General features: G+C 54.6%; 114 protein-coding genes and 3 pseudogenes (2 of these 117 only partly in view). 72 read left to right on the top strand and 45 right to left on the bottom strand.

The window, feature by feature from the left end; translation table 11 throughout:
* A protein-coding gene (locus AC3Y5R_RS12230; protein WP_489921575.1) for a TonB-dependent receptor crosses the window boundary here: on the top strand, positions 1-1,114 show its 3' portion. It extends 1,007 nt beyond the left edge of the window; the window shows 1,114 of its 2,121 coding nt (coding positions 1,008-2,121); the start codon falls outside the window, past its left edge; it ends in the stop codon at positions 1,112-1,114.
* A gap of 707 nt (positions 1,115-1,821) precedes the next feature.
* Here AC3Y5R_RS12230 and AC3Y5R_RS12225 read toward each other — a convergent pair.
* Entirely contained in the window at positions 1,822-2,982 is a 1,161-nt protein-coding gene (locus AC3Y5R_RS12225; RefSeq protein ID WP_489921546.1) for a beta-glucosidase, read from the bottom strand.
* 214 nt (positions 2,983-3,196) lie between these two features.
* On the opposite strand from AC3Y5R_RS12225, the gene AC3Y5R_RS12220 reads away from it, so the two are divergent.
* On the top strand, positions 3,197-4,669 hold the full coding sequence (locus tag AC3Y5R_RS12220; RefSeq protein ID WP_489921545.1) for a phospholipase D family protein: 1,473 nt from the start codon (positions 3,197-3,199) through the stop codon (positions 4,667-4,669).
* Between the two features lie 82 nt (positions 4,670-4,751).
* Here AC3Y5R_RS12220 and mdoC read toward each other — a convergent pair whose 3' ends face one another.
* Complete coding sequence (gene mdoC, locus AC3Y5R_RS12215) at positions 4,752-5,876, bottom strand: glucans biosynthesis protein MdoC (RefSeq protein WP_489921544.1); 1,125 nt, start codon at positions 5,874-5,876, stop codon at positions 4,752-4,754.
* 270 nt (positions 5,877-6,146) lie between these two features.
* Between mdoC and AC3Y5R_RS12210 the strand changes: the two genes are divergently transcribed.
* The 3 genes from AC3Y5R_RS12210 (at position 6,147) to AC3Y5R_RS12200 (ending at position 10,630) form a co-directional block, all read left to right on the top strand.
* Entirely contained in the window at positions 6,147-7,685 is a 1,539-nt protein-coding gene (locus AC3Y5R_RS12210) for a glucan biosynthesis protein G (RefSeq protein ID WP_489921574.1), read from the top strand.
* Positions 7,678-10,239 (top strand): glucans biosynthesis glucosyltransferase MdoH, encoded by a 2,562-nt coding sequence (gene mdoH / locus AC3Y5R_RS12205; protein ID WP_489921543.1) that lies wholly within the window; start codon positions 7,678-7,680, stop codon positions 10,237-10,239. Before AC3Y5R_RS12210 ends, mdoH begins: the two co-directional genes overlap by 8 nt.
* Positions 10,240-10,387: 148 nt before the next feature.
* Positions 10,388-10,630, top strand: a complete 243-nt coding sequence (locus tag AC3Y5R_RS12200) for a YceK/YidQ family lipoprotein (RefSeq protein ID WP_370521061.1) — start codon at positions 10,388-10,390, stop codon at positions 10,628-10,630.
* Positions 10,631-10,636: 6 nt separating this feature from the next.
* Here the strand turns inward: AC3Y5R_RS12200 and AC3Y5R_RS12195 are convergent, their stop codons facing one another.
* The 5 genes from AC3Y5R_RS12195 to AC3Y5R_RS12175 form a co-directional block, all read right to left on the bottom strand.
* Positions 10,637-11,035 (bottom strand): MysB family protein, encoded by a 399-nt coding sequence (locus AC3Y5R_RS12195; protein WP_158783105.1) that lies wholly within the window; start codon positions 11,033-11,035, stop codon positions 10,637-10,639.
* 348 nt (positions 11,036-11,383) lie between these two features.
* Positions 11,384-11,902 carry a YagU family protein gene (locus AC3Y5R_RS12190; RefSeq protein ID WP_489921542.1) on the bottom strand — a complete coding sequence of 173 codons (519 nt, stop codon included), beginning with the start codon at positions 11,900-11,902 and terminating at the stop codon, positions 11,384-11,386.
* A gap of 63 nt (positions 11,903-11,965) precedes the next feature.
* On the bottom strand, positions 11,966-13,198 hold the full coding sequence (gene mdtG, locus AC3Y5R_RS12185) for a multidrug efflux MFS transporter MdtG (protein ID WP_489921541.1): 1,233 nt from the start codon (positions 13,196-13,198) through the stop codon (positions 11,966-11,968).
* Between the two features lie 149 nt (positions 13,199-13,347).
* Complete coding sequence (locus AC3Y5R_RS12180; protein ID WP_489921540.1) at positions 13,348-14,268, bottom strand: Kdo(2)-lipid IV(A) acyltransferase; 921 nt, start codon at positions 14,266-14,268, stop codon at positions 13,348-13,350.
* A 152-nt stretch (positions 14,269-14,420) separates the two neighbouring features.
* On the bottom strand, positions 14,421-15,524 hold the full coding sequence (locus AC3Y5R_RS12175) for an NADH:flavin oxidoreductase/NADH oxidase (RefSeq protein WP_489921539.1): 1,104 nt from the start codon (positions 15,522-15,524) through the stop codon (positions 14,421-14,423).
* A gap of 111 nt (positions 15,525-15,635) precedes the next feature.
* Between AC3Y5R_RS12175 and trhO the strand changes: the two genes are divergently transcribed.
* Positions 15,636-16,688: an oxygen-dependent tRNA uridine(34) hydroxylase TrhO gene (trhO, locus tag AC3Y5R_RS12170; protein WP_489921538.1), complete on the top strand. Its 1,053-nt coding sequence runs from the start codon at positions 15,636-15,638 to the stop codon at positions 16,686-16,688.
* Between the two features lie 55 nt (positions 16,689-16,743).
* Here the strand turns inward: trhO and AC3Y5R_RS12165 are convergent, their stop codons facing one another.
* Both AC3Y5R_RS12165 and AC3Y5R_RS12160 read right to left on the bottom strand, forming a co-directional pair.
* Positions 16,744-17,316, bottom strand: coding sequence for a YceI family protein (locus AC3Y5R_RS12165; protein ID WP_489921537.1), 573 nt, complete (start codon positions 17,314-17,316; stop codon positions 16,744-16,746).
* A gap of 20 nt (positions 17,317-17,336) precedes the next feature.
* Positions 17,337-17,891 carry a cytochrome b gene (locus AC3Y5R_RS12160; protein WP_489921536.1) on the bottom strand — a complete coding sequence of 185 codons (555 nt, stop codon included), beginning with the start codon at positions 17,889-17,891 and terminating at the stop codon, positions 17,337-17,339.
* A gap of 630 nt (positions 17,892-18,521) precedes the next feature.
* On the opposite strand from AC3Y5R_RS12160, the gene proP reads away from it, so the two are divergent.
* The gene (gene proP / locus AC3Y5R_RS12155) at positions 18,522-20,000 is read left to right on the top strand and encodes a glycine betaine/L-proline transporter ProP (protein ID WP_489921535.1); all 1,479 of its coding nucleotides are present in this window, start codon (positions 18,522-18,524) and stop codon (positions 19,998-20,000) included.
* Positions 20,001-20,105: 105 nt separating this feature from the next.
* On the opposite strand, the gene solA is transcribed toward proP, so the two are convergent.
* From solA to mdtH, 8 genes and pseudogenes are all read right to left on the bottom strand, one after another.
* A complete protein-coding gene (gene solA / locus AC3Y5R_RS12150) occupies positions 20,106-21,218 on the bottom strand; it encodes an N-methyl-L-tryptophan oxidase (RefSeq protein ID WP_489921534.1) in 1,113 nt (370 codons plus the stop codon).
* Positions 21,219-21,320: 102 nt separating this feature from the next.
* Complete coding sequence (gene bssS, locus AC3Y5R_RS12145; protein ID WP_489921533.1) at positions 21,321-21,575, bottom strand: biofilm formation regulator BssS; 255 nt, start codon at positions 21,573-21,575, stop codon at positions 21,321-21,323.
* A gap of 206 nt (positions 21,576-21,781) precedes the next feature.
* The gene (locus AC3Y5R_RS12140) at positions 21,782-22,066 is read right to left on the bottom strand and encodes a hypothetical protein (protein ID WP_489921532.1); all 285 of its coding nucleotides are present in this window, start codon (positions 22,064-22,066) and stop codon (positions 21,782-21,784) included.
* Between the two features lie 141 nt (positions 22,067-22,207).
* Entirely contained in the window at positions 22,208-22,453 is a 246-nt protein-coding gene (dinI, locus tag AC3Y5R_RS12135) for a DNA damage-inducible protein I (RefSeq protein ID WP_158783093.1), read from the bottom strand.
* 82 nt (positions 22,454-22,535) lie between these two features.
* A complete protein-coding gene (pyrC, locus tag AC3Y5R_RS12130) occupies positions 22,536-23,582 on the bottom strand; it encodes a dihydroorotase (RefSeq protein WP_158783092.1) in 1,047 nt (348 codons plus the stop codon).
* Positions 23,583-23,755: 173 nt separating this feature from the next.
* A complete protein-coding gene (locus AC3Y5R_RS12125; RefSeq protein ID WP_489921531.1) occupies positions 23,756-24,319 on the bottom strand; it encodes a lipoprotein in 564 nt (187 codons plus the stop codon).
* Positions 24,320-24,471: 152 nt separating this feature from the next.
* Positions 24,472-25,119, bottom strand: a complete 648-nt coding sequence (gene grxB, locus AC3Y5R_RS12120) for a glutaredoxin 2 (RefSeq protein WP_489921530.1) — start codon at positions 25,117-25,119, stop codon at positions 24,472-24,474.
* Between the two features lie 122 nt (positions 25,120-25,241).
* Positions 25,242-26,426: pseudogene (gene mdtH / locus AC3Y5R_RS12115) on the bottom strand (multidrug efflux MFS transporter MdtH); the annotation flags it as partial.
* Between the two features lie 306 nt (positions 26,427-26,732).
* Between mdtH and rimJ the strand changes: the two are divergent.
* The 4 genes from rimJ to murJ all read left to right on the top strand — a co-directional run bounded on the left by rimJ (position 26,733) and on the right by murJ (position 30,564).
* On the top strand, positions 26,733-27,326 hold the full coding sequence (rimJ, locus tag AC3Y5R_RS12110; RefSeq protein ID WP_489921529.1) for a ribosomal protein S5-alanine N-acetyltransferase: 594 nt from the start codon (positions 26,733-26,735) through the stop codon (positions 27,324-27,326).
* A 5-nt stretch (positions 27,327-27,331) separates the two neighbouring features.
* Complete coding sequence (locus tag AC3Y5R_RS12105; RefSeq protein ID WP_489921528.1) at positions 27,332-27,973, top strand: DUF480 domain-containing protein; 642 nt, start codon at positions 27,332-27,334, stop codon at positions 27,971-27,973.
* A gap of 1 nt (position 27,974) precedes the next feature.
* Positions 27,975-28,898: a Gfo/Idh/MocA family protein gene (locus AC3Y5R_RS12100; protein WP_489921527.1), complete on the top strand. Its 924-nt coding sequence runs from the start codon at positions 27,975-27,977 to the stop codon at positions 28,896-28,898.
* A 127-nt stretch (positions 28,899-29,025) separates the two neighbouring features.
* Positions 29,026-30,564 (top strand): murein biosynthesis integral membrane protein MurJ, encoded by a 1,539-nt coding sequence (gene murJ / locus AC3Y5R_RS12095; protein WP_489921526.1) that lies wholly within the window; start codon positions 29,026-29,028, stop codon positions 30,562-30,564.
* A gap of 69 nt (positions 30,565-30,633) precedes the next feature.
* On the opposite strand, the gene flgN is transcribed toward murJ, so the two are convergent.
* From flgN to flgA, 3 genes are all read right to left on the bottom strand, one after another.
* On the bottom strand, positions 30,634-31,065 hold the full coding sequence (flgN, locus tag AC3Y5R_RS12090; protein ID WP_158783084.1) for a flagellar export chaperone FlgN: 432 nt from the start codon (positions 31,063-31,065) through the stop codon (positions 30,634-30,636).
* Between the two features lie 4 nt (positions 31,066-31,069).
* Entirely contained in the window at positions 31,070-31,372 is a 303-nt protein-coding gene (gene flgM / locus AC3Y5R_RS12085; protein WP_489921525.1) for a flagellar biosynthesis anti-sigma factor FlgM, read from the bottom strand.
* A gap of 112 nt (positions 31,373-31,484) precedes the next feature.
* Positions 31,485-32,153 (bottom strand): flagellar basal body P-ring formation chaperone FlgA, encoded by a 669-nt coding sequence (gene flgA, locus AC3Y5R_RS12080; protein WP_158783082.1) that lies wholly within the window; start codon positions 32,151-32,153, stop codon positions 31,485-31,487.
* A 159-nt stretch (positions 32,154-32,312) separates the two neighbouring features.
* On the opposite strand from flgA, the gene flgB reads away from it, so the two are divergent.
* The 11 genes from flgB (at position 32,313) to flgL (ending at position 42,242) form a co-directional block, all read left to right on the top strand.
* Positions 32,313-32,726 carry a flagellar basal body rod protein FlgB gene (gene flgB / locus AC3Y5R_RS12075; RefSeq protein WP_158783081.1) on the top strand — a complete coding sequence of 138 codons (414 nt, stop codon included), beginning with the start codon at positions 32,313-32,315 and terminating at the stop codon, positions 32,724-32,726.
* Positions 32,727-32,729: 3 nt separating this feature from the next.
* Positions 32,730-33,134 carry a flagellar basal body rod protein FlgC gene (flgC, locus tag AC3Y5R_RS12070; protein ID WP_158783080.1) on the top strand — a complete coding sequence of 135 codons (405 nt, stop codon included), beginning with the start codon at positions 32,730-32,732 and terminating at the stop codon, positions 33,132-33,134.
* Positions 33,135-33,145: 11 nt separating this feature from the next.
* On the top strand, positions 33,146-33,817 hold the full coding sequence (gene flgD / locus AC3Y5R_RS12065) for a flagellar hook assembly protein FlgD (RefSeq protein ID WP_489921524.1): 672 nt from the start codon (positions 33,146-33,148) through the stop codon (positions 33,815-33,817).
* Positions 33,818-33,845: 28 nt separating this feature from the next.
* Positions 33,846-35,075, top strand: a complete 1,230-nt coding sequence (gene flgE / locus AC3Y5R_RS12060) for a flagellar hook protein FlgE (protein ID WP_489921523.1) — start codon at positions 33,846-33,848, stop codon at positions 35,073-35,075.
* Positions 35,076-35,096: 21 nt separating this feature from the next.
* Positions 35,097-35,852: a flagellar basal body rod protein FlgF gene (locus AC3Y5R_RS12055; RefSeq protein WP_158783077.1), complete on the top strand. Its 756-nt coding sequence runs from the start codon at positions 35,097-35,099 to the stop codon at positions 35,850-35,852.
* A gap of 17 nt (positions 35,853-35,869) precedes the next feature.
* Entirely contained in the window at positions 35,870-36,652 is a 783-nt protein-coding gene (gene flgG, locus AC3Y5R_RS12050) for a flagellar basal-body rod protein FlgG (RefSeq protein ID WP_158783076.1), read from the top strand.
* A 75-nt stretch (positions 36,653-36,727) separates the two neighbouring features.
* Positions 36,728-37,429, top strand: a complete 702-nt coding sequence (locus AC3Y5R_RS12045) for a flagellar basal body L-ring protein FlgH (RefSeq protein WP_158783075.1) — start codon at positions 36,728-36,730, stop codon at positions 37,427-37,429.
* 9 nt (positions 37,430-37,438) lie between these two features.
* Positions 37,439-38,542 carry a flagellar basal body P-ring protein FlgI gene (locus AC3Y5R_RS12040; RefSeq protein ID WP_158783074.1) on the top strand — a complete coding sequence of 368 codons (1,104 nt, stop codon included), beginning with the start codon at positions 37,439-37,441 and terminating at the stop codon, positions 38,540-38,542.
* Positions 38,542-39,480: a flagellar assembly peptidoglycan hydrolase FlgJ gene (gene flgJ, locus AC3Y5R_RS12035; protein ID WP_489921522.1), complete on the top strand. Its 939-nt coding sequence runs from the start codon at positions 38,542-38,544 to the stop codon at positions 39,478-39,480. Before AC3Y5R_RS12040 ends, flgJ begins: the two co-directional genes overlap by 1 nt.
* 123 nt (positions 39,481-39,603) lie before the next feature.
* On the top strand, positions 39,604-41,256 hold the full coding sequence (gene flgK / locus AC3Y5R_RS12030) for a flagellar hook-associated protein FlgK (protein WP_489921521.1): 1,653 nt from the start codon (positions 39,604-39,606) through the stop codon (positions 41,254-41,256).
* Positions 41,257-41,276: 20 nt separating this feature from the next.
* The gene (flgL, locus tag AC3Y5R_RS12025; RefSeq protein WP_489921520.1) at positions 41,277-42,242 is read left to right on the top strand and encodes a flagellar hook-associated protein FlgL; all 966 of its coding nucleotides are present in this window, start codon (positions 41,277-41,279) and stop codon (positions 42,240-42,242) included.
* A 162-nt stretch (positions 42,243-42,404) separates the two neighbouring features.
* On the opposite strand, the gene rne is transcribed toward flgL, so the two are convergent.
* Positions 42,405-46,124: a ribonuclease E gene (gene rne / locus AC3Y5R_RS12020; protein WP_489921519.1), complete on the bottom strand. Its 3,720-nt coding sequence runs from the start codon at positions 46,122-46,124 to the stop codon at positions 42,405-42,407.
* A 572-nt stretch (positions 46,125-46,696) separates the two neighbouring features.
* Between rne and rluC the strand changes: the two genes are divergently transcribed.
* Positions 46,697-47,659: a 23S rRNA pseudouridine(955/2504/2580) synthase RluC gene (rluC, locus tag AC3Y5R_RS12015; RefSeq protein ID WP_489921518.1), complete on the top strand. Its 963-nt coding sequence runs from the start codon at positions 46,697-46,699 to the stop codon at positions 47,657-47,659.
* Between the two features lie 335 nt (positions 47,660-47,994).
* Here the strand turns inward: rluC and AC3Y5R_RS12010 are convergent, their stop codons facing one another.
* Positions 47,995-48,579 carry a Maf family protein gene (locus tag AC3Y5R_RS12010; RefSeq protein WP_489921517.1) on the bottom strand — a complete coding sequence of 195 codons (585 nt, stop codon included), beginning with the start codon at positions 48,577-48,579 and terminating at the stop codon, positions 47,995-47,997.
* Positions 48,580-48,721: 142 nt separating this feature from the next.
* On the opposite strand from AC3Y5R_RS12010, the gene yceD reads away from it, so the two are divergent.
* The 20 genes from yceD to ycfP all read left to right on the top strand — a co-directional run bounded on the left by yceD (position 48,722) and on the right by ycfP (position 65,069).
* Complete coding sequence (gene yceD / locus AC3Y5R_RS12005; protein WP_158783067.1) at positions 48,722-49,243, top strand: 23S rRNA accumulation protein YceD; 522 nt, start codon at positions 48,722-48,724, stop codon at positions 49,241-49,243.
* Between the two features lie 14 nt (positions 49,244-49,257).
* Positions 49,258-49,428, top strand: coding sequence for a 50S ribosomal protein L32 (gene rpmF, locus AC3Y5R_RS12000; protein ID WP_016192161.1), 171 nt, complete (start codon positions 49,258-49,260; stop codon positions 49,426-49,428).
* A gap of 23 nt (positions 49,429-49,451) precedes the next feature.
* On the top strand, positions 49,452-50,486 hold the full coding sequence (gene plsX, locus AC3Y5R_RS11995) for a phosphate acyltransferase PlsX (protein WP_489921516.1): 1,035 nt from the start codon (positions 49,452-49,454) through the stop codon (positions 50,484-50,486).
* 6 nt (positions 50,487-50,492) lie between these two features.
* A complete protein-coding gene (locus tag AC3Y5R_RS11990) occupies positions 50,493-51,446 on the top strand; it encodes a beta-ketoacyl-ACP synthase III (RefSeq protein WP_489921515.1) in 954 nt (317 codons plus the stop codon).
* 16 nt (positions 51,447-51,462) lie between these two features.
* Positions 51,463-52,386 (top strand): ACP S-malonyltransferase, encoded by a 924-nt coding sequence (gene fabD, locus AC3Y5R_RS11985; protein WP_489921514.1) that lies wholly within the window; start codon positions 51,463-51,465, stop codon positions 52,384-52,386.
* A 19-nt stretch (positions 52,387-52,405) separates the two neighbouring features.
* Positions 52,406-53,140, top strand: coding sequence for a 3-oxoacyl-ACP reductase FabG (gene fabG, locus AC3Y5R_RS11980; RefSeq protein ID WP_158783063.1), 735 nt, complete (start codon positions 52,406-52,408; stop codon positions 53,138-53,140).
* 154 nt (positions 53,141-53,294) lie between these two features.
* The gene (acpP, locus tag AC3Y5R_RS11975; protein ID WP_004157115.1) at positions 53,295-53,531 is read left to right on the top strand and encodes an acyl carrier protein; all 237 of its coding nucleotides are present in this window, start codon (positions 53,295-53,297) and stop codon (positions 53,529-53,531) included.
* Between the two features lie 84 nt (positions 53,532-53,615).
* Entirely contained in the window at positions 53,616-54,857 is a 1,242-nt protein-coding gene (fabF, locus tag AC3Y5R_RS11970) for a beta-ketoacyl-ACP synthase II (protein WP_489921513.1), read from the top strand.
* A gap of 166 nt (positions 54,858-55,023) precedes the next feature.
* Positions 55,024-55,821 (top strand): aminodeoxychorismate lyase, encoded by a 798-nt coding sequence (pabC, locus tag AC3Y5R_RS11965; RefSeq protein WP_489921512.1) that lies wholly within the window; start codon positions 55,024-55,026, stop codon positions 55,819-55,821.
* A gap of 12 nt (positions 55,822-55,833) precedes the next feature.
* Positions 55,834-56,853: an endolytic transglycosylase MltG gene (gene mltG, locus AC3Y5R_RS11960; protein ID WP_489921511.1), complete on the top strand. Its 1,020-nt coding sequence runs from the start codon at positions 55,834-55,836 to the stop codon at positions 56,851-56,853.
* The gene (gene tmk / locus AC3Y5R_RS11955; protein ID WP_489921510.1) at positions 56,843-57,475 is read left to right on the top strand and encodes a dTMP kinase; all 633 of its coding nucleotides are present in this window, start codon (positions 56,843-56,845) and stop codon (positions 57,473-57,475) included. Before mltG ends, tmk begins: the two co-directional genes overlap by 11 nt.
* Positions 57,472-58,458: a DNA polymerase III subunit delta' gene (holB, locus tag AC3Y5R_RS11950; protein ID WP_489921509.1), complete on the top strand. Its 987-nt coding sequence runs from the start codon at positions 57,472-57,474 to the stop codon at positions 58,456-58,458. The genes tmk and holB overlap by 4 nt, the downstream gene beginning before the upstream one ends.
* A gap of 18 nt (positions 58,459-58,476) precedes the next feature.
* The gene (locus AC3Y5R_RS11945) at positions 58,477-59,268 is read left to right on the top strand and encodes a metal-dependent hydrolase (RefSeq protein WP_489921508.1); all 792 of its coding nucleotides are present in this window, start codon (positions 58,477-58,479) and stop codon (positions 59,266-59,268) included.
* A 294-nt stretch (positions 59,269-59,562) separates the two neighbouring features.
* Entirely contained in the window at positions 59,563-60,996 is a 1,434-nt protein-coding gene (gene ptsG / locus AC3Y5R_RS11940) for a PTS glucose transporter subunit IIBC (protein ID WP_489921507.1), read from the top strand.
* Between the two features lie 287 nt (positions 60,997-61,283).
* Positions 61,284-61,634 (top strand): purine nucleoside phosphoramidase, encoded by a 351-nt coding sequence (gene hinT, locus AC3Y5R_RS11935; protein ID WP_158783055.1) that lies wholly within the window; start codon positions 61,284-61,286, stop codon positions 61,632-61,634.
* 25 nt (positions 61,635-61,659) lie between these two features.
* A complete protein-coding gene (locus tag AC3Y5R_RS11930) occupies positions 61,660-62,028 on the top strand; it encodes a YcfL family putative periplasmic lipoprotein (protein ID WP_489921573.1) in 369 nt (122 codons plus the stop codon).
* 44 nt (positions 62,029-62,072) lie between these two features.
* The gene (gene lpoB, locus AC3Y5R_RS11925) at positions 62,073-62,639 is read left to right on the top strand and encodes a penicillin-binding protein activator LpoB (protein WP_370521115.1); all 567 of its coding nucleotides are present in this window, start codon (positions 62,073-62,075) and stop codon (positions 62,637-62,639) included.
* Positions 62,599-63,468 carry a thiamine kinase gene (thiK, locus tag AC3Y5R_RS11920; protein ID WP_489921506.1) on the top strand — a complete coding sequence of 290 codons (870 nt, stop codon included), beginning with the start codon at positions 62,599-62,601 and terminating at the stop codon, positions 63,466-63,468. Before lpoB ends, thiK begins: the two co-directional genes overlap by 41 nt.
* A 10-nt stretch (positions 63,469-63,478) precedes the next feature.
* Positions 63,479-64,501, top strand: coding sequence for a beta-N-acetylhexosaminidase (gene nagZ / locus AC3Y5R_RS11915; protein WP_489921505.1), 1,023 nt, complete (start codon positions 63,479-63,481; stop codon positions 64,499-64,501).
* Positions 64,502-64,526: 25 nt separating this feature from the next.
* Positions 64,527-65,069: an alpha/beta hydrolase YcfP gene (gene ycfP / locus AC3Y5R_RS11910; RefSeq protein ID WP_489921504.1), complete on the top strand. Its 543-nt coding sequence runs from the start codon at positions 64,527-64,529 to the stop codon at positions 65,067-65,069.
* Between the two features lie 9 nt (positions 65,070-65,078).
* Here ycfP and AC3Y5R_RS11905 read toward each other — a convergent pair whose 3' ends face one another.
* Both AC3Y5R_RS11905 and AC3Y5R_RS11900 read right to left on the bottom strand, forming a co-directional pair.
* Positions 65,079-66,527 carry a SulP family inorganic anion transporter gene (locus AC3Y5R_RS11905; protein WP_489921503.1) on the bottom strand — a complete coding sequence of 483 codons (1,449 nt, stop codon included), beginning with the start codon at positions 66,525-66,527 and terminating at the stop codon, positions 65,079-65,081.
* A gap of 5 nt (positions 66,528-66,532) precedes the next feature.
* Positions 66,533-67,138 carry a carbonic anhydrase gene (locus AC3Y5R_RS11900; protein ID WP_489921502.1) on the bottom strand — a complete coding sequence of 202 codons (606 nt, stop codon included), beginning with the start codon at positions 67,136-67,138 and terminating at the stop codon, positions 66,533-66,535.
* 617 nt (positions 67,139-67,755) lie between these two features.
* Here AC3Y5R_RS11900 and AC3Y5R_RS11895 point away from each other — a divergent pair.
* Both AC3Y5R_RS11895 and AC3Y5R_RS11890 read left to right on the top strand, forming a co-directional pair.
* A complete protein-coding gene (locus tag AC3Y5R_RS11895) occupies positions 67,756-69,060 on the top strand; it encodes an NAD(P)/FAD-dependent oxidoreductase (RefSeq protein ID WP_489921501.1) in 1,305 nt (434 codons plus the stop codon).
* 300 nt (positions 69,061-69,360) lie between these two features.
* Positions 69,361-69,900: a glycine zipper 2TM domain-containing protein gene (locus tag AC3Y5R_RS11890; protein ID WP_199257261.1), complete on the top strand. Its 540-nt coding sequence runs from the start codon at positions 69,361-69,363 to the stop codon at positions 69,898-69,900.
* A 187-nt stretch (positions 69,901-70,087) separates the two neighbouring features.
* Here AC3Y5R_RS11890 and mfd read toward each other — a convergent pair whose 3' ends face one another.
* Positions 70,088-73,531, bottom strand: coding sequence for a transcription-repair coupling factor (gene mfd / locus AC3Y5R_RS11885; RefSeq protein WP_489921500.1), 3,444 nt, complete (start codon positions 73,529-73,531; stop codon positions 70,088-70,090).
* 76 nt (positions 73,532-73,607) lie between these two features.
* A complete protein-coding gene (locus AC3Y5R_RS11880; RefSeq protein WP_158783046.1) occupies positions 73,608-73,817 on the bottom strand; it encodes a hypothetical protein in 210 nt (69 codons plus the stop codon).
* Positions 73,818-74,090: 273 nt separating this feature from the next.
* Between AC3Y5R_RS11880 and lolC the strand changes: the two genes are divergently transcribed.
* The 10 genes from lolC to AC3Y5R_RS11830 all read left to right on the top strand — a co-directional run bounded on the left by lolC (position 74,091) and on the right by AC3Y5R_RS11830 (position 83,154).
* Positions 74,091-75,290 (top strand): lipoprotein-releasing ABC transporter permease subunit LolC, encoded by a 1,200-nt coding sequence (gene lolC, locus AC3Y5R_RS11875; protein WP_489921499.1) that lies wholly within the window; start codon positions 74,091-74,093, stop codon positions 75,288-75,290.
* Positions 75,283-75,987, top strand: a complete 705-nt coding sequence (gene lolD, locus AC3Y5R_RS11870) for a lipoprotein-releasing ABC transporter ATP-binding protein LolD (RefSeq protein ID WP_489921498.1) — start codon at positions 75,283-75,285, stop codon at positions 75,985-75,987. The genes lolC and lolD overlap by 8 nt, the downstream gene beginning before the upstream one ends.
* Complete coding sequence (gene lolE / locus AC3Y5R_RS11865) at positions 75,987-77,231, top strand: lipoprotein-releasing ABC transporter permease subunit LolE (RefSeq protein WP_489921497.1); 1,245 nt, start codon at positions 75,987-75,989, stop codon at positions 77,229-77,231. Before lolD ends, lolE begins: the two co-directional genes overlap by 1 nt.
* Before the next feature lie 11 nt (positions 77,232-77,242).
* Positions 77,243-78,154, top strand: coding sequence for an N-acetylglucosamine kinase (gene nagK, locus AC3Y5R_RS11860; protein WP_489921496.1), 912 nt, complete (start codon positions 77,243-77,245; stop codon positions 78,152-78,154).
* 7 nt (positions 78,155-78,161) lie between these two features.
* A complete protein-coding gene (cobB, locus tag AC3Y5R_RS11855; protein ID WP_489921495.1) occupies positions 78,162-78,998 on the top strand; it encodes a Sir2 family NAD+-dependent deacetylase in 837 nt (278 codons plus the stop codon).
* A gap of 3 nt (positions 78,999-79,001) precedes the next feature.
* The gene (locus AC3Y5R_RS11850; protein WP_489921494.1) at positions 79,002-79,919 is read left to right on the top strand and encodes a bestrophin family protein; all 918 of its coding nucleotides are present in this window, start codon (positions 79,002-79,004) and stop codon (positions 79,917-79,919) included.
* Positions 79,920-80,106: 187 nt separating this feature from the next.
* Positions 80,107-80,679 carry a peroxiredoxin gene (locus tag AC3Y5R_RS11845; protein WP_489921493.1) on the top strand — a complete coding sequence of 191 codons (573 nt, stop codon included), beginning with the start codon at positions 80,107-80,109 and terminating at the stop codon, positions 80,677-80,679.
* Between the two features lie 35 nt (positions 80,680-80,714).
* Positions 80,715-81,947 carry a protein-disulfide reductase DsbD family protein gene (locus tag AC3Y5R_RS11840; protein ID WP_489921492.1) on the top strand — a complete coding sequence of 411 codons (1,233 nt, stop codon included), beginning with the start codon at positions 80,715-80,717 and terminating at the stop codon, positions 81,945-81,947.
* 27 nt (positions 81,948-81,974) lie between these two features.
* Positions 81,975-82,538: a sigma-70 family RNA polymerase sigma factor gene (locus AC3Y5R_RS11835; RefSeq protein ID WP_489921491.1), complete on the top strand. Its 564-nt coding sequence runs from the start codon at positions 81,975-81,977 to the stop codon at positions 82,536-82,538.
* Positions 82,525-83,154 (top strand): NrsF family protein, encoded by a 630-nt coding sequence (locus tag AC3Y5R_RS11830; RefSeq protein WP_489921490.1) that lies wholly within the window; start codon positions 82,525-82,527, stop codon positions 83,152-83,154. Before AC3Y5R_RS11835 ends, AC3Y5R_RS11830 begins: the two co-directional genes overlap by 14 nt.
* A 33-nt stretch (positions 83,155-83,187) precedes the next feature.
* On the opposite strand, the gene AC3Y5R_RS11825 is transcribed toward AC3Y5R_RS11830, so the two are convergent.
* Positions 83,188-83,580, bottom strand: a complete 393-nt coding sequence (locus AC3Y5R_RS11825) for a nuclear transport factor 2 family protein (RefSeq protein ID WP_489921489.1) — start codon at positions 83,578-83,580, stop codon at positions 83,188-83,190.
* A gap of 91 nt (positions 83,581-83,671) precedes the next feature.
* On the opposite strand from AC3Y5R_RS11825, the gene AC3Y5R_RS11820 reads away from it, so the two are divergent.
* The gene (locus AC3Y5R_RS11820) at positions 83,672-84,415 is read left to right on the top strand and encodes an AraC family transcriptional regulator (protein WP_489921488.1); all 744 of its coding nucleotides are present in this window, start codon (positions 83,672-83,674) and stop codon (positions 84,413-84,415) included.
* A gap of 67 nt (positions 84,416-84,482) precedes the next feature.
* Here AC3Y5R_RS11820 and AC3Y5R_RS11815 read toward each other — a convergent pair whose 3' ends face one another.
* A complete protein-coding gene (locus AC3Y5R_RS11815) occupies positions 84,483-85,670 on the bottom strand; it encodes a benzoate/H(+) symporter BenE family transporter (RefSeq protein WP_489921487.1) in 1,188 nt (395 codons plus the stop codon).
* 91 nt (positions 85,671-85,761) lie between these two features.
* Here AC3Y5R_RS11815 and AC3Y5R_RS11810 point away from each other — a divergent pair, with 91 nt between their 5' ends.
* Both AC3Y5R_RS11810 and pepT read left to right on the top strand, forming a co-directional pair.
* Positions 85,762-86,328 carry a helix-turn-helix domain-containing protein gene (locus tag AC3Y5R_RS11810; protein WP_489921486.1) on the top strand — a complete coding sequence of 189 codons (567 nt, stop codon included), beginning with the start codon at positions 85,762-85,764 and terminating at the stop codon, positions 86,326-86,328.
* A gap of 111 nt (positions 86,329-86,439) precedes the next feature.
* Entirely contained in the window at positions 86,440-87,672 is a 1,233-nt protein-coding gene (gene pepT / locus AC3Y5R_RS11805) for a peptidase T (protein ID WP_489921485.1), read from the top strand.
* A gap of 101 nt (positions 87,673-87,773) precedes the next feature.
* On the opposite strand, the gene AC3Y5R_RS11800 is transcribed toward pepT, so the two are convergent.
* The 8 genes from AC3Y5R_RS11800 to rluE all read right to left on the bottom strand — a co-directional run bounded on the left by AC3Y5R_RS11800 (position 87,774) and on the right by rluE (position 95,699).
* Positions 87,774-88,901, bottom strand: coding sequence for a ribosomal protein uL16 3-hydroxylase (locus tag AC3Y5R_RS11800; RefSeq protein WP_489921484.1), 1,128 nt, complete (start codon positions 88,899-88,901; stop codon positions 87,774-87,776).
* A gap of 103 nt (positions 88,902-89,004) precedes the next feature.
* On the bottom strand, positions 89,005-90,465 hold the full coding sequence (gene phoQ, locus AC3Y5R_RS11795) for a two-component system sensor histidine kinase PhoQ (RefSeq protein ID WP_489921483.1): 1,461 nt from the start codon (positions 90,463-90,465) through the stop codon (positions 89,005-89,007).
* 4 nt (positions 90,466-90,469) lie between these two features.
* On the bottom strand, positions 90,470-91,138 hold the full coding sequence (gene phoP, locus AC3Y5R_RS11790; RefSeq protein ID WP_158783030.1) for a two-component system response regulator PhoP: 669 nt from the start codon (positions 91,136-91,138) through the stop codon (positions 90,470-90,472).
* 127 nt (positions 91,139-91,265) lie between these two features.
* A complete protein-coding gene (gene purB / locus AC3Y5R_RS11785) occupies positions 91,266-92,636 on the bottom strand; it encodes an adenylosuccinate lyase (RefSeq protein ID WP_489921482.1) in 1,371 nt (456 codons plus the stop codon).
* A gap of 28 nt (positions 92,637-92,664) precedes the next feature.
* Positions 92,665-93,309 carry a high frequency lysogenization protein HflD gene (hflD, locus tag AC3Y5R_RS11780; RefSeq protein WP_489921481.1) on the bottom strand — a complete coding sequence of 215 codons (645 nt, stop codon included), beginning with the start codon at positions 93,307-93,309 and terminating at the stop codon, positions 92,665-92,667.
* Between the two features lie 62 nt (positions 93,310-93,371).
* Positions 93,372-94,475 carry a tRNA 2-thiouridine(34) synthase MnmA gene (gene mnmA / locus AC3Y5R_RS11775; RefSeq protein ID WP_489921480.1) on the bottom strand — a complete coding sequence of 368 codons (1,104 nt, stop codon included), beginning with the start codon at positions 94,473-94,475 and terminating at the stop codon, positions 93,372-93,374.
* A 57-nt stretch (positions 94,476-94,532) separates the two neighbouring features.
* A complete protein-coding gene (locus tag AC3Y5R_RS11770; protein WP_489921479.1) occupies positions 94,533-95,009 on the bottom strand; it encodes an NUDIX domain-containing protein in 477 nt (158 codons plus the stop codon).
* A 27-nt stretch (positions 95,010-95,036) separates the two neighbouring features.
* The gene (gene rluE / locus AC3Y5R_RS11765) at positions 95,037-95,699 is read right to left on the bottom strand and encodes a 23S rRNA pseudouridine(2457) synthase RluE (protein ID WP_489921478.1); all 663 of its coding nucleotides are present in this window, start codon (positions 95,697-95,699) and stop codon (positions 95,037-95,039) included.
* 101 nt (positions 95,700-95,800) lie between these two features.
* Between rluE and icd the strand changes: the two genes are divergently transcribed.
* From icd to guaD, 3 genes are all read left to right on the top strand, one after another.
* Positions 95,801-97,051, top strand: a complete 1,251-nt coding sequence (gene icd / locus AC3Y5R_RS11760) for an NADP-dependent isocitrate dehydrogenase (RefSeq protein WP_489921477.1) — start codon at positions 95,801-95,803, stop codon at positions 97,049-97,051.
* Positions 97,052-97,662: 611 nt separating this feature from the next.
* The gene (locus tag AC3Y5R_RS11755) at positions 97,663-98,538 is read left to right on the top strand and encodes an aldo/keto reductase family oxidoreductase (protein WP_489921476.1); all 876 of its coding nucleotides are present in this window, start codon (positions 97,663-97,665) and stop codon (positions 98,536-98,538) included.
* Between the two features lie 334 nt (positions 98,539-98,872).
* The gene (gene guaD / locus AC3Y5R_RS11750; RefSeq protein ID WP_489921572.1) at positions 98,873-100,207 is read left to right on the top strand and encodes a guanine deaminase; all 1,335 of its coding nucleotides are present in this window, start codon (positions 98,873-98,875) and stop codon (positions 100,205-100,207) included.
* Positions 100,208-100,539: 332 nt separating this feature from the next.
* Here guaD and AC3Y5R_RS11745 read toward each other — a convergent pair whose 3' ends face one another.
* On the bottom strand, positions 100,540-101,370 hold the full coding sequence (locus AC3Y5R_RS11745) for an alpha/beta fold hydrolase (protein WP_489921475.1): 831 nt from the start codon (positions 101,368-101,370) through the stop codon (positions 100,540-100,542).
* Between the two features lie 320 nt (positions 101,371-101,690).
* On the opposite strand from AC3Y5R_RS11745, the gene AC3Y5R_RS11740 reads away from it, so the two are divergent.
* The 6 genes and pseudogenes from AC3Y5R_RS11740 (at position 101,691) to AC3Y5R_RS11715 (ending at position 104,430) form a co-directional block, all read left to right on the top strand.
* Positions 101,691-102,071, top strand: a complete 381-nt coding sequence (locus tag AC3Y5R_RS11740; RefSeq protein WP_489921474.1) for a putative holin — start codon at positions 101,691-101,693, stop codon at positions 102,069-102,071.
* The gene (locus AC3Y5R_RS11735; RefSeq protein ID WP_489921473.1) at positions 102,058-102,348 is read left to right on the top strand and encodes a phage holin family protein; all 291 of its coding nucleotides are present in this window, start codon (positions 102,058-102,060) and stop codon (positions 102,346-102,348) included. Before AC3Y5R_RS11740 ends, AC3Y5R_RS11735 begins: the two co-directional genes overlap by 14 nt.
* Positions 102,349-102,410: 62 nt before the next feature.
* Positions 102,411-102,647 (top strand): annotated as a pseudogene (locus tag AC3Y5R_RS11730) (DUF7940 domain-containing protein); the annotation flags it as partial.
* 77 nt (positions 102,648-102,724) lie between these two features.
* Complete coding sequence (locus AC3Y5R_RS11725; protein ID WP_489921472.1) at positions 102,725-103,132, top strand: hypothetical protein; 408 nt, start codon at positions 102,725-102,727, stop codon at positions 103,130-103,132.
* A gap of 122 nt (positions 103,133-103,254) precedes the next feature.
* Positions 103,255-103,508, top strand: a pseudogene (locus AC3Y5R_RS11720) (amylovoran biosynthesis protein AmsF); the annotation flags it as partial.
* A gap of 721 nt (positions 103,509-104,229) precedes the next feature.
* The gene (locus AC3Y5R_RS11715; protein ID WP_489921471.1) at positions 104,230-104,430 is read left to right on the top strand and encodes a hypothetical protein; all 201 of its coding nucleotides are present in this window, start codon (positions 104,230-104,232) and stop codon (positions 104,428-104,430) included.
* A gap of 10 nt (positions 104,431-104,440) precedes the next feature.
* On the opposite strand, the gene AC3Y5R_RS11710 is transcribed toward AC3Y5R_RS11715, so the two are convergent.
* Positions 104,441-104,680, bottom strand: coding sequence for a hypothetical protein (locus AC3Y5R_RS11710; RefSeq protein WP_489921470.1), 240 nt, complete (start codon positions 104,678-104,680; stop codon positions 104,441-104,443).
* A 140-nt stretch (positions 104,681-104,820) separates the two neighbouring features.
* A complete protein-coding gene (locus AC3Y5R_RS11705; protein WP_158783013.1) occupies positions 104,821-105,066 on the bottom strand; it encodes a DinI-like family protein in 246 nt (81 codons plus the stop codon).
* A 113-nt stretch (positions 105,067-105,179) separates the two neighbouring features.
* Between AC3Y5R_RS11705 and AC3Y5R_RS11700 the strand changes: the two genes are divergently transcribed.
* The 3 genes from AC3Y5R_RS11700 to AC3Y5R_RS11690 all read left to right on the top strand — a co-directional run bounded on the left by AC3Y5R_RS11700 (position 105,180) and on the right by AC3Y5R_RS11690 (position 106,435).
* Entirely contained in the window at positions 105,180-105,407 is a 228-nt protein-coding gene (locus AC3Y5R_RS11700) for a YgdI/YgdR family lipoprotein (RefSeq protein ID WP_489921469.1), read from the top strand.
* 113 nt (positions 105,408-105,520) lie between these two features.
* Complete coding sequence (locus AC3Y5R_RS11695; RefSeq protein ID WP_158783012.1) at positions 105,521-105,928, top strand: hypothetical protein; 408 nt, start codon at positions 105,521-105,523, stop codon at positions 105,926-105,928.
* A gap of 93 nt (positions 105,929-106,021) precedes the next feature.
* Positions 106,022-106,435 (top strand): GNAT family N-acetyltransferase, encoded by a 414-nt coding sequence (locus AC3Y5R_RS11690; RefSeq protein ID WP_489921468.1) that lies wholly within the window; start codon positions 106,022-106,024, stop codon positions 106,433-106,435.
* 6 nt (positions 106,436-106,441) lie between these two features.
* Here AC3Y5R_RS11690 and AC3Y5R_RS11685 read toward each other — a convergent pair whose 3' ends face one another.
* Together AC3Y5R_RS11685 and ldcA are read right to left on the bottom strand one after the other, a co-directional pair.
* Positions 106,442-107,104, bottom strand: coding sequence for an MBL fold metallo-hydrolase (locus AC3Y5R_RS11685; RefSeq protein ID WP_489921467.1), 663 nt, complete (start codon positions 107,102-107,104; stop codon positions 106,442-106,444).
* A gap of 16 nt (positions 107,105-107,120) precedes the next feature.
* Positions 107,121-108,047, bottom strand: a complete 927-nt coding sequence (ldcA, locus tag AC3Y5R_RS11680; protein WP_489921466.1) for a muramoyltetrapeptide carboxypeptidase — start codon at positions 108,045-108,047, stop codon at positions 107,121-107,123.
* Positions 108,048-108,338: 291 nt separating this feature from the next.
* On the opposite strand from ldcA, the gene emtA reads away from it, so the two are divergent.
* Entirely contained in the window at positions 108,339-108,965 is a 627-nt protein-coding gene (gene emtA, locus AC3Y5R_RS11675; RefSeq protein ID WP_370521114.1) for a membrane-bound lytic murein transglycosylase EmtA, read from the top strand.
* On the opposite strand, the gene AC3Y5R_RS11670 is transcribed toward emtA, so the two are convergent.
* Together AC3Y5R_RS11670 and AC3Y5R_RS11665 are read right to left on the bottom strand one after the other, a co-directional pair.
* Positions 108,950-109,186 (bottom strand): hypothetical protein, encoded by a 237-nt coding sequence (locus AC3Y5R_RS11670; protein WP_489921465.1) that lies wholly within the window; start codon positions 109,184-109,186, stop codon positions 108,950-108,952. The two genes, emtA and AC3Y5R_RS11670, sit on opposite strands and share 16 nt — an antisense overlap.
* A gap of 219 nt (positions 109,187-109,405) precedes the next feature.
* Positions 109,406-110,143, bottom strand: a complete 738-nt coding sequence (locus AC3Y5R_RS11665; protein WP_489921464.1) for a flagellar brake protein — start codon at positions 110,141-110,143, stop codon at positions 109,406-109,408.
* A 174-nt stretch (positions 110,144-110,317) separates the two neighbouring features.
* Here AC3Y5R_RS11665 and AC3Y5R_RS11660 point away from each other — a divergent pair, with 174 nt between their 5' ends.
* Positions 110,318-110,566 (top strand): GlsB/YeaQ/YmgE family stress response membrane protein, encoded by a 249-nt coding sequence (locus AC3Y5R_RS11660; RefSeq protein WP_489921463.1) that lies wholly within the window; start codon positions 110,318-110,320, stop codon positions 110,564-110,566.
* Positions 110,567-110,620: 54 nt separating this feature from the next.
* Here the strand turns inward: AC3Y5R_RS11660 and AC3Y5R_RS11655 are convergent, their stop codons facing one another.
* Together AC3Y5R_RS11655 and treA are read right to left on the bottom strand one after the other, a co-directional pair.
* Complete coding sequence (locus tag AC3Y5R_RS11655; RefSeq protein ID WP_489921462.1) at positions 110,621-112,738, bottom strand: TonB-dependent siderophore receptor; 2,118 nt, start codon at positions 112,736-112,738, stop codon at positions 110,621-110,623.
* A 228-nt stretch (positions 112,739-112,966) separates the two neighbouring features.
* A protein-coding gene (gene treA / locus AC3Y5R_RS11650) for an alpha,alpha-trehalase TreA (RefSeq protein ID WP_489921461.1) crosses the window boundary here: on the bottom strand, positions 112,967-113,938 show its 3' portion. 699 nt of this gene lie beyond the right edge of the window; only the last 972 of its 1,671 coding nucleotides appear in the window; its start codon lies off the right edge, out of view; it ends in the stop codon at positions 112,967-112,969.

Here is a 113,938-nt window from a genome sequence, read left to right as displayed (position 1 = left end):
TACCAACAAAATTATCGATGCATTCAGCGGCATGGCTGGCATTCGTGGCAAGTTTGATACCGGCTTTGTCAGCCATAATGTGAATATCGGCTATGCTGCTGAAACCGAGCGCGAAAAAACCGCCTATGGTATGACGCTGGCCCCGGAAGCGACTAACATCTATGACACTGCCGACGCGCCGGAACCGACCAACACTTACTTTGGCGGCAGCCTGAGCGATCCACGGCCAACCAGCCGCTTGCGCAATGAAGGGGTGCTGTTGGCGGATACGCTGGGCCTGCTGGATGACAAAGTGCTGCTGACCGTCGGCGCTCGTCATCAGAAAGTGACGGTGCGCAACTATGCCTACGGTACCGCAATTGAAGATACGGATGCGCGCTTTACCAAATCGCGCTGGACGCCGGGTTATGGTCTGGTCATTAAACCGTGGCAGGCGATCTCACTGTATGCCAACCATATAGAGGCGCTCCAGCCTGGCGCGACGGCACCGAGTACTGCTCTCAATGCGGGTCAAGTGACGGGTATTACACTGTCAAAACAAAATGAAGTTGGGGTGAAGCTGGATTACGGCACGCTTGGCGGCACGCTGGCGCTGTTTGATATTAAGAAACCAACCGGAATACTTAACACGGCGACCAACACCTATGGCCTGTATGGTGAGCAACGCAACCGTGGCGTGGAGCTGAATGTCTTTGGCGAGCCGTTTTACGGAGTGCGTCTTAACGGCAGCGCCACCTGGCTCGATCCAAAAATGAGTAAAACCGAGAACGGCACTTACGACGGTAACGATGCCGTCGGCGTGGCGAACTTCTACACCGTGCTGAGTGCGGAATACGATATCAAACCGATCGAGGGCCTGACGGCGCTGGCGCGGATGACCCATTCCGGTTCTCAGTATGCCGACGAGGCCAACACTAAAAAGCTCGACAGCTACACTACGCTGGATCTCGGCCTGCGCTATCGCATGAAGGTGCAGGAGAACGATCTGACCTGGCGTCTGGGCGTGGAAAACGTCACCAACAAGAAATACTGGTCTGGTGTGGAAAGCTACGGTACCTATATCTATCAGGGCGATCCGCGTGAGCTGAAACTGTCGATGACTTATGACTTCTGACCTGAGGGGCCGCTGAGGCGGCCCTTTTTTCAGTATTAATAAATTTTCAGAGTAACAGAAGGTCATTATTCAATTCTTGAATCACTCAATGGAAAGTAACTGAAGAGTAAACAGGGCAGGAAATTTCACTCAAGCGAGTGAGAATGCGTTCTTTCAGCGATATGCTGTGCTACACTTTTGCCTTCCTGAATTTCAGTGGCACGGAGCCAGCCAGAAAAGGAGATGCGGAAGCATAAATAAGATTCGTTATTTTTTCGTTAATCCCCGGCTGAGTTCAGACTTATTACGCTTTGCGCAGACAGCGCAGGATAATTTGAACGATTTTACTGGCGCTGAGGACAGGACGTTAGGCCAGTTAAGTGGCTATCATGACAGAACGTCCGGAAAACGATCCCCCGAAAGAGTCCCGTTACCTGCTGGATGATGCTCAATTTGCCATTGTGGTACTTGCAGTCACCTCTTTTACACTTATAATCTTTGTCCTGATCATTACTTTGTTGATGACGTAATGCGCTGGTCTGCGCTTGTAATGAGCTTTAGGAGAAAGACCGTATGGATACGAGAGAGGATCGACTGTTGGCCCTGGTAGGGCTATTGTCCGCCGGGCTAATCACCGTAATTGTGTTGTTTACTTTGACCTGGCTGTCTGACGTTCGACGTATGCCCAGCCAACCCTCCAGCCCGGAAACCTGCCTGCCCGAAAAAACTCAGCCTTCCTGAACCGTTTTTTTCAGTCTGATCTGCTGACTGCGAATTTCCAGCGCGTAGGGCTCGTAGGGCGTGCGATTTCCGTTGGCATCTGGCAGGCCAAACAGGCCGCCTGGCGAGCGGCGGTCATCAGCCCAGGAAGGGTAGTCCACCGCCGGAAAAACTGAGATGCCTTCCATCTGCACGCCCTGATCCATTGCCAGATTGACCTGTTCCACCACGCCTGAAAGCCAGGGCACGCGCATTTCCCCTTCAGCTCCCGTTTCCGCGAGCAGTAGTGGACGCTGGTAACGCTGCCAGACTTCCAGCAACAGGCTGGACAGTGGGCGATAGCTCGGGCTGTGGCTGTCGAGCGGATCGCCATTCACCGTCCACTGATTATCCGGATAGTAGTTCAGACCGAGAATATCCAGCAGGCTGCTGTCACCGCCCAATTCAGGATGCAGGCGTCCGCTGAGCATGTCCCACGCCTCGAACTGGGCGTGATGCTGGCGGTTTGCTTCCTCGCGGGAAGCTGCAGAATCATCCGCTGCTGCCACGTGAACCAGTGGATCGGTCAGCACGAATCGTGCGCCAGGCAGCTCTTCACGTATTGCCCACATGGCGGCGACCGAAGCCCTGACCAGCTGCTGTTTCAACTCGCGTCCCCGGCCGGTTACGTGGGGATTAAACCAGGCCACGTCGGCTCCGGCCCATGACCAGAAAGAGATCTGATTCATCGGAGTAACAAAAGGCGCGGCATATCCCTCGTCCCGCATCAACTTTGCCATTGCTCTGGCAAAAGCAGCAAAACTGTCGACAAACGCTGGCTGCCAGATATCCAGATGATCGGGCCAGCCGAAGTGGGCCAGCTCCCAGATCAGCTCAATCCCGTTATTTTCTGCGGCATGTAACATGGGCAGAAGTGTTGACCAGTCATATTCGCCCGGTGTTTTTTCGATCAGGTACCAGCGCGCGCCATCGCGGGCTGTCTGTAACTGGTAGTCAGCCAGATGGGCATAATCTTTTTCCAGCAGCGTGTCATGACCGCTGTTGATCACAAGGTCCACGCGGCGGCCTTCTCCACGACAGGCGGTGGAGCAGGCGAAGCTGCCCTGAAAGAAACTTTTAAACAGATGCGGGCTGTGCCGTTGCGGCGGCAATTCATGCGTTGGTTTCATGTCGCTCTCCTCGATGCATGCCCGGTCCGGGTAATGCGCTAAGTTTAGACCACCAGCCCCGGAGTGCTGAGGGCCGTTACGTGCGCCTTAATCAGAACAGTCGTATGACATTTAATAAAAAACCGGATCGATAATAGATCCTGTACGATAATCGTCTCTTATACCTCCCGGCCGGGAGAGGAACTCATTGATATGGCAGACCAGAGGATTGCGCGTGGCTGAAGCTTTTACACCAGAAACTGGCGAGACCGTGCCAACCCGGACCCGACTGACCCGCGCCGTTTCCTCGCTGGTAGAGAACCATCCTGAACACAGTGGCATTCACTCTCTTGAAGAGGGACTTGATGCCTTTGCCGCGCGCTACCTGCTGACCTCAATGGCAGAGCATACCCTCGATATCCAGTATTACATCTGGCAGAACGACATGTCCGGGCGGCTGTTGTTCAGCGCGGTACTGGAGGCGGCCGATCGCGGCGTGAAAGTTCGCCTGCTGCTCGATGACAACAACACGATGGGGCTGGATGAGACGCTGACCGCCCTGAGCCGCCATGACAATATTGAAGTGCGGCTGTTTAATCCGTTCTCCTTCCGGACTTTGCGGGCGCTGGGCTACCTGAGCGATTTCGCCCGGCTGAACCGCCGGATGCACAACAAAAGCTTCACTGTCGATGATGAGGTCACCATTGTGGGCGGCCGGAATATCGGCGATGAGTATTTTGGTGCCGGGGAGGAGCCGCTTTTCTCCGACCTCGACGTACTGGCTATTGGTCCGGTAGTGGAAGAGGTCAGCGTGGATTTCGAACGCTACTGGCAGAGCAAGGCCGTCGAGCCGTTCAGTAAGGTGGTGGACATTGAGACTGAGGCGGAACGAGAGGCGATTAAATTACCGGAAGCCTGGCGCATCGATCCGCAGGTGGAGCGTTACCTGCAGCGTATTAATGCTTCCTTGTTCGTGACCCAAATAGATGCCGGTGAACTGCCGCTGACCTGGGCCAGAACCCGGTTACTGAGCGACGATCCCCGCAAGGGATTAGGCCGTGCCAGGGCCGGTTCGCTGTTGCCCGCGCGTATGCTGGAAGTGATCGGTAAACCGCAGCAACAGTTTGATATTATCTCTGCCTATTTTGTGCCTACCAGAGCAGGCGTGGCTCAGCTGCTGGCACTGGTCAGAAAAGGAGTCAGGATTGCCATTCTTACTAACTCCCTGGCCGCGAATGATGTCTCGGTGGTTCACGCGGGCTATGCCAAATGGCGCAAGAAGCTGTTACGACACGGCATTACCCTGTATGAGCTGAAGCCCCACTCTGGCAACAGTGACCGGCCTCACGACCGCGGCCTGACCGGTAATTCCGGTTCGAGCCTGCATGCGAAAACTTTCAGCGTCGATAATGAGAAAGTCTTTATCGGTTCGTTTAACTTTGACCCGCGCTCGGCGATGCTGAACACCGAAATGGGCTTTGTGATTGAAAGTGAATCGCTGGCGACCAGTATTCACCAGCGGTTTATTAACCGAATGCGCGATCGTGCCTGGACCCTTCGGCTGGACAAGTGGGGCCGGGTGAACTGGGTGGAGTACCCGGGAGAAGGGGCAAGCGAAGTGGTGTATAAACATGAGCCGCGTACCCGATTTATGCAGCGGCTGTTGGTGCGTCTGGTGTGGCGGCTGCCTATTGAGTGGCTGCTTTAAAACAGCGGGGCCAATGAATTCGCCCCTTACCGGTGGGAAGTACACGATAAGGGGCGGAGTTTATTGCTGTCGCTTAAACTGTTCAGCGCTGTGGCTTGCCGGAGAACAGGAAGCGTAGCACTGGGATCCGCAGGTGGATCTCGTAAAGAATAAAAGCGATGCCAAAGACAAACAGCAGGCCGGTGAAGAAGCCCAGCGTGTTATTGCTGATCTCCGGAACAAAGAAAATGCCGTACAAAATGGTCAGCGGGTGGTGCACCAGATAAATAAACAGCGAGGCATTTACCAGGTAAGTCACCCGTGGAGAATGTGAATTCAGCATGCGGTGACCCAGTGAGAAGACCACGTTCACCATCCACAGTCCCATCATCATTGATACCACCGCATCAATCTCATACAGCCAGCCTTCTCCTTTGCTGTACGTCTGGTTGGCAACGTAGGCAACAAAAGCCAGTGCCGACCCGATAAACGTCCAGGGTATCGGCTTTACAAACAGTTCTTTAATTTTCGGGTATTTCCACGCCATTGCGCCGAGCACAAAGAATGGCAGGAAGAACAGTGACTGCATCACACCGTAATTGAACAGACCATTACCCAGTAACTGAGGTTCAAAAATAAACAGCAGGCGACGGATAGCACCCCAGGCAAGACTGCAAAGCAGAATCGCAAAGCTGAGTTTCGTCCAGGTAAGGTCGGAATATTCTGTTTTTGCCGCCTTGCCATCGCGCAGCCATTTAAACATCCAGGTGCCGGCAATAGTCAGTGCTACCAGGACCAGCAGAAACCACAGGTGAGAGATTAAATCCCAGGTCAGGGCGTTAAATTTCTCATACAGCGAAAGGGTGCTCCAGTCACCAATTTTGGTGGTCCAGGCTTTAATCATAAAAAATTGCGGCAGGGTCAGCAGCGGAATGGCGGCCAGCATGGGAATGCCGACCCGTTCCAGGCGCACCTTCAGCCAGTGCTGGCGGCTGTAACGCAGAAACAGCATATAGGAAAAATAACCGGAAATGACGAAGAAAACCTGCATGCGAAAAGCATGGATAAAATCGTTCAAAATCGTCAGCCATTCGGAAGGGGCCGGGCTGTTAACTGACCACGATTGGGTGGAATAAATCAGTGAGACGTGAAAAGGAACGCCTAAAAGCATCAGATAGGCCCTGATTGAATCAAAAAAATACTCTCTTTGCTGTGTTTTTTTAGTCATGTTCATCCAATATTCAACACGTTGCAGCGTTTGCTCACCCTGAGCCACGCTAAAGCTTAACGCTTACTTTAGTTTAGAAAACCCGGGTATACTATCAGGCGAATCTGTATCCGCTAAGCACTTGAGAACAGGGCGCTAAAAGCAGCAGTCAGGAGGAACTATCACGTTGTTGAGCTGTCGGAATGCTGAATTATCCATTAAGATGGATGGGATTGTTTTGAGCACACGAAAGGGGGGGATGTGCTGATTAAAATGAAGAATAAGCCAAAACTGATGAAATTACGCTGGCTTGGCGTAACAGTTTTGCTGTCAATGTATGCCAGCCCAGGCTGGGCTTTCAGCATTGACGACGTCGCAAAACAGGCGAAAGATTTAGCAGGGAAAGGGTATGAAGCGCCGAAAAGCAATTTACCTTCCCAATTGCGTGACATGAAATATGCCGACTACCAGCAGATTCAGTTCAATCGTGATAAATCCTGGTGGAGCAAGCTGAAGACCCCGTTCAAGCTCGAGTTCTACCATCAGGGAATGTACTTTGACACGCCGGTAAAAATTAACGAAGTCACCGCGTCTACCGTACGTGAGATTAAATACTCGCCGGACTATTTTAATTTCGGCAACGTTAAACACGATCCGGAAACGGTTAAAAACCTCGGCTTTGCCGGGTTTAAAGTGCTGTATCCACTGAACAGCAAAAACAAGAAAGACGATGAGATTTCCAGCTTCCTTGGTGCCAGCTACTTCCGCGTGATCGGTGCGGGCCAGGTGTATGGTCTTTCTTCCCGCGGGTTGGCCATCGACACGGCGTTGCCGTCCGGTGAAGAGTTCCCGCGTTTTAAAGAATTCTGGGTTGAGCGCCCAAAACCAGCAGACAAACATCTGGTGATCTATGCGCTGCTGGATTCGCCACGTGCGTCCGGTGCTTATCGCTTTGTGATCACCCCAGGCAAAGATTCTACCGTGGACGTGCAGTCCAAAGTGTATCTGCGTGACAAAGTTGGCAAGCTGGGCGTGGCTCCGCTGACCAGTATGTTCCTGTTTGGTCCTAACCAGCCATCGTCACAGATTAACTACCGTCCGGCGCTGCATGACTCCAACGGTCTGTCGATCCATGCCGGTAACGGCGAGTGGATCTGGCGTCCGCTGAATAACCCGAAACATCTGGCGGTCAGCACTTTCACCGTCGAGAACCCGAAAGGTTTCGGCCTGCTGCAGCGCGGGCGTGACTTTGCGCAGTACCAGGATCTGGACGATCGTTACGATCTCCGTCCGAGCGGCTGGATTGAGCCACAGGGGGACTGGGGCAAAGGCCACGTTGAACTGGTAGAGATCCCCACTGCGGATGAAACCAACGACAATATCGTTGCCTTCTGGACACCGGAAAAACTGCCGGATCCGGGCAAAGAGATGAACTTTAAATACCGTCTGCACTTCACCCGCGATGAAAGCGCGCTGCATTCGCCGGAAACGGCCTATGTGAAAAATACGCTGCGCTCCACTGGCGATGTGAAACAGTCCAACCTGGTTCGCCAGCCTGACGGCACGGTGGCCTTCATCGTTGACTTTACCGGTCAGGATATGAGCAAGCTGCCGGAAAACACTCCGGTCACGCCGCAGGTCAGTATCGGTAACAACGGTGAACTGGTGGAAAACAGCGTGCGCTACAATCCGGTCACCAAAGGCTGGCGTCTGATTATGCGTCTGCGCGTAAAAGACACCAAGCAGCCGACCGAAATGCGTGCTGCGCTGGTTAACGGTGATAAGACACTGACAGAAACCTGGAGCTATCAGTTGCCTGCCAATGAATAAGTCTACTGCTATACCCACTGACTATATCGATGCGCTGCCCCTTTCCGCTGAGCGGAAGAGGGCGCTACGCGACACGCTGCCCGAGCAGCCTGATGAAGCCTTCAGCCAGCTGCACCAGTCGCTGGCCGAAGGCGGACCGGTGGAGACTCGTCCCGACGATGTACCGCTGGAGTCAGTGAAGTCGCGTATCGAGATGACGTGGCCGGATTCCGTGGGCAAAGGCGAACAGTTTGATAAAGACCAACTGGATCGTACCACGCTGAAAGCGATGCCGCGCCACACCCGTTCATCCATGTATCCGGAAGCCTGGCGCACCAACCCCGTGGGGCGTGCCTGGGATTCCCTGCGTGGCCGTAAATCCAAACCGCGTTACAGCAACCCGGAAGAGCAGCGTCAGGAAGATAAGTGGCGTCACGTTGGCTCGATCCGTCGCTACATTTTACTGCTGCTGACCATCGCGCAGACCGTGGTGGCGACCTGGTACATGAAAACCATTCTGCCTTACCAGGGCTGGGCGCTGATTGACCCAATGGAGATGCTTGACCAGAACTGGCAGCAGTCTGTGCTGCAGATCCTGCCTTATGTTCTGCAAACCGGGATCCTGTTCCTGTTCGCCGTGCTGTTCTGCTGGGTTTCGGCCGGGTTCTGGACCGCGCTGATGGGCTTTCTGCAGCTAATGATCGGCAAGGACAAGTACAGTATCTCCTATGGCCTGAAAGGCGATGAGCCGATTAACCCGGAGCACCGTACTGCCCTGATCATGCCGATCTGTAACGAAGATGTGGAACGTGTCTTCGCCGGTCTGCGGGCGACCTGGGAGTCCGTAGTCAGAACGGGCGAACAGCAGAATTTCGATGTTTATGTGCTGAGTGACAGTTACAACCCTGATATCGCACTGGCTGAACAGAAAGCCTGGATGGAGCTGGTTCGCGATGTGGGTGGGGAAGGGCGTATCTTCTATCGCCGCCGTCGCCGTCGCGTGAAGCGTAAAAGCGGCAACATTGATGACTTCTGCCGTCGCTGGGGCAGCCAGTACAGCTACATGGTAGTGCTGGATGCGGACAGCGTGATGAGCGGTGAGTGTCTCACCGGTCTGGTGCGCATGATGGAAGCCAATCCGAACGCCGGTATTATCCAGTCTTCGCCTAAAGCATCAGGCATGGATACGCTGTATGCACGTTGCCAGCAGTTTGCCACCCGTGTTTATGGCCCACTGTTTACCGCCGGCCTGCACTTCTGGCAGTTGGGTGAGTCCCACTACTGGGGTCACAACGCTATTATCCGCGTGAAGCCGTTTATCGAGCACTGTGCGCTGGCACCGCTGCCAGGTGAAGGCTCCTTCGCCGGTTCGATTCTGTCGCATGACTTCGTGGAAGCTGCACTGATGCGTCGTGCGGGCTGGGGCGTATGGATTGCTTACGATCTGCCGGGTTCCTATGAGGAGCTGCCGCCAAACCTGCTGGATGAACTGAAGCGTGACCGCCGCTGGTGTCACGGTAACCTGATGAACTTCCGCCTGTTCCTGGTGAAAGGTATGCACCCGGTTCACCGTGCGGTGTTCCTGACGGGGGTGATGTCCTATCTGTCGGCTCCGCTGTGGTTTATGTTCCTTGCGCTCTCCACGGCTCTGCAGGTGGTGCACACGCTGATGGAGCCGCAGTACTTCCTGCAGCCCCGGCAGCTGTTCCCGGTATGGCCGCAGTGGCGTCCTGAACTGGCTATTGCGCTGTTCTCCACCACGATGGTGCTGCTGTTCCTGCCGAAACTGCTCAGTATTATGCTGATCTGGTTCAAGGGGGCGAAGCAATATGGCGGTGTGTTCCGCGTTACCGTGTCTCTGTTCCTGGAGATGCTGTTCTCGGTCCTGCTGGCTCCGGTACGCATGCTGTTCCACACCGTGTTTGTGGTCAGCGCGTTCCTCGGCTGGGAAGTGGTGTGGAACTCTCCACAGCGTGATGATGATGCCACGCCCTGGGGCGAAGCATTTAAACGTCATGGTTCGCAGATGGCACTGGGTATCGTTTGGGCGGCAGGAATGGGCTGGCTGGATCTGAATTTTCTGTGGTGGCTGGCACCGATCGTCTTCTCGCTGATCCTGTCTCCGTTCGTTTCGGTGTTCTCAAGCCGATCAACAACAGGTAACGCATCCAAGCGCGCTAAACTGTTCCTGATCCCTGAAGAGTACAATCCGCCTAAGGAGCTGTTGGATACCGATTGCTACGTGGAGCTTAACCGCTCACGCGCACTGAAGGATGGCTTTATGCACGCGGTGTTTAACCCCTCGTTCAATGCCCTTGCCAGTGCGATGGCCACCTCCCGCCACCTGAAAAGTGATGTGCTGGAGTTTGCCCGCGACCGTCAGATTGATCAGGCGCTGAGCGAGTCACCGAAGAAGCTGGATCGCGATCGTCGCCTGGCACTGATCAGCGACCCGGTGACGTTGTCCAGGATGCATTATCGCCTTTGGCAGCATGCCGATAAGTATCACGACTGGTTTGATTACTATCAGTCGTTGAAGATGAATCCTGAGGCGATTCAGACCGCGAAGTCTTAATCTCAGGGCACAAAAAAACCGGGAATGATTTCCCGGTTTTTTTTCGCCTGAATCCGGCAGCTTTACAGATATTTTGCATTCCAGCTTCTGTCTGTTGCAGACTGTTGCTGTACAATGGCGCGTTTTTTATTCAGCTGAATGGTTAAAAATGATGTCGACAATAACTCGTGGGTTGCTGCTGGGGCTTTGTGTCATGCTACTGAGCGGCTGTGGCAGCATTATCAGCCGCACGATGCCGGGACAAGGCCATGGCAATCAGTTTTATCCCGGCGTGCAGTGGGATGTCCGTGACACGCCCTGGCGCTTTCTGACGATTATCGACCTGCCGCTGTCGCTGGTGGTCGATACGTTGCTGCTGCCGGTGGATGCGCATCACGGTCCCTACGAATAGGGCATATCAGGCGTAGTTGTCAGAGTCGGTATTGTCGTCTTCCCACTCTTCCGCTGCGGCTTCGCCTTCTTCACTGTCGGCCGGGGGTTCCAGCTGGAACTCGCCTTCATCCCATTCGTGCAGAGTATTCTCTGGTTGCCACTCCTGACGCAGCTCGATCTCGTCAAAATCACCGTCAAAGATGCTCTGAGCGGCCTCGCCGCTGCGCAGCGACAGGCACTCACCCTCGTCGCCTTCATCGGCAAAGAACTCTGCCTGCCACATGATATCGCCATCCTGCATCACATATTTCTGCAGGTTAAACTGGCTCACCGAAGCTTCATCCTCTTCCTGTTCCGGGTTTGCAGCCAGGAACTCTTCACGTGCGGCGTCTATCGCCTCTTCCAGCGTTGCGAACATGCTCATGGGGTTTCTCCATCACTATAAATGCAGGTTTAGAAAAGGATAGTCGAACTTTAGCTGGGGTAAACGGATGAAGGAAAAAAAACTGCTGATAAATTGTAGTTAAGTATCAATGGCATAAACATGACAAGAACTGGAAGGGGCATTTTAAGAGCGAACGCGGACGGGCAACGAGTCGTGCTAAACATCCGTGCAGGGTTCTGATCTATTTTATGAGCAATGGTACTGCATCAATGATGCATGGAATGAAAGGGCAACGGCTGAGTCCAGTAGGGAGAAGGCTGTCCTATAGAACCGGAAAAAGTATCTGCCTTGAAAAGACATCTCACCATTACCGGTTCCGTTAAATGTCTATTCTGTTTCTTGCTGGCCAGTGAATTTAATTCTCAGCGCATAGCGGGCCAGTTCAGCGGCCCAGAAACAGAACATATGGCCGGTGATCTCTGAAAAATGCTCGTCCAGCGGCTGATTCCAGGGGGCAGGGACAGTGCCAAACAGCGGCAGCAACACTACATGGAAAACAAACCAGATCATCAGGCCATAAATGGCACCTTGCCATAATTTAATGCCGGGTCTGAATTCAGCGATCAGGCAATAGAGTGCAGCGAAGGTGATGGAGAAGCCAAAGTGCATAATAAAGCTGATGATCGGGCGGGGGTAATCACTGTAAAGGTAGGTCAGATGGGTGAAATCAAAAGAAAATCCCAGCTGCTGCAGGATTTGCTGAGGGGGATTGGTGAGGTCTCTCAGCGGTGTTCGTGGCGGGAAGGGAATTTCCCAGCCCAGTTTGACGATCGCACAAATGAAGCCAGTAATGATGCCGAGCAGGATGGCGAGTACTATTTTATCCTTCATGGTTGAGCATTTCATAATACGTCCTCTGTATAAAGATGAATAACCTGTGCGCTCAGGCACTCATCTTTTGTACGCTTGTTAATCCAGTTCCTCAAGGTAGGATCGGCGGTTTCGTAAACTCAGCCACGAATAGAGCGCGTTAAATGCCACCACGCAGGCAGTGACTACAAAAACTGTGCGATAGCCCCAATGCGCTGACACCACTGCACCCATCAGTGGGCCGGTGACGTTGCCGATATCGCGGAAGGATTGGTTATAGCTGAAGATGCGTCCGGCCACCTGATTGCTGGCGTTATAGATCAGCAGAGTCTGGACTGCGGGCAACAGCGCGCCATCGGCTGCACCCAGCAGGAAGCGCAAAATCCCCAGCTGCAACGGGTTCTGCACCAGCGACATCGGTAGCAGCAACAACACTGAGACAATCAGCATGGCAATCAGAATACGTTCCGGGCCTATACGGTCTCCGAGTTTGCCCAATCCTGGCGCACTGATTAAGGCCGCCACGCCAGGAACGGAGGCTATCAACCCACTGACAAAGGCCAGATTCTGAATATTTCCGGCCAGATCCCTGACATACAGCGTGAGGATTGGAGCAATTGATCCTGTGGCCACCTGAATAATCATCGTGGTGACAAACAGTGACAGAACCAGCTTCGGACTTTTCAGCGAGATGAACACCTGACGAACATGCAGCATGTCCTTTTTCTTCACCGGAATAAACTCTTCACGGATGGAAAACAGCGTCATGATAAAGCAGATAAACAGTACCGCAGCGGTGATAAAGAACACCGGACGCAGGCCGAAACTGTCGGCGAGCAGGCCACCGATAAGCGGACCAATCAGCGCGCCACTGACAGCACCGGTGGAGAGCCAGCCGAGTGCCCAGCCGCTTTTGGTACGCGGAACCTGAGTGGCAATCAGCGCGTTGGCATTTGGCACAAAGCCGCCCAGCAGCCCGAGCAGTGCACGCAGCGCCAGAAACTGCCAGATTGAGGTCGCCATTCCCATCAGCAGCATCACTATCGCCATTCCCAGCGCCGAGCGCAGCAGCATGATTTTCCTGCCTTTGCGATCAGCCAGGCCGCCCCAGAAGGGGGAGGCAATCGCCGAGAACAGGAAGGTGATACTGAACACCAGCCCTGACCATAGGTTCAGGGATTCCGGGTTAGTGACGCCGAGCAGTTCGACATAAAGCGGCAGGAAGGGCATCACCAGGCTGAATGCTACACCGGTAAGAAAGCAGCCGCACCAGGCGACAAACAGGTTTTTTTGCCAGTGAATCGAAGAGAGCGGAACGTCGGTGGTAGCCATGCGCGGTGTGGAACCTGTAGGTAAGATTTATTATTAGCAGACTAAGTATGCGCTTAAAATAAACAACTTAACAGGAACGTACGCAGAAAATACAGGGGGATTGAAGGAGTGTTGAGGTTGCGGCGAACGCAAAGGTCCGCCACAGATTCTTAATAGAGCGAGGGTTCGCCAACCGGGCGGCTTTTGAAGCGGCGATGCAGCCACATATACTGCTCGGGAGCCATCAGCACGCCGTGCTCAACCACTTTGTTCATTCTGGCAGCGGTCGCGGCTTCATCATCCAGTGGAATTGCCTGCTCTTCCGGCAGGATCACCATCTCATAGCCTTTACCGTATGGCAGACGACGCGGAACAAACGGGATCACGGCGGGTTGACCACTACGGATCAGCAGATAGCTACCTTTGGTTGATGCGGCTTTCTCCACGCCGAAAAAGGGGACAAACACGCTGCTCTTTGGACCATAATCATGATCCGGTGCATACCAGATGATGTCACCATTTTTCAGGGCGCGGATCATGCCTTTTAAATCTTTGCGATCCAGCATGCTTTTATTCGAGCGCATCCGGCCCCAGGTCTGCAGCCAGTCCAGCAGCGCATTGTCGTTCGGACGGTAAACACCAATGCCAGGGTTATGGATGCCGAAAATGCGGGCACCCAGCTCAAGGGTCAGAAAATGCATGCCGATCAGCAGCACGCCCTTACCGTCCTGGTGCGCTTTGTCGATGTGTTCAAGGCCACTGACGTGGAACCATTTGGTGATGCGCCAGTTCGGCCAGAACCAGGCCATGCCGGTTTCAATCAGGCCCATACCGACGGATTCGAAATTCCGTACCACCATCGCTTCGCGTTCGGCTTGCGGCATAGCGGGAAAGCACAGTTCCAGGTTACGGCGCGCCACTTCAACCCGGCGTTTAAGGAAACGCATTGAGAGACGGCCCAGACCGCAGCCCAGGTGATAAAGCAACGGATAAGGCAGCAGTACCAGCAGGTACAGCAAACCGATCCCCAACCAGGTAAACCAATAACGGGGATGCAACAACGCACGCGAAAATTGAGGCAACTGAGTCATGAGTTTCCAGATCGTAAAAAAGGGGCACTATTATGCTGCCCGTGATTTATTATTTATGGCCTATTGTGCCATTTTTTAGCGACGAACTGAAATAACACGCTGTCTTCCGACGTATTTATCGCACCCTGTTGAGGAATCGTCTGGTTTGACCGTCAGCCCTTTTTCGGTTTGAAAAGGCCTTTTACCTCATGAGGTTCACTGCGCCAGTATTGTTCCGGTGCCTGCACTTTTGCGCCCAGTTTTGCCGCTGCATGCCACGGCCAGCGCGGGTCGTAGAGCATCCCGCGAGCCAGCGCGACCATATCTGCTTCCTGCTCAACAAGGATCGCTTCCGCCTGTTCAGGTTCGGTGATCAGGCCAACAGCGATAACCGGTATCGTAACGGCTTTTTTGATCTCCGCGGCGAAAGGCACCTGATAGCCCGGCCCCACGCCGATCTTTTGCTGCGGAGAAAGACCGCCGCTGGAGACGTGGATATAAGCACAGCCCGCTTTGGCCAGCGCTTTGCTCAGCACAATGGACTGCGACAGTTCCCAACCTCCTTCAACCCAGTCCGTGGCCGAAATCCTCACGCCAACAGGTTTGTGTGCCGGGAATACGCGACGGACCTCGCGGAAGATTTCCAGCGTCAGGCGCAGGCGGTTTTCCAGCGAGCCACCGTACTCATCCTGACGCTGATTAGATAAAGGAGAAAGGAACTGGTGCAGCAGGTAGCCATGCGCTGCGTGGACCTCAATCAGATCGAGCCCCAGTCTGTCGGCACGGATGGCGCTGTCGATAAAGCCCTGCTTAATCTCTTCAATACGCGCTTTAGTCAGCGCCAGTGGCGTGCTATCCGTTTCGTTGAATGGCACAGCCGAAGCTGAAGAGGTCTGCCAGCCACCTTCTTCAGGCCGCAGGAACCCACCGCCGTGCCACGGAGCTTCGGTTGAGGCCTTGCGTCCGGCATGCGCCAGCTGAATACCTGTCGGCATCCGGGAATACTTTCGCACGTCTTTCAGCACATCCCCCAGCGCCAGCTCGGTTTCATCATTCCACAGTCCCAGATCTTCCGGAGTGATCCTGCCCGCAGGCTCTATGGCGGAGGCTTCAATAATCAGCAGACCCGCACCGGAAAGCGCCAGATGCCCGAGATGAATACGGTGCCAGGCGGTGGCCTTGCCGTGATCGGCGGAATACTGGCACATCGGGGCGATGGCAATACGGTTTTCAAGAGTGAGTTTGCCAAGGGTAATCGGGCTGAACAGCTGACTCATTTATTATCTCCGGTGTTGGTCAAATTGACGTTTAACAAGCTAACTATAGGCGTATTCTTCATGTATGATAGCGCCCGCAAAATTTCTCTTATGAACCCAGGAAAGTACACCATGCCAGTGTTACATAACCTTGTTTCCAATGAAGAGCTGAAAGCGCGGATGCTGGCCGAAACCGAGCCGCGCACCACAGTCTCTTTCTACAAGTATTTCACCATCGCCGATCCTAAAGCTTTTCGTGACGTGCTGTATGTGCAGCTCACCCGGCTGAAAGTTTTTGGCCGCGTTTACGTTGCGGCAGAAGGGATCAATGCGCAGATCAGCGTACCTGCCAGCCATTATGAAGAGATGAAGGCGATGCTGTATGCCTTCGACCCGGCGCTCAATAACCTGCGCATGAATATCGCGCTGGATGACGACGGCAAATCTTTCTGGGTGCTGCGCCTGAAAGTGCGCGAGCGTATTGTTGCTGACGGCATTACCGACGAAACCTTTGATGCCAGCAATATCGGTGGCTATCTGAAGGCGGGCGAAGTGAATGCCATGCTCGACGATCCGGATGCGGTGTTTGTGGATATGCGTAACCACTATGAATACGAAGTGGGGCATTTCGACAACGCGCTGGAGATCCCGGCCGATACCTTCCGCGATCAGCTGCCGATGGCCGTTGATATGCTGCAGGACAATAAAGACAAAAAGATTGTGATGTATTGCACCGGCGGCATTCGCTGCGAAAAGGCCAGTGCCTGGATGCGTCATAAGGGTTTTGAAAATGTTTACCACATCGAAGGTGGCATCATTGAATACGCGCGGCGTGCCCGTGAGCAGGGCCTGCCGGTGCGGTTTAAAGGCAAAAACTTTGTCTTTGACGAACGTATGGGCGAGCGTATTTCTGACGATGTGATCGCTCAGTGCCACCAGTGCGGCACGCCCTGCGATACGCACGTTAACTGCAAAAATGACGGCTGCCATCTGCTGTTTATTCAGTGTCCGGCCTGTGCAGCGAAGTATCATGACTGCTGCAGCCCGATCTGCATGGAAGAGCTGGCGCTGGCTCCTGAAGAGCAGCGCGCCCGCCGTGCAGGTCGTGAGAACGGCAATAAAATTTTCAACAAGTCGCGTGGTTTGTTGAATATGACCCTGAAAATTCCGACTCCGGATAAGTAAGGCGTCTTTGAGAAGAAAATCACACCCCGTGAGCTGATGCTGACGGGGTGTTTTTTTACTGGCGGATACCTTCGACAGAAATCATCAGCTGGACTTCCTGAGAAGCCGGGCCGAGGTTGGTGGTGATGTTGAAATCTTTCAGTGCCAGGCTGGTTTCAGCCTCGAAGCCTGCACGATACCCACCCCAGGGATCTTTCCCTTCGCCGAGTTTTTTCGCTTCCAGCGTGACAGGTTTGGTCACACCGTTCAGGGTCAGATCGCCGGCGATCGCCAGCTTATCACCGTCCTTCTTCACGCTGGTTGAGACAAAAGTAGCCTGCGGGAATTTTGCCACGTTGAGAAATTCCGCGCTGCGCAGGTGTTTATCACGCTCAGCGTGGTTGGTATCCACGCTGTTGGTATTGAGGGTGACGCTAACTTTGTCTTTCGCCGGGTCAGCTTCGTCAAAGGTAAAACTGCCGTCAAAATCTTTAAAGGTTCCGTACAACCAGCTATAGCCCAGATGCTGGATACGGAATTGCACAAAGGCGTGCTGCCCCTGCTTGTCAATTTTATAGTCGGCCGCGTGGGCGGCACCGGTACTCAGTATTAATGCAGTGGTCAGTCCCAACAGGCTTTTCCTGAACATCTTTTTCTCCCTTCCAGAGGTTAGTCGATGCGGTTACCCAGCATCCGTTTCAGCGTATTGTCTCGATCTATAAAATGGTGTTTAAGCGCGGCAAGCGCGTGCAGGCCCGAGAGGATTACCACGCTCCATGCCAGCCAGAGGTGAACATCCCCGGCCAGATCCGCCTGCTCGCCAAAACCTTCAAGCGTGGCAGGAACAGACAGCAGGCCAAAGACCTCAATCGGTTTACCGTCGGCGGTGGATATCAGATAGCCACTGATGAAAATGGCAAACAGGATGCCGTACAGCAGCAGATGAACGCTGACGGCACTGATGCGAGTCAGTGCGGAATAGCTGGAGAGCGGCTTCGGTGGCGGAGAGATAAATCGCCAAATCACTCTCAGGAACATCACCGCAAACAGCGTGATGCCTATGCTTTTATGCAGCTCCGGAGCAGGGTGGTACCAGCTGTCGTAATAGCCGAGAGTGACCATCCACAGGCCCAGAGCGAACATGCCATACACGGCCAGGGCCACCAGCCAGTGAAGCAGCACGCTGAGATGACCAAAACGGGTTGAGGTATTTTTCCACTGCATCAGGATGTCCAGCCAGTCATTTTTTGCCAAGCCTGACCAGGCTGAAACTTAAAATCAACAACTAATTACCATGAGTAAATAAAATTATAATTTTGTTCAAAATTAATGAAATAAATAATGGTTTGTGTGCATTTATTTCGGCCTTACTCAGAAAATACTGTGGGAAGCTCCTGTCATTCACCAAGATGTACGTGTCTTTTATGTGCGGGTTTAATTCTATTTATTTGATGTTATTTCAAATAAATGTCAATTTTTTGTCATTTTGTGTCAGTGTCACACTCCGGAATTGATGATTTTATTTTACTAATTCCGCCATGAGTTAATTTTTAATGTGGTGCAAAAGTTTCCCAATGGTGACCAAAGTATAAAAGTTCTGGTGGAGATTTATAGCGAAAATCAGGGTTTAAATGGCGGCTAAGCGAATTTTTTTGGATAAAATCAGCGATAACTGTCACAAACTTGATAAATCAAAGTCTGTCGTATAGAGTAAATTACCGTAAAGAGCCGTTGTTAAGGCGCCTCGCTGTTCATTCTCGCTGCTTTCTAGCTTTCTTTCCCTTCACCACTCCAGTACCCAGGCAACGAAAGCTATGACGCTGCTTCATTCATTCCATCACTAAGGGGATCCGTATGAGCACCGCATCTGAATCATCCACAAAGCCGAAGAAGCACTTCTGGCAGAAAAAGTCGAAAGAACTGACCGTTGAAGACATCACTATCGTTGACGGCGATATGTTAAAGCGCGCCGTTGGCGCTGCCGCACTGGGCAATGCCATGGAGTGGTTCGATTTTGGCGTCTACAGCTATCTGGCCGTGACCATCGGTAAGGTGTTTTTCCCCGGCGGCAACGCAGCGGCACAGCTGCTGGCAACCTTCGGCGCTTTTGCCGCGGCCTTTCTGGTGCGTCCGGTCGGTGGCCTGGTATTCGGTCCTTTAGGTGACAAAATTGGCCGCCAGAAGGTGCTGGCCATCACCATGATCATGATGGCGGTAGGGACTTTCTGTATCGGGCTGATCCCCAGCTACAGCTCTATTGGCATCCTTGCGCCAATCCTGCTGCTGCTGGCTCGTCTGGTGCAGGGGTTCTCTACCGGAGGGGAATATGGTGGTGCGGCAACATTTATCGCCGAATACTCAACCGATAACCGACGTGGCTTTATGGGCAGCTTCCTGGAATTTGGTACGCTGGGAGGCTATCTGCTCGGAGCCGGGCTGGTTACCGTGCTCACTGCTGCGATGCCGGAAGCCACACTGCTGAACTGGGGCTGGCGCATCCCGTTCTTTATCGCCGCGCCGCTCGGCCTGTTTGGCCTGTATGTCCGCCTGAAGCTGGAAGAGACGCCAGCGTTTCAGAAACATATGGAAAAACAGGAGGCGCTGGAGCACAGCAAGCCACGCCTGACGCTGTTGCAGATGCTCAGCAAGTATCGTGCGCAGATGTTGAAGTGTATCGGTCTGGTGCTGCTGTTTAACGTCTCCAACTACATGCTGACTTCCTACATGCCAAGTTACCTGACCGGTATTCTTGGCCTGAGCGAAATGAGCAGCCTGCTGCTGATCCTGGTGGTGATGTTTGTTATGATGCCGCTGACCCTGTTCTGGGGACACTGGAATGACCGTCTGGTCCGCCGTCCGGTGATCTGGGGAGGTGCGGTGTCGCTGATCGTTCTGTCAGTGCCGTGTCTGATGCTGATCGGCACCGGCAATATGCTGTGGGTGTTTGTCGGCCTGATTATTCTGGGCGTGATCCATACCTGCTTCAGTGGTTCGATGCCTGCCACGCTGCCAGCCCTGTTCGCCACCGATATTCGCTACAGTGCGCTGGCGATAGGTTTTAACCTCTCAGTTTCCCTGTTCGGGGGGACCACTCCGCTGGTCACTACCTGGCTGGTGGAGAAAACCGGTAACCTGCTGATGCCGGCTTACTATCTGATGGGAGCTGGGGTGATTGGGGTGATCACCGTGTTTACCATGCGTGAAACCGCCCGTAAGCCGCTGTCCGGTTCTGCGCCCGCCGTTGCCACTGAAGCAGAGGCACGCAGCCTGGTGAAGAAATTGCGACTGCGTCAGCAAAAGAAAGAAGCAGCAGCACTGGCCGCGTCAAAATAAAACGGGACGACAGTATTCGCCCCGCGATGAAATAAACGGCAATCAGATAAAACTTAATTCAGATTTCATCGCAAAAGGCGGCCTCATTCAGGCCGTCTTTTTTATTCAGAAGCGGGACAGTGCGAAGGGAGATAAATCAAATTCTGCCGGTTTACCCTGGGCAAAATTCGCGGCAATTTCACCTAATACGGTGGCGAATTTAAAGCCGTGGCCGCTTAGTCCGCTAATTAACAGCCTGTCCGGTGAGCCGGGGAGGGTATCAATAATAAAGTCTTCATCCGCCGTATTATCATAGGTGCAGGCCTCACCCCGCAGGCAGACCCCCACCCCAGGTAAGAAATGGCGCAGGAACGAAAACAGTTCGCTGCCATCTTCTGCCACCGCACCGAAAGCCTTGCGCTGCTGCGGAGAACTGATGGCCTGACCACCATTGTGCTTACCAATTTTGATTGCGTTGTTATCCGCCGGGAAGCCATAGAAGTGATCACCGTCAGGCATTTCAACGGTGAAGGCCGGGAACTTGTTGTTTTCACTGTAGCGTCCGTCCGCCTGATGCCAGGCGAAAACTTTGCGTACCGGCGTGACGGGCAGTTCCGGGAACAACGTTTTCACCCAGGTCCCGGCACTCAGCAGCAGTTTTCTGCCGCTATAGATACCGTCATCAGTGTGTACCAGCTGCAGGCCATCGCGCTCTTCAAGAGAGTGTACGGCGCAGTTGAACAGCTGGGCGCAACCAGACTGCTCGGCAAGGCGGACCAGCTGGCGGACAGCAATTTCAGATTTCAGATAGCCGGAATTGGGCTCAAAAATACCGGTATAGCCTTCAGGAACAGAGAGTTGCGGCCAGCGGCGGATCACTTCCTCCCCGGTCAGCGTTTCCACCGGCAGCGAAAATTCTGCCGCACTCTGACGAACATTCCGGATAAATTCTGAGGATTCGGGAGCCAGGTTGATCACTCCACTGCGGTGTATAATGCGTTCGCCACACTGTGCTTCAAGTTCATCCCACAGTTTCTGCGCGCGCAGCACCATTGGCACATAGCGCGAACCTTCGCCGTATGCATGGCGGATCAGGCGTGATTCGCCGTGGTGGCTGCCGTCACGATGAGGAGGATGAGCACGGTCAATCATCAGCACCTTCAGGCCCGCCTGAGTTGCGTACCTGCCTGCGGCCGCACCGACAGACCCGCTGCCCACCACTATTAAGTCATAAATCATTCCCGGCTCCTCTGTTATACAGGCAATACCGGCAGAATAGCAAAATGTGGTGGGAATGAAAAAGGCACCCCGTGGGGTGCCTTGCAGGTATCGCGTTGGGGATTAGTGCTTTTTGTAATCGCGGTCCTGATATTCTGTCGCTTCGATCTTAGCAATGCCAGCTTCGAGAATGGAGATAAATTGTCTGGCGACGTCAGTGGTTAACCAGTATGTCTGACCAACCTCTGCTTCATCAGTCTGCTGCTCGTTGGAGGTGAGCGAATGCAAACGGATCATCATGGCATCGTAGCTGTCTACGGTACTGATATCCCACCCAATGAGGGGATGTGTCTGGATAACATCTTTGTTTCTGTCCATTATAACCCCCTTTATTACTCGTGTTAGTAATGCAACGAAGTGATTTATCGAGGTTCAATGCGGCCATTTTTGTTACAGAGCAAGGTAATTATAACAGGATTTTTAATTCGCGCAGAATGAAATTTTTATCGCGGGGAGTGAACTTTTAATTTCAGCTGATTTGAACGGGGGCCGATAATGATAATAAAAGCCCCCATAATAAATTTTCAGGAGAGAGGGGCGGCTGATTCTGGCGAAATATTAATCACTCCATGGCGCTTTTCCAGTTCGTCGGCCAGCGCGGAAAAATGCTGCTGCATATTTTCATCGCGATCCTGATTTTGTGCTTCCAGTCGGAGGCTCTGGATTAGCAGCAGCGAGGCTTTAGCATCCAGGCAAAAAGAGAGCGAGGAAAAGGCGCTTTCCAGTACGCTGAGGCGCCGCTGCTGATCGGCAATCAGCGTCAGCAGTTCACCAAACGTCATGGCCTCTTCCGGGTTTTCCGCATTCATAATCACACCTTATTCAATCTGGGAGAGCCAACCTGTAAAACAGTTTACTACGACTGATGGCATCAGGCGAATTTATGGGCGGGAAAGCAAAAAAGCCGGATAGCGACACCCGGCAAACAACGGCAAAAGTGGCGGCAGGGATCAGTCGGTAATAAACCAGTCGTCCGCGCTTTCCCAGGTTTCCTGCAGGATCTCGGTGATGCGATCTTTCGCCTCATGGCCGCCGCCCATCACCGTCAGGTTGTTGGCCCCGGCATAGCGTACGGAGACGCAGTGGGTTGATTCAGGAAACTGCTTGTCAATACGCTTACTCAGTTCCGAGGTCAGTGCGTCAATGGCACCGGCCGGGAGAGAGGTGGTTTTTGCTACAGTGACTTCAATACGCATAAAAGCCTCCGGTTAAGATACTGTAAATATATACAGTAAAATAACCGAAGGCAATATTTATTATGCCGTTCAGGGCAGATGATTACAGCTCAACGCTCCAGTTCAGCGTTTCACCTGCCAGGAATGGCACCAGGCTGTGCTCACCCAGCTTAACACTCTCCGGGACGGTCCACGGCTTGCGTACCAGCTTCACTTTACCTTCATTCAGCGGCAGACCGTAGAAGCGCGGGCCATTCTCCGAGCAGAAGGCTTCAAAATGCTGCAGGGCATTCATCTCTTCAAACACCGTAGCATAGGCTGGCAGGGATGACGGAGCATTGAAGACGCCTGCACAACCACAGCTGGCTTCTTTCAGGTGGCGCAGGTGCGGAGCGGTATCGGTGCCCAGGAAGAAGCGATCATTGCCACTGGCGACCACGTTACGCAGCGCTTCCTGATGCACGTTACGCTTGAGGATCGGCAGGCAGTACAGGTGCGGGCGCACGCCGCCCACCAGCATATGGTTACGGTTAAACATCAGATGCTGAGGGGTGATAGTCGCGCCAAGGAAACGATTGCCTTCCTGCACGTAAGTCGCCGCTTCTCTGGTGGTGATATGCTCGAACACCACTTTCAGCTCCGGATACTGTTTACGTAGTGGCTCCATCACCGTTTCGATAAAGCGGGCTTCGCGGTCAAAAATATCGATGTGCGAGTCAGTCACTTCACCGTGGATCAGCAGCGGCATGCCGATTTTTTGCATGCGTTCCAGCACGGTAGCAATGGAAGCAATGTTGGTCACGCCATGGCTGGAGTTGGTTGTGGCATGTGCCGGATAAAGCTTGGCTGCGGTGAACACGCCTTCGCTGAAGCCTTTTTCCACTTCATCCGGGTCCAGCGAGTCGGTCAGGTAGCAGGTCATCAGTGGGGTGAAGTCATGCCCGGTCGGGACAGCGGCATAGATACGGTCGCGATAGGCGATGGCCGCGGCCACGCTGGTGACGGGCGGAACCAGGTTTGGCATCACGATCGCACGTGCAGAGACCTCGCTGGTAAAAGGCAGCACGGCCTTTAACATTTCATCATCACGCAGATGAATATGCCAGTCGTCAGGGCGGCGGATCAGAAGTTCCTGGGGTTTTGCAGTCATAAACAGGCTCCGGCAGAAGTGAAATCGTTGTGGCTGATTTGGCCGGGTTCCAAGCATAAGGATAAAGGCGGGGCTTTGCACCTGCTTTATTACGGGCGGCAGAAAATAGTCGTCAGGCAGTGGGGAACGGCAGAACGTTCTCTGCCCGCAGAGGGACAGAGAACAGTTATCGCTTAGTCGGTGAAAGGGATCACCAGCTCGCCAGGCTTCACTTCCAGCCCTTTGGCAAAGCGCTTAGCCAGCGATTCTGCTTTGCTGCGGTCGCTGCTGAGTATGTAGGCCGGTTTCTGGTTGAAGTAATCCTTCAGCGACTGGTTCAGATACGGCGTCAGGGTTTTCAGTACGCCCTGCATTTTTTCTGGCTGGACCTGCACATCCACCAGTTCCATATCTTTCAGATACACCGCACCCCGATCTTTATTAAAGACCGGCTGCGCCTTCATGGTCAGTTTCATGTCGGCGCTCTGCGGGCCAAACAGCGAGCTGATGTTCACTTTGGCATTGCCGGTGAGTGTGATTTTGTTTGGCTCCTCGCGGCCAATCTGGCTGTTGAGATCGGTCAGGACAATATGGGCATCAACCAGCCCGGCCACGCCAATCTGTTTCTCATAGTTATTGTGTTTTTGCAGCGCCTGGTTCACTTCCTGTTCGCTGATAGTGTATTGCGTCAGCTGGTTACAGCCGCTCAGTAATCCCACCAACAGCAGGGCACTCAGCCCGGCTAAAAACTTCTTCATAGCTATCCTCATGATGTGATGCCGCCAGTTACCCTTCTGACGGGAGGGCATAGCTTGCACGACATTGTGGCCCGAGTCACCAGGATAACCGGTAAAGAAAAAGGGGAAACTGTAACGAGGGAAAAAGAGCCGGCTGAACCGGCTCCTGAAGATCAGGCAGCGATTGAAGATAACAGGTTAATTTGGGTCTGCTTAGCCATGTTATCGCGATAATCCGCAACGCGACTTGGGTATTCCACTCTGGCAACCAGTGACAGCGAACGCAGCACAGGGAACAAATTGATATCGTCCAACGACAGTTCGCCGTTCACCGCGTTGGGCTTCACAATCAGCTTGTCGAGCTTGCGCAGATCGTCATTGATGTTTTTGATATAGCCTTCAGAGTGCAGTTTCAGTTCATCAAAGCTGCCCATGTTGGCTTCCTTCTTATTATGGAAGTAGCTGCGGGCCTCCGGTGTGGCGAATTCGGCAAAGGGCGCGGCGGCGATGCGTGGCAGCAACAGCTTGTTAAGGTAGCCGTTGATGTGGCGCAGCCAGTCAGTGATCGCCGGATTGGTTTTGCCAATAAGCAGGGGTTCGCGATCTTTTTTATCGACATAGCTGACGATATCCAGGCTCTCCGGCATGCAACTGCCATCTTCCTTCATCAGGATCGGTGCCATTTTCTGGCCGATCAGTTTCTTCGGCGTCTCTTCGTCGTCGCTGAGCATCACCACCAGCTCAACAGGCACATTTTTCAGGCCGAATATCATCCGGGCCTTCACACAGAATGGGCAGTGATCGTAAATAAACAGTTTCAAGAACGCCTCCTTACAGCGATGACGGCGGCGGTGGCCACCATCAATCTTTTGAATGCATTAAGGAAGTATGGAAGAGAAAAGCGCCCAGGGCAAACCGCAGCGGGCGCTTCTCCGAACATTTCCGGCTCGACAGCGCGACGGTAAAACTGGCGGTAAAGGGCAAAAAAGGTGATAAGACCGACGGTTGCGAGTATCAGCCACGGCAGTGCCGGTTGGTTAAATTCCCTTCCCATATCGTACATCCAGCCGCCGCCTGTGTAGCCCACCGCGCCACCAAGTGCCAGACCCAACCGGCTGAAGCCCATGTAGCTTCCGCGCGCTCTGGCATTGGCCAGCGAGGCCCCCAGAGTTTCACGAGCCGGTTCGGCAATAATCGAGCCGATATAAAAGGTACAAATCAGCATAAAGATCTGTTGCAGCGAGGTGACCATACCGATTGGGGCCAGGCTCAGGCTCATTACCAGCAGCCCGGCCATCAGCCTCTGCTCCAGACGAAAGCGTTTTTCGCTCCAGCGGGCAATGGGATACAGCAGGGGCAGCGACAGGGTAGCCTCAATGGCATACATCCATTTCACCGCTCCGGGCGCACCGGAAATCTGGTTCACCACGATGGGTAGCATCAGCATGACCTGCACAGCCAGAGTGTAGTAACCAGTCAGGGTAATCACATAGGCGCAGAAGCGTCTGTCACGCAATACGCTCAGCAGCCCTTCACGCATTGGTGTCCGTACGGTCGAAAGACGCCAGGGAGGGAGCAGGAAGTAGTTACAGGCTGCGGCGAGCACGAACACCAACGCACCGACCCAGCAAACCACACGAAAGTCCCACGCCAGCAGCCAACTGCCGATCAGTGCGCCGATCACTGCTCCCGCGCTGTCCTGCATCATCAGCAGGGAGAAGAAGCGTCCGCGCTCGTGCGGACGGATCAGTTTGATTACCATAGCCGTGCGCGGTGGATCAAACAGCGTGCCGCCCAGCCCGGAAAGAATACATGAGAGCCACAGTACCCAAGGTTGATGCGCCAGTGCCATGCAGGCGAAGCCCGCTGCCCGTAGCAGCATTCCGGTGACGATCATCGGTCTGGCACCAAACCTGTCCGCCACCGCACCGCCAAAAATCCCCAGTCCCTGCTGCACCAGCTGGCGCAGGCCCAGGGCAATGCCCACCATCAGCGCGGCCCAGCCGAGCTGGTCGACAAAGCGGATGGAGATAAGCGGAAAGACAACGAAAAAGCCTAATACCACCAGCATATTATCCAGCAGCAGAAATGCTTTACCCAGGCTTCTTGCCCGTGCGGTCCGTGACATGTTGATTCCTGACAGAGGAGAGTGGAAAACCTTCCAGATGGTCCATTTTCACCCGCGGGTTGGGCTTTTCCCAGCGAAAGCAGGATGATATTTTTTCATCGATGCTTTGCTTTTTATCCGAGTTTTTCAGTCGCTTCCGTGACAAAATCCCGGAAATTTTCGCCGCAGCGTTTTACCCGCCGATAATTACGCGGTTATAGTGGTGAGTAACAACCGAAAATGGCGGTCAGCGGTGAAACGGGCTGACCGGCAGCGGCGGTTTATCAATCAAATTTATTCATCTATCGGCCGGATTCAGGAGAGAAGATGTTTGGCTATCGTTCCGCTGCCCCGAAAGTACGCCTGACAACCGACAGACTGGTGGTGCGTCTTGTTCATGAACGTGACGCCTGGCGTCTGGCGGACTATTACGCTGAGAACCGGGCGTTTCTCAAACCCTGGGAGCCCATCCGTGATGACAGCCACTGCTACCCCTCCGGCTGGCAGGCGCGGCTCGGCCTGATCGCGGAAATGCACAAGCAGGGCAATGCATACTATTTTGCCGTGATGGACCCGGATGAAAACGAAGTCCGCGGCGTGGCTAATTTCAGCAACGTGGTGCGCGGCTCATTCCATGCCTGCTATCTGGGCTACTCTCTGGGCGAAAAGTGGCAGGGGCAGGGCATGATGTTTGAGGCGTTGCAGTCGGCCATCCGCTATATGCAGCGCCAGCAGCGCATCCATCGCATCATGGCTAACTATATGCCGCACAACCAGCGCAGTGGTAACCTGCTGGCCCGGCTCGGCTTTGAGAAAGAGGGCTACGCCAAAGACTATCTGCTGATCGATGGTCGCTGGCAGGATCACGTGCTGACCGCGCTGACTGCCAAAGACTGGATCTCTGAACGACGTGGACAATAACACTGATGAAAATTCTTCTTTCCGCCATTGAAGCCCGCGTGATGGGTTGCCTGCTGGAGAAGCAGGTTACCACGCCAGATCAATACCCGATGTCACTGAATGGCGTGGTGACTGCCTGCAACCAGAAGTCGAACCGTGAACCGGTGCTGACGCTGAGTGAGTCAGCGGTGCAGGACACGCTGGATATGCTGGCGAAAAAGCATCTGGTCACCATTCAGAGCGGCTTCGGTAACCGCGTGGTGAAATATGAGCACCGTTTTTGCAATACCGAATTTGGACAGCTCAAGCTCAATCCCGGCGAATTCGCCCTGATCACCACATTGCTGCTGCGCGGTGCGCAAACTCCGGGTGAACTCCGTACCCGCAGCACGCGGCTGCATGAGTTTGCCGATATGGCGGAGGTGGAGAAGGCGCTGGAAAATCTGGCAACCAGGGAAGACGGGCCTTTTGTGGTCCGACTGGCCCGTGAAGCGGGCAAGCGTGAAAGCCGCTATATGCATCTGTTCAGCGGTGAGGGGGACGATGTTGCGGCCTGGGTTGAACCAGCCGCAGACGAGAGCGGGCTGGCGGCCAGAGTGACCGGACTGGAGCGCGAGATGGCCGAAATCAGGCAGCAGCTGGCGGAACTGCTGGGCAAGGGAGAGTGATATGGCCGGATTAAAAGTAGGAATTGTCGGGCTGGGCAGCATTGCGCAAAAGGCCTGGCTGCCGGTAGTGACCAGAACGGATGGCTGGAAGATCGCCGGAGCTTTCTCTCCCAATCAGCAGAAAGCACGGGGAGTATGTGACAGCTACCGAATCCCGCTTTTCTCCTCGCTTGATCAGTTGGCTGCGGCCAGTGATGCCGTGTTTGTGCACACTTCCACTGAGAGCCATTTCAGCATTGTAAAACAGCTGTTGCTGGCTGGCGTGGACGTCTGTGTAGACAAGCCGCTGGCGGCGACGCTCAGCGAGGCCGGGCAACTGGTAGAGCTGGCCCACAAGAAGAGGCGCAAGCTGATGGTGGCCTTCAACCGTCGTTTTGCTCCGCGTTATCTGCAGCTGAAAGACGGGCTGGATCAGCTGGCCTCGCTGCGCATGGATAAACACCGCAGTGACAGCGTTGGTCCGCATGAGCTTTTCTTTACGCTGCTGGACGATTATCTGCATGTGGTGGATACCGCGCTGTGGCTGGGTGGAGGGCAGGGCCGGTTGCAGGGCGGGACGCTGGTGACCAATGACGCCGGAGAAATGATCCGGGCCGAGCACCATTTCGGTCATGCTGACATTCAGATCACCACCAGCATGCATCGTCGCGCCGGAACCCAGCGTGAATCGGTAATGGCCATAACCGACGGCAGCGTCTGGCAGATCGATGACATGCGCGACTTCCGTCAGGAAACGGCAGGGCAGATCATCACCGATCCGATCCCGGGCTGGCAGAGCACGCTGGAGCAGCGGGGATTTGTCGGTGCCGCACGGCATTTCATCGACTGCGCGCAAAATCAGACAATGCCGCAAACCTCCGGCGAACAGGCGCTGATGGCGCAGCGGATCGTGGAAAAGCTCTGGCGTGATATCGACCGGGAATAACGCTGTAACAATCGAATGTGGTTATTTCCTTCAGCATCAGTAGACTATGCCGGTTGCTGGCCCATTCACCGGGGCAGAAGATAACCGTGGCCCGCGCCACCGATCCCGTAGAAAAATCAGGAACCCCATGAACCTGTTGAAATCGTTAGCAGCGGTCAGCTCAATGACCCTGTTTTCTCGCGTGCTGGGATTTGCCCGCGATGCCATTGTGGCAAGAGTTTTTGGTGCAGGAATGGCGACGGATGCCTTCTTTGTGGCCTTCAAATTACCAAACTTACTGCGCCGCATCTTTGCTGAAGGCGCTTTTTCCCAGGCCTTTGTGCCGATCCTCGCAGAGTACAAAAGCAAGCAGGGCGAAGAGGCCACCCGGATTTTCGTGGCTTATGTGTCGGGCCTTCTGACGCTGGCACTGGCCGTCATTACCCTCCTCGGCATGCTTGCGGCCCCGTGGGTGATCCTGGTCACGGCACCGGGCTTTGCGGACACTGCCGATAAATTCGCGCTGACTTCTGCGCTGCTGCGCGTGACGTTCCCCTATATCTTTCTGATTTCTATGGCCTCGCTGGCCGGAGCGATCCTCAATACCTGGAACCGGTTTTCCGTTCCGGCGTTTGCGCCGACGCTGCTGAATGTCAGCATGATTGGGTTTGCGCTATTTGCCGCGCCGCACTTCCATCCGCCGGTGATGGCGCTGGCGTGGGCAGTAGTGGCGGGTGGCGTACTGCAACTGGGTTATCAGCTTCCGCACCTGAAGAAAATCGGCATGCTGGTTCTGCCGCGTCTGAACCTGAAAGATGCCGGTGTATGGCGGGTAATGCGCCAGATGGGCCCGGCGATCCTTGGCGTTTCCGTCAGCCAAATCTCGCTGATCATCAACACTATTTTCGCCTCGTTCCTGGTCTCCGGCTCGGTTTCATGGATGTACTACGCGGACCGTCTGATGGAGTTCCCTTCCGGCGTGCTGGGCGTGGCGCTGGGCACGATATTGCTGCCTTCGCTGGCGAAAAGTTTTGCCAGCGGTAACCATAATGAATACAACCGCCTGATGGACTGGGGTTTGCGCCTGAGCTTCCTGCTGGCGCTGCCGAGCGCAGTGGCGCTGGGGATACTGGCCAAACCGCTGACCATTTCTTTGTTCCAGTACGGCAAGTTCACTGCCTTTGATGCGGCGATGACCCAGCGCGCGCTGGTGGCTTACTCGGTCGGCCTGATGGGACTGATCGTGGTGAAAATTCTCGCGCCGGGTTTCTATTCCCGGCAGGACATCAAAACGCCGGTCAAAATCGCCATGGTCACCCTGCTGATGACGCAGCTGATGAACCTGGCGTTTATCGGGCCGCTGAAACATGCCGGTCTGTCGCTGTCGATTGGTCTGGCTGCCTGCCTCAATGCGGCGCTGCTTTACTGGCAGCTGCGTAAGCAGAAAATTTTCCAGCCTCAGCCGGGCTGGTTCAGCTTCCTGCTGCGCCTGGTGATAGCCGTTATGGTGATGGCGGGCGTGCTGCTGGGGCTGCTGTGGATTATGCCGGAGTGGGCGCAGGGCAGTATGCTGTGGCGCCTGGTTCGTCTGGCTGCGGTCTGTGCTGCCGGTGGCGGAGCTTATTTCGCGGTGCTGGCACTGCTGGGCTTCCGCGTCAGGGACTTTGCCCGCACGACGGCGATCTGATACTGCAACTCAAAAAGCAAAACCCCGGAACAGTTTCCTGTTCCGGGCTGAGCCAGCGGTGACCGGGCGCTACACTTTACGGCTGATAAATGCGTTGGCGGTTGCCTGCCCGTCCGGGCCATAAAATTTCTGCGTCTGGTGTGGTCTCAATACCTCTAACGCCTGCCCGGTAAAACCAATCTGATGGTTAAGCAGCAGTCCGTTGTGCAGATTGGTATCCCGCAGCTTCATGGTCTGCTCCTGAATGGCTGCCCAGCGGCGGGCCATCTCGGGGTTAAGGCTGTAAGGCGCGTGCAAACCTGCTTCTTTCTCAGCGTCGCGGCGCAGCTGCTCAAGAAAATTGAGCGTCGCCAGCAGTGAGCTTTTATCTTCGGTAATACGTTGCAGTAAGCTGCTGTTGATCTGACCGCCTGAGAGCTGTTGTTGCTCTGATGTCATCACATCGGCCAGACTTGCCAGCACTTCCAGCATTTTATCAAGCGCGGTCAGCAGCTTATTCATTTACTCAGTTACCTTCTGCGGAATCTTTTGCCTGCTGAATCAGGGCATCGGCGATTTTGCCGGTATCCATTTTCAGTTCGCCATTACGGATGGCGGTTTTAAGTTGTTCCACGCGCGCGGTATTAATGTCCTGCGAGCTGGATTTGGTCAGCTGTGACTGTGCACCGCTCAGGACCACCTGAGTGGCCGTAGTGGTGCCTGCTGATTTGGTCTCGACCTGACGGGGCTTTGGTGCTGCGGCATCGGAAGTGTCGCGTGGCTGAACGGTGGCGGCCGGTTTCATAGGTTGAGTTCTGTCGATGCTCATATCTGACTCCTGTATGCTCAGGCGAATTATCGGCCTGATAAAATAAGTGTACTATGTCTGTTATTCATACTATCGGCAGAACTGAACCCTTCTTTAGGTCTTTATAGGGCCTTTACAACGTAATCAGAATATTCCCATCCGCGCCCACTTTTCCGCTCACTATCTGACCGGAATTCATGCGTACCCTCACCAGTTGGGCGGCAGTGGCATTATTCATCGCACGGCCCTCACTTGAGACATTAAAACCGTCACCGCTGGCGGTGACCGTCACGTTCTGACCGGCTTTAACGCGCCATGGCTGGCGGACCATCATCAGCGTCATTGGCTGACCAGGAATGATATCACGCAGCGCGACCGCATCGGTTATCTCTTCGGCGGTCATTACCGCGCGGGAAGGCAGCGTATCCAGACGACCATGCTCAACTTTCACATCGGCAGCGGTGAGTGCTGTTCCGCGTGAAACCTGACGGGCGGCCACAATGTAATCGCCGGTGACCTGCACTTCAACCTGCAGGTAGCGGCGGTTCTGGTCGCAGTTGGCGGCCACGCTCATGTTGCCCCACATCCGGCTATTGCCCGGCAGGGAGAATTGTGGTGCTTCACAGCCGGGCCACTGCGACTGTGGGGTTTTCACCACCACTTTCAGGGTATCGGCACTCTGGCCGGATTCCCCATAGCGCGATTTAAAAAATTGACTGAGTTGTGCTGTCAGATCGCCCGCACTGGCTGACAGAGTCACCAGGCTCAACAGGCCGGCGACCAGAAAGGTTAACCCACGCATCTTCTCATCTCAGTTATTGAAAACATGGCGACGATTCTACTCGTGAGCCTGCGGGGTCAAGGCGCAAATTAGCGACGCTTTTTAGCGCTATTCCGACGATAACACTTTCCCCCCCGAGATTATGCTGTCAGCTCTGATTTTTCATTTTGCGGAGGAAGCATGCTCGACAAACTCGACGCAGCACTGCGGTTTAACACCGAAGCGTTGAACCTGCGTGCCCAGCGGCAGGAAATCCTGGCGTCTAACATCGCCAACGCGGATACACCCGGCTATCAGGCTCGCGATATCGATTTTGCCAGCCAGATGCAGAAGGTGATGGAGCAGGGGCGGGCGCAGGGATCGGGTCTGCAGTTGGCGGTTACTTCAAATCGCCATATTCCAGCGGAATCACTTCAGCCGGCGTCCATGGACCTGATGTATCGGGTTCCGGATCAGCCGTCTGCAGATGGCAACACGGTTGATATGGACCGGGAACGTACGCAGTTCGCGGACAACAGCCTGAAATACCAGACGGATCTGACCGTTATCAGCGGGCAGATCAAGAGCATGATGTCCGTGCTACAGGGGCAATAATTTATGGCACTTCTGAATATTTTTGATATCGCCGGATCGGCGATGAATGCCCAGTCGCAGCGTCTGAACGTGGCTGCCAGTAACCTGGCCAACGCCGACAGCGTGACCGGTCCTGACGGTCAGCCTTACGTGGCCAAACAGGTGGTTTTCCAGACCATGGCATCGCCAGGCTCACCTACCGGTGGCGTTCGCGTGGCGCAGGTGGTTGATGATCCGACTCCCGCAAAACTGGTTTACGAACCGGGCAATCCAATGGCCGACGCTAAAGGCTACGTGAAGATGCCCAACGTTGATGTGGTAGGGGAGACGGTTAACACCATGTCCGCGTCGCGCAGCTACCAGGCCAACGTCGAGGTGTTGAACACCGTTAAACAAATGATGATGAAAACCCTGACGATGGGTCAATAAGGAGCAGGTCAATGGGCATTACCGTAGGCGTTAATGAGTCAACGGATAACACGGCGATTACAACCACGTCGTCGACTTCCGATACGTCGTCCGCAGACCTGCAAAGTCAGTTCCTGACGCTGCTGGTCACCCAGTTACAGAACCAGGACCCGACAAATCCGATGGATAACAGTCAGCTGACTACCCAGCTGGCGCAGATCAATACCCTGAGCGGCATTGAAAAACTCAATACCACATTAGGGTCTATTTCCGGTCAGATCACCAGCGGACAGTCTCTGCAGGCTTCCACGCTGATCGGCCATGGCGTGATGGTTGATGGTTCCCAGATCCTGGTGGGCAGCAGCCAGACCACGCCATTTGGCGTAAGCCTGGAGCAGGCCTCCACGGCGACCACCGCCACGATTTCCGATTCAACAGGCAAGGTGGTGCAAACCATCAACCTGGGTGCTCTCAGCTCCGGCGTGCATACCTTCTCATGGGATGGTTCGCAGGCAGATGGCACCACCGCAGCCGACGGGAAGTATTCCGTCTCGATCAGTGCGAGCAATGCTACCGGTCAACTGGTTGCGCAGCCACTGAACTATGCGCTGGTTAATGGGGTAACTAACGACACCAGCGGTGCCGTTTTAGACCTCGGCACGATGGGTACTACCACCGTAGCGAATGTTCGTCAGATTATTTAACTAATCCCCCTTTTTCAGGAGTTTACACATGGCATTTTCTCAGGCAGTCAGTGGCTTAAACGCCGCCTCCAGTAACCTTGACGTGATCGGTAACAACATCGCCAACTCGGCGACCGTTGGTTTTAAATCCGCGACCGTTTCTTTCGCTGATATGTTCGCCGACTCTAAAGTGGGTCTGGGCGTTAAGGTGGCTGCGGTTACTCAGGACTTTGGCGACGGCACCACCACTTCCACCAGCCGTGGCCTGGACGTGGCGATCAGCCAGTCAGGTTTTTTCCGTATGACCGACACCAGCGGTGCGGTTTACTACAGCCGTAACGGCCAGTTCACTCTGGACGCTAACCGTAATATCGTTAACGCCGATGGCCTGCAGCTGACTGGCTACCCGGCAACCGGCACGCCACCGACCGTACAGACCGGTGCTAACCCAGTGGGTTTGAGTATCCCGGATGCGGCGATGCCAGCTAAAGCGACCACCACTGCGGCGATTACTGCCAACCTGAATTCGACCGACAGCACGCCAGCTACCACGCCGTTCGACTCTGCCAATGTGGATACCTACAACAGCAAAGCGTCAATGACCACCTATGACTCGCTGGGTAACGAACACACCATCAACCTGTACTTCGTGAAGGGCGCTACCGACTCCACCACTGACCCGACTAACCCGACCACGACCTGGAACGTACAGGCTGTGGATTCAAGCACCGGAGCCAGTGCCGGTACCTGGGATATGACCTTCAACAGCAGCGGTCAGCTGACCTCTTCAGCCACCCAGACCATCAGCATGGCGACCCTGAACGGTTCAGCGCCAAGCTCGTTCACTCTGAATCTGGCGGGCAGCCAGCAGCAGAACACCGGCACCAGCACCTTTGGTAACCCGACTCAGAACGGTTACAAGCCGGGTGACCTGACCAGCTACCAGATCAACAACGACGGTACTGTGGTTGGTAACTACTCCAACGAACAGACCCAGACTCTGGGACAGATCGCGCTGGCTAACTTCGCTAACCCGGAAGGCCTGAAGTCTGAAGGCAATAACGTGTGGTCTGCGACCAACTCTTCAGGTCAGGCGCTGGTCGGTCTGGCGGGCACCGGTAACCTCGGCACCCTGACTGCAGGCGCGGTGGAATCCTCCAACGTCGACCTGAGTAAAGAGCTGGTGAACATGATTGTGGCACAGCGTAACTATCAGTCTAACGCCCAGACCATCAAAACTCAGGACCAGATCCTCAACACCCTGGTCAACCTGCGCTAATACGGCTAACAGGATCGTCTTATGGATCACGCGATATATACCGCAATGGGGGCTGCCAGCCAGACCCTCGAACAGCAGGCAGTCACGGCGAGCAACCTCGCCAATGCCTCTACACCTGGCTTCCGTGCGCAGCTTAATGCGCTGCGTGCGGTGCCGGTGGAAGGGCTTTCTCTGCCAACGCGCACGCTGGTGACGGCGTCCACGCCCGGTGCCGATATGACCCCGGGTCCGATGGACTACACCGAGCGCCCACTGGATGTGGCTGTCCGTCAGGACGGCTGGCTGACGGTGCGTGCCCCCGATGGTTCCGAGGCTTATACCCGAAACGGCAACATGGAACTGAACCCGGCAGGGCAACTGACCGTCCAGGGCAACCTGGTGATCGGCGACGGCGGCCCGATTGCCGTGCCGCAGGGGTCGGAAATCACCATCGCTGCTGACGGTTCTATCACCGCGCTGAACCCGGGCGATCCGCCGAATGCCACTGTCCAGTTGGGCCGTCTGAAACTGGTGAAAGCCACCGGTTCAGAAGTAACTCGCGGCGATGACGGGCTGTTCCGTCTCACCGCGAGCGCTCAGGCACAGCGCGGTGCCGTCCTGCAAAACGATCCGACCATTCAGGTGATGCCTGGCGTGCTGGAAGGCAGCAACGTCAAAACTGAGCAGACCATGGTCGATATGATCGCTAACGCTCGCCGCTTTGAGATGCAGATGAAAGTCATCTCCAGCGTCGATCAGAATGAACAACGCGCTAACCAGCTGTTGTCACTGAGCTAAGTGCAAGAGGAAAATCTATGATCCGTTCTTTATGGATTGCCAAAACTGGTCTTGACGCCCAGCAAACCAATATGGACGTCATCTCGAACAACCTGGCCAACGTCAGCACCAACGGCTTTAAACGCCAGCGTGCAGTGTTCGAAGACCTGATGTATCAGACTATCCGCCAGCCGGGTGCGCAGTCATCCGAACAGACTAACTTACCTTCTGGTATGCAGCTGGGTACCGGTACCCGTCCGGTTGCCACCGAGCGCCTGCACACTCAGGGTAACCTGAACAAAACTGACTCCTCGAAAGACGTGGCGATCAGCGGGCAGGGTTACTTCCAGGTGCAGATGCCGGATGGCACGCTGGCCTATACCCGTGACGGTTCGTTCCAGACCGATCAGAACGGCCAGTTGGTCACCAACGGCGGCTTCCCGGTGCAGCCTGCCATTACCATTCCTGCCAACGCCCTGAGCATGACCATCGGTCGTGACGGTGTGGTCAGCGTAACCCAGCAGGGGCAGACCCAGCCGGTGCAGGTTGGTCAGCTGACGCTGAGCACCTTTATCAACGACGCAGGTCTGGAAAGTAAAGGTGAAAACCTCTACCAGGAAACTCAGGCTTCCGGTGCGCCAACTGACAGCACCCCAGGTAACAACGGCGCGGGCCTGTTGTATCAGGGCTATGTCGAAACTTCAAACGTCAACGTGGCGGAAGAGCTGGTCAGCATGATCCAGACCCAGCGCGCGTATGAGATCAACAGTAAGGCAATCAGCACTTCCGATCAGATGCTGGCCAAACTGACTCAGCTGTAATCGCAGTAATGTAAACCAGCCGGGTTCGCCCGGCCCTTAATAAAAGACCTTCTGATTATTAAAGGTAGTGATTCCATGGCGAAGCAAATCTCAATGCCTGGACGTTTGTTGGTAGCCATGCTGCTCCTGACGCTTAACGGTTGTGCTTTAGTTCCACGTAAGCCACTGGTCGAAGGCTCGACAACGGCCCAGCCGCTGCCTGCTTCGCCGCCGGTGGTTAACGGCTCCATTTTTCAGGGCATCATGCCGATGAACTACGGCTATCAGCCGCTGTTCGAGGATCGTCGCCCACGTAACATTGGCGATACGCTGACCATTACCCTGCAGGAAAACGTCAGTGCCAGTAAGAGTTCAACCGCGTCTGCCGGACGTGATGGCAGCGCCACAGTGGGTCTGACCGCTGTGCCAAGTGCGCTGACCGGCCTGCTGGGTGGTGATAAAGCCACGCTGGATGGCAGCGGCAAAAATACCTTTGCAGGTAAGGGGGGCGCTACGGCGAACAACACCTTTACCGGCACCATCACCGTTACCGTGAATCAGGTATTGCCGAACGGCAACCTGAAAGTGGTCGGTGAGAAACAGATTGAGATTAACCAGGGTACGGAATTCATCCGTTTCTCGGGCGTGGTTAACCCACGCACCATCAGCGGTAGCAACAGCGTGGTTTCGACCCAGGTGGCGGATGCACGCATTGAATACGTCGGCAACGGCTATATCAATGAGGCACAGACGATGGGCTGGCTGCAACGGTTCTTCCTGAACCTGTCCCCATTCTAAGAGGTTACTATGCGTAGAATTCTTCAACTCACCCTGCTGCTGCTTGCTTCTGTCAGTACACTGGCGAATGCAGACCGCATTCGCGACCTGACAACTGTAGGCGGCGTGCGGGATAACTCCCTGATCGGTTACGGTCTGGTGGTGGGACTGGACGGTTCCGGTGACCAGACAACCCAGACGCCTTTTACCACTCAGAGCCTTAACAACATGTTGTCCCAGCTGGGCATTACCGTCCCGAGCGGGACTAACATGCAGCTGAAAAACGTGGCGGCGGTGATGGTTACCGGAAAACTGCCCGCATTTGGGCGTCAGGGGCAGGTGATTGACGTGGTCGTTTCCTCGATGGGGAACGCCAAAAGCCTGCGCGGCGGTACGCTGCTGATGACCCCGCTGAAAGGCGTGGATAACCAGGTCTATGCGCTGGCGCAGGGTAACATTCTCGTGGGTGGTGCCGGAGCTTCTGCCGGTGGCAGCAGCGTGACGGTTAACCAGGTAAACGGCGGCCGCATTACCGGGGGCGCGACCATCGAGCGTGAACTGCCTAACAACTTCGGCACCAGCAACGTGCTTAACCTGTTCCTGAACGATGAAGATTTCAGCATGGCGCAGCGTATCGCCGACGCTATCAACGCGCGCAGTGGCTACGGTTCTGCGCAGGCAATTGATGGCCGTACCGTGCAGGTGCAGGTTTCCGCCAACAGTACCTCACAAGTGCGTCTGCTGGCTGATATCCAGAACATTGACGTGTCCGTGCCGATTCAGGATGCGAAAGTCATTATCAACTCACGTACCGGCTCGGTAGTGATGAACCGTGAAGTGATGCTCAGCTCCTGTGCGATTGCTCAGGGCAACCTGTCGGTTACCGTCAACCAGTCGCAGAACGTCAGCCAGCCGAACACGCCGTTTGCCGGTGGACAGACTGTGGTGACGCCGCAGACGCAGATTGACCTGCGCCAGAGCGGGGGATCGCTGCAAAGCGTCAATGCCAGCGCCAACCTGAACAGTGTGGTCCGTGCGCTGAACGCGCTGGGGGCGACGCCAATCGACCTGATGTCCATCCTGCAGTCAATGCAGAGTGCAGGCTGTCTGCACGCCAAACTGGAAATAATCTGATGAGTGATACCCAGTCTCTGATGAATGCAGCTTACGACAGCCGCTCACTCAACAACCTGAAACGTGAAGCCAGCAAAGACCCGAAAGCGCACGCGCGGGAAGTGGCAAAACAGGTGGAAGGGATGTTTGTACAGATGATGCTGAAGAGCATGCGCCAGGCGTTGCCGCAGGATGGTCTGCTGAGCAACGATCAAACCAAGCTCTACACCTCGATGTACGATCAGCAGATTGGGCAGCAGATTGCGGCCAAAGGACTGGGGCTGGCCGACATGATGGTCAAGCAGATGGAGCAGGCACAGGTACCGGATGAAAAAGCCGGAACCGTGCCGATGCTGCTCGACAAGAACTTTATCAACACGTTGCCGCCGCTGGCTATGGAACAGGTGGTGCGCAAAGCCGTGCCCCGCCTTCCTTCAGCCGATACGCCTCTGAGCGGTGACAGCAGCGATTTTATTGCTCAGCTCTCGCAACCTGCGCAGATGGCTAGTGCGGAAAGCGGCATTCCCCATCACCTGATCCTCGCCCAGGCCGCGCTGGAATCAGGCTGGGGACAACGTCAGATCCTCACTGCCCAGGGCAAGCCGAGTTACAACGTGTTTGGCATCAAGGCGACGGGTAACTGGCAGGGTAAAACCACCGAAGTGATGACCACGGAATATGAAAATGGCCAGGCGGTAAAAGTGAAGGCTAAATTCCGCGTTTATGACTCCTATTTCGATGCGCTGAATGATTACGTCAAAGTGATCGGCAATAACCCGCGCTACTCCGCGGTGACCACGGCAGCAACACCTGAGCAGGGCGCTAAAGCCTTGCAGGCAGCGGGTTATGCTACCGATCCGAAGTACGCGCAGAAGCTGGTAGGAATGATTCAGCAATTCAAAAGCATGGGGGAAAAAGTGGTCAAAGCTTACTCCCAGGATATTGGCGATTTGTTCTGATTTATCGCTCAAGTTTGTCCCGGTTGAACCGATAACTGTTACAGGCCGGATTTGTGTTAAAGCAGACCGGCAACCGATTGTTAATGCCGGCCCGTGCTGAGTCAGGGTTAAAAAGGAACCGACATGTCTAACTTAATTAATACCGCTTTAAGCGGGATAAACGCCGCCTCGGCTGCGTTGAATACCACCGGTAACAACATCAGTAATTACAGCGTGGCCGGCTATTCACGTCAGACCACCATTCTTGCCCAGGCCAACAGTACGCTGAGCGGGACTAACTACTACGGTAACGGCGTTTCCGTTGCCAGCGTTAACCGTGAGTACGATGCGTTCATCACCAACCAGCTGCGCTCTGCCAGCACCATGTCCAGCGCGATGACCACGCAGTACAGTCAGCTGTCGAACATTGATGATATGTTCTCCAGCACCACCAACACGCTGTCGACCAACATGCAGGACTTCTTCTCCTCTATCCAGACGCTGGTGAGCAACGCGGACGATCCTTCCGCACGCCAGGCCGTACTGGGACAGGCGAATGGCCTGGTTAACCAGTTCCAGGTGACGGATACTTATCTGAAAAACCTGGAAAGCAGCCTGAATACTTCTGTCACCTCAACGGTGGATCAGATCAATGGTTACGCCAAGCAGATCGCTAACGTTAACCAGCAGATTGCCAAGCTGAAAGGTGCGGGCGACGGCAGTGCGCCAAATGCTCTGCTGGATCAGCGTGATCAGCTGGTCAGCAACCTGAACCAGCTGGTCGGCGTTTCCGTCAGCCAGCAGGACGGCGGCAGCTATAACATCACTATCGGCAACGGTATCAGCCTGGTGCAGGGTGACAGCTACAACACTCTGGCTGCAGTGCCTTCCAGCGCCGATCCAACCCGGACCACCGTCGCCACGGTGGATAAAACCACCGGTGCGACCACTGAAATTCCTGAGAAACTGCTCACCACCGGTTCGCTGGGCGGTCTGCTGGCCTTCCGCACCGATCTGGATAACACCCGCAATCAGCTGGGACAGATGGCGTTGGGTCTGGCGAGCAGCTTCAACGCCCAGCACGAAGCGGGCTATGACTCCAACGGTGATGCGGGAGAAGCTTTCTTCAGCTATGGCAGCCCTTCAGTAACGACCAACACCACGAATAAAGGTACGGCATCGATGACTGCTGCCGTGACCGATGCCAGCCAGGTGCAGGCATCCAACTATAAAGTGAGTTACGACGGCACCAACTGGAACGTGACCCGCCTGTCGGATAACGCTTCAGTTTCTGCCACCTCAGGTACGGATGCGTCCGGTAACTCAACACTCAGCTTTGACGGATTGCAGGTGACCCTGGGCGGTACACCGCAGACTAAAGACAGTTTCCTGGTGAAACCGGTGGCTGACGTCATCGGCAATATGAACGTCAATATCACTGACGAAGCTAAAGTTGCTGCCGCCGGTGCCGATGATGGTGTGAGCGATAACACCAATGCGCAGTCGCTGCTGGATCTGCAGACCAAAAAGGTCATTGGCGGAGCCAGCACCCTGACTCAGGCTTATGCCAGCATGGTGGCGAATATCGGTAACAAAACCAGCACTCTGGAAACAACCAGCACCACCCAGAGTAACGTCGTGACGCAGCTGACCAATCAGCAGCAGTCCGTATCGGGTGTTAACCTGGATGAAGAATACGGTAACCTGACCCGCTACCAGCAGTACTACACCGCGAATGCTCAGGTGATCCAGACCGCCAGCACAATCTTTAACGCGCTGATCAGCGCTGTCAGCTGATCGAGCATAAGGAGTTAATCATGCGTCTCAGTACCGCCATGATCTACGATCAGCAGATGCGTGGGATTTCGACTTCCCAGGCAAGCTGGCTGAAAGTAGGTGAACAACTGTCATCCGGTAAACGTGTTGTGAATCCGTCGGATGACCCGGTTGCGGCCGCTCAGGCGGTTGTGCTCTCTCAGGCTCAGTCCCAGACCAGCCAGTATCAGACGGCGCGCAACTTTGCCACCACCAGCGTTTCTCAGGAAGAGACCAACCTGCAGCAGGTGACCAGTGTGATCCAGAGCGCGCAGACTATCGTGGTGGCGGCCGCTAACGGTACGCTCTCCGACGATGACCGCGCGTCCTATGCCCAGCAGTTAACCGGCATCCGCGATCAGCTGCTGAACCTGGCAAACTCCACTGATGGCAACGGTCGTTATCTGTTTGCCGGTTACAAAACGGATGCGGCTCCTTTTACTCAGGATGCCAGCGGCAACGTGACTTACACCGGTGGCACCACGCCAATCACCCAGAAAGTGGATTCCAGCCGGACTATGGTGACCAGCCATACTGGTGACCAGATATTTATGGCGCTGACCAGCAACGCGAAAGCAGAGCCGGACGGCAGCACCAGTGAAGCGAATATCTTCACCACGCTGAATACCGCAATTAACGCGCTGAATACACCGATTGCCGATGCTGATGATGCCGGTGTTCAGGCTTCTGCTGATGCGCTGGACAAGACTAACCGTGGCCTGAGCAATTCGCTGAACAACGTGCTGAAAGTGCGTTCTGAACTGGGTACCCAACTGAATGAGCTGAGTAATCTGGATGCGAAAGGCGACGATACAAAAGTGAACCAGGCAACCCAGATGAGCAACCTGGTGGATGTGGATTACACCAGCGCGATCTCTTCCTATACCATGCAGCAAACTGCGCTGCAGGCGTCGTACAAAGTCTTTACTGACATGTCGAGTATGTCACTGTTCAAACTGAACTCTTAGTCAATTTTCAACATTTTTGAACGTGCTTAAACCGGGTACGTTCAGTTTCTCCCGTCACCAGCTAACCTCTGATGACGGGTTTTTTTTGCCTGCTATTCAGGGCTGATCGATGGCAAAAAAAAGCCCCGGTCAGAGACCAGGGCTTTTCGTCAGGAGTGCGGTTTATTCCGGACGGGTAGCCGGTGCCGTTGCCTGATGAGTGGCAGCGTGACCGCCAGCAGAACCTTTACCTTCAAAGTTGAAGTCAGGGCGCACCCAGTCGCTTTGACGGGTTGGCTCTGGCTGATACTCAGGTGCTGGTGCTTTAGTCATCGGTGCCGTGGCATGATGCTTGAACGCCGGTGCCACAGTGCTCTGTGCAACTGGCGCAGCAGTGACAGCCGGAGCAGCCGCACTTTCAGGCGCAGCGGCAACAGGTGCCGGTGCTGCGGCTGGTGCGCTGACTGGTTGTGCAACCGGCGCCGCAGGCGCTTCATGCTCAACAGCAACTGGCGGCACTGATTCATCGGCAACTGGCGATGCAGGTTCAGCGGCCACCGGCGCGGTTGGTTCAGCGGCCACCGGCGCGGTTGGTTCAACGGCAACAGGTGCAACTGGTTCAGTAACAACAGGGGCCGCAGGTTCAGCCTCGATCGGAGCAGCAGGCTCTTCAGCCACCGGCGCTTCCGCGACAGGTTCGTCACGGGCAGGAACCGGTGCATGAGGCTCAGTTGCCGCTACAGGTTCTGCTACCGCTTCCGGCGCGTTCAGCACTTCTTCAACCTTTTGCTCAGTTTCAGAGCTGACGTCACCGGCATTCACGCTCGCCTGCTGGCTCACTTTCTCAGCAATACGCTGCTCTTCAGCCTGCTTCGCTTCTTCCACGATCTCTTCTACCGCGTTAACAAAAGCTTCGACAGCCGGGCGGGTTTCTTCCGCTGGCAGCGCTTCTTCAGCTACCGCTTCTGCGACAGGTTCGTCAGCAGCAGAGATAACGGAAGGTTCTTCGTTAACTGGCGCTTCAATCGCATCGGTCTCATCAGTGTTTACCAGCGTAACAGCAAGCTCATTTGAAGGCTGCGGTTCGGCGATGTGCACTGGCTGAGCTTCACTCTTAACATCTTCTGGCTGCGCGATAGCAGCGGAAGAAGCTACGGCAACGTCTGCGGCAGTCTCTTCGTGACCGTAATCCGGCACGATGGATTGCTCAATTTCACTCTCATCAGTTGCCTGAGCAACAGGATAAGAGATCCATACTTTACCGGAAGCCATTTCTGGCGAAGCAGCGGCAAAGGTCAGCGGCATTGGCGACTGGTTAGGGTAACGCTCATCACGGTAGCGGCGGCGACGCTGTCCACTGACACGCAGGTGGCGTGGTGAACGACGAGAACGACGCGGCATGCTGTTGCTGTCACGATCTTCACCTTCATCGGCATCCACAGCGGCGTCAACTGCTGCTGGCAGAGCGGCTGATGGCTCTTCTGCCGACGCGGTTTCTGCCGGGGCGAAAGAGCGGGCTGCAGTTTGCTCAGCCGTTTCGATACGCACTTTCTGGTTCAGCTGGCGCGGCTTACGACGCGGCATTACCTGTACGTGCTCATCACTGCTTTCAACGGCTTCTTCAGGGATCAGAGCGGGATCTACAACTTTTTCTTCCTGCGCGGCCTGGCGTTTATCTTCCGGGCGACGACGCTGGCGATCGCCACGGCGTGACTGCTGCGGCTGTTGCTCACGGGACTCCTCGCCTGGCTGAAGATCTTCGCGTGGTCCAGCCTGAGCAACGTTGTTACGTTTATTACGACGGTTGTCTTCACGGCCTTCAGCTGCCGGATCCTGGTCGCGTACCATTCGCTCATTACGGTTGCTGTTGCGGTCGTTACGAGAGCCGCGCTCATTACGCTCACCACGTTCGCTACGTTCATTACGATCGCCGCGTTCGTTACGCTCGTTGCGGTCATTACGTTCGTTACGATCTGCATTACGGCTGTCAGAACGTTCGCTGCGGTCACCGTAACGCTCACCACGCTCACCGTTATTACGGTCGCGGCGGTTGTTCTGGCGGCGGTTATTGCGGCGCTCACTGCGTGGTGCAGCAGCTTCCGGCGCTTTCTCTTCCACCACGGCTGGCTGAGGCTGTTCAACCGGCTTCTCAACGCCTGAAAACATCTTCTTCAGGCCACGGAAGAAGCGGCCCACCAGGCTTTCTTCAGCGGCTGCTGGCTCCCTGGCGCTGGCAGTGGCTTTAGCGGCAGCCGGAGCAGCTTCTGGCACAGTTTCCTGCGGAACAGGAGGTGCATCAGGCATCACGAAGGCGGCCAGAGCCGGTTGCTCAGGGCGCTTACGCTCGGCATGCTCTTCTTCCGAAGGCAGGGCCATTTCCGCTTCATGCAGCTTCGGCAGGTGGTAGCTCAGCGTCTGGGTCTCTTCGCCACTGCGCACGCGCAGTACGGAGTAGTGTGGGGTTTCCATCTGATCGTTTGGCACGATGATGGCCCGCACGCCGCCTTGACGTTTTTCGATGGCGCTGACTGCTTCACGTTTTTCGTTCAGCAGGTAAGACGCAATCTGCACCGGCACGATAGCGTGGACTTCTTTGGTGTTCTCTTTCAGCGCTTCTTCTTCAATCAGACGCAGGATCGAGAGCGACAGCGACTCATTATCACGGATGGTGCCTGTGCCGCTACAGCGTGGGCACACGTGATGGCTGGACTCGCCCAGTGACGGGCTGAGGCGCTGGCGGGACATCTCCAGCAGGCCGAAACGAGAGATATGGCTGATCTGAATGCGCGCACGGTCCTGACGGACAGCTTCACGCAGGCGATTCTCTACCGCACGCTGGTGGCGAACCGGAGTCATATCGATAAAGTCGATAACGATCAGGCCGCCGAGGTCGCGCAGGCGCAGCTGACGGGCAATTTCGTCTGCCGCTTCCAGGTTGGTGTTGAAGGCTGTTTCTTCGATATCGCCACCGCGTGTTGCGCGTGCGGAGTTGATGTCGATAGCGGTCAGCGCTTCGGTAGTATCGATAACAATCGAGCCGCCGGAAGGCAGACGCACTTCACGCTGGAAGGCAGATTCAATCTGCGATTCAATCTGATAGTGGCTGAACAGCGGGATTTCACCGGTGTAGAGCTTAATTTTGCTGCTGAAGTCCGGACGGCCCAGCGCAGCGATATGCTGACGAGCCAGCTCCAGTACCTTCGGGTTATCGATAAGGATCTCACCTATATCCTGACGCAGGTAGTCGCGGAAGGCGCGAACGATAACGTTGCTTTCCTGATGGATCAGGAACGGAGCAGGACGGCTCTCTGCGGCTTTCTTAATGGCTTCCCAATGCTTCATCCGGAAGCTTAAATCCCACTGCAGCGCTTCGGCAGATTTGCCGACGCCAGCAGTACGCACAATCAGACCCATGCCATCAGGGAGTTCCAGCGAGGAAAGGGCTTCTTTCAGCTCGGTGCGGTCGTCACCTTCGATACGGCGTGAAATACCGCCAGCGCGTGGGTTGTTTGGCATCAGCACCAGGTAGCTGCCCGCAAGGCTGATAAAGGTGGTTAAGGCTGCGCCTTTATTACCGCGTTCTTCTTTATCAATCTGGACGATAACTTCCTGACCTTCACGGAGAACGTCCTTGATATTAGGGCGGCCGTGGGAGGAATAATTGCTGGGAAAGTATTCGCGGGAGATTTCTTTCAGAGGGAGGAAACCGTGTCTTTCAGCACCGTAATCAACGAATGCTGCTTCAAGACTGGGTTCAATACGGGTGATCTTGCCTTTGTAGATATTAGCTTTCTTCTGTTCGTGTCCTGGGCTTTCAATATCCAGATCGTACAGACGCTGTCCATCCACAAGGGCGACACGCAACTCCTCCTGCTGAGTCGCGTTTATCAACATTCTTTTCATCGTAACTTACTCATTATTCTTACATTAGTGACAAAGCTACGGGCAATAGTAACGCTGGACGTGATTAACCGATGGCCCCGAGTCTCATCGCAAGTCGTCAACCTCCCGGTTGTCGCCTGCTAAGGGGCGCAAAATCTCGGCAGCCTGTTTTTCATTTGGAAAAACAGCGCTTTTAAAAAAGGGGGGAACCGCCAGTCAATAACCAGAGTGAACCAATCCCGTCTTGTCGTCCAGGCTGCAACCCGCAGCCCGCTAAATGCCTGATTACACAATACGTCTTACGCCATTGCTGCGTGTATGGGCTATCCGGCAAAATTTCTTGTTACTCTATTTTCTTGTTAGCCAGGGGTAGAAACTGGAAAACAGAAACATTATTCCATTGCTAACCTTGTGATAGCAAGGTGACTTTTCCTGCTCTGCGAAGTTTATTCCAGCTTTTCAGTCGATTTGCATCGCAATTCAGCAAATTGCCTAAAAACTGGGCATAAAGCACCGACCGGTAAGGGTCTCTGTCAGTTAAGCACAGAAAAAGAGGTGGCGCTATCCCGGCGCTCTATTTAGAATCGCCGACCATGAAAACCAATACACCTGCAGTCCGGATTGTAACTATTTCTGCCGATGAGGCAGGACAGCGCATCGATAACTTTTTACGCACGCAGCTTAAAGGCGTGCCAAAGAGTATGATTTATCGCATTTTGCGTAAGGGCGAAGTGCGCGTTAATAAAGGCCGAATCAAGCCAGAATACAAGCTGGAAGCAGGCGATGAGGTGCGTATCCCGCCTGTTCGCGTGGCAGAACGTGATGAAGAGGCGGTGTCGCCTAAGCTGGCGAAAGTGGCCGCACTCTCTGACGCAATTCTGTTTGAAGATGATTACATCCTGGTGATGAACAAACCTTCAGGGACGGCGGTGCATGGTGGCAGCGGGCTGAGTTTTGGGGTGATTGAGGGTTTGCGTGCGCTGCGTCCGGAGGCCCGCTTCCTGGAGCTGGTGCATCGTCTTGACCGCGATACTTCCGGGATCCTGCTGGTAGCGAAGAAGCGCTCTGCGCTGCGTTCACTGCACGAGCAGCTGCGTGAGAAGGGGATGCAGAAGGATTATCTGGCGCTGGTACGCGGTCAGTGGCCATCACATATAAAGGCAGTGCAGGCCCCGTTGCTGAAAAACATTCTGCAAAGCGGCGAGCGCATAGTGCGGGTGAGCAGCGAAGGCAAGCCATCCGAGACTCGTTTTAAAGTTGAAGAGCGCTATGCCCACGCCACGCTGGTAAAAGCCAGTCCGATTACCGGCCGTACGCATCAAATTCGTGTGCACACGTTGCATGCCGGTCATCCGATTGCGTTCGACGATCGCTATGGTGAAAAAGAATTTGATTCACAACTGGCGGGCACCGGCCTCAAGCGGCTTTTCCTGCACGCGGCGGCTCTGAAGTTCACCCACCCGAACACCGGGGAAGTGATGCGGGTTGAAGCCCCACTGGATGAAGAGCTGAAGCATTGCCTGGCGGTGCTGCGGAAAAATTCCCCAGCGAAGTGAGTCCTGGATCGGCTTTGATACGGGCTAAAGCCAAAACCGGACCGGAGATCGGCGTCAGTAAGGGGCAGCTTAGCCGGGATGCCGTGGAATCGTCCGTGATGGCTTGATTGCGGCGTCCATGCCGCAAACACCCGGCTAAGCTGCCCCTTACCGCCACCTGCGGACTTCGAAGCCGTTGGTGAGTTAAAACAAAAAGTTAAAGACGGCTCTTCTCCGCAGCAACGCTATAGCCAGCTTTACTGACCGTCTGAAGCGACTTACGCGCTGAACGTCTCAGATCCTGCAGCAATAACCCGTTTTTGATCCGACTTAGTTCGTATACCGAGAATTTCTAATTATCCCGCCAGCGGATCAATCCCCGCAATTCGCAGCATTTCACACAGTGCAATCAGTGGCAGACCGACCAACGTATTTGGATCGCGTCCGGACAGACGGTCGAACAGCGTTATCCCCAGTCCTTCGCTCTTGAAACTTCCCGCACAGCTCAGCGGCTGCTCTTTACGCACGTAATTAATGATTTCCTGCTCGCTCAACTGGCGAAAATCCACGCTGAACGGCTCACAAATCACCTGCAGTCTATTATTCCGACTGTCGAACAGGGCAAGGCCAGTATAAAAGATGACGCTATGCCCGCTTGCCTGGCTTAATTGCGCGCAGGCTTTCTCTTCGGTATGCGGTTTGCCGGTTATTTTGCCGTCAATAACACACACCTGGTCGGAGCCAATAATACAATGCTGCGGGAACTTATCCGCCAGCGCACGGGCTTTAGCCGCAGCCAGTCGCATCACAAGATCGGTAGCGTTTTCATCCGGTTGTGCTGCCTCATCCACCTCGGGTGCGGCGGTAATAAAGGGGATGCCCAGTTTCTCAAGCAGTGATTTTCTGAACGGCGAGGTAGAGGCTAAAACCAGCTGTGTCATCTTTTTTTCCAGAATAGATAGCGAATCAGTTCCGGACATTTTAAACTGTGCGCCGCACTGGATGCGAATATTAGGTGAAAGATGCCGTGAACCGGCCTTTTTCTTTGACTCTAAGTCGTTACAAAGTTAATATGCGCGCCCTATGCAAAAAGTAAAATTACCCCTGACTCTCGATCCGGTTCGTACCGCTCAAAAGCGCCTTGATTATCAGGGTGTTTACACCCCTGAACAGGTGGAGCGCCTTGCTGAATCGGTAGTCAGTGTGGACACTGATGTGGATTGCAACATGTCTTTTGCGATCGACAACCAGCGTTTAGCGGTGCTTAACGGTACTGCGGCGGTTTCCGTTACGCTGTCTTGTCAACGCTGCGGACAATCCTTCCCGCATCATATCCACGTAACGTATTGTTTCAGTCCGGTCGTCACTGACGAACAGGCTGAGGCACTACCGGAAGCGTACGAGCCGGTCGAGGTCAACGAGTTTGGCGAAATTGATCTGCTGGCGGTGGTGGAAGATGAAATTATCCTCGCCCTGCCTGTCGTTCCGGTGCATGATTCTGAACACTGTGAAGTGTCCGAGGCGGACATGGTCTTTGGCAAACTGCCTGAAGAGGCGGAAAAACCAAATCCATTTGCCGTATTAGCCAGTTTAAAGCGTAAGTAATAGGAGTAAGGTCCATGGCCGTACAACAGAATAAACCAACCCGTTCCAAACGTGGCATGCGTCGTTCACACGATGCTCTGACCACTACCACTCTTTCCGTAGATAAAGTTTCTGGCGAAACTCATCTGCGTCACCACATCACTGCGGATGGTTACTACCGCGGTCGCAAGGTCATCACTAAGTAATTCGCGGCCCAGCCGGCGATACTTTGACACGATTGACCCTGGCGATAGATGCCATGGGCGGGGACTTCGGTCCCTGCGTGACAGTGCCTGCGGCAATGCAGGCACTGGCCTCTAACTCGCAACTGCATCTTCTTCTGGTCGGCAATCCCGACAACATCTCGTCATTACTTGCAAAAGCTGATTCTGCCTTAACGGCTCGTCTGCAGATTATTCCTGCCGAATCGGTTATTGCCAGTGATGCCAGACCCTCACAGGCGATTCGTCAGAGTCGTGGCTCCTCAATGCGCGTGGCGCTGGAGCTGGTGAAAGAGGGAAGGGCTGAGGCCTGCGTCAGTGCCGGTAACACCGGGGCGCTGATGGGGTTGTCAAAATTATTGCTCAGGCCGCTTGATGGCATTGAGCGTCCGGCGCTGATGACGGTTCTGCCGCATCAGCAGCACGGGAAAACAGTCGTGCTGGATTTAGGCGCGAATGTGGAATCGGACAGCGCCATGCTGGTGCAGTTCGCTATTATGGGCGCGGTGGTGGCTGAAGAAGTGCTGGCCATCGACACTCCCCGTGTGGCGCTGCTGAACATTGGCGAAGAAGAGACCAAAGGGTTGGACAGTATTCGCGAGGCCGCAGCAATTTTGCGTGACTCTTCAGAAATTAACTATATTGGATACCTCGAAGGCAACGATCTTCTTACCGGGAAAACGGATGTGCTTGTCTGCGATGGCTTTGTGGGCAACGTCACGCTGAAAACCATGGAAGGCGTGGTAAGAATGTTTCTTTCGCTGTTGAAATCACAGGGCGAAGGTAAAAAAAGGGCCTGGTGGCTGACTCTGTTAGGACGGGTGTTAAAAAAACGTCTGGCTAAACGGTTCGGCCATCTCAACCCCGACCAGTACAATGGCGCCTGTCTGTTAGGATTACGCGGTACCGTGATTAAGAGTCACGGCGCGGCCAATCAAAGCGCATTTGCTGCGGCGATAGAACAGGCAGAGCAGGCGGTGCGGCGGCAAGTTCCGGAACGGATTGCTGCCCGCCTTCAAGCTGTATTACCTAAGAGTGACTGAGCGTACATGTATACGAAGATTATCGGTACGGGCAGCTATTTGCCCGAACAGGTGCGGACTAACGCCGATCTGGAAAAAATGGTGGATACATCGGACGAGTGGATTGTCACCCGCACCGGTATCCGTGAACGCCGCATTGCCGGACCGGATGAAACCGTGGCAACAATGGGCTTTCACGCCGCTGAGCGAGCGCTGGAGATGGCGGGTATCGACAAGGACGATATCGGCCTGATTGTGGTTGCGACCACGTCTTCCAGTCACGCCTTCCCAAGTTCAGCCTGCATGATCCAGCAATTGTTGGGTATTAAAGACGCCGCGTCTTTCGACCTTGCGGCCGCCTGTGCAGGTTTCACTTACGCTTTAAGTGTTGCCGATCAGTACATCAAAAACGGTGCGGTGAAACACGCGCTGGTGATTGGTGCTGACGTGCTGGCACGCATGCTGGATCCAAACGATCGTGGCACCATCATTCTGTTTGGCGACGGCGCGGGCGCGGTAGTGCTCGGGGCCAGCGAAGAGCCAGGCATCATCTCTACCCACCTGCACGCCGACGGCAGCTACGGTCAGTTGTTAACGCTGGCGCACCAGGATCGCGCGCATCAGGAACAACCTTCCTATGTGACGATGGCGGGTAACGAAGTATTTAAAGTCGCGGTCACCGAACTCGCCCACATCGTGGAAGAAACGCTCCAGGTTAATAACCTCGAACGTGAAGCAATTGACTGGCTGGTTCCACATCAGGCTAACCTGCGTATTATCAGCGCCACGGCTCGTAAGCTGGGGATGGGCATGGAAAAAGTGGTGGTGACGCTTGACCGTCACGGCAACACTTCTGCTGCTTCTGTTCCCAGCGCGCTGGATGAAGCGGTACGTGATGGCCGTATCAAGCCCGGACAGCTGATCCTGCTGGAAGCGTTTGGCGGTGGATTTACCTGGGGCTCGGCGCTGGTTCGTTTTTGATTAACAGGGTATGACAATGACGCAATTTGCAATGGTTTTCCCCGGACAGGGTTCACAGACGGTTGGCATGCTGGCCGAACTGGCTGCAGAGCATCCTTTGGTTGAGCAAACCTTCCGTGAGGCTTCAGATGCTCTGGGCTACGACCTGTGGGCGCTGGTGCAACAGGGGCCAGCTGAAGAATTGAACAAAACCTGGCAAACTCAGCCAGCGCTGCTGGCCGCATCTGTTGCAATTTTCCGCGCTTGGCAGGAAAAAGGCGGAAAGGCCCCGTCAATGCTGGCAGGACATAGCCTGGGCGAGTATAGTGCGCTGGTTTGTGCCGGTGTGCTCGATTTTGCCGAAGCTGTCAGGTTAGTAGAACTGCGTGGCAAACTGATGCAGGAAGCTGTTCCTGCGGGCACTGGCGCTATGCAGGCAATTATTGGCCTGGATGATGCAGCGATTGCTAAAGCCTGTGCAGAGTCTGCGCAGGGACAGGTAGTTTCACCTGTTAATTTCAATTCGCCAGGTCAGGTTGTGATTGCCGGGAACAAAGAAGCGGTAGAGCGTGCTGGTGCAGCCTGTAAGGCCGCCGGAGCAAAACGTGCTCTGCCACTGCCGGTCAGCGTGCCGTCGCACTGCGCGTTGATGAAGCCAGCCGCCGATAAACTGGCGGTGGCGCTGGAAAAACTGACTTTCAACGCCCCGGCATTCCCGGTGGTGAATAACGTTGATGTCAAATGCGAAACCTCACCAGAGGCCATTCGCAGCGCGCTGGTTCGCCAGCTGTACAGCCCGGTTCGCTGGACTGAGTGCGTGGAATTTATGGCAGGCCAGGGCGTGACGTCGCTGCTGGAAGTCGGCCCTGGTAAGGTGCTGACCGGCCTGACCAAACGTATTGTTGACACCCTGACGGCGGCGGCGGTAAATGACCCGGCCAGCCTGTCAGCGGCGCTTTGACAAACAGACGAGGATGAGAATGAACTTCGAAGGAAAAATCGCGCTGGTTACCGGTGCAAGTCGCGGCATTGGCCGTGCTATCGCGGAAACGCTGGTAGCTCGTGGTGCTAAAGTCGTGGGAACTGCGACCAGCCAGAGCGGTGCTGATGCGATAAGCAGTTATCTGGGCAGTAACGGCAAAGGCCTGCTGCTGAACGTGACCGACAGCGCATCCATTGACAGCGTGCTTGAAAATATTCGCGCTGAATTTGGCGAAGTGGACATTTTAGTCAATAATGCTGGCATTACACGTGATAATCTTCTGATGCGAATGAAAGACGATGAGTGGCAGGATATCCTGGACACCAATCTGACTTCTGTATTCCGCCTGTCAAAAGCGGTTATGCGCGCTATGATGAAGAAACGTGCGGGCCGAATTATTACCATCGGTTCCGTAGTTGGAACCATGGGTAATGCGGGCCAGGCAAACTACGCGGCAGCAAAAGCGGGTTTGATTGGCTTCAGCAAGTCACTGGCGCGTGAAATTGCGTCACGTGGTATTACCGTTAACGTCGTGGCACCTGGTTTCATTGAAACCGACATGACGCGCGCGTTGACTGAAGATCAGCGTGCGGGCATTCTGGCGGAAGTGCCGGCGGGTCGCCTTGGCGACGCGCAGGAAATCGCCAATGCCGTTGCATTTTTAGCCTCTGACGAGGCCGCGTACATCACTGGTGAAACGCTGCACGTCAACGGCGGAATGTATATGGTCTGATAATCACGAAAATTATTTGCGTTATTTGCGGTTATACCCGCAAAATAGCGTAAAATCGTGGTTGGACCAGCCGGGATTTAGTTGCATCTTTTTCACCATTTTATACACTACGAAAACCATCGCGAAAGCGAGTTTTGATAGGAAATTTAATAGTATGAGCACTATCGAAGAACGCGTTAAGAAAATCATTGGCGAGCAGCTTGGCGTTAAGCAGGAAGAAGTTGTTAACACTGCCTCTTTTGTAGAAGATCTGGGCGCTGATTCTCTTGATACCGTTGAGCTGGTAATGGCTCTGGAAGAAGAGTTTGATACCGAGATTCCGGACGAAGAAGCTGAGAAAATCACTACCGTTCAGGCTGCCATTGATTACATCAATGGTCACCAGGCGTAAGTGAGCATCTCCAGGCGGTCACTCGACCGCCTGAGTTTTATCTGAACCACCGCGTATCCTTTTTTCCCTCCCTGGAGGACGAACGTGTCTAAGCGTCGTGTAGTTGTGACCGGTCTTGGCATGTTGTCTCCTGTCGGCAATACCGTAGAGTCTACCTGGAATGCTCTTGTTGCCGGTCAGAGTGGCATCAGCCCGATCGACCATTTTGATACTAGTGCCTACGCAACACGTTTTGCTGGCTTAGTAAAGGATTTTAACTGTGAAGACTTCATCTCGCGTAAAGATCAGCGCAAGATGGACGCCTTTATTCAATATGGAGTTGTGGCTGGCATTCAGGCCATGCAGGATTCCGGTCTGGTCATTACTGATGAGAACGCCCATCGTATTGGTGCCGCTATCGGCTCCGGTATCGGCGGTCTCGGTCTGATTGAAGAGAACCACTCGTCGCTGGTTAACGGCGGCCCGCGGAAAATCAGTCCTTTCTTCGTTCCCTCCACGATTGTGAACATGATTGCTGGTCATCTGACGATCATTTATGGCATTAAAGGCCCGAGCATCGCGATCTCCACCGCCTGTACTACCGGTGTGCATAACATTGGGCAGGCTGCGCGAATGATCGCCTATAACGACGCCGACGCGATGCTGGCTGGCGGTGCCGAAAAGGGCAGTACGCCGCTGGGCATCGGTGGTTTTGGTGCAGCGCGTGCACTGTCCACCCGCAACGACAATCCTCAGGCGGCAAGCCGTCCGTGGGATAAAGATCGCGATGGCTTCGTGCTGGGCGACGGTGCGGGCATCGTGATGCTGGAAGAGTACGAACACGCGAAAAAACGCGGTGCGAAAATTTACGCTGAACTGGTTGGTTTTGGCATGAGCAGCGATGCTTACCATATGACCTCACCACCGGATAACGGCGCAGGTGCTGCGCTGGCGATGGAAAATGCCCTTCGGGATGCGCAACTGTCGTCAGAACAGATCGGCTACATCAACGCGCACGGCACTTCAACGCCTGCCGGTGATAAAGCAGAAGCTCAGGCAGTGAAGTCCATCTTCGGTGCCAGCGCGGACAAAGTCATGGTCAGTTCCACGAAATCCATGACCGGTCACCTGTTAGGCGCAGCTGGCGCGGTAGAGTCTATTTTCTCTATCCTCGCGCTGCGTGACCAGGTTATCCCGCCGACCATCAACCTGGATAACCCGGATGAAGGTTGCGATCTGGATTTTGTGCCACACACAGCTCGTCAGGTCAAAGGTCTGGAATACACCCTGTGTAACTCCTTCGGCTTTGGCGGAACCAACGGTTCGTTGATTTTCCGCAAAGTCTGATCGCTTTTGATGCTTTAAAGCCCGCTTCGGCGGGCTTTTTTGTTTTAGCCTTCCGCCTCAGGCATGTTTTCATCTCTGTACAATTTTGCACGGACATTCGGATGAATCCGGCTCGTCTTGCAGGTAATCTTGATCGTAGTGCAAAGGTCACTTAGGGGAATAAACAGTGTGGATAAATGGCGAACCGCAGGACAGCCTGGCGGTCAGGGATCGTGCGGTGCAGTTTGGCGATGGTTGTTTCACCACTGCCCGTATTCTGTCCGGCACAGTCATAGCGCTGGAAGCCCATCTGCAACGGCTTGAGCATGGCTGCGAGCGGTTGATGATCCAGCATGTCGACTGGGCTGCTCTGCGTGATGAAATGATTTTCGCCGCATCCACCCGCACCGGGGGCGTGCTGAAAGTGATCCTCTCGCGCGGAGCTGGTGGCAGGGGGTACAGTGCATTGGGCTGCGACAGACCCACGAGGATAGTTTCTCTCAGTGATTATCCAACTCATTATCACCAGCTGCGACAGACCGGCGTGAAGCTGGCCCTCAGCACCGTCCGTCTGGGTCGCAACCCACTGCTTGCGGGGATCAAACACCTCAACCGACTGGAACAGGTACTGATCCGTACAGAGCTTGAGCAGACTGATGCTGACGAGGCGCTGGTGCTTGACACTGAAGGTATGCTGGTGGAATGCTGTGCGGCGAATTTGTTCTGGCGCAGGGGCAATCAGGTCTTTACCCCCTGTCTGGCCGGGTCGGGCGTCAGCGGAATTCAGCGCCAGCGGGTCATTCAGCTGCTGCGGGAGCAGGGCACAGAAGTGGCCGAAGTCAGAGCGCCGGCCGAAGTGCTGGCTACTGCAGATGAAGTGTTTATCACCAATGCGTTGATGCCGGTCCTGCCGGTTTACCAGATTGAACAGCACACATACAGCTCCAGACAATTATTTAACCTGATACGCCTCCAGGACGATTAACAGGGATTTTTTATGACAGCAAAAAGAAAAGTTTTCACCGGGATTATCGTCCTTATCTTGGCGGGCATAGCCTTCAGCTACTGGCAGATTAAACAGTTTGCTGCTGTGCCGTTATCCATTGAGAAAGAAACTATCTTTACGCTGCCCGCCGGTTCCGGCCGGGTTGTGCTGGAAGCCGAACTTAACCGGCAGAAAATCGTGCCGAAAACCATCTGGTTCGGCTGGCTGCTGAAGCTGGAACCGGAGCTGGCGAAGTTCAAGGCGGGTACCTATCGTTTTAACCAGGGCATGACCGTGCGGCAGATGCTGGAACTGCTGGCCAGCGGCAAAGAAGCGCAGTTTCCGGTACGCTTTGTGGAAGGCACAAAGATGCAGGAATGGCTGACTGAACTGCGTGCCGCACCCTACATCAAACACACGTTGACTGATGATAAACTGGCGACGGTGGCCACTGCGCTGAAGCTGCAGGAGCAGGATGTTGAGGGCTGGTTCTATCCCGATACTTACTCTTACACTGCCAACACTACCGATGTGGCGATCCTGAAGCGCGCCCATGAGCGGATGACAAAACTGGTCGATACGCTGTGGCAGAATAAAATGGAAGGCCTGCCATATCAGAACAAGAACGATATGGTAACCATGGCATCAATCGTCGAGAAAGAGACCGCGCTCAGTGATGAGCGCAGCAAGGTTGCCTCGGTATTTATCAATCGCTTGCGGCTTGGCATGCGCCTGCAAACCGATCCTACGGTGATCTACGGCATGGGCGACAGCTACAAGGGCACGCTGACGCGCAAGGATCTTGAGACGCCGACCCCTTATAACACCTACGTGATTGCGGGGATGCCGCCCGGGCCGATAGCGATGCCGGGTAAGGCCTCACTGGAAGCCGCAGCACAGCCGGTTAAAACAGATTTTCTCTATTTCGTGGCCGATGGCAAAGGCGGGCACACGTTCACCACTAATCTCGCCAGCCACAATAAAGCGGTACAGGCATGGCGCCTGGCGCTGAAGGAAAAAAATGGACAGTAAATTCATCGTCATTGAAGGTCTGGAAGGTGCGGGTAAAACCACGGCGCGTGATGTGATCGTTGCCACGCTGCATGAGCAGGGGATCGCTGATATCGTGCTGACCCGTGAGCCGGGCGGCACGCCGCTGGCAGAGAAGCTGCGCGATCTGCACAAACAGGGCATCGAAGGCGAAAGAGTCACTGATAAGGCCGAGTTGCTGATGTTGTATGCCGCACGTGTCCAGCTGGTTGAAAATGTGATTAAACCGGCTCTTGCGCGTGGCGCATGGGTGGTGGGCGATCGTCACGATCTCTCCTCACAGGCTTACCAGGGGGGAGGTCGGGGTATGGACAGCGAGCTGATGAGTCAGCTCAGAAAAAGCGTGCTGGGCGATTTTTCCCCTGATATTACCCTGTATCTGGACGTGACGCCGGAGATCGGCCTGCAGCGTGCCAGAGCCCGTGGCGAACTGGACCGCATTGAGCAGGAATCATTGAATTTCTTCACCCGTACCCGCGAACGCTATCAGGCACTGGCCGCGAAAGATGCACGCATCAAAACTATCGATGCCACGCAGTCCATAGAGCAGGTGACTGAGGCTATCCGGCAAACCATGATGCAGTGGCTGCAGGCACTGCGATGATCTGGTATCCGTGGCTGAACCAGCCCTATCGCCAGATTATTGGTCAGCATCAGGCAGGACGCGGACACCATGCGCTGCTGCTGCAGGCGCTGCCCGGTATGGGTGATGCCTCGCTGATGTGGGGGATCAGCCGCTGGCTGATGTGTCAGGAGAGGGACGGGCTGAAAAGCTGCGGTGAGTGCCACTCCTGTCAGCTGATGCAGGCCCATACCCATCCGGACTGGTATGCACTGGAAGCGGAAAAGGGCAAAAGCTTACTCGGGATTGATGCCGTGCGCAGCGTGACAGAAAAGCTTTATCATCACGCGCAACAGGGTGGGGCGAAGGTGGTCCTGCTGCCCGATGCGGCTCAGCTGACCGAAGCCGCAGCCAACGCATTATTAAAAACTCTGGAAGAGCCGCCGAAAAACACCTGGTTTCTGCTCAGCTGTCAGGAGCCATCACGACTACTGGCGACCCTTCGCAGCCGCTGCCTGAACTTTCATCTGGCGGTGCCGGATGAGACGCAAAGCCTGGCCTGGCTGCAAAAGCAGGCGAATGTGACAGAGCAGGACGGACTGAGCGCGTTACGTCTGAGTGGCGGCGCACCGGCGGCGGCGCAATCGCTGCTGGAGGAGAAAAGCTGGGCGGCTCGTCAGGCTTTGTGTCGCGCACTGCCCACGGCACTGCGTGGGGATATGTTATCCTTGCTGGCCGTGCTTAATCACGATGATGTCCTGCAGCGCACCGGCTGGCTGTGTGCCCTGCTGGTGGATGCCATGAAGTGGCAGCAGGGAGGCGGACAGTTTATTGCCAATATCGATCAACAGGCGCTGATTGCTGACATGGCGATGCAGCTTCCCGGTAGCGCCCTGGATGAGAGCGTGCGCCAGTGGATAACCTGCCGGGTACGGCTGAATGTGGTCGCTGTTAACCGTGAATTATTACTGACCGACCAGTTGCTGAGCTGGGAGCAGATGCTGCATACCCCGCTGGCCGGTTAACCTGATTAGAGAGTCGTTATGTTTTTAGTGGATTCACACTGCCATCTTGATGGTCTGAATTATGAAAGTCTGCATCAGGACGTCAGTGACGTACTGGCCAAAGCCGCCGCGCGTGAAGTGAAATTTATGCTGGCAGTTGCCACCACGCTGCCCGGCTATAAAGCCATGACTCAACTGATTGGCGATCGTCCCAATGTGGCTTACTCCTGTGGCGTTCACCCGCTTAATCAGGAACAGCCGTATGATTTTGCTGAACTGCGACAGCTTGCTGCCGACGAGCATGTGGTGGCGATGGGCGAAACGGGCCTTGATTACTTCTACCAGAAAGAGACCAAAGCGCAGCAGCAGGCCTCTTTCCGTGAGCATATCCGCATCGGCCGTGATCTGAACAAGCCGGTCATTGTGCACACGCGCGACGCTCGTGAAGATACTCTGACTATTTTGAAAGAAGAGCAGGTTGAAGGGTGTGGCGGCGTGCTGCACTGCTTTACTGAAGACCGTGAAACGGCGGAAAAACTGCTGGATATGGGCTTTTACATCTCGTTCTCCGGTATTGCCACCTTCCGTAATGCTGAAACTATCCGCGAAGCTGCACGCTATGTGCCTCTGGATCGTATGCTGGTGGAAACTGATTCACCGTATCTGGCACCGGTTCCGCATCGCGGTAAAGAAAACCAGCCCGCCTATACCCGTGACGTTGCTGAGTATATGGCGGTGGTCAAAGGCGTCAGCATTGAGCAACTGGCAGCAGCTACCACGGAAAACTTCTCCCGCCTGTTTCACGTGCCGATGTCCCGCCTGACCGACTAAAGGTTTTATTTTTTAGCTCGTAATTAATCAAAGTAAATCGTAAAGTGCATCGCCCAAATTTGGGCGGTGTGGTTTTTTATTGCTCAAAAACTGGCGATTTGTCGACAGATAAGCTACGGATCTGGAGGATGTTGAGTGAAACGTGATACCCATCAAACTAATTTAAGCTGATTTATTTTACAGTCCGTAATAAATACTGAGGGCGCCAAAACGCTCCAATCATAACGGGATCCTCCCCCCGTTATCACGCGCACCGCGCGTAAAAAAGCACTCATACTCAGGAGCACCATAACTATGTTTAAAAATGCTTTTGCCAACCTGCAGAAGGTCGGTAAATCGCTGATGCTGCCGGTTTCGGTACTGCCGATCGCCGGTATCCTGCTGGGCGTCGGCTCAGCGAACTTCAGCTGGCTGCCAGCCGTGGTTTCCCACGTGATGGCCGAGGCGGGCGGTTCTGTGTTTGCCAACATGCCGCTGATCTTCGCGATCGGCGTGGCGTTAGGTTTCACCAATAATGACGGCGTGTCCGCGCTGGCTGCAGTGGTGGCATACGGCATCATGGTGAAAACCATGGCGGTGGTGGCTCCGCTGGTGCTGCATATGCCTGCCGGGGAAATTGAAGCGAAGCACCTGGCCGATACCGGCGTGCTGGGCGGGATCATTGCCGGTTCGATAGCCGCGTACATGTTCAACCGCTTCTACCGCATCAAGCTGCCGGAATACCTCGGCTTCTTTGCCGGTAAACGTTTTGTACCGATCATTTCCGGCTTCACCGCTATCTTTGTGGGTGTGGTGCTCTCCTTTATCTGGCCTCCGGTGGGAACAGCGATTCAGGAGTTCTCACAGTGGGCGGCTTATCAGAACCCGGTGGTGGCATTTGGCCTGTACGGCCTGATTGAGCGTTCACTGGTACCGTTTGGTCTGCACCACATCTGGAATGTTCCTTTCCAGATGCAGATTGGTGAATTCACCAACGCAGTGGGTCAGGTGTTCCACGGTGATATCCCTCGCTATATGGCGGGTGATCCGACTGCCGGAAAATTGTCTGGTGGCTTCCTGTTCAAAATGTACGGTCTGCCCGCTGCTGCCATTGCCATCTGGCACTCAGCCAAACCTGAGAACCGTGCGAAAGTGGGCGGCATCATGATCTCTGCCGCGCTGACCTCGTTCCTGACTGGTATCACCGAACCAATCGAATTCTCATTTATGTTTGTGGCGCCGGTGCTGTACGGCATCCACATCCTGCTGGCCGGTCTGGCTTTCCCAATCTGTATCCTGTTGGGCATGCGTAATGGCACCAGCTTCTCACACGGTCTGATCGACTTTATCGTGCTGAGCGGCAACAGCAGCAAAATCTGGTTGTTCCCGATTGTGGGTATCATTTACGGCCTGATTTACTACACCGTGTTCCGCTTCGTGATTGCCAAATTCAACCTGAAAACCCCGGGCCGTGAAGATAGCAGCACAGAGCAGTCTGCCGGTTCATCCAACGAAATGGCCGGTAACCTGGTGGCGGCGTTTGGTGGTAAAGAGAACATCACTAACCTTGATGCCTGTATCACCCGTTTGCGCGTCAGCGTGGCCGACGTGGCTAAAGTTGACCAGGCCGGACTGAAAAAACTGGGCGCTGCTGGCGTGGTGGTTGCTGGTTCAGGCGTTCAGGCTATCTTCGGCACCAAATCCGATAACCTGAAAACCGATATGGACGATTACATTCGTAATATGTAAGCCCTGTCATCAGGATCAATGCCAGTCACTTCGGTGGCTGGCTTTTTTTTGTCCTGCACCTAACAACGGGCGCTTCTGTTAATCCCAAATCCGCAGCGGAGCTGCATGTTTCCTCAGCTTTGTTGAAGCCTTTACTCGGGGCTGAGAGAGGACTTACCCACTCAGTTTTTGCTGCTAACACCGCTCTCCCGGGCGATAAATAGAAGAAAAGTGACGAGAAGGTTGAAAGAAAACAAATATCTCGCTCATACTGCGGTAACTTAATTCGCCACCTCAGGATCAGCACTATGGCCGAAGAAACCATTTTCAGTAAAATTATCCGCCGTGAAATTCCGGCTGACATTGTGTACCAGGACGAGCTGGTTACCGCGTTTCGTGATATCTCTCCCAAAGCCCCGACCCACATTCTGGTGATCCCCAATATTCTGATCCCTACAGCCAATGATGCGGTAGCCGGTCATGAAGCGGCCCTGGGACGGATGATCGTGGTGGCAGCGAAAATCGCCAAACAGGAAGGTATTGCAGAAGATGGCTATCGCCTGATCATGAACTGCAACCAGCACGGCGGGCAGGAGGTCTATCATATCCACCTGCATCTGGTTGGCGGCCGTCCTCTTGGACCGATGCTGGCTGGCTGACACTCTGATGCGGACACACTCTATGATGCGGGCAATCGCAACGGGCTTGACGTTACTGGCACTTCTGAGCGGGTGCAGCAGCGATCGCACCACCATCAATACCTCGCAATCGTTGGTGATGGAGTCTTCGGTTCTGTCGGCGGGAATTACCACTGATGAACCGGTGATGTCAGAACATGACGGGCAACAGCGTGCTTCCTCGGTCCTGTTCAATCAGCAGGAAAAAGCGGTCACCGTGCATTACCGGTTCTACTGGTATGACGATAAGGGGCTGGAGATCCTGCCCTTCGAACGTCCGCGCACGGTCAGCGTTCGGCCTCACGACAAAGTTGAAATATCATCGCAAACGGGTAACCTGACGGCCAGTAAAGTCCGGCTGTACCTTTTTCTTTAGGAGATCCTTGCGTGGAAAGGAACATAACTAAACTCTCTGGCGTTATGCTGCTGGCGCTGATCCTCAGTGGTTGTGTCGTTAAACAGCAGCAACAGCCGCAACCTCCGGCCCCGGTGGAACCTGCGCAGCCAACGCAGCCCGTTCCTCCTCCGGCACCGCCGCAGCCGCCGGAAACGGTGCCACAGCCGCCTAAAATGCAGTCCATTAACTGGGATGCCAGCGTCACCCCGATGGTGGCACAGATGCTGAAGGCCGATGGCGTCACGCCGGGTAGCGTTTTGCTGGTGGATGGCATCAAAAACAGTACCAACGGCAGCCTGCAGCGTTCGAAGGCGACGGCAGCGCTGAACAACGCACTGAAGAATAACACCCAGTTTAAACTGGTCCCGGCCGATCAGTTGGCCACGGCTAAGCAGACTCTGGGGCTGTCAGCAGAGGACAGCCTGAGCTCGCGCAGCAAAGCAGTTGGCCTGGCCCGTTACGTGGGTGCTCAGTACGTGCTGTACAGCAATGCTGAGGGCGATGTGAAGTCTCCGACGCTGCAGATGCAGCTGATGCTGGTGCAGACCGGTGAAATCATCTGGTCAGGTAACGGTGTCGTTCAACATTGATCCCCGCTTAAGCAGGCTCATCACACAACAGTTTCCGGCGGCAAAAACCGCCGGTTCTTTTTTTCCGCTGCCCGGACTGACCGGGATGAGTGGAAAGGTTGAGCTGGAAGGGACAACATTGCTGGCGCGCTATCAAAGTCAGCAGGATCCCATCCCGGGCGTGGATCGCCGCCGCGAATATCATATTTTGCGTAAGCTCGCCGGGACGGGGCTGGCCCCTGAAGTGCATGGCTACGCGGATAACTGGTTGCTGTTGAGCTGGCAGGTGGGTGAACGTTTATCGGATGCCGGATTCCTGCAGGCGCTGGAGTCGGTGACGGAATGCGTGGCCTCGCTGCACCGCCAGAAGCTTAGCGGCTACCGTCTGTCGGTGCTCAGCTTGCTGGAGCAGTACTGGCAGCTAAGCCGCCCGGCAAGGCGACATTGTGGCTGGCTGCGGGCGCTGCGGTGGCTGCAAAAGCACGGAGAACCGCGCCCATTGCGACTCTCTCTGCTGCATATGGACGTTCATGCAGGCAATATCATCCGTGGCAGTAACGGCCTGAAGCTGATTGACTGGGAGTATGCCAGCGATGGTGATGTGGCGCTGGAACTGGCGGCAATAGCGTTGAGTAATCAGCTCAGCGACGCGCAGCAACAGGAGATGACGGAGCATTACGCTTCCCTGCAGAGGCTGGATGTCATGAAGCTCCAGCGGCAGATGCTGCGCTGGCAGCCATGGCTGAACCTGCTGGTTGCCTGCTGGTACGAACTGCGCTGGCAGAAAAGTCATGAAGAGCAATTTTTTCCGCTGGCAGAACAAGCCTGGCAGCGGGTGTTATCAGATTAAGAGGTGAAGTGTGGGACCGGTAATGTTAGACGTGCTCGGTTACGAGCTGGACGCGGAAGAGCGTGAAATTTTACAGCATCCGCTGGTTGGCGGTCTGATCCTGTTTACCCGCAACTATCACGATCCTGATCAGCTTGCCGAACTGGTTCGGCAAATCCGTGCCGCCTCCCGTAATCGCCTGGTGGTGGCAGTGGATCAGGAAGGCGGACGTGTACAGCGTTTTCGTGAAGGGTTTACCCAACTGCCTGCCATGCAGTCGTTTTCTGCGCTTAACAGTGAAGCAGAGGCTGCCACGCTGGCACAGCAGGCAGGCTGGCTGATGGCTTCTGAAATGATCGCCATGGATATTGATATCAGCTTTGCGCCGGTGCTGGATATCGGCCACGGCAGCGCGGCCATTGGCGAGCGCAGCTTCCATCAAGATCCCGTTATCGCGCTACAAATGGCACGCCATTTCATCAATGGCATGCACGACGCCGGGATGAAAACCACCGGCAAGCATTTCCCGGGACATGGTGCAGTCAGTGCGGATTCTCATAAAGAGACGCCACGCGATAACCGCAGCGAGGCGGTAATTCGCCAGCATGATGTGCAGATCTTTAAGCAGCTGATTGACGAACAAGCGCTGGATGCCATTATGCCCGCGCATGTTATCTATACTGAGGTGGATTCACGACCGGCCAGTGGCTCATCCCACTGGCTGAAAAGCGTGCTCAGAGGCGAGCTGGGCTTCGACGGGGTGATCTTCTCGGATGACCTGTCGATGGAAGGCGCGGCGATTATGGGCAGCTACGCTGAGCGCGGTCAGGCTTCTCTGGATGCGGGCTGCGATATGATCCTGGTCTGCAACAACCGCCAGGGCGCGGTAAGCGTGCTGGATAATCTGTCTCCGATCAATGCTGAACGTGTTACCCGCTTGTATCATCAAAAGACATTCACCCGCCAGCAGCTGCTTGCCTCACCGCGCTGGAAGGAAGCACACCAGGCGCTGACTGCATTGCAGACGCGCTGGCTGGAGCAGAAGGGCAGCTGAGCGGCAACCATCTGAGAGGATAGCGATGATCATCTACCTGCATGGCTTTGATTCAACCAGTCCGGGCAATCACGAAAAGGTGCTCCAGCTGCAATTTATCGATCCGGATGTGCGGCTGCTGAGCTACAGCACTCTGCATCCGAAACACGATATGCAGTACCTGCTCAACGAAACGGATAAGATCCTGCGCAGTGCAGGTGACGATCGTCCGCTGATCTGTGGCGTCGGGCTGGGTGGCTTCTGGGCAGAGCGGATTGGTTTTCTCAGTGACATCCGGCAGGTGATTTTCAACCCTAATCTCTGGCCGGAAGAGAACATGCCGGGCAAAATTGACCGCCCGGAAGAGTATGTGGATATCGCCACCAAGTGCGTCAGCAATTTTCGTGAGAAAAACCGCGACCGTTGCCTGGTGATCCTCTCCCGCAAAGATGAAGCGCTGGACAACCAGCGATCGGTCTCGGCGCTTCATCCGTTCTATGAAATCGTCTGGGACGAGGTGGAAGGGCATAAATTTAAAAATATTTCCCACCATCTCCAGCGCATTAAGGCTTTCAAAACGCTGGGCTGACCCGGCGACTTACATTGGCCAGCGATCAATCCGGATGCCCCGGGCAGCAGCGCCCAGTTGGAAGTCTGCCAGGGTCATCCTGATATCCGGATCGATATATTCTGCACTCTCATGTTCGGCGATAACCACACTGTTATCCGGAATTTTTTCCAGTTGCTGCTGCAAACGAGGATTGTGCAGGAAGGTCAGATTCTGATTAAAGCGCACCACGTAATGGTTGTCATAACGAGTAAGTTGAATGGCACTGCGATGACTGCCCCAGGTGCTGTAAAGCAGTTGAGCCAGGACTCCAGCTGCCAGCCCCACAAGCATGCCAAATGCGATGATACCCGCAACGGTCACCAGAAAAGGGAGAAACTGGGACAATCCTTTGCGCCACTGCCCGATAAACAGCGCAGGTGAGGCAAGTTTGTAGCCGGTAAAGATTAATACCGCAGCCAGACTGGCCAGAGGGATGGTGTTCAGCAGCTCCTCAAAGAACAGACCACAAACCAGCAGCAATATGCCGTGCCAGATAACGGACAGTTTCGAGTGCGCACCTGCGTTGACATTGACCGAGCTGCGGACGATCACTGCGGTAATGGGCAGACCTCCCAGAAAGCCGCTCAGCATATTGCCAATCCCCTGAGCACGTAACTCTTTATCAGGTGAAGGGGAAGGAAGCTGATTTTTGATTTTTTTCAGAGCCTCCTGGCTCAGCAGCGTTTCAAGGCTGGCGACCAGTGCCAGGGTCAGTGCAATGTACCAGACCTCTGGATTGTGCCAGGCACCTGCAAAGTCAGGGTGGACAAACTGCTGGGCCAGTTCCCGGGCTGAGTCCAGTTCCGGCAATCTGATGCGCTCCAGCGTGGCGAAGTTTTCTGGCATCAGATAGTCGCCGGCCACCACCATCATGCTCCCCCAGATAACGGCAACCAGAGAACCGGGTAGCAAGCCGATCCATTTACTGCGTTTAATCAACGGCGTCTGCCATAAATAAAGGATTAGCAGCGCACCGAGGGCAACAATGAGCGCAGCAGCAGAAAACAGCGACTGGTTATTGCCGATTTCAATGCTCATTGTGACGGGGGCTTGTTGCATGATCAGCAACAGGCCGATAGCGACCATCATCCCCTGAATAACTGAACCTGGAATAAGACCGATCCAGCGACCAGCGCGCAGAATACCCATCGCGACCTGCATAAATCCGGCCAGCACCATTGCGACCAGTACCAGCGAAAATGACTCAAGGGTTGCCATAGCGCCGGTAATGATAGTAACCAGCCCGGCAGCCGGACCGCTTACGGCAAATTTCGATGGGCTGAGCAGGGTCACAACCAGGCCACCAATGACGCCGGTCAACAGCCCGACAAAAGGTGGCAGATCGCAGGCCTGTGCGATACCCAGGCTGAGCGGAAGCGCAACCAAAAAAACCACCGTTCCGGCAAGAATATCTTTACGTAGATCCTTTATTGTCATTATCACTAATTCGTTCCTTCATGAATGAGTTGTTTTAAATGCCCACTATGGAGATCGTAAACACAGCCATAGATATCCAAATCTTGCTTTTTAATAAATGCTTCCCTGACCAGACTACATTGCAGCAGATGTGAAAACTGACAGAGAACATGATATTCAACAATGTGATCAAATGAGGTGTTTTCATCCTCATGATCAATATTAACGTAATCCTGCAATGACTGATGTAACTGCACTAAACGACGTGTCAGAGCCGAGTCCTCTCCGGAGGAGATGGGCGGTTTTTTAAGCGCAGCTTTGACGCCACCACAACCATAATGCCCGCAAAGAACAATGGCTGTGACCTGAAGATGGAGCAGCGCATATTCCAGAACGCTCATCAGGCTGTCATCCTCTTCTAGCACCATATTGGCAATATTGCGATGGACAAAGAGTTCACCAGGCTGAGCGCAGGTCAGGACTTCGGCCGGAACCCGGCTGTCAGAACATCCGATCCACAAAGCCTGTGGTTGCTGGCCAGAAACGTGATTTAAAAAAAATTCAGGATTCCGTCTTTTTTGCTGTTTTGCCCAACTCCTGTTGCGGACCAGCAGCGTATTGAGTATTTCCATAATTTTTCGCTTTTAAACAGGTAATATTGGTTTATAAAACTTACATATTCCACTGAGTTGTTATTTTAAACTGATAATACAGAGTGTGATTTTGTATAAGGTACGTGAAAATATCGGTAAGGCTGTTGTGATGGCGATGTTAAAGATGAAATCTTAAGGAAATCTTAAGAAAAAACCTGAGGATATTATCAGGGCGAGTTTTAATATCCATCCTTTATATTTTCGTTAAAAGGTATTGTTTTAATTATTGGCTATATTAATTTTTTTGTTTTGAACTCTTCTGAATTAATTAGGACTAAAGTAGGGGGCTTTTTCCATTAATATCTGTTCGGACCTTATTCCTGTGAGAGTAATTAGCTCATTCCCGGGTAATTGCAACTTTCACGTACAGTTTGAACTGGGACTCGTTTCGTCAATTTCTGAGTGAGGGGGAAGGGAATAAACGTCACAAACCAGCAAGACAGCGGGTGTTGATTTAGATCAATTTAAACAGGACTGAAGATTTTCCCCGTGCTATTCTGCCAGCAGATAGCGAATTAACTCGCCAACCCTATGTTAATTAAGGATATTAACTTAACCTTAAATTAACGATTGGTTTACATTTTTAAGGGGGTCAATTGACTACACCAATGAAGAGAATTGTGATTGTCGGCGGGGGGGCCGGAGGGCTGGAGCTGGCTACGCAGCTGGGCCATAAGTTGGGTCGCAAAAAGAAAGCAGAAATCACCCTGGTGGATCGCAATCACAGCCACCTGTGGAAGCCTTTGCTGCATGAAGTGGCTACCGGATCGCTGGACGAAGGGATCGATGGTCTGAGCTATCTGGCTCATGCGCGTAATCACCATTTCCAGTTCCAGTTAGGCACGCTGACCGACATCAATCGCGAAGGCAAAAAGCTCCAGCTGGCCGAGATCCGTGATGCACAGGGCGAGTTGCTGGTACCCGCGCGCGAGCTGGCTTACGACACGCTGGTGATGGCGCTGGGCAGTACCTCGAACGATTTTGGTACTCCGGGTATCAAGGACCATTGTATTTTCCTCGATAACCCGCACCAGGCGCGTCGTTTCCATAACGAGATGCTTAACCTGTTCCTGAAGTTCTCTTCCAGCGACGGTGCTCAGGAAAAGGTCAACATCGCTATTGTTGGCGGTGGCGCGACCGGGGTGGAACTTTCTGCCGAGCTGCATAATGCCGTGAAACAGTTGCACAGTTACGGCTATAAAGGACTGGATAACCAGGCGCTGAATGTAACGCTGGTGGAGGCCGGTGAACGTATCCTGCCTGCACTGCCGCCGCGCATCTCTGCCGCTGCGCATCAGGAGTTGACCAAGCTGGGCGTGCGCGTGCTGACCCAGACTATGGTCACCAGCGCGGACAGAAATGGTCTGAACACTAAATCTGGTGAGTTTATCGAAGCCGACCTGATGGTCTGGGCTGCCGGGATCAAAGCACCGGACTTTATGAAAGAAATTGCCGGGCTGGAAACCAACCGCATTAATCAGCTGGTGGTTGAACCCACGCTGCAGACCACCCGTGACGCGGATATCTATGCGATTGGTGACTGTGCCTCCTGTGCGCAGCCTTCTGGTGGTTTTGTTCCTCCACGCGCCCAGTCTGCTCACCAGATGGCTTCGCTGGTGCTGAGCAACATTCTTGCACAGATGAAAGGGCAGAAGCAGAAGCCTTACGTCTATAAGGATCACGGTTCGCTGGTGTCGCTTTCACGCTTCAGTACGGTAGGTAGCCTGATGGGGAACCTGATGCGAGGTTCAATGATGGTGGAAGGGCGAATTGCGCGTTTCGTCTATATCTCACTGTATCGCATGCATCAGGTGGCGCTGCATGGCTATTTCAAAACTGGCCTGATGATGCTGGTAGGCAGTATTAACCGTGTTATCCGCCCAAGGTTGAAACTCCACTAAATCGATTCAGCCAAATCAGTACAGCAGAAACTGGAATAAAAAGGCTTATGGTGCAGTCGTTATCATAAGCCTTTCGTTTCATAACCTCCTCCGCAGCCCGCCTCTAAGAACACTCTTAAAAGCATTCTCTTATGTCTGGCAACATTCATTTCGTCCTGTTTTCTTATTGTCACATTTGGCCCTGATGCGCAAAATTTAACTTACAACAGACGGCGCGTCGTGCACGCCGGGTAAGACGCTTCCGCACCGGGATGTCGGCAGAGGCGAAAATGCGCGGTAACAATGTCAGGAGGTAGTCCTGTGAATAAATCAATGTTGGCGGGTATTGGAATTGGTGTGGCAGCGGCTCTGGGCGTGGCTGCCGTAGCGAGCATGAATGTGTTTGACCGCAGTCCACAGTATGCGCAGGTGCTGTCAGCCACTCCAATCAAAGAAACGACTAAGAATCCTCGTCAGGAGTGCCGGAACATTACCCTGACTCATCGCCGTCCCGTTCAGGATGAAAACCGCATTGCCGGTTCCGTGCTGGGTGCTGTCGCCGGTGGCGTGCTTGGTCACCAGTTTGGTGGCGGACGCGGACGCAGCGTGGCGACCGTAGCCGGTGCGCTGGCAGGTGGTTACGGCGGTAATCAGGTGCAGGGCGCGATGCAGAACAATGATACCTACACAACTACCGAGCAGCGTTGTAAAACCGTTTACGACAAGCAGGAAAAAATGATGGGTTACGATGTGACCTACAAAATTGGTAGCCAGCAGGGCAAAATCCGCATGGATAATGACCCGGGCACCCGCATCCCGCTGGACAGCAACGGTCAGCTGGTGCTGAATAACCAGGCCTGATTAAAAAAAAGCGGCGATTAGCCGCTTTTTTTATGCGTTACGTTTAAAAGCAGGCGCTGCAGGCACCGCAAATACTAAACAGTGCAGGCGCGGGGGGCGCTCATAAAGACGCAAAAAACGCCGTCCATGGCAGCTCGACTCAGGCCGTCCCTGGCCTGTAACTCTCGCTTCAGAGATCTCAGTAAAATCAAGCCGCGTTAGCCAGCACCTGAGCCATAAAGTCCCGTACCCACTTCATTCGCACCTTCCGCTCCGCCAGATCGAGGATAAACTTCAGTCGCGTTGGGCCATCCAGTCGCCAGTGCTGCGGTTCTTTCTGCAGCAGGCCAATCAGCCAGCCCGGATCGGCTTTGTTCTTCTCGGCGAACTCGATAAATCCGCCTTTCTCACTGGCTTCCACGCGGCGGATGCCAATTTTGCGTGCGGTTAAGCGCAGCGCGGCAATATCCAGCAGATTGCGGGCGGCATCGGGCAGTTGACCAAAGCGGTCAATCAGCTCCACTTTGAGATCGTCCAGTTCACCTTCTTCCTGCGCGCTGGCAATCCGCTTGTAGAACGACAGTCGCGTGTTCACATCCGGGATAAAATCATCCGGCAGCAGGGATGGCATCCGCAGTTCGATTTCGGTCTGGTTGCTGGTCAGGTCTTCCAGCGATGGCTCGCGGCCCTCTTTCAGGGCATCCACCGCGTTTTCCAGCAGCTCCATATATAGCGAGAAACCAATAGTTTCCATCTGCCCGCTCTGATCTTCGCCCAGCAGCTCGCCCGCACCACGAATTTCCAAATCGTGGGTGGCAAGAGCAAAACCAGCACCCAGATCCTCCAGCGAGGCGATGGCCTCCAGACGTTTATGGGCGTCGGTGGTCATTGCTTTGGGATGCGGGGTCAGCAGCCATGCATAGGCCTGATGATGCGAACGGCCCACGCGGCCGCGCAGCTGATGAAGCTGCGCCAGACCAAAGTGGTCGGCACGTTCAATAATAATGGTATTGGCAGTCGGAATATCGATGCCGGTTTCGATGATAGTGGTACACACCAGTACGTTAAAACGCTGATGGTTGAAGTCATTCATCACCCGTTCCAGGTCACGCTCGCGCATCTGGCCGTGGCCGATGGCAACACGCGCTTCAGGCACCAGCTCTGTAAGGCGGTTTGCGGCCTTTTCGATATTTTCCACGTCGTTATAGAGGTAGTAGACCTGGCCGCCGCGCAGCACTTCACGCAGAATAGCTTCACGCACTACCAGATTATCAAACTCGCGAACGAAGGTTTTCACCGCCAGGCGACGCGCTGGTGGCGTGGCGATAATTGACAGATCGCGCATGCCACTCATCGCCATATTCAGCGTACGTGGGATCGGCGTGGCGGTCAGTGTCAGAATATCGACGTCGGCGCGCATTGCTTTGATTCGCTCTTTATGACGAACGCCGAAGCGGTGTTCTTCATCGACGATCAGCAGACCCAGATCGCGCCATTTGATTTCGTTCTGCAGCAGCTTGTGCGTGCCAATAAGAATATCGACTTTGCCTTCACGGGCTTCCTCAAGGATCTGTGCCTGCTCTTTGGCGGTACGGAAGCGGGAAAGCATCTCGATGCGCACCGGCCAGTTGGCAAAACGGTCGCGGAAATTATCGTAATGTTGCTGAGCCAGCAGGGTGGTTGGCACCAGTACGGCAACCTGCTTGTGGTTTTCCACCGCCAGGAAGGCGGCACGCATCGCCACTTCAGTTTTACCGAAGCCAACGTCACCGCAAACCAGACGATCCATCGCCAGCGGCTGACACATATCGCTGAGTACCGCATTGATCGCCTGCGCCTGGTCCGCCGTCGTTTCGAACGGAAAACTTTCGCAGAACAGCTGATACTGCTGGCGATCGTGTTTGAAGGCGAAACCGGCCTTGGCGGCGCGCTGGGCATAAATATCCAGCAGCTCGGCCGCCACATCACGCACTTTCTCGGCGGCTTTCTGCCGGGCGCGTGACCAGGCATCGCTGCCCAGCTTATGCAGCGGGGCATTTTCATCCGCCCCGCCTGCGTAGCGGCTGATCAGATGCAGCGAAGAAACAGGTACGTAGAGCTTGGCATCTCCGGCATAAGCCAGCATCAGATATTCAGCGGTGATGCCCCCGGTTTCCAGCGTGGTCAGGCCGATATAGCGGCCGACACCGTGTTCGAGGTGCACCACTGGCTGGCCGGGATGCAGCTCTGCCAGGTTGCGGATAAGTACGTCCGGATTGATGGTCCGGCGGCTGTCCTGACGTCGGCGGCTGACTCGCTCTCCCAGTAAATCACTTTCACAAATCAGTGCGCGGTGGCGCAGGCTGTCGATAAAGCCTTGCTCGCTGGCCCCGATAATCAGGTAATGGCCTGTCTCTTCTGCTTCTTCCAGCGCGTGGACAGGTTTTGGGGCAATCTTGATGCGGGCTAACAGCTCCTGAAGCGCTTCACGGCGGCCTTCACTCTCCACCGAGAACACCACCGGGCCGCTGAATTCTTCGAGGAAACGGCGCAGTACATCCAGCGGAGCTTTGGCCTGCGCCTGTACCGCCAGATCCGGCAGAGTCTGGTAGCCGAGGTTGGTATTGGCGGCTTTCTCCGGCAGATGTTCGCTTTTCAGCTGAATACGTGGCCACTGCTTCAGCTCGCTGAACAGTTCATCGGTGCGTAACCACAGCGTTTCCGGCAGCAGCAGAGGGCGCATCGGATCGACACGCCGACTTTCGAAGCGCGCCATCACGTCCAGCCAGAAGCGGTCGGCACTGCTTTCCAGATCGCCGGTGTTCAGCAGCAGGGTGTTGGCTGGCAGGTAGCTGAACAAAGAAGGCAGAGGGCTTTCAAAAAACAGCGGCTGCCAGTATTCAATGCCGGTGGGTAGGGTGCCTTTGCTCACCTGCTGATAGATATGTTCCGCTTCGCGCCGCACATCGAAATGCTCACGCCACTGGGTGCGAAACAGTTCGATGGCCGCTTTGTCGGTCGGGAATTCGTGCGCGGGCAGCAGATTAATTGCCTCGACTTCCTCCAGCGTTCGCTGGGTGTCCACGTCGAATACGCGCAGGCTGTCGATTTCGTCATCAAAAAAATCAATGCGGTACGGCTGCTCACTGCCCATCGGATAGAGATCCAGTAAAGCGCCGCGCGTGGCGTATTCGCCGTGCTCCATCACCTGGTCAACGTGGCGATAACCAGCCTGTTCAAGCTGGGTACGCAGCGTATCGCGCGACAGGCGCTGACCTTTTTTCATCACCAGCGCGTGACCGTGCAGATAACTGTGCGGACAGACGCGCTGCATCAGCGTGTTCACCGGCAGGATCAGTACGCCCCGCTCAAGGGTTGGCAGGCTGTAAAGAGTGGACAGACGCGAAGAGATAATTTCCTGATGTGGCGAGAAACTGTCGAACGGCAGCGTCTCCCAGTCCGCAAGGCTGATAACCGGTTCGCCGGTAAACTGCTTAATTTCATCCTGCAGGCGCAGCGCGTTTTGCATGTCCGGAGCAATCAGCACTACCGGACCCTTGTGACGAGCGACGATTTCAGCGGATTCAACCGCGCAGGCGGCTCCGCTCAGTTGCCCCAGCTGACGCTGGTCTCCTGCTTTAACGGGCAGGGTGTATCTGGATTGTTCAGGCATAATCAGTCAGGCGGTCTCTTAACGACAAGGAGAGCGGGGACGTGATATCCCCGTTTCGGCTAACCGGAGTATACCTCTATTTCGGTGATTGTTGGGTGTAGTGCATCCGGGGGCGGTCAATGTTTGCCCAGATCAGCTCTTTTTCTCCGTGATAGCTATGATTACCGTCATCCCACTTCACGTAGTAACCTGCCGGAGCGCTGTCCTGTTCAAAGACGTTAACAATCATCCCTTTGATGTCGCCAGTTTTGTGTCTGACAATACTGCCTTTAGGATATTTAGTCATTTTTACCACTCCCGGGCTTACGCTTAGCCGCTATTACCACTACAGTATTACCTCCTTATCAGAGGGGTTAATATCAGTTTATGCCGATTGTTGTGGAATAATTGAGCAATTAACGGGTGTTTTTTGGGCGATATGAACTCGCCTGCGGTGCATGACGTCTTTGCTGACAAAACAATACAGCAGACTCAGCAGCTTAGAGGTTCCATAACGCGGGCCTGTCCTTTATCATCTTCGATCACTTTTTGCCATATTCACCGCCAGAAGACGGATTACATGTATCAACCTGTCGCGTTATTCATCGGTCTGCGCTATATGCGTGGACGAGCATCAGACCGCTTCGGACGGTTTGTTTCCTGGCTCTCCGCCATTGGTATCACCCTCGGGGTGCTGGCGCTGGTCACCGTGCTGTCGGTGATGAACGGTTTTGAGCATGAGCTGGAAAAAAGCACCCTTAACCTGATGCCTCAGGCGCTGATCACCAGCCAGAAAGGATCCATTAATCCCCAGCAGATCCCGGCCGACTCGCTGCAGTTGCAGGGGACATCCCGTATTACTCCACTGACCACCGGCGATGTGGTGCTGCAAAGCGCCCGCAGCGTGGGTGTGGGCGTGATGCTGGGGATCAACCCGGAGGAACCGGATCCGCTGACGCCGTATCTGAATAACGTTCAGCAGAACGTGCTGCAATCCGGCCAGTACAATGTGATCGTTGGCGAGCAGCTGGCAGAGCAGCTGGGCCTGAAGCGGGGCGACGAGCTGCGGCTGATGGTGCCTTCTGCCAGCCAGTTCACCCCGATGGGCCGCCTGCCCAGCCAGCGCCTGTTCACCGTGGCAGGGACCTTTGCGGCCAACAGCGAAGTGGATGGCTACCAGATTCTGGTCAATCAGCAGGATGCCTCGCGCCTGATGCGCTATCCGCAGGGCTTTATTACCGGCTGGCGTCTGTGGCTGGACAAGCCGCTGCAGGTTGATTCGCTCAGCCAGCAAAAGCTGCCAGAAGGGCTGGTGTGGAAAGACTGGCGTGAGCGTAAGGGCGAGCTGTTCCAGGCGGTGAGGATGGAGAAAAATATGATGGGGCTGCTGCTCAGCCTGATTGTTGCCGTGGCCGCTTTCAATATCATCACCTCGCTGGGCCTGCTGATCATGGAGAAGCAGGGCGAAGTGGCGATCCTGCAGACTCAGGGCCTGACGCGCCGCCAGATTGTGATGGTATTTATGGTGCAGGGCGCGACGGCCGGGATTGTCGGTTCGGTGCTGGGCGCGCTGCTTGGCGTGCTGCTCGCCAGCCAGCTGAACAACCTGATGCCGCTGATTGGCGCTTTCCTTGACGGGGCGGCGCTGCCAGTCGAAATTTCTGTAACGCAGGTGTTGACCATCGTCATCACCGCGATGGTCGTGGCGCTGCTTTCCACGCTTTATCCTTCCTGGCGCGCCGCCGCCGTTCAACCCGCTGAGGCTTTACGTTATGAGTAACCCGATCCTGTTGCAGTGCGACAACCTGTGCAAACGCTACCAGGAAGGCCGCGTGCAGACTGATGTGCTGCGCAACGTCTCTTTCAGCGTAACGCCCGGCGAAATGATGGCGATTGTCGGCAGCTCCGGCTCCGGCAAAAGCACCCTGATGCACCTGCTCGGCGGGCTGGATACGCCCACTTCCGGCGACGTGGTGTTCAACGGTAAATCGCTGAACGGGATGTCTTCAGCCGCGAAAGCGGAGCTGCGTAACCGTGAGCTGGGCTTTATCTATCAGTTTCACCACCTTCTGCCGGACTTCAGTGCGCTGGAAAACGTAGCGATGCCGCTGCTGATCGGCAAAGCCGCAAAGGGCGAGGCGGAAGCCAATGCCATTGAAATGCTGGCCGCAGTGGGTCTGGAAAAGCGCGCCGCGCACCGTCCTTCTGAGCTTTCGGGCGGGGAACGTCAGCGTGTGGCCATCGCCCGTGCACTGGTTAACAGTCCGCGTCTGGTACTGGCGGATGAGCCGACCGGTAACCTCGATGCCCGCAACGCGGATGCCATCTTTGACCTGCTGGGCGAGCTGAACGTGCGGCAGGGTACTGCTTTTCTGGTGGTCACCCATGACCTGCACCTGGCGAAGCGCCTTAACCGCCAGATGGAGATGCGTGACGGCCAGTTGAGCGGGGACGTAACCCTGGCAGGGCTGGTGTAATGGCGGGATCTCTTTCTCTTCTTCTGGGCCTGCGCTTCAGTCGCGGGCGCCGCCGTGGCGGCATGGTTTCGCTGATTTCAGTGATCTCCACCGTGGGTATCGCGCTCGGCGTGGCGGTGCTGATTGTCGGCCTGAGTGCAATGAACGGCTTCGAACGCGAGCTGAACAACCGTATCCTGGCGGTGGTTCCGCATGGTGAAATTGAGCCGGTGAATCAGCCTTTCACCGGCTGGCAGGCACTGTTACCGAAAGTTGAGCAGGTCAAAGGCATTGCCGCTGCTGCGCCGTACATCAACTTCACCGGCCTGATTGAAAGCGGCGTCAAGCTGCAGGCCATTCAGGTGAAAGGGGTGGATCCGCAGCAGGAAAGCAGACTCAGCGCCTTGCCTGCCTATGTACAGAACAACGCCTGGCAGAGCTTCAGCGCCGGTAAACAGCAGATTATCCTCGGCCAGGGCGTGGCGAAAAGCCTGAACGTCAAACAGGGCGACTGGCTGACCATCATGATCCCTAACAGCGACTCGCAGCATAAGTTGCTGCAGCCGAAGCGCGTGCGCTTGCAGGTCAGCGGCATTCTGGCGCTCAGCGGCATGCTGGATCACAGCCTGGCACTGGTTCCCCTGGCCGATGCGCAGCACTATCTGGCAATGGGTGACAACGTCACGGGCATTGCACTGAAAATGAGCGACCCGTTTGCCGCGCAGAAGCTGGTGCGTGATGCCGGTGAGGTCACTCACTCTTACGTCTACATCCGCAGCTGGATTGGGACTTATGGCTATATGTACCGCGACATCCAGATGATCCGCGCCATTATGTATCTGGCAATGGTGCTGGTGATTGGCGTGGCCTGCTTCAATATCGTCTCCACGCTGGTGATGGCGGTGAAAGATAAAAGCGGTGATATCGCGGTGTTGCGAACCCTGGGGGCGAAGGATGGGCTGATCCGGGCTATCTTTGTCTGGTATGGCCTGATGGCCGGGCTGGTGGGCAGCGTCAGCGGCGTGGTGGTCGGCGTGCTGGCGGCGTTTAATCTCACGCCGATTATTCGCGGAATTGAAACCTTAACCGGCTACCATTTCCTGTCCGGCGATATCTACTTTATCGATTTTCTGCCGACTGAAGTGCACTGGCTGGACGTGGCTATCGTGCTGGCGACCTCTCTGGTGCTGAGTCTGATAGCCAGCTGGTATCCGGCCAGAAGAGCGAGCCGTATCGATCCGGCCCGCGTGCTCAGCGGCCAGTAGCAGAGGTCCGAATGTATTACGGTTTTGACGTGGGCGGTAGCAAAATCGCCCTTGGGGTGTATAACCCACAGCGCCAGCAGGTCTGGAGCAAGCGCGTCGCCACGCCGAAAGATGACTATACGGCCCTGCTGGACGTGCTGGTAACATTGACCCATGAGGCAGATGCTTTCTGCGGCGAGCATGGCAGCGTGGGCGTTGGCGTACCTGGTCTGCCAGTGCCGGATGACGGAACCCTGTTCACCGCCAACATTCCTGCCGCTCGTGGTCAGCGGTTTCAGGCCGATCTCAGCCAGCGACTGGGACGTGAAGTGCGTATCGATAACGATGCTAACTGCTTTGCGCTCTCCGAAGCCTGGGACGATGAGTTTCAGGCTTACCCCGTGGTGCTGGGGCTGATCCTTGGCACCGGGGTGGGCGGTGGCCTGATTGTTGACGGTAAACCGGTAACCGGCCGCAATTATGTGGTTGGCGAGTTCGGTCATATGCGGCTACCGGTTGATGCTCTGGATGTGTTGGGCTGGGATGTGGAGCTGCCCGTTTGCGGCTGCGGTAAGCGTGGCTGTATTGAGTCATGGCTAGCAGGTCCGGGATTTTCCCGCCTGTGGCAGCGCTATAATCAGTCTGCTCTCAATGCGCCGGAGATTATCACCCGCTATTATCAGGGAGATGCACAGGCCATTGCACACACCGAACGCTATAAAGATTTGCTGGCCGTCTGCCTTGGCAATCTGTTGACGATGGTCGACCCGCACCTGGTGGTGCTGGGCGGCGGATTATCCAATTTCGATGCGCTCTTTGAGGGGCTGGAAGCACGGGTCAGCAGGCATCTGCTGCCGGTGGCCAGGCCGCCACGCTTTGCCCGGGCGCGTCACGGAGACGCAGGCGGAATGCGCGGTGCCGCGTTCCTGCACGTTATGGAGTAGAGGAGTTATGATGCGTACCCCCCGTCGCCGACTGAGACTGGCACGTTACAAGAAAACCCGACGTCAGGTGCATCAGCGCTTTCGTCAGCGCATTTTTGAACGCGACCGCAATATAGAAATTGCCCGTAATCCACTGCCCCGGGTGGTGGTGCTGACCGGGGCTGGGATCTCCGCTGAGTCGGGGATCCGTACCTTCCGCGCGGCAGATGGCCTGTGGGAAGAGCACAAGGTGGAAGATGTTGCCACGCCGGAAGGCTTCACCCGCGATCCGGCCAAGGTTCAGGAGTTCTACAATGCCCGTCGTCGGCAGCTTCAGCAGCCTGACATCCAGCCCAACGCTGCACATATGGCGCTGGCGGAACTGGAAGCGGCGCTGGGAGATCACTTCCTGCTGGTGACCCAGAACATCGATAACCTGCATGAGCGTGCCGGAAACAGTAACGTCATCCATATGCACGGTGAACTGCTGAAGGTACGCTGCGCCACCAGTGGTCAGGTACTGCACTGGCAGGAGGATGTGAAAGCGTCCGATCGCTGCCACTGCTGCCAGTTCCCGTCGGTGCTGCGCCCGCATGTGGTGTGGTTTGGCGAGATGCCGCTGCAAATGGATGAGATTTATGCCGCGCTGGCTGAGGCGGATTACTTTGTTGCTATCGGGACTTCTGGTCATGTGTACCCGGCTGCGGGCTTCGTGCATGAAGCGAAGCTGCAGGGCGCGCATACCATTGAGCTGAACCTGGAGCCAAGCCAGGTTGGCAGCGAATTTGAAGAGAAGGATTACGGTCTTGCCAGCGAAGTGGTGCCGAAGTTTGTGCACACCCTGCTGCAGAAGATCGGCAAGTAATCGATGATAGTTCGACCTTACCAGCACTGGTTCCGTCGCCTGTTTGACTGGCACGGTTCCGTGCTGTCAAAAATCCTGTTTCGCCTGTCGCTGAATCTGCTGATGTCGATTATCGCGGTGATCAGCTATCAGTGGTACGAATCACTGGATATCCATCTCACCACCGCACCCTTCAGTCTGCTCGGGGTGGCAATCGCCATTTTCCTCGGTTTTCGTAATAACGCCAGCTATGCCCGTTTTACCGAAGCGCGCACGATTTGGGGCTCGCTGCTGATCACCCAGCGTTCTCTGCTGCGGCAGATTAAAAGCATCCTGCTGCTGGATAATGCAGCCGCACGGGAGTTCGCCGCACTGATGGCTGCGTTCGCCTGGAGTCTGAAGCATCAGCTGCGACAGACCGATGCCAGCAGCGACCTGCAACGGCTACTGCCGGAGCGCTGGCACGATCGGGTGCTGAACAATCCGCTACCGGGCAACCAGATTTTGCTCTGTATGGGATTGTGGCTGGGCGAGCAGCGGCAAAAGGGCACTTTGTCAGATATTTTGTGGCAGAGCGTTGATGAAAATCTGAATCATTTGTCACAGGTGCTTGGTGCCTGTGAACGTATCGCCACCACGCCGATCCCGTTTGCCTACAGCCTGATCCTGCACCGCACCGTCTATTTGTTCTGTACGCTGCTGCCGTTTGCACTGGTCTCCGATCTGCACTACATGACGCCGCTGGTGTCGGTGTTTATCTCTTATACCTTCCTGTCTCTGGAGTCGCTGGCTGAAGAGCTGGAAGATCCGTTTGGCACTGATGCTAACGATCTGCCGCTGGATGCGATTTGCGTGGTGATTGAACGCAACCTGAAGGCGATGAATGGCGACTTCCCGCTGCCCGAGCCGCTGAAGCCGGACAGCCGGTTTAACCTGACCTAGGGCGCTGTTCTGCCAGTATCAGCGAGGGGGAACGTAACGCCGTCGTCTGGGGAAATTTTCCTAAAATCATCCGCTTATCATTTTTTCGCTCAAGCTGGAAAAATATTTTTTCCTCTGGCGAAACTTTTTACTGCTCCGCAGCGAACTGTTGAAGACAGCAGTTCTCTTAACCCTGATGGAGCTTTTCATGAACCGTACAAAAAAACTTTTATGTTCTGTGACCGCCGCTGCCTTCATGAGCCTCGCCCTGCCAGCCATTAATGCCGAAGCGGCGTTGCCGGTCGGTTCCCAGGCCCCTGACTTCAAATTGCAGGGTGCACTGGCGGGGAAACCGCTGACTTTCTCCCTTCAGCAGGCGCTCCAGAAAGGGCCGGTCGTGCTTTATTTCTTCCCTGCGGCGTTCAGCAAGGGTTGTACTATTGAGGCCCACGATTTTGCTGAGGCCTCTGATGGCTTCAAAAAACTGGGCGCGACGGTGATTGGCGTGACTGCCGGTAATACCGATCAGGTGGCTGACTTCTCCAAACTGGAGTGCCGCGATAAATTCGCGGTGGCTGCCGATCCGGGTGCCAAAATCGCCGCTGAATATCAGACCACGATGCAGATGCAGGGCAAAACGCTTTCTGATCGCACCTCCTATGTTATCGCTCCGGACGGCAAAATCCTGCTGAGCTACACCGACCGCAATCCAGACACGCACATTCAGAAAGCGATGGATGCAGTGAAACAATATTCTGCGTCACACGCATCCCAATCCTGATTGCCCGGTAAATCTCCAGCCGACAGAGGCCCGTTATGTTAACTGCAATTTTGTCCGCCTTTTTAGGCGGCATTATCCTCAACTTTATGCCCTGCGTGTTCCCGGTGATCTCGCTGAAGGCGCTGGGCCTGCTGCGCCATCAGGGAAGCCCCTCCGGCGCACGCGCGGAGGGGCTGGCTTTCCTGGCCGGTGTCGTTGTCACCATGCTGGCGCTGGCCGGTATTCTGTTGGCTGCGCGGGCAACAGGGAACGCAGTCGGCTGGGGCTTCCAGCTGCAGTCTCCGCTGGTGATTGCTATTCTGGCGTTGATCATTCTTGCGGCTGCTATCAACCTGCTCGGCGTGTTTGAAGCCGGGCTTTCACTGCAGCGTGCGGGTGAAATCGAAATGGGTAGCAGCTCACTGGTTCGTTCGGCGCTGACCGGGGCACTGGCGATCGTGGTTGCCACGCCCTGTTCGGCTCCGTTTATGGCCAGTGCTATCGGTTATGCGCTGGTTCAGCCGCCCGCCGTTTCTCTGGCGATATTTTTCTCGCTGGCTGTGGGCTTTGCCGCGCCGTTTACGGTGGTGTCACTGTTCCCTCAGCTGGCAAAACACCTGCCTCGTCCTGGTGCATGGATGGATATTCTCAAACGCGGGCTGGCTTTTCCGATGTTGGGCGCCTGGGCATGGCTGGTCTGGGTGCTGGCCCAACAGGCGGGAACCGCAGCACTGGCGACAATCCTTGCCTGCTCAGTGCTGCTGAGCTTTACCGCCTGGATGTACGGTATGGCGCAAAAACGTCGCTTCTCCGGCAAGCCTTATAAGGTAATGTTTGCCGTCACATTGGTACTGTTTGTGGCGGTAATTGCGCCGATTTCTGCCATTATGCAACCCGGCTCATCTCTGCCCGAAGGGCAGGCGGCCCCCACCGTTATGCAAGTTAAATGGTCGCCGCAAACAGTTGCTGCGGAGCGCGGGCACGGTAGGGCTATACTGGTAGACTTCACCGCATCATGGTGCATTACCTGTCAGGTTAATCAGCGCACCACGTTGTCGACCAATACGGTGAAACAGGCACTGCTGCGCACCGGCACGGTCTACATGGTCGCGGACTCGACAAAATTCAATCCGGACATTGATGACGTGATGAGTGAGTTCGGGCAGGGCGGTTTGCCGCTGTATATTGTCTATCCGGCAGATGGCAGTGCACCGAAGGTATTGCCGCAGGTTCTGACTCCGTCAATTGTGGTCAACGCACTGGAGCAGGCAAGCGGCAAAAAGGTCTGAAAACAGGCCGGGGCTTAAAGGCGGTCAATGGATAAAACCGACACACCACGAGAGGAATGGCCAATTCTGATGGCGCAAGCGCAGGCTGGAAACCAGCAGGCATACACTCGTCTGCTGACTGCGCTGGTGCCGGTTATTCGCTCAATGGTGCGCAAGCAAATTGACGATACGGTACTGGTGGAAGATGTGATTCAGGATGTTCTGCTGGCCGTGCATCGGGTTCGCCACACTTACGATCCCGCCTGCCCATTCCTGCCCTGGCTGATGGCGATTGCGCATGCCAGAACCATTGATACGCTGCGGCGGCGTGGACGGCAGCGCCACTGGGAAGTGGCAGAAGTAGAGTCCGTAGCCCATTCGGTAGCGGTTTCTGTCACCCAGGAGCGTCAGGATCCGCGGGAGGAACTGGGCGTTTATCTTGACCAGCTTTCCACCCGGCAGCGACAAATCGTCGAGCATGTCCACCTGAGGGAAATGAGCCTGGCGGAAGCCGCAACGCAGAATAACCTGACGGTCCCCGCCGTAAAGTCACTTCTGCACCGCGCCCTGACTAACCTTCGCCGTTTTGGAGCTAAGCATGACCGATCATGATTTATTAATTGATAAACTCAGCCGCGGTGCTTCACCGGTGAAGAGAACGCGGCCAACGGGCTGGCGCGTGCTGGCGTGGATAGCGATGGCGCTGCCCTGTGGCGCGGCAGCCAGTCTGATCGTGCACAGAACGCTGAACGACTGGTCGCAGCCGGGCATGCAGTGGGCGGCACTTCAGCTGTTGCTGACATTTCTGACCGGTACGCTGGCTATTCGTAATGCCTTCCAGATGAGTATTGCCGGACGCCGTCCGCTTGGCTGGCGATGGTTTATGCCGCTGGTGGGAGTGTGGCTGGTCAGCATTCTGATCAATCTGCGCAACGCGCCTGAGACAGCGGGGCATATGGAAGGCACCAATTGCTATCTCTTTATGATGGTGGTCAGTATACCGATGATGGCGATTGTTATCGGTTATCTGCGCCAGACCCGTGCGCTGTTCCCGGTTCGCAGTCTGGCTGTGGCTGGGGCAGGTGTTGCCTGCATGGCGCTGTCCTTACTGTCGTTGTGCCATCCCATTCATCTGCACTGGCTGGACTTTATTCAGCATCTGGGTGCGATAGCCACTATCGTGCTGCTCACCATCCTCTTTGGCCGCAGATGGGTGGCGTTAAGATAGCGTTTTCAGCCAGCTGTAGCGGCCGATACCCGCTCAGCTTCGACTCCCCAGGTCTTTGTCTCCCTCCTCGCCACTGAGCAGGTGAGTTAACTCTTCGCAACGGGCAATCTGCCCGGAAACAAGAGTAAAGCGCGCCAAAACTTCAATGACGCTGCGTTTGCCTCCCTTTTCCTCCACTTCAACCCGATGATGGGTAAATACTGTGTCACCTGCGCAGGCGCTGGCGAGGACAGTAATTTGAATTCGGTGCGTCAGGGCTTTCAACAGGGCCAGATGTTCAACAAATTCATCGTAATCCAGCAATTTACCGTCGACTACTTGCTGATAGCTCCGGGCAAAATAGCGGGCAATTTTCTGCTCGTCATGTTCAGGGCTGCAGACGATGTCGCGCAGGGCAGCGGTGATTAACAGGTCTGGTTTCTTCATTTTCTTCTCCTCAGGTAAAAACAGCAGTCTACCGGGGATCATCAGGGTGTATTATCGCTATCCGGACTTCTGATACGGATGAATGGCCATAATGATTAAGGCTGAAAAACTTGAACATCCACGCCACCATATAACGCCCTGGCATGAACATGAATCAGGTCAGATATACTGGCTCAGGCAGGGTGTGATGGTGATTGAAACGCCACAGGCTGAGTGGTCGGTGATCTCGGGAGCGGTTGGCTGGTTTCCGCCAGGTTTGCGTCACAGGGCCAGAGTTTCCGGTCCTCTGACGGGAAACAGCCTCTATTTCAGCCTCCCTTTTTGCGGCCAGTTTCCGCCTGAAACCGTTCTCTGTGGGGCGGACGCATTTGTTCTGGCATTACTGGAGAGATTGTCTGGCAGCTGTCAGTTGCCCGATCGCGGGAATTATCAGGCCAACCTGATCCGGCTTCTCAGCGATGAAATCGCTCTGGCTCCGGAATTCCCCCTGCATATCCTCCTGCCTGAAGACCGTCGGGCGCGTAACGTGGCGGAGTATTTGCTGGAATACCCGGGCAGCACCCACAACCAGGCCCAACTGGCGTCAAACGCGGGGCTCAGTGTGCGCTCGCTCAGTCGTTTGTTCCGGGAGCAAACCGGGCTCAGCTTCAGCCAGTGGCGGCAGCAGGAAAAACTGGTGAAATCACTTTCCCTGTTGCTGGCTGGGGCCTCTGTCAGTGAGGTGGCTGGATGCTGTGGTTACAGTAATGTCAGTGCCTATATTGCCGTATTTCGCCAGCGCTTTGGCCAGACACCTGGCCAGTTACAGGCACGGCAAAAGAGTAACCGTAGCTGACTGGCCGCTCAAATAAGTCGCTATAGCAACTTCGCGGCCGCCAGCAAGGTCTCTCATACTCCTCTTTTTATTCCGCCTGCTGGCACCGGGGCAGTGAAAGAATGACATGAGTGATAACCCCACCAGCCAATCCCCAGAATGCGGCGCCGACGCCCAGTAGCGTCAGGCCTGAAGCCGTAATCAGAAAGGTAATCACCGCCGCCTCCCGCTGTTTTTCATCCACTAATGCCCGTTGCAGGCTTCCGGCAGTGGTGCCCAGCAGCGCCAGTCCGGCAATGGTATGGATCAGGGCAGGCGGTAACGCACTGAACAGCTGGCCGATGGCACCACCAAAGACACCCGCCAGCAGATAGAAGAACCCGGCACAGGCCGCGCCCCAGTAACGACGCCGCGGATCGGGATGGACATCCGTACCCATACAGATGGCGGCGGTAATGGCGGCAATACAAACTGAAAATCCGCCAAATGGCGCAAGCAGCAGTGAGGTCAGCCCGGTCCAGCTCATCAGCGGCGAAATGGGCACCTGATAGCCTGCGGCCTTCAGTGTGGCAATGCCTGGCGCATTTTGTGATGCCATAGTGACTACAAAGAACGGCACGCCAATCCCCAGCAGCGTGGAGAGGGTGAAGTGCGGCGCAATAAATTCCGGCAGCGCAAAGCTCAGCGGCTGGTTGGAGAAGTGGATCTCGCCCTTCAGCGCGGCTATCGCCAGCCCGGCCAGCAGCGTCAGCACGATGGCGTAACGGGGCAGGTAACGTTTCATCAGCAGATAAGTCAGGCACATGACCGCCGTCAGGGTAAAATCGAGTTTAAACGAGCCAAAAGCATCCATGCCGAAGCGCAGTAAAATCCCGGCCAGCATCGCAGCTGAAATTGCCTGCGGAATGTAATTCATCAGGCGGGCAAACAACCCGGTCACTCCACAGATGAAAATCAGCCCGGATGCGAAGATGAACACGCCGATGGTCTCCGGCATTGGTGTACCGGGCAGGCTGGTGACCAGCAGGGCCGCTCCCGGCGTTGACCAGGCGGTCAGGATCGGTGCGCGATAGTAGAGGGACAGACCAATTGAGGTGATGCCCATCGCCAGGCCGAGCATACTCAGCCAGCCGCCAATCTGCAGCGCTGTTGCTCCCGCCGCCGCGGCTGCCTGGAAGATAATTGCGGCAGAACTGGTATAACCCACCAGTACGGCGACAAAGCCCGCCACTATGGCAGGGAAAGTAAGATGTTGCAGAGCGAAGGGCGGGCGCATAGTATCTTCCATATTGAGCGTTATAGCGCACAAACTAGCACCGTGCGTTATAGCGCACAAGCACATTTTGGGTGAAAGATAAGGAGGTCCAATGGCCGAACATCCGATCCAACTGGGTCTGACCCTGAAGTCTTTACGGCTGGCGCGCGAATGGAGCCTGACCGAAGCAGCCACACGGACAGGCGTCAGTAAAGCCATGCTGGGACAGGTTGAACGGGGTGAATCCAGCCCGACCGTGGCGACATTGTGGAAAATTGCCACCGGGTTTAACGTGCCATTTTCACTTTTTATCCCCGCTGACCTGCCACAGGAAGCCTCAGAGGTGATCCGCAGCGGGAGTGCCACCGCCTGGCAGCAAAACCATGCTGCTATGAAGGTCACGCCACTTTTTCCTTTCGACCCCGGTTTACGCTTCGATATGCTGGTGATAGAGCTTGCTGCGGGCGGGTTGAGCAACTCGTCTCCCCATGACAGAGGTGTGATTGAGCACGTGGTGGTCACGGAAGGGGAGTTACAACTGGCGGTTAACGGGAAATGGCATACCCTTAATGCGGGTGAGGGTTTACGTTTTCAGGCAGACTGTCCGCACAGCTACCGCAATGATGGCGGCCAGCCGGTGAAGTTCCACAGCCTGATTCATTATCCACAAGGACATTGATCACGATGAGGGATGAAGCCGGGGCAGTCACCCGCTGCTGAACTGACCTGACGCAATATTCTTTCAGAAAAAGTTACAGATAATAAAACCTGTCATTCAGAGGGAAGGAAGATGAATAATTTACTCGACCGCTTCTTGCACTATGTTTCATTTGATACGCAATCAAAAAGCCATGTCCGCCAGGTGCCCAGCACGGAAGGACAGTGGCGGCTGGCAAAAGTGCTGCAGGAAGAGCTGGAAACGCTGGGCTTCAGTGAGGTCACGCTTAGCGAACACGGCATTGTCATGGCCACACTGCCCGCCAATGTTGACTGGCCGGTGCCGACGATTGGTTTCATCTCCCATATGGATACCTCGCCGGATTTCACCGCCAAAAATGTGAACCCACAGATCGTAGAGAACTACCGGGGTGGCGATATTGCGCTGGGTATCGGTGATGAAATTCTCTCACCCGTGATGTTCCCGGTCTTGCACAGCCTGATTGGCCATACGCTGATCACCACTGATGGCAAAACGCTGCTGGGTGCGGACGACAAAGCAGGCGTGGCCGAAATCATGACGGCGATGGTGCAACTGAAAAACAGCAATCTGCCGCACGGTAAAATCCGCATTGCCTTTACGCCGGATGAAGAGATCGGCAAAGGTACCAGCTGTTTTGACGTTGCGGACTTTGGTGCTGAATGGGGCTATACCGTTGATGGCGGCGGCATCGGCGAGTTTGAATATGAGAATTTCAACGCAGCCTCGGCGACGGTCAAAATCACCGGCAACAATGTGCATCCCGGCACGGCCAAAGGGGTGATGGTGAACGCGCTGGATCTGGCGATGCGTTATCAGGCCACGATGCCAGAGAAAGAAGTGCCCGAACACACTTCAGGTTACGAAGGTTTCTACCATCTGCACGGCATTAAAGGCGGCGTGGATAAAGCTGAGCTGCATTACATCATCCGGGATTTTGACCAGCAAAGCTTTTCGGCGAGGAAAGAGGTGATGAAGAAAATCGCGGCGACGCTGAGCAAAGATCTGCAGCCTGGCTGTGCGATCGAAGTCAGTATCGACGACAGCTATTTTAATATGCGCGAAAAAGTTGAGATTCATCCGCACATTATCGAGCTGGCGCTGCAGGCGATGCATGAATGCGATATTGAGCCGGACGTGAAGCCAATCCGTGGCGGCACTGATGGCGCGGCGCTCTCCTTCAAGGGCCTACCATGCCCGAACCTGTTCACCGGCGGTTATAACTACCATGGGAAACATGAGTTCGCGTCGCTGGATAATATGGAGAAAGCGGTGACGGTGATTATGCGTATTGCGACGCTGACCGCTGAGAAGGCGAAGAAATAACAGCCGGGCGGAATAAATCCGCCCCCTACAGGTATTATCATTCTTCAGCAGGGGGCGAATTTATTTACTGATTGTGCCCGATAATCCTGACGCGGCCTGACCTACTCTTCTTCGCTAAAATACCAGTAGCCACTGTTCACCAGCGCGGCCAGTTGCGCGAGGAATGACGGGTCGTCCAGCACGGCACCCAGCTCTTCCGCGCCCAGTGAATGCTGATTAGCCAGTATGGTCAGCGCTTCACGGTGTGGCGACTCAATCTGCTCACCGTTTACAAACACCGCATGACCAATCGACAGCACCCGCAGGCCCCCGAGGCGCAGGAGGCGATCACCCTGTTGCAGCGCATCGTAGATCTCATCTGGCTGATACGGCGGCTCTGGCGGCGCGACGTCCAGCTCATGGCGGGACTGAGAGATAAACTCACCAAACCACTGGTTGAAGTGCTCCGGCTGGTTGATCACGTCCAGCATCATTTTGCGGATACCCTCCAGCTCCTGTGGCAGGATCTCGGCCATATTTTCACGTGACGGGACATCCGGATCGCTGAAGCGGTAGCTGCCCAACTCGCGGGAAAGAACGTAGTCAGCAAATCCGCTGATCAGCTCGCGACCGTTTGGCGCACGGAAGCCCACAGAGTAGTTGATGGCGCTTTCCAGCGAGTAGCCTTCGTGTGGGAATCCTGGTGGGATGTAGAGAATATCACCCGGCTCCATCTCTTCATCAATGATCGCCTCGAAAGGTTCGACCTGCAGCAAATCCGGATGCGGACAGTGCTGCTTCATCGCCACTTTTTCACCCACGCGCCAGCGACGGCGGCCTGTGCCCTGGATAATAAACACATCGTACTGGTCGAGGTGCGGACCAACGCCACCACCCGGCACCGAGAAGGAGATCATCAGATCGTCAGTACGCCAGTCAGGGAGAAAACGGAAAGGGCGCATCAGCGCGGCAGAAGGTTCGTGCCAGTGATCTACCGCCTGAACCAGCAGTGACCAGTTGTTCTCACCAAGGTGATCGTAGCTCTCAAAAGGACCATGGCTGACCTGCCACTTGCCATCCTGATGGCTGACCAGGCGGCTGTCGACTTCGTTTTCCATCGCCAGACCGGCCAGTTCATCCGGGGAGATCGGGTCAACAAAGTTTTTGAAACCGCGTTTGAGCACCACCGGACGTTTCTGCCAGTAGCGCTGGATAAAATCGTGCCAGTTAAGATCGAGCTGATAATCCATGATGAAGTTCCTGAAACGCTGAATTTCATCGATTATAACAGCGGCAGTGCAACCCGGGGTAACGCATTTAGCTTCGGATTGCTAAGCCTGAAAGTGGTCGCATTTATTCGCCGTCGTGCAGCATTTCCTGACGTTTAAAAATGACTTCCATCCGCGCACCGCCCAGCTCGCTATTGGTGGCGATAATATCTCCGGTATACTGCTCCAGAATATCTCTTGCCACTGCCAGCCCCAGCCCCTGGCCTGGTCGCAGCGTATCAGCCCGCTGACCGCGAATAAAAATGACATCCCGTTTGCTTTCAGGAATGCCCGGGCCGTCATCATCGACAATCAGATGCAGCTCGTTATCCGTCTGGCGGGCGGTGATCTCTACAAATTCCAGGCAGTATTTGCAGGCGTTATCCAGCACATTGCCCATCACTTCCATAAAGTCGTTCTGTTCGCCGACAAAGGTCAGTTCCGGAGAAATATCCAGCGTCAGCACCACGCCTTTGCGCTGATAAACCTTATTCAGTGCGGAACAGAGGCTGTCCAGCAGTCCCGGGACGGAGTGCAGTTCACGCTTCAGCACGTTGTGATCGGCCTGCATGCTGGCCCGGTGCAGGTAATACCCGATCTGCTGAGAGATGCGGCTGATCTGTTCGAGCATAATGGGTTCGGCCTGCTCGATGGAGAGGTTACGGCCGCCACGCAGGGATCGCAGAGTGGTTTGCAATACTGCCAGCGGTGTTTTCAGGCTGTGGGTCAGATCGCTCAGCGTGGTGCGGTAACGTGTGTAGCGCTGGCGCTCGTTATCCAGTAGCAGATTAAGGTTGCGCACCAGGCTTTTCAACTCCTGTGGCGGCTTGGGATCCAGTGCATCCCGCGTGCCATTCTCCAGTTCACGCACCTGACCCGCCAGGGTGCCAATCGGCCGCAGGCTCCAGTGCGCCGCCAGCCACAGTAGCGGGATCACCAGCAGCAGATTAACCAGCAGCACGTAGCTGAACCATGACCAGACCACGTCAGAATGCTGCAGCTCTTGCGGGATAGAATCAACCACCACAATGGTCAGTGCGGGTAGGGTAGGCGTCGCCTCGTAGCGGTTGACCGCCACCGAGTGGGTAAAGGTATCGTTATTATCGTCGTCATAAGCCGTCAGCTTATTCTGCGCATCCTGATTATTGCCCAGCGCCTGACGACTGGTACCGTTATCGGTGTTAATCTCATAAAAATCAGCGTGTTTCAGCCACTCACGTTTAATCTTGTCACGGATTTCAGGCACGTCACGCAATTGCCACAACAGTTTGCCTTTCTCGTTGTAGATATACACGATCGTCGGGAAGTTAAGAGAAAACCGCTCCGGCTGGGCGATAGTCAGCTTGTCGTCCTGCCACTGAGCAAGAGTAAAGAACAGATTGCTCTCGGCACGCATCACCCGATAGGTGTTTTTATCGAAGCTGACCACATAACCCACCACGGCCACCATGCCGTAAGAGAGCGAGAGGATCAGCACCACCGCCGCTGTTGCCAGCAGAAAGCGCGCACGCAGGGAAAAGGGGGTTTTAGGACTGAATGTTGGCATCAGGTTATAAATCGAACCTGTAGCCCTGACCCCGGACAGTGGTAATCACATCTTTCGGGTATCCGGCCTGCATTTTTTTACGCAGGCGGCCCATCAACACATCGATAGTGTGGCTTTCGCGCAGTTCAGCGTCCGGATACAGTTGCAGCATCAGCGAGTCTTTGCTCACCACTTTGCCGGCATTGCGGATCAGCGTTTCAATGATGGTGTATTCAAAGGCGGTGAGTTTGATTTCCTTTTGATCGATGGTCAGCTCGCGGCGCGAGAGATCGACCTGGAAAGGGGCCAGAGTGATAATTTGTGAGGCCAGACCGCTGTTGCGACGCATCAGCGCCTGCATGCGGGCAACCACTTCTTCGATATGGAATGGCTTGGTCACGTAGTCGTCGGCACCGGCTTCCAGCGCTTCTACCTTGGCCTGCCAGCCTTCACGGGCGGTGAGCACCAGAATCGGCTGCTTCACTTCCTGACCGCGCCAGCGGCGGATCAGCGTCATGCCATCTTCATCAGGCAGCCCCAAATCGACCAGGGTAATATCAGGCGAGTGTTCGTTCAGAAAGTAATCCGCTTCTTTGGCATCTTCGGCTGCATCAACCTGATGGCCCATTTCCCGCAGCTGGACGGCGAGATGATGGCGCAGCAGAGGGTTATCTTCCACAATCAATACGCGCATAACATTATCCTTTCTGTCAGATTCAAAGGTGGCCTCAGCCTTATAGTAATCTGAAGAAAGTATAGGTTAAAGCAGATAAACAGCAGGTTAACACAGGCCGACTTGCACCGGCCTGTGTTGGGGAGGCTTACTTCAGGTCGTCAACCATCTGAACTGCACGGCCCAGGTAGTTGGCCGGGGTCATTAACTTCAGGCGGGTTTTCTCCTCTTCCGGCAGGTCAAGGCCATCGATAAAGGCCTTCATGCCAGCCGCGTCAACACGCTTGCCGCGGGTCAGCTCTTTCAGCTTCTCATAAGGCTTCTCAATGCCGTAACGACGCATCACGGTCTGAATTGGTTCAGCCAGCACTTCCCAGTTGTGATCCAGTTCATCCAACAGGCGGTCGCGGTTCACTTCCAGCTTGGAGATCCCTTTCAGGGTTGCCTGATAGGCAATCAGCGCATAGCCGACGCCAACGCCCAGGTTGCGCAGCACGGTAGAGTCGGTGAGATCGCGCTGCCAGCGGGAAACCGGCAGTTTGCTTGCCAGATGCTGCATCACCGCGTTGGCCAGGCCGAGGTTGCCTTCGGAGTTTTCGAAGTCAATCGGGTTCACTTTATGCGGCATGGTGGAGGAGCCAATTTCACCAGCGATGGTTTTCTGCTTAAAGTGGTTCAGCGCAATGTAGCCCCACACGTCGCGATCGAAGTCGATCAGGATGGTGTTGAAGCGTGCCATGCAGTCGAACAGCTCGGCGATATAGTCGTGCGGTTCGATTTGCGTGGTGTAAGGGTTCCAGGTTATGCCCAGAGAGGTCACAAAGCTTTCGCTAAGCTGGTGCCAGTCCACTTCCGGGTAAGCGGCGATATGGGCGTTGTAGTTACCCACTGCACCATTGATTTTGCCAAGCACTTCAATGCGTTCCAGCTGGCGCAACTGGCGCTCAAAGCGGTAAGCCACGTTAGCCATCTCTTTACCCAGCGTTGAGGGGGTGGCAGGCTGACCGTGAGTACGGGACAGCAGCGGAATATCGCGATACTGCACCGCCAGGTCTTTGACCGCAGAGATGATTTTGTTCCAGTAAGGCACTATCACGTCGCGACGGGCCGCTTCCAGCATCAGCGCGTGGGACAGGTTGTTGATATCTTCAGAAGTACAGGCAAAGTGAATGAATTCTGAGACAGCGTGCAGCGCGGCATTTGGCTCCACTTTCTCTTTCAGGAAATATTCAACTGCCTTCACGTCGTGGTTGGTGGTGCGCTCGATTGTTTTAATGCGCGCAGCGTCTTCCTCGTTGAAATTGGCGACAATCGCATCAAGGAAAGCGTTTGCGTCGGCATCAAATGCAGGAACTTCCTTGATCTCTGCGCAGGCGGCCAGTTTCTGTAACCAGCGAACTTCCACCTCAACGCGGAATTTCAGCAGACCATATTCGCTGAAAATACCGCGCAGCGGGCTGACTTTGTCGCCATAACGGCCATCAACGGGGGAGACGGCTGTCAGAGAGGATAATTCCATCGGTGCAACTCCTGAATCGGTTAACAAATTAAAGTGAAGACTCGGTGATACGGGATAACATTTGCTTCGCCTCACCGGCGAGACGATTGCGTGAAAACATCAGTTGCAGCCGGCCGCCGCCAACCTGGTGCCACAGCACCGCAGCGCGAATACCGGCCAGCAGGGTGGCGCGAACTTTACTCTGGATCTGCGAATTCTGCAGCACGGCAGGCGAGCCTGTGACCTGAATTCGCGGGCCCAGCGGGCTGATCACATCCACATAGATAGCCGCCATGGCGCTGAGCAGCGTATCAGAATCTAAGTCATAGTGTACCAGTTGACGGTCAAGCTGGCTGATGCGCTGTGCCAGCTCGTTCAGGGCACTTTTGTTGGCGCTGAGCTTACGTTCCAGCACCATCATGCTGAGCGTGTAGCGGGTCAGCTCTGCGCCTGCACCATGACGGCTGCTGCTGTTCAGTACCGCCAGCAGCGTCTCCAGCCCGAAACGCAAATGGGCTTCATCATTACCAAACACTGCCAGGGTGGAGGAGGGGTTCATATCCACCACGCTGCTCAGCGAGATTTTCAGCGCTTCTGGCGGGCAATGCCCCTGGTGCGCCAGTTGCTGCACCAGATGCGCAGACTGGCAGATCCCTGCCAGGGCCAGCGTAATATCGTAATAATTCTTCGCCACGGTAACTCCTGTATGCGCCAGTGTGCAGTGTTAAACCCGGACAGACTTGGCCGGTAAAAGGGTTAAAGCAGTGGCTGACGTTCTTCAATGATGCCGCCACCCAGGCAGACTTCATCACGGTAGAACACGGCTGACTGGCCCGGCGTGACCGCGGCCACCGGCTCATCAAAGCGCACTTCAAGACGATCTTCACCCAGTGGCGTAATGGTGCATGGGATATCGGCCTGACGATAGCGGGTTTTCACCGTGCAGCGCAGTGGCGCTTTCAGGATTTCACGGTCGACCCAGTGCAGCTGCTGTGCAATCAGTCCGGTGGACATCAGGCGAGGGTGATCGTGGCCCTGAGCAACAACCAGCAGGTTTTTAGCCACGTCTTTATCGACCACATACCACGGTTCTTCGCTGCCCTCTTTAGTGCCGCCAATGCCCAGCCCTTTACGCTGACCAAGGGTGTGATACATCAGCCCCTGATGTTCGCCCACCACATCGCCATCCACGCTGACGATTGCGCCAGGCTGGGCAGGCAGGTAGCGACCCAGGAAGTCACGGAATTTTCGCTCGCCGATAAAACAGATGCCGGTGGAGTCTTTTTTCTTCGCCGTCACCAGCTCGAGCTCTTCCGCGATGCGGCGCACTTCGGGTTTCGCCAGCTCGCCGACCGGGAACAGGCTCTGTGCGATCTGCTCATGACCCAGTGTGTAGAGGAAGTAGCTCTGGTCTTTATTGTCGTCCAGGCCGCGCAGCAGGCGGCTTTTGCCATTCACATCCTGGCGGCGAACATAGTGGCCCGTGGCGATGAAATCCGCGCCAAGATCTTCGGCCGCGAACTCCAGGAATGCCTTGAATTTGATCTCTTTGTTACAGAGGATATCCGGATTCGGGGTCCGGCCTGCCTTGTACTCTTCCAGGAAGTGCTCAAAGACGTTATCCCAGTATTCTGCCGCAAAGTTTACGGTATGCAGGTAGATGCCAAGTTTGTCGCAGACTGCCTGTGCATCGGCTAAATCTTCCGCTGCGGTGCAGTATTCCTCACCGTCATCTTCCTCCCAGTTCTTCATAAACAGGCCTTCCACCTGATAGCCCTGCTGCTGCAGTAACCAGGCGGAAACGGAGGAGTCGACACCGCCGGACATCCCGACGATCACTTTTTTCTGACTTGCTGACATGAGGAATACCCGACTTTAGTGGCAGTTAAAGGCTGCCCTTTAAAATTGCGGCGTATTCTACCATGCGTCCGTCGCGGGCGCATCCTCGCTAAAAGGCCACTGAAATGCGCTTAACACTTCCAGCGGATAGCGCGGACCCTGCTGATAAATCCGCAGACTTTCAGCAACTAACGGAGAACGCAGCTTTTTAGCCGTCAGGATCTCTTCCGCAGGTAACCACCAGCAGCGATCGATATCGCGATCCTGAGGATAGGTTGGCAGCATTTTTGGTAAATCCAGCGCGAAAAGAAACCGCAGGAAAGGGGTGCTATCCGGCGCAATCCACTGATGCAGGCGCAAAAACGATTGTGGAACGCCCTCAAGGCCGGTTTCTTCATACAGCTCACGAACGGCAGCCTGCAGCAGGGTTTCATTGGCTTCCAGATGCCCGGCCGGCTGGTTCCAGGTCGCCCGGCCGCGAACCATCTCTTCCACCACCAGAAATTGCCCCTGAGCCTGAACTACAGTTGCGACAGTGACGTGAGGTTTAAACATACCTGACTCCTTGTTGCCAATAATGGCTCAAATAGGGAACTCACCGGTGACATCGCGCCATTCACCTGGCGGTAAATCCTGCAGCACCATCCTGCCCATAGCAAAGCGGATCAAGCGCAGGGTAGGGAAGCCGATATGGGCCGTCATGCGGCGGACCTGGCGGTTACGCCCCTCATAAAGGGTGATTTTCAGCCAGCTGGTGGGGATCGCTTTGCGCTCCCGAATCGGCGGATTGCGGGGCCATAACCACTCCGGTTCGCTGACCCGCTCCACGCCTGCTGGCAGGGTGGCACCATCTTTCAGATTAACGCCATCACGTAGTGGCTGAATATCCTGTTCGTCCGGTGCACCTTCTACCTGAACGTAATAAATTTTGCCGGTGCGTTTGCCTGGCTGAGTCAGCATTGCCTGCAATGCACCATCGTTGGTCAGCACCATCAGCCCCTCGCTGTCGCGATCCAGGCGGCCTGCGGCATACACGCTCGCAACCGGAATAAAATCCTTCAGCGTACTGCGCCCGGCTTCATCGCTGAACTGCGGCAGCACATCAAAAGGTTTGTTAAAAACAATAACACGCCTGGGCCCTTTATCGGCCTGTCGGGCGGCTGCTGGCGGGCTGAATCGTTTAACGCGGTGATTCTTAACGGAAGATTTACGCATGTTCTTTGCACTTGTTAACAATAAGCGCATTATAACGCAAACCGGTGAGGATTGGCGCGGGGGGAATATTCAAGTAGTATTGTCCCGCATCTTACAAATCATTAACAAAAAAGCGCTCGAAGGAGAGGTTAATGCAAAGCAAAGTAGTTGTTCCGGCGGAAGGTCAGAAAATCACCCTGGAAAAGGGCAAGCTCAACGTACCAAACAACCCAATCATCCCTTTTATCGAAGGTGATGGGATCGGCGTTGATGTTTCTCCAGTGATGATCAAAGTTGTCGATGCCGCTGTGCAGAAAGCTTATAACGGTGAGCGTAAAATTTCCTGGATGGAAATTTACACCGGTGAGAAATCGGTAGAGCTCTACGGCCAGGATGTCTGGCTGCCAGAAGAAACCCTCGACCTGATTAAAGAGTATCGCGTGGCTATTAAAGGCCCACTGACTACCCCAGTCGGCGGCGGTATTCGTTCCCTGAACGTGGCCCTGCGTCAGCAGCTTGATCTCTACATCTGTCTGCGCCCGGTGCGTTACTACACCGGCACGCCAAGCCCGGTTAAACGTCCTGAAGACACCGATATGGTGATCTTCCGTGAGAACTCAGAAGATATCTATGCCGGTATTGAATGGAAAGCGGGTTCTGCCGAAGCGGATAAAGTGATCAAGTTCCTGCGCGATGAGATGGGCGTGAAGAAAATTCGCTTCCCTGAGCAGTGTGGTATCGGCGTGAAGCCTTGCTCCGAAGCAGGCACCAAGCGTCTGGTTCGTGCGGCGATTGAATACGCGATTACCAACGATCGTGATTCCGTCACGCTGGTTCACAAAGGCAACATCATGAAGTTCACCGAAGGCGCTTTCAAAGACTGGGGTTACCAGCTGGCAAAAGAAGAGTTCGGCGGCGAGCTGATCGATGGCGGCCCGTGGATGAAGATCAAGAACCCGAATACCGGCAAAGAGATCGTCGTGAAAGACGTGATCGCCGATGCGTTCCTGCAGCAGATCCTGCTGCGTCCGGCTGAATATGACGTTATTGCCTGTATGAACCTGAACGGTGACTACATCTCTGATGCCCTGGCGGCGCAGGTTGGCGGTATCGGTATTGCTCCGGGCGCAAACATTGGTGACGAGTGTGCGCTGTTCGAAGCGACCCACGGTACAGCACCTAAGTATGCTGGTCAGGATAAAGTGAACCCGGGTTCAGTGATCCTGTCCGCTGAGATGATGCTGCGTCACATGGAGTGGTTCGAAGCCGCAGACCTGATTGTTAAAGGCATGGAAGGCGCGATTGCTGCCAAAACCGTGACCTATGACTTTGAGCGTCTGATGGATGGCGCTAAGCTGCTGAAATCTTCAGAGTTTGGCGAAGCAATGATCAAGCATATGTAATTTCTGTGCGATCTAAAAAGCCAGCACGTGGGACAACCGGTGCTGGCTTTTTTTATTTTTTATGTTTTGTTCAAACAAAAACCCCGGCTGGTTGGCCGGGGGTAGTTGAGGGTTGCAGTAAGTGTTGGTAACAGTCACAACAACCAACAGCACGAAGCTCTTGATATCGAATAAAGTACAATAATCGTACAAATTGGCAAGAGGTTTCAAGCCAGTTTTGCGACCCTCAACTCATTTAAAAATCTTACGCCATTTTCTCAACAGAAATTTCTTCTTCCTCGATAGCTGCAATAATTAAGCTGCTCTGGTCATGGTTACATGTCGTATCCTGGGCAATATTACCTTTTGGATTGAAACGTAACTAAGGCGTGGAGGTTACCGTCTTTGCGCCTTAAACAATTCTGTTGTTAAGGCAGGAACGTCAACTGCAAACCTGAAAGTGGAAAGGGCATTAGGCGGTTCAGGTGAGCCGATATTTCTGCCTGAGCGCCGTATGGCGCGGTTTCTCTGGTGGAAATTCCCCCCAGCCAGAATGCGAATTCAAAAACTGAAGGATTCTTCACATACTGAATGGGGCAAATCAGCCACCAGTACCCCTAAAGAGGAAAGCTATGACCAGCATTCATCACACCAGTACGTTCACTCTTGGCAGCCGCAGCGTAAGACGGCTGGGTTACGGCGCAATGCAACTTGCAGGCCCGGGCGTTTTTGGGCCACCAAAGGATCGGGATGCGGCGGTCGCCGTTCTGCGGGCTGCCATTGCGGCGGGTGTTAATCATATTGATACCAGCGACTTCTATGGTCCCCAAGTCACCAACCAGATTATCCGCGAAGCGCTTTCGCCATACCCTGACGATCTCACTCTGGTGACCAAAATCGGGGCCAGACGCTCAGAAACGGGAGACTGGTTGCCAGCCTCATCCCCTGACGCGCTAACCCAGGCGGTTCATGACAACCTGTGCAACCTGGACGTTGAGGTACTGGACGTGGTCAATTTGCGGATCATGTTTGACCGTTCCGGCCCGGCTGAAGGATCGATTGAGGAACAGCTGACAGCATTAATCGCGCTGCAGCAGCAGGGACTGGTTCGCCATATTGGTCTGAGCAACGTCACGCACGCCCAGGTTGACGAAGCACGGCAGCTGACGGAGATCGTTTGCGTGCAGAATATGTACAATGTTGCTCATCGTAACGACGATCGGCTTATTGATGAACTGGCACGTGATGGTATTGCCTATGTGCCGTTTTTCCCGCTGGGTGGTTTTTCTCCGCTACAATCATCAACACTGTCTGAGGTTGCCACTGAGCTTGAAGCTACCCCAATGCAGGTGGCTCTCGCATGGTTGCTGCAGCGTTCGCCAAATATCCTGTTGATCCCGGGAACCTCTTCCGTGCAGCATCTGCAGGAAAACCTGGCGGCAGGCGAGCTTGATCTGTCGGCGGAGATCGTCGCTAAGCTGAACGGTATTTCAACAGTTAGCCCCTGAACCTCGACCGGCGCAGGCATTTCTAAACAGAAAGAGCCTGCGACTGTAATCCGGTATCCTTGCAGTGATTCTCTCCAGACACACCATCGGGCATAAATTCCATTTTGGTATTACAGCATCACAGTAGTAACACAATGACTTCTGTTTTGTCGTGATAACTGGAATAAAAATTGATATGCCGCCTGTAAGGCTTCAGTAAAATATCATGATACAAACCATTACAATCCTGGGGGGTTATTTTTAATACCGATTAATTAATATAGCCACGCAAGAAAACGGAGTTCAGGCTATTAAGGATAATGGAATGAAGAAGTTTGTCTGTAGTATCGCGGTTATGTTGGTTTCTCTGGCTGCTCATGCGGAAAAGGTTGGGTACAGGGGAGATGTCTTGTATTTTACGGCGGATCCAGCGTCGCATCCTGAAGCAGTACATAACTATCAGGATGGATTGTTAATTACCGATGAGGGGAAGGTTGTTGCGGCAGGTGATTGCGAGACGCTGAAAACAAAATACGATGTTAAAGAGATCGTTGATTATCGCGGCCGGATAATCACGCCAGGGTTTATTGATACACATGTTCACTACCCGCAAATCAGCATGACAGGTTCTTATGGCGAACAGTTAATCGGCTGGCTAAATGACTACACTTTTCCAACGGAAGAAAAATTCAGCGATAAGCAATATGATTCGCATGTTTCCGACACATTTCTGAACCAACTGATTGATAACGGTACCACCACTGCACTGGTTTTTGCCACCAGTAATCCTGTTTCGGTTGATGCACTTTTCCAGTCTGCGCTGCAGAAAAATATGCGGATAATTTCAGGAAAAGTGCTGATGGATCGCAATGCTCCGGCACCTTTGCTGGACACCCCTGAGACCGCCTACAGCCAGAGCAAAGCATTGATCCTGAAGTGGCAGCATAAGGGGCGTCTGGAGTATGCGGTTACGCCACGCTTTGCACCCACCTCAACTGACGCGGAGCTGGCCGTAGCCGGTAAATTGCTGAAGGAGTTTCCGGATGTGTATCTGCATACCCATCTGGCGGAAAACAATCAGGAAGTCGCCTGGGTGAAAAAGCTGTTTCCGTGGAGCCGCAGTTATCTCGACGTTTATGATCACTATGGGCTGGTCACTGCCAAATCAATTTTTGCTCATGCTAAACATCTTGATGACCAGGATTATGCGGTGGCAGAAGCGAAGCAGGCCAGTTTTTCATTCTGCCCGACCTCTAATCTTTTTTTAGGCAGCGGCTTATTTAATTTAGATAAAGCCCGGAAATATCATATCAATGTTGGTCTGGGAACCGATATTGGTGCAGGGACAACTTTCTCGTTGCTTCAGGTAATGGATGAGGCTTATAAAGTTACGCAATTAAGAAAAGCGTATAGCGAGAATCCGCAGGAAGTCACGCCATTATCACCAATGGAAAATTTATATCTCGCCACGCTCGGGGGAGCCAAAGCGCTTTCGCTGGATAAATATATTGGCAGTTTTGAAAACGGGAAAGAAGCTGATTTTGTGGTGCTGAATCCGGCGTCAACAGAATTGCTGAAAATGAGAACAGCGAACAGTAAAAATACTGCAGATGTTATCTTTCCGATGGAAATAATGGGGGATGACCGTACAGTAGAACATACATATATAATGGGAAACAAAGCTAAGTAGCTCAGGCGCTAAGGTGCCCGGCGTTGCAGGATTACCTGGGCGAGTTCGTAGAGTAAATTTTCAATCTTAAGCCTTAACGGAACTGACGTTATAGCCACAAACAGGAGCCCTAAAACAATTAGCATAACCAGCGACCAGATCAGTTTACGACGCATTGCTTATCCTCAGCATGAACCCCTTGGCACGATAGTATCAATGGGAAAGCACTTTCATTCAATGGGATATTATTGATTGAAAAGTGTGATGGGGTAAACCTCAGGAGGAAATGAGGTGGGAGGAACTCGTCCTGAATAGCAGAAACGGGAGCGCATGCTCCCGTTTGTGTCTGTCCATCAGGATTTAATAAAGCTAAGCAATTCCTGATTAATAAGATCCTTGTGCGTGCTGCACAACCCATGAGAAGCGCCAGCAATGACTTTTACTGTCGGGTCAGGCAGCAGTTTCACCGCCGCCTCGCTGGAAGACGCGGGAGGAACTATCTGGTCATCATCGCCGTAGATGACCAGAGTGGGAACCGTCATTTTTTTTAAATCCTCTCGCTGATCTGTTTCTGAAAAGGCCTGAATGCAGTCGTACAGCGATTTAATTGATCCCTGCATCCCCTGCAGCCAGAAGCTGTCTTTCAGGCCCTGGGAAACTTTTGCCGTGTCGCGGTTGAAACCATAAAATGCCGTGGAGAGCTCTTTAAAGAAGGAGGAGCGATCGTTTTGCACACCCTCGCGGATACCGTCAAAAACCGTTCGCGGGAGTCCACCCGGGTTCCAGTCGGTCTTGATCATAACTGGAGGGACAGCACCAATCAGAACGGCTTTGGCCACGCGAGCGGTGCCGTGACGGCCAATGTAGCGGGCAACTTCGCCACCGCCAGTTGAATGTCCGACATGGATCGCTTCGTTGAGATCCAACGCAGCAGTCAGTTCAGCCAGATCGTCGCCGTATTGGTCCATGGTGTTGCCTTGCCAGGGTTGAGAAGAGCGGCCATGCCCACGTCGGTCATGGGCGATGACACGGTATCCGTTCGACGCGAGAAAAAACATCTGATCTTCAAATGCATCGCCGGACAATGGCCAGCCATGGCTGAACACAACCGGCTGTCCTTCTCCCCAGTCTTTATAGTACAAATGGGTTCCATCTTTCAGTTTCAGATAGCTGCTCGATGACATGTTTTCACTCCTTTATTCAGGGCCTGGTCCAGTGGACAAAACTGAATCTGCTTAAAAAGAAAGCAGTTAAAGGCTAGCCCAAAATGGCGGGCCTGTCCCCATTGAATCAGGCTCAGCACGATGTGAATCGGGGGAAGTGACCCGGGATAAATTTCAGCGGCAAAAATAATTTTATAAATTTTTCACGCGTACGCATTCCCCAACCTAAAGTATTACCATCAGCTGCTTCAGCTTAGTCAATGCAGTTACGACCCCGGCCCCGGCCGGGGTTTTTTTATTTCTCATCCTGATGGGAAGGGCTGTCGCAAAAAGGGGGCATTATGTCTGGTCATCTTATCGCCGTTAGCATTAGTGCTGCATCTTCAGCCGGAATTGCGCTGTCCAGTCATCTGGGCGGAGTGAATTTCAGCGTACTTTTTGGCGCTTTTGCTGGCGCTGTTTTTTATGTTGCCGGTGCCGCCGATCTGCGGCTGTGGGTGCGGGCGTCTTACTTCCTTGTCTCAATGATTTTCGGTGTTTTTGGCGCCGGTCTGGCCGGTGCCAAACTGGCTGAAGTTCTGGGTTACAGCGAGAGGCCGCTGGATGGGTTGGGAGCGGTGCTGCTCTCCGCTCTGGCTATCAAAACCTTAACGTTTTTCAACCAGCAGGACCCGGTCGCCTGGCTGGCTCGCTGGAAAGGAGGCTTCCATGGTCACAAATGATCCTCTGGTGCTGGTGAATGTCGCCGTCTGTAGCTCCATCGTTTTACGACTGATGCTGTTTCGTAAACCCGGAGCCAGGCATGAGTGGTGGGCGTCATGGCTGGCTTATATGATCGTGCTGTCTTATGCCTCCGTCCCTTTCCGCTATTTCTTTGATCATTATGAACACACCAGCTGGGCGGCAGTGATGATTAATCTGATCATCTGTGCCGCGGTATTCCGCTCAAAAGGCAATGTGGCCCGACTGCTGGCCGTGCTCAGGCCACCGGACAGGTAGTATTGCCTCGTCATTTTAATAAGTAACCACCCTACAGACAGGCCTTGTTTGCTGTTTAAAACTGGTCGGTCTGGCTGGCGTCACTCGGGTCGGCAATCTGCGCCTGGGTGCAGTCGTTTCCGGACTCTGCCATGCAGGCCTGGCAGATGTTACCACCGGATGTGAAAGCCGTTATCCCGCAAAACTACCTCGGTCTGATCGGGGCTTTTATGGTGGCGATGGCGGTGATGTCGCAGTTTGTCCGGCAGAACTGCCTGGCCAATGCCAGACAAAAACTGAATAGCGGAGGGGACCCATAGCCAGCCTTTCGCTGCAAAGAGCCGGCAGGCATCTGCCCGCTGGCAAAACACGTTGTAAACGTAAAGAGGAAATAATCATGACTGATATCACTCAAAATACCGATGCAGCAACCGCTACTGCTCCGCAGGCAGCAACAGAGACCACAACCATTGCACCAGCCACAGCGGCAGTGGATACCACCGTCACTCAACCACAACTGGCATCCGGCCCGGTTGCCGCTACCGCCGCTTATGATTCGCTTCACGCTCAGGTGATGTCGGATCCGGTGGCGGTTAACAGTATTACCCCCATTGCAGCTGTTACTGATTCCAGGTTGACACTGGCTCAGGCCGACCCAGTCGCCAGCAGCACTGGGCAGGCTGGCAGTCTTATCGCCAATGATCCTCTGCTGGATAAAGTGGGCAAACTGCTCAATTTTATTGGTCACGACGTTGGCGAGTTCAGAGAAATTGTCGCGCTGGCCCAGAAGCTGGTCGCGAAATAATTTTCAATGAACCAGCCTGACCGTTTGCAGAAACAACTCCTCAGGGCGTCGCTCTGACGCCCTGTCATTCTGGCCCAACCGGGCATCCCATCGTAAATCGCTGAACCACACTGGAGGTAATTATGATCGAAGTGAACTGCTTTGCAGATCTGAGCACCACCTCACCAACCAAAGCGGGAGACATTGCCGCACTCAACGTTACTACGACAAGGACTCTTCCTTCCACGGAGGCGGTGATTTTGTCGGTTTCCTGGGGACCACCACGCTGGCCGGTGACGGAGGTTCGATGGCAAAGGGCAGCGGCTTTTACTGGAAGCGCATCATTAACGACACCGGGCTGGTCAATCTTTATCACTTTGGCGCGAAGGGTGACGGCACGGTGATGACCGGCTCGATGAAAGCAGGGTGGTACAGCGGCTATAAGCTGACCAATACCTCAACGACGGATACCTGGTACCGCATCGGTAAATTCGCTTTTCAGAAGGTCAATCAGCAGTGGATGCTGGAAATGGTCAGCAAGCTGTCCACGACCAATCCGTCAGGAACCGCCGCGAATCCGGGGAGTGTTCCTTGTTTACAGCGGATCTGTCAGCGGTCACTGATGAGACCACTATTGGTACAGTGACCCCTGACACACGCTTAAGTTTTCATAATGGATTGGCGGGGACAGACGCGCATGAAAACGGCGTAGTTACCATGGCAACGGCTGAGGCTGCAACACATGAGGGCACTGCTCCTGCAGGATACATCACCCTTAATGTCAACGGGACTGACCGAAAATTCCCTTACTCTAGCTAATCAATTAGAGGAAGCTGAAACCGCCCGAAAAGGCAGTTTTTTTTAAGTCTGAATGAAACTGGCGATTTTTTTAATAAAAAAGGGCTGGCAGTAGACTAAAAACGGTGAAATAGTGCAGTTCGGCGCCCAGGATTAGTCTGTATTTTTGCGACCAGGGAGCATTTTTGGCTCAGGAAACAGCCTTTTTCGTCAAAAAATCGTAAATATACGCCAAAATGAGGTTACTGAAAAAAACAAGGGTTGAGATGGCAAGACGATGGTCCGTAAAATAGGGCCAAAACTCAAATCAGGAGAATTCTGTGTCAGAAGCTGCGTCCGTTGAACATCAGCCCAATCGACTGGAAGAGGCGAAGAACATTGCCTTAGGTTGGCGCATTGTGGGTCAGATTGAGCCGCAAACGCTGGAAGAGGCGATCCAGATGCTGCGGGACAGCTCAGCTCATGCGGCAAAGGTATACGATCTGCTGTATGCCGAAATAGCCCAGAGGGCAAAAGGGTAATTTCTGCGGGTCAGGCGCTTTTAACCAGACCGGCAGTGCGGGAGAGTGACCACTCTTCCCAACATCTTTGCGGATCGATATCCGTGTATCCCCTGGAGGGATCCAGATTTCGCGCTATGCCGTCCGGCACGGAGATACAGGTAGCGCTGTCGCGGATGGCTTCCACTTCCTGCTGAGTCAGTAAACAGCCTTTGCGCTGCTCGGCATTCAGCAGCAGCCCTGCCAGCGAAGGGATGAAAATAATAGCCATAATGATGTTCCCAGAGAGTGGTCTTGTGAACATCTTCGGCGAAGGGCGGTAAAACTTTAGGCAACGAATTCGGTTCCTGGTGCGGAGTGGCAATATTTACGCTTTAACCGTGAATATCAAGCCAGCAAAGCGTTGAGAACTTAAAACTCTTCTGCGACCAGCCACTGGTCCGCTTCATCAAACATCTCTTCAATGATCCGCAGCATCACTGACTTGTCACTCTTACTGGCATCGGTTTTTACCCCGTTGGCCTGCATGGGTTTGACCTTCACTTCGGCATCCGGAAACACGCGCTGGATCCGCTTCTCCAGCTCGTTCAGGATCAGTTCCTGTGCATTGGGCAAACCGGCGACGTTGCGCTTATCGTAAATCAGTTCAACAAACATGTGAGGGGATCCTGGTTGCAAGTGCTGGATAAAAATACAGTTAAATGCGGCAATCTTCAATAACTTTTTATGCTGAACTACACTGGTTAGGGTCTTACAACAAAAGGGAATGCATGATGAAAAACAAACTGATTATGGCGATCATTCTGGCGACGACAGCGCTGCTGGCCGGGTGTTCCAGCGACCATGTGATGCATATGAAAGATGGCAGTACCGTGGTGGTGCAGGGCAAGCCGCAGGAGGATAAAGCCACCGGCATGGTGATTTACACCGACGAAAACGGTAAGCAGCAGGCGGTTAACCAGGCGGATATCAAAGAGATGAGCAGCCTGAACAACTGAGACTCCAGGCGGAGTCTGATTGTGTAAACCAGGCGACATGGGCAGAATTGTGTGCCAGGCTTTTTGGCCTGAATGTTAACGAAATCAGAGAGAAAGCCTGGAGAACCCTGCCCATGATTCGCACTTTAGTCACCGGAGGCTTACTGGCCTGCACCTCAATTGCGGCCTGGGGCTCGAACGCCTCGCCGCCAATGCTTAACACCGAGTTCCAGATTACCTGCCCGGGTCGTCCGACCATGACTGTGACCAACGCCCAGTATGGCCTGACCACCGTTATGTGGCCAGGTGATAACTTTCAGATAGCCGCCGGGGACCAGCAGTCCCGTACCGATAACGGCGTGAAAGTGGCGATAACGCTGTTCCGCAATGGCGACCAGATGATCGTCAATAAGTCCGATGACGAAACTTATTTCTCTTATAGTGGCGGCCAGAAGCTGGTGCCCTGCAGCCGCACCAGCGAGAAAGAGAACAGCACGGTAACCCTGCAACGCACCGATGCGTCCGGGAATGTAGAATCCTGATCCTGATTTAAATGTAATCTGTTTCTGTACTGATTCTTTCCACAGCTGTGACCCTCTGCTATCAGGTTCCTTGATCACAACGGAGAATTAAGGATGGAAGTCATTTTATCGCACAACCCGACACCGGAAGATCTTGCCGAAGTCCTGGCAGGGTTAGTTGCCTTCAACGCAAAGCACATCAACATCGATGAGATGAAAGACATCGGGGTGTTTATCAACGGACCGGAAGGCCGCAAACTTGCAGGACTGACCGGCTCTACCCTTGGCAACTGGCTAAGGATCAATATGCTGTGGGTCAGCGAGTCTCTTCGCGGGCAAGGGGCAGGTACGGCGTTGATGAAAGCGGCTGAGGAAGAGGCTCGCCTGCGCGGCTGCGTGTATGCGCAGGTTGATACCGCCAGTTTCCAGGCCCGGCCTTTTTACGAAAAGCTGGGCTATGTTGTACGCTTTCAACTGGATGAATATCCCCGGGTTCATCAGCGCTTTTATCTGACTAAAACGCTTTAAGCCCGGCTACTCGGGCAGCCGCTGGCGCAGATCCAGCGGCGAACTTTCCGCTTCATCCAGCAACGCCAGCCACTCACGCATGGTTACCTCCTGCCAGGAGAGATGCGCGGTTGTTGTACCCATCAGGATCACATCTGGCCGCAGCGCGCGGTAAAACTCCAGCGACTGTTTCAGGTCGGCTTCATTGCTCTCAGGCACCAGCACCGTGACCCATCGGTCATGATAAAGCGTAACCGTATCGCCAACGAACAGGTACGTTTTGCCGTAGGGTGAAGCATACAGATAGCTGGTGCTGCCCGGCGTGTGGCCTGGTGTTGGCACCACGTGAAAACTGCCGCAGTGTACTTCAGCCTGGTTAAAAGTGTCGTCAGCCTCAGCAAATGTACTGATCGGCCCCAGCGCACGGTTATGGCAGTAAAGAGCGGAATTGAAGCGTTGTTGCAGGATGCGGGCGCCCGGTCCCGCTTCATGCCAGTGGGTGAGATAGTGACGGATTGAGCCGCCAAGATCGCCAATCGCGTTATGGTCTTCAGCATTCTCAATCCTTGAAATCAGCAGATTGCCACGTCCATGTTGCAGCAGGAAACCATGCATCATCAGCGCTGGTTCAAATTCATTGGGCGGAAACTCCGGTGTGGATACCCAGAGGTCTTCATACAGCTGCTTCATGGGTGCTCCCGGATGTTTACGGCAGCGTCGGGTGTCCTGATAGCGTCAGCTTGCTGGTGGTGCCATTGACCTGCAGGTGTCCCTGAGCGCCCAGCGGCAGCGTCACGGTATTCCAGTGATGGCCAAATTCCAGACCGGTTACCAGCGGCAGGCCAGTGACCTGACGTATCAGCGTCCAGACGCTGTCAAAGTCGTAGCCATTGTCGTAATCAGTCAGTTTTGCTCCGGTAAAACTCCCGGTGACGATCGCTTTTTGTCGTGCCAGCAAGCCGCTCTGTGCCAGCTGTAGCAGCATTCGTTCCACGCGGAACGGATGTTCATTCACATCCTCGATCACCAGAATGCCGTCATCAATCTGCGGCATCCATGGCGTACCGACCAGCGAAACTAGCATGGCCAGATTGCCGCCCCAGATCCTGCCAGAGACATCAACCTGCTGTTCGTGCCGTTCCGTTTGCCACTCAACAGTAAATTTAGGCGAAGTCAGCGCGCGCCAAAAGTGATCGACAGTGAAATCAGATAAAGCCTCAGCGCCAAAATTGCCTGCCAGCATCGGCCCACTGAAGGTAATGGCACCCTGTTGCAGCAGAGCCAGCTGGATAACGGTAAAGTCGCTGTGGCCGCAAATAGCCAGCGGGTATGTTGCCAGACGGACGGCCAGCGCTGTGGCATCGAAGTGGGGCAGCAGGCGGGTTGCGCCATAGCCGCCGCGGACGGCCAGCACGATATCAGGCTGGCAATCAGGCTGGATTAATTGATGGAGGTCAGCCAGGCGCTCGGCATCGCTGCCCGCGAAACGTTGCTCACGGCGGAGGATCGCTTCAGCGTTAGCGACCTGATGCCCCTGAGCCAGCAGCCGTTCCACGGCCAGCTGTGCCGCCTGCTGATTATGACAATAGCCAGAAGGAGCAATCAGATGAAAAGAGCGGGGAGTAATCGACATAATCTTCACTTTTACCCTCAAAGCGGCGCAGGAATGGCCGCTTTTCAATAGCCTTTCTCCGCTCCGGAATAAAAAAAGTCGCCTTTTGCTGCAAATTGTGTGATTTTTATGCAGAGCTGGTGAATCATTTTACGCCACTGGCGGTCCAATACGACTGATGATGACGAAAAGCCGCCCTGAAGTCACTCTCACCCCGGTGAAATTCAGAGTTACGGTAATTTTCTCTTGCCCGGCAGCAGATATGATAAAGCGCGAGGCTAAGGCTCTGAGGATGAATATAGCGTGATAAGCGTGAAAACAGTTTCGATACTGGGTGTGTTACTGCTGGCGGGCTGCGCCAGTGAACCCCACAAACAGACAGTGACTCAGCAGCAGCAAACGCCGCTGACCAAAGCCCCACCGGAAAAGGTGGCGCAGGCCTGGTCACTGTTTACCGAGAATGCGGCCCATAACTATGGCATCGATCAGAAGCTGGTTGACGCGATTATTTCGGTCGAATCGGGCGGCAATCCAACGGTAGTCAGCAAGTCGAATGCCATTGGATTGATGCAGATTAAAGCCTCCACGGCGGGGCGTGAAGTGTATCGGGTGCAGGGACGACGTGGCCAGCCAACCAGCTCGGAGCTGCGTGACCCGGTGAAGAACATTGATATCGGCACGGCGTACCTGAAAATCCTGCAGGACCAGTCGCTGTCCGGCATCCGTAATCCGGAAACAATGCGCTATGCGACGATTGTTTCCTATGCCAACGGCGCGGGTGCGCTGTTGAGAACCTTCTCCCGCGACAGGGATCGGGCGATTGCGATGATTAACTCGATGACTCCGGAAGAGTTTTATCAGCACGTGCAGGATAAACATCCGGCCGCTCAGGCCCCACGCTATCTGTGGAAAGTCACCACGGCTTACCGCACCATCTGATGTTCAGCGGCGGGCTGATTTCCAGCCCGCCAGCTTCCTGCCAGACATGTGCCGTTGCCAGCTCGCTTTTCAGCCCGGCAAGTTAAGGGAACCAACTCTGCCCGCCATATTTCTGGATGGAATGCGCTGACCTTACAGGCAAAACCAATCGCTTCCGGCAGCGCGGTGCGCTGAAGCCACATCTTCCACCGGTTCACTTTCTCGTTGGGTCTGAGCGTCATTGGCCCCTGGATCTCTTCGATTGCTTTACCGGCAATCGCCGGTGCCTTCTACGGAAGGCTGGTAGCCGGGGCGTACTGAACATTTACGCTGGTCTGTATATCCTCAATGCGGTGTAACCGCCATTCCTGAAAACGCCTGAATAATTAAAAGGTGAGATAGTGCTTGAGAACAAAACTATCTGAGGGCTAAGGGCTGCTGCGGCGGCCCGAAGAACAGCGTTACTGGAAGCGGTTGGCTTTATCACGGGCCAGCCTCTCCAGCGAGAAGATCACCTGCTGCAGCTGACGTTCCTGCCCGGCATTCATGGTGACAAAACGGAAGCTGAGACGGGGAGTCACCACAGTTTCATTTTTATTGCCCACCACACTGCGTTTCCCGACGTTGATCAACTGCGCATCCACTTCAAAACGGCCATATTCACCCAGCTCCACGCGCAATTGCCTGAACTGTTCTCCGCCTTTCAGACCAGCTGGTACGGTAGAGTCACCCAGCACGCCAATCCCGCCCAGCGATAGATCCTGCAGACGCATCCGGCCTTCGCCGCTGCCGTCCGGCCAGTTCACGTAGCAGTAAAAGACCGGATCGAGTGGGGCAGAGACGCGGAAAAACTCGCGGCGCTGGATCATCCACAGCAAGTCTGGCAGGTCGGCACCAAACGCAGGCAGCCCGTCATGGCTGGCGGCTTCAAGTGAGGTGAGAGCAAACTCCACTTTTGCACCGTGCGTTTCCGCCGTCAGATACAGCTCCTGAGCCTCCAAAGCCAGCTGGTTGTCGTAGTCATTGCTGCCGTAATCGACCACCAGGCGGTCCTGGTCGGCGGAGAGCAATTTGGTAATAAACTGTCCTCTGCTGTGTGAAACCATCACTGGCGTTTCGTTCTTCAGCAGATTCTTCAAAACGCCCAGCACGGCCAGCGGGCCACGCTTGAGGTACTGTTCTTTATCTTCTTCTTTCACATTCGACTCCAGTTGAATGTCAAAAAACGCGCTGTCAGCGGTGACAGGACGAATTATCGGCAACGCGGCGTGAGCCTTTAGACTTGTCTGAAAAAAAGTTTGGATTCAAATCACAGAGTTATAATCCTGGCCTATACTAATGCCGTCTTAACAGGAAAAATAAAGGAGCAGTAAATGGGTATTTTGTCATGGATCATTTTTGGTCTGATCGCCGGGATCATCGCTAAATGGATCATGCCTGGTCGTGATGGTGGTGGTTTCATCATCACCATGATCCTGGGGGTGGTGGGTGCCGTGGTGGGTGGCTGGATCAGTACCTTCTTTGGCTTCGGAAAGGTGGATGGCTTCAACTTTGGCAGCTTTGTGGTCGCCGTGATTGGCGCGATCGTGGTGCTGTGGATCTACCGCAAAGTCAAAAGCTGACGAACCCGAAATAAGAAAAGGGAGGCAATAGCCTCCCTTTTTTACGTCTGAAGATCAGAAATCATAACCCACAGTGGCAATGACTGTACGCTCAGCACCCCAGTAGCAGTAGCCTGTACCGTAGCAGGCAGAAACGTAATCACGATCGGTCAGGTTGTTGGCATTAACCTGCACGAACGCGCCTTTCAGGCTGCTATTCCAGGCACCCAGGTCGGCACGCACGGAGGCGTCGAACAGGGTGACAGAAGGCAGGCGAGTGGTGTTTTCATTATCCGCCCACTGTTTGCCGATGTACCGCACGCCAGCCCCGACGCTGATCCCGTAGTCGAACTGGTATTTCGCCCAGGCCGAAGCCATGGAGTCCGGGGTAACGTATGGCGTGTGGCCGTCGTTACCGTCCACGGAATCTTTGTAGCGCACGTGGTTCAGCGTGTAGTTAGCAATGGTGCTCAGACGCGGAGTCAGCTGGTTGCGGGCTTCCAGTTCCACGCCCTGTGAATGGACTTTCCCGGCCGGTTCGTAGTAAGAGCCCACCACCACGCGGTTGCCGACATCTTTCTGCGTCAAATCGTAAAGCGCGATGGAGTACATGTCAGAAGTTCCCACCGGCTGGTATTTCACACCCGTTTCATACTGCTCAGAGGTGGTTGGCTTCAGCAGATTACCGTCTTCACCGGACAGTGACTGCGGGGTGATCGCCTGACTGTAGCTGGCGTAAGGTGAAATGCCGTTATCAAAGGCATACAGCAGCGCGGCACGGCCACTGACGTGGTCATCCTGACGACGATATTTGGTACCGAAATCATAGTTATCTGTCTGCGAAACAATGCGGTCATAACGACCGGATACGTCCAGATGCCATTTCTGCCACGTCATCTCATCCTGCAGATACACCCCGGTCTGATAGTAGCGACGCTGCGAATCAAAGAAGGTGTAGCTCTGACGCGGGCCGATCGCTTCACCGGTCAGGGCGTTCAGCTGGTTAGCGTAACCGCTGGCATCGCTCAGGTCATTTTTGTACTGATGGTATTCCGCACCCAGCACCACTTTATGCTCCAGCTCGCCGGTGGCGAAGTCCGCTTCCAGCTGATTATCCAGGGCGAAGGCATCCAGTGAAGAACGGGAGCCGGAGTAGTAGCGGTTCAGCAGATCCGGGTTAGTGGTGTCCCAGCCAATCTGATAGACCTGATCGAGGTCGACGTTTGAGTGCGAGTAGCTGGCGTTTGAGCGGAACGCCCAGGTGTCGTTGAAGCGGTGAGCGAATTCATAGCTGTAAATCTGCTCATTACGCTTGAACTGATCCAGCGAGCTGTCGCCGTCATAGAAGCCGGTGCTAAGCCGACGGCCGTTGTGTTCAGTAATGCTGCCGTCACCCGGCACCGCGCTGTGGTAACCGCCTGAAGGATCTTTCTGCAGATAAGCGCGCAACAGCAAAGAGGTATCCTCGTCCGGCTGCCAGAGCAGGGAAGGGGAGATAGCGTATTTCTCTTCGCGGGTGTGGTCATATTGCGTGTTGCTGTTGCGGGTGATGCCGGTCAGGCGAAACGCCCACTGATCGTTGATCGCATTGGTATAATCAAAAGCCGCGCTGTTGGTACTGTTGGTCCCGGTAGAAGCACGGAAGTGGCCCTCCTGGGTGAACTGCGGACGTTTGGAGGTTTCCATCACCAACCCGCCAGGCACGGTCTGACCATACAGGGCAGAAGAAGGCCCTTTGATCACGTCGATGCGATCGAGGAACCACGGATCGACCTGCAGCACGTTGTAACTGCCCGGATCGCTCATCAGGCGCAGGCCGTCGAGGAAGATATTGTCAACATCGCCACCATGGAAGCCACGCAGTGAAACGGTATCGTAACGGCTGGCTGCACCGGCAAAGTTGGTAAAGGCACCGGCGGTATAGTTCAGCGCCTGGTTTACGTCCAGAGCGCCCTGGTCTTCCATCTGCTGGCGGGTTACCACGGAGACGGACTGGGCGGTAGTGATCAGGGGACGATCGGTCTTGGTCGCGCCTTTGCTGGTTTTTGCAGTGTAACCGATGGTCGGTGTGGTCGCCGTTTCTGTTGGTTGAGCGGTTACCACCAGGGTATCAGCGGCAAAGGAGAGGGCTGGTGTGGCAAGCGCGATGGCGCAAAGCAGAACGGAACGCTTCAGGGTAAAAGCCATTCTCATTGTCAAATCCCTTACAAATAAATGCGAGCAAAATAGATCCGCCTGCGCAGGGGAACAGCTGAAAGACGCGCAGTTAGGTAATGTAAAGATTTATGATAATCTCAATGAGAATTATTATCTTTTCGTTAACGTGTTTCAAGCATTGATTTTGCTTATATATTCACCTGGAAAGATAAGGGAATTATCAGGGTGGGCTAATTTGGGCGGCAACGGAGTGCCGCCAGAGGATTACTGACCTTTGGTGATATCACCGACGTTATTACAGGTGACCCCTTTCGGACAGTAGAGGTCCATCAGTTTCAGCGTAACGCCGTTGGTCCAGCCGAATCCGTCCTGCAGTGGATATTCACCGCCGCCGCCTCCGCCCAGGCCTTTGCCTTCAACAACGTATTTCTCCACCAGCTTGTGTTGTTTGTCATAGGTGGTCTGCACGTTGTTCAGGAAGCGCATGCCAATATCTTTTGCCAGCGTCTGTTTGCCATAATTATTCAGCCCTTCGACAGCTGCCCACTGCAGCGGTGCCCAGCCGTTTGGCGCATCCCACTGTTGCCCGTTGTTATTGGTGGTGGTGACCAGACCGCCTTCTTTCACCAGCTGTTTCTGTACTGCCGTCGCGGTTTTGGCTGCTTTATCCTCCTTCGCTACTTTCAGGTAGAGCGGGAACAGGGTGGCAGCGGTCAGCTGCGGGCGTACAGCGGCTTTCTGCCAGTCATAGTCGGCGTACCAGCCTTGCCTGCTATTCCACTGATAGCGATTGATCGCATCCTGACGCTTTTTCGCCAGCGCGTCGAAACGCTGGCTGACCTCGTCGTTCTTCGCCAGCTTGTTGGCATGGGCGAGAGTCTGCTCAAGATGGAACATCAGCGAGTTCAGATCGACCGGCAGAATAGTGGTGGTCTGAATGGTGGAGAGGTCACCCGGCTTGGCAAACCAGCGCGAACTGAAATCCCATCCTGAAGCCGCACCGGCACGCAGATCGCGATACAGCTCTCCTTTATTACGCTCAGTGACATTTTTCGCGTTGGCGATGTCATCCATATAAGATTCCGTACGCGGCACGTCGCGTGCATCCCAGTAGCGGTTAAGCAGGGTGCCATCTTTCAGCTTCACCACGCGCTTGCTGGCTTCGCCCGGTTTCAGCTTATCAGCATCCGCCATCCAGTAGTCGTACTCTTTTTGCAGTTCAGGCAGATATTTGCT

The organism is Erwinia sp. 009765445, assembly GCF_058137865.1.
This window is presented reverse-complemented; position numbering and strand designations above follow the sequence as displayed.

Coding starts and splice junctions, on each gene's coding strand:
- fabG (WP_158783063.1), top strand. CDS start 52,406: ATGAACTTCGAAGGAAAAATCGCGCTGGTTACCGGTGCAAGTCGCGGC.
- holB (WP_489921509.1), top strand. CDS start 57,472: ATGATCTGGTATCCGTGGCTGAACCAGCCCTATCGCCAGATTATTGGT.
- AC3Y5R_RS12175 (WP_489921539.1), bottom strand. CDS start 15,524: ATGAGTCAGCTGTTCAGCCCGATTACCCTTGGCAAACTCACTCTTGAA.
- ycfP (WP_489921504.1), top strand. CDS start 64,527: ATGATCATCTACCTGCATGGCTTTGATTCAACCAGTCCGGGCAATCAC.
- AC3Y5R_RS11835 (WP_489921491.1), top strand. CDS start 81,975: ATGGATAAAACCGACACACCACGAGAGGAATGGCCAATTCTGATGGCG.
- AC3Y5R_RS11655 (WP_489921462.1), bottom strand. CDS start 112,738: ATGAGAATGGCTTTTACCCTGAAGCGTTCCGTTCTGCTTTGCGCCATC.
- AC3Y5R_RS12100 (WP_489921527.1), top strand. CDS start 27,975: ATGGCCGGATTAAAAGTAGGAATTGTCGGGCTGGGCAGCATTGCGCAA.
- AC3Y5R_RS12140 (WP_489921532.1), bottom strand. CDS start 22,066: ATGAATGCGGAAAACCCGGAAGAGGCCATGACGTTTGGTGAACTGCTG.
- AC3Y5R_RS11820 (WP_489921488.1), top strand. CDS start 83,672: ATGATTAAGGCTGAAAAACTTGAACATCCACGCCACCATATAACGCCC.
- mdoH (WP_489921543.1), top strand. CDS start 7,678: ATGAATAAGTCTACTGCTATACCCACTGACTATATCGATGCGCTGCCC.
- nagK (WP_489921496.1), top strand. CDS start 77,243: ATGTATTACGGTTTTGACGTGGGCGGTAGCAAAATCGCCCTTGGGGTG.
- mnmA (WP_489921480.1), bottom strand. CDS start 94,475: ATGTCAGCAAGTCAGAAAAAAGTGATCGTCGGGATGTCCGGCGGTGTC.
- AC3Y5R_RS12010 (WP_489921517.1), bottom strand. CDS start 48,579: ATGACACAGCTGGTTTTAGCCTCTACCTCGCCGTTCAGAAAATCACTG.
- AC3Y5R_RS11755 (WP_489921476.1), top strand. CDS start 97,663: ATGACCAGCATTCATCACACCAGTACGTTCACTCTTGGCAGCCGCAGC.
- icd (WP_489921477.1), top strand. CDS start 95,801: ATGCAAAGCAAAGTAGTTGTTCCGGCGGAAGGTCAGAAAATCACCCTG.
- flgM (WP_489921525.1), bottom strand. CDS start 31,372: ATGAGCATCGACAGAACTCAACCTATGAAACCGGCCGCCACCGTTCAG.
- bssS (WP_489921533.1), bottom strand. CDS start 21,575: ATGGACAGAAACAAAGATGTTATCCAGACACATCCCCTCATTGGGTGG.
- purB (WP_489921482.1), bottom strand. CDS start 92,636: ATGGAATTATCCTCTCTGACAGCCGTCTCCCCCGTTGATGGCCGTTAT.
- AC3Y5R_RS11850 (WP_489921494.1), top strand. CDS start 79,002: ATGATAGTTCGACCTTACCAGCACTGGTTCCGTCGCCTGTTTGACTGG.
- AC3Y5R_RS11740 (WP_489921474.1), top strand. CDS start 101,691: ATGTCTGGTCATCTTATCGCCGTTAGCATTAGTGCTGCATCTTCAGCC.
- mdoC (WP_489921544.1), bottom strand. CDS start 5,876: ATGACTAAAAAAACACAGCAAAGAGAGTATTTTTTTGATTCAATCAGG.
- flgA (WP_158783082.1), bottom strand. CDS start 32,153: ATGCGTGGGTTAACCTTTCTGGTCGCCGGCCTGTTGAGCCTGGTGACT.
- AC3Y5R_RS12195 (WP_158783105.1), bottom strand. CDS start 11,035: ATGAGCATGTTCGCAACGCTGGAAGAGGCGATAGACGCCGCACGTGAA.
- mdtG (WP_489921541.1), bottom strand. CDS start 13,198: ATGGCTACCACCGACGTTCCGCTCTCTTCGATTCACTGGCAAAAAAAC.
- AC3Y5R_RS12055 (WP_158783077.1), top strand. CDS start 35,097: ATGGATCACGCGATATATACCGCAATGGGGGCTGCCAGCCAGACCCTC.
- AC3Y5R_RS11735 (WP_489921473.1), top strand. CDS start 102,058: ATGGTCACAAATGATCCTCTGGTGCTGGTGAATGTCGCCGTCTGTAGC.
- AC3Y5R_RS12190 (WP_489921542.1), bottom strand. CDS start 11,902: ATGAAATGCTCAACCATGAAGGATAAAATAGTACTCGCCATCCTGCTC.
- rpmF (WP_016192161.1), top strand. CDS start 49,258: ATGGCCGTACAACAGAATAAACCAACCCGTTCCAAACGTGGCATGCGT.
- rimJ (WP_489921529.1), top strand. CDS start 26,733: ATGTTTGGCTATCGTTCCGCTGCCCCGAAAGTACGCCTGACAACCGAC.
- flgD (WP_489921524.1), top strand. CDS start 33,146: ATGGGCATTACCGTAGGCGTTAATGAGTCAACGGATAACACGGCGATT.
- AC3Y5R_RS12180 (WP_489921540.1), bottom strand. CDS start 14,268: ATGACTCAGTTGCCTCAATTTTCGCGTGCGTTGTTGCATCCCCGTTAT.
- phoP (WP_158783030.1), bottom strand. CDS start 91,138: ATGCGCGTATTGATTGTGGAAGATAACCCTCTGCTGCGCCATCATCTC.
- AC3Y5R_RS12160 (WP_489921536.1), bottom strand. CDS start 17,891: ATGCAGTGGAAAAATACCTCAACCCGTTTTGGTCATCTCAGCGTGCTG.
- AC3Y5R_RS12165 (WP_489921537.1), bottom strand. CDS start 17,316: ATGTTCAGGAAAAGCCTGTTGGGACTGACCACTGCATTAATACTGAGT.
- AC3Y5R_RS11685 (WP_489921467.1), bottom strand. CDS start 107,104: ATGAAGCAGCTGTATGAAGACCTCTGGGTATCCACACCGGAGTTTCCG.
- cobB (WP_489921495.1), top strand. CDS start 78,162: ATGATGCGTACCCCCCGTCGCCGACTGAGACTGGCACGTTACAAGAAA.
- AC3Y5R_RS11700 (WP_489921469.1), top strand. CDS start 105,180: ATGATGAAAAACAAACTGATTATGGCGATCATTCTGGCGACGACAGCG.
- lolD (WP_489921498.1), top strand. CDS start 75,283: ATGAGTAACCCGATCCTGTTGCAGTGCGACAACCTGTGCAAACGCTAC.
- solA (WP_489921534.1), bottom strand. CDS start 21,218: ATGATTTATGACTTAATAGTGGTGGGCAGCGGGTCTGTCGGTGCGGCC.
- AC3Y5R_RS12105 (WP_489921528.1), top strand. CDS start 27,332: ATGAAAATTCTTCTTTCCGCCATTGAAGCCCGCGTGATGGGTTGCCTG.
- lolE (WP_489921497.1), top strand. CDS start 75,987: ATGGCGGGATCTCTTTCTCTTCTTCTGGGCCTGCGCTTCAGTCGCGGG.
- AC3Y5R_RS11770 (WP_489921479.1), bottom strand. CDS start 95,009: ATGTTTAAACCTCACGTCACTGTCGCAACTGTAGTTCAGGCTCAGGGG.
- murJ (WP_489921526.1), top strand. CDS start 29,026: ATGAACCTGTTGAAATCGTTAGCAGCGGTCAGCTCAATGACCCTGTTT.
- AC3Y5R_RS11905 (WP_489921503.1), bottom strand. CDS start 66,527: ATGACAATAAAGGATCTACGTAAAGATATTCTTGCCGGAACGGTGGTT.
- flgN (WP_158783084.1), bottom strand. CDS start 31,065: ATGAATAAGCTGCTGACCGCGCTTGATAAAATGCTGGAAGTGCTGGCA.
- phoQ (WP_489921483.1), bottom strand. CDS start 90,465: ATGCCAACATTCAGTCCTAAAACCCCCTTTTCCCTGCGTGCGCGCTTT.
- rne (WP_489921519.1), bottom strand. CDS start 46,124: ATGAAAAGAATGTTGATAAACGCGACTCAGCAGGAGGAGTTGCGTGTC.
- pepT (WP_489921485.1), top strand. CDS start 86,440: ATGAATAATTTACTCGACCGCTTCTTGCACTATGTTTCATTTGATACG.
- flgE (WP_489921523.1), top strand. CDS start 33,846: ATGGCATTTTCTCAGGCAGTCAGTGGCTTAAACGCCGCCTCCAGTAAC.
- AC3Y5R_RS11880 (WP_158783046.1), bottom strand. CDS start 73,817: ATGACTAAATATCCTAAAGGCAGTATTGTCAGACACAAAACTGGCGAC.
- AC3Y5R_RS11705 (WP_158783013.1), bottom strand. CDS start 105,066: ATGTTTGTTGAACTGATTTACGATAAGCGCAACGTCGCCGGTTTGCCC.
- fabD (WP_489921514.1), top strand. CDS start 51,463: ATGACGCAATTTGCAATGGTTTTCCCCGGACAGGGTTCACAGACGGTT.
- flgG (WP_158783076.1), top strand. CDS start 35,870: ATGATCCGTTCTTTATGGATTGCCAAAACTGGTCTTGACGCCCAGCAA.
- AC3Y5R_RS11900 (WP_489921502.1), bottom strand. CDS start 67,138: ATGGAAATACTCAATACGCTGCTGGTCCGCAACAGGAGTTGGGCAAAA.
- AC3Y5R_RS11930 (WP_489921573.1), top strand. CDS start 61,660: ATGCGGGCAATCGCAACGGGCTTGACGTTACTGGCACTTCTGAGCGGG.
- pyrC (WP_158783092.1), bottom strand. CDS start 23,582: ATGACTGCAAAACCCCAGGAACTTCTGATCCGCCGCCCTGACGACTGG.
- AC3Y5R_RS11690 (WP_489921468.1), top strand. CDS start 106,022: ATGGAAGTCATTTTATCGCACAACCCGACACCGGAAGATCTTGCCGAA.
- ptsG (WP_489921507.1), top strand. CDS start 59,563: ATGTTTAAAAATGCTTTTGCCAACCTGCAGAAGGTCGGTAAATCGCTG.
- AC3Y5R_RS11810 (WP_489921486.1), top strand. CDS start 85,762: ATGGCCGAACATCCGATCCAACTGGGTCTGACCCTGAAGTCTTTACGG.
- AC3Y5R_RS11830 (WP_489921490.1), top strand. CDS start 82,525: ATGACCGATCATGATTTATTAATTGATAAACTCAGCCGCGGTGCTTCA.
- AC3Y5R_RS11945 (WP_489921508.1), top strand. CDS start 58,477: ATGTTTTTAGTGGATTCACACTGCCATCTTGATGGTCTGAATTATGAA.
- AC3Y5R_RS11695 (WP_158783012.1), top strand. CDS start 105,521: ATGATTCGCACTTTAGTCACCGGAGGCTTACTGGCCTGCACCTCAATT.
- guaD (WP_489921572.1), top strand. CDS start 98,873: ATGTTGGTTTCTCTGGCTGCTCATGCGGAAAAGGTTGGGTACAGGGGA.
- flgL (WP_489921520.1), top strand. CDS start 41,277: ATGCGTCTCAGTACCGCCATGATCTACGATCAGCAGATGCGTGGGATT.
- flgC (WP_158783080.1), top strand. CDS start 32,730: ATGGCACTTCTGAATATTTTTGATATCGCCGGATCGGCGATGAATGCC.
- tmk (WP_489921510.1), top strand. CDS start 56,843: ATGGACAGTAAATTCATCGTCATTGAAGGTCTGGAAGGTGCGGGTAAA.
- AC3Y5R_RS11660 (WP_489921463.1), top strand. CDS start 110,318: ATGGGTATTTTGTCATGGATCATTTTTGGTCTGATCGCCGGGATCATC.
- AC3Y5R_RS11725 (WP_489921472.1), top strand. CDS start 102,725: ATGACTGATATCACTCAAAATACCGATGCAGCAACCGCTACTGCTCCG.
- AC3Y5R_RS11840 (WP_489921492.1), top strand. CDS start 80,715: ATGTTAACTGCAATTTTGTCCGCCTTTTTAGGCGGCATTATCCTCAAC.
- AC3Y5R_RS11670 (WP_489921465.1), bottom strand. CDS start 109,186: ATGACGCTCAGACCCAACGAGAAAGTGAACCGGTGGAAGATGTGGCTT.
- mltG (WP_489921511.1), top strand. CDS start 55,834: ATGACAGCAAAAAGAAAAGTTTTCACCGGGATTATCGTCCTTATCTTG.
- AC3Y5R_RS12125 (WP_489921531.1), bottom strand. CDS start 24,319: ATGAAGAAGTTTTTAGCCGGGCTGAGTGCCCTGCTGTTGGTGGGATTA.
- AC3Y5R_RS12200 (WP_370521061.1), top strand. CDS start 10,388: ATGATGTCGACAATAACTCGTGGGTTGCTGCTGGGGCTTTGTGTCATG.
- dinI (WP_158783093.1), bottom strand. CDS start 22,453: ATGCGTATTGAAGTCACTGTAGCAAAAACCACCTCTCTCCCGGCCGGT.
- AC3Y5R_RS12040 (WP_158783074.1), top strand. CDS start 37,439: ATGCGTAGAATTCTTCAACTCACCCTGCTGCTGCTTGCTTCTGTCAGT.
- mfd (WP_489921500.1), bottom strand. CDS start 73,531: ATGCCTGAACAATCCAGATACACCCTGCCCGTTAAAGCAGGAGACCAG.
- hinT (WP_158783055.1), top strand. CDS start 61,284: ATGGCCGAAGAAACCATTTTCAGTAAAATTATCCGCCGTGAAATTCCG.
- acpP (WP_004157115.1), top strand. CDS start 53,295: ATGAGCACTATCGAAGAACGCGTTAAGAAAATCATTGGCGAGCAGCTT.
- lolC (WP_489921499.1), top strand. CDS start 74,091: ATGTATCAACCTGTCGCGTTATTCATCGGTCTGCGCTATATGCGTGGA.
- flgJ (WP_489921522.1), top strand. CDS start 38,542: ATGAGTGATACCCAGTCTCTGATGAATGCAGCTTACGACAGCCGCTCA.
- yceD (WP_158783067.1), top strand. CDS start 48,722: ATGCAAAAAGTAAAATTACCCCTGACTCTCGATCCGGTTCGTACCGCT.
- AC3Y5R_RS11815 (WP_489921487.1), bottom strand. CDS start 85,670: ATGCGCCCGCCCTTCGCTCTGCAACATCTTACTTTCCCTGCCATAGTG.
- ldcA (WP_489921466.1), bottom strand. CDS start 108,047: ATGTCGATTACTCCCCGCTCTTTTCATCTGATTGCTCCTTCTGGCTAT.
- AC3Y5R_RS12225 (WP_489921546.1), bottom strand. CDS start 2,982: ATGAAACCAACGCATGAATTGCCGCCGCAACGGCACAGCCCGCATCTG.
- AC3Y5R_RS11710 (WP_489921470.1), bottom strand. CDS start 104,680: ATGGCTATTATTTTCATCCCTTCGCTGGCAGGGCTGCTGCTGAATGCC.
- AC3Y5R_RS11825 (WP_489921489.1), bottom strand. CDS start 83,580: ATGAAGAAACCAGACCTGTTAATCACCGCTGCCCTGCGCGACATCGTC.
- AC3Y5R_RS11845 (WP_489921493.1), top strand. CDS start 80,107: ATGAACCGTACAAAAAAACTTTTATGTTCTGTGACCGCCGCTGCCTTC.
- proP (WP_489921535.1), top strand. CDS start 18,522: ATGAGCACCGCATCTGAATCATCCACAAAGCCGAAGAAGCACTTCTGG.
- AC3Y5R_RS12045 (WP_158783075.1), top strand. CDS start 36,728: ATGGCGAAGCAAATCTCAATGCCTGGACGTTTGTTGGTAGCCATGCTG.
- trhO (WP_489921538.1), top strand. CDS start 15,636: ATGCCAGTGTTACATAACCTTGTTTCCAATGAAGAGCTGAAAGCGCGG.
- AC3Y5R_RS11800 (WP_489921484.1), bottom strand. CDS start 88,901: ATGGATTATCAGCTCGATCTTAACTGGCACGATTTTATCCAGCGCTAC.
- flgK (WP_489921521.1), top strand. CDS start 39,604: ATGTCTAACTTAATTAATACCGCTTTAAGCGGGATAAACGCCGCCTCG.
- AC3Y5R_RS11745 (WP_489921475.1), bottom strand. CDS start 101,370: ATGTCATCGAGCAGCTATCTGAAACTGAAAGATGGAACCCATTTGTAC.
- lpoB (WP_370521115.1), top strand. CDS start 62,073: ATGCTGCTGGCGCTGATCCTCAGTGGTTGTGTCGTTAAACAGCAGCAA.
- rluE (WP_489921478.1), bottom strand. CDS start 95,699: ATGCGCTTATTGTTAACAAGTGCAAAGAACATGCGTAAATCTTCCGTT.
- flgB (WP_158783081.1), top strand. CDS start 32,313: ATGCTCGACAAACTCGACGCAGCACTGCGGTTTAACACCGAAGCGTTG.
- AC3Y5R_RS11990 (WP_489921515.1), top strand. CDS start 50,493: ATGTATACGAAGATTATCGGTACGGGCAGCTATTTGCCCGAACAGGTG.
- rluC (WP_489921518.1), top strand. CDS start 46,697: ATGAAAACCAATACACCTGCAGTCCGGATTGTAACTATTTCTGCCGAT.